Here is a 114,972-nt window from a genome sequence, read left to right as displayed (position 1 = left end):
CAATTATTCAAAGGCCGCGGCCCCAGCGATTCGCTGGGGCCGCGGCCTTTTTTGTGTTTTACGAACGTGAACAAGTCCGGCAGGACAGGACTTCCGCCCAGACGCGGAGGGTCCCGACATGTCGGACAATGGAGAAGGTGCGCGGGCCAGGAGGCCGGCGCCGAAACCGCGTGAGCGCAGCGGGAGTTGCACGCACGGCCCGCGCGGTGAAGCTGAAGCAGCAGAAGGAGTCACCACGATGTCGAACCAGCCCCAGGACCGTCCCGAGCGTCGATCGGACGATGGCCGAGGCTACGAGCCCCGGTCCCGTGGGGGCTGGTCGAACGACCGTGGCGGCTCCCGCCGCGATGACCGTGACGACCGTCCCCGTCGTGACGACCGCCCCTCCGGTGGCGGTTTCAACCGCGACCGTGACGACCGCGGTGGGGACCGTGGCGGTTTCCGTCGCGACGACCGTCCCTCCGGTGGTGGTTTCAACCGTGACCGTGGCGACCGCCCGTCCGGTGGTGGTTTCAACCGTGACCGTGGCGACCGCCCGTCCGGTGGTGGCTTCAACCGTGACCGTGGCGACCGTCCCTCCGGCGGTGGCTTCCGCCGCGATGACCGCCCGTCCGGTGGCGGTTTCCGTCGTGACGACCGGCCGAGCGGTTTCAACCGTGACCGTGACGACCGTCCGCGTCGTGACGACCGCCCGTCCGGTGGCGGCTTCAACCGTGACCGTGACGACCGCGGTGGCGACCGCGGTGGTTTCCGTCGTGACGACCGCCCGTCCGGTGGTGGCTTCAACCGTGACCGTGGCGACCGTCCCTCCGGTGGTGGCTTCAACCGTGACCGTGGCGACCGTCCCTCCGGCGGTGGCTTCCGCCGTGACGACCGCCCGTCCGGTGGCGGTTTCAACCGTGACCGTGACGACCGCGGTGGGGACCGTGGCGGTTTCCGTCGCGACGACCGTCCCTCCGGTGGCGGTTTCAACCGTGACCGTGGCGACCGTCCCTCCGGCGGTGGTTTCCGTCGTGACGACCGCCCGTCCGGCGGCGGTTTCAACCGTGACCGTGACGACCGTCCGCGTCGTGACGACCGCCCCTCCGGTGGCGGCTTCAACCGTGACCGCGATGACCGCGGTGGCGACCGTGGCGGTTTCCGTCGTGACGACCGGCCGAGCGGTTTCAACCGTGACCGTGACGACCGTCCGCGTCGTGACGACCGCCCCTCCGGTGGCGGCTTCAACCGTGACCGTGACGACCGCGGTGGCGACCGCGGTGGTTTCCGTCGCGACGACCGCTCGTCCGGCGGTGGCTTCAACCGCGACCGTGGCGACCGCCCGTCCGGCGGTGACCGTGGCGGTTTCCGCCGCGATGACCGCGGTGGGGACCGTGGCGGTTTCCGTCGCGACGACCGTCCCTCCGGCGGCTACCGCGGTGGCGACGACCGCCACGACGACCGGGGCCGTCGGGACTACGACGACCGCCGGGGCAACTTCGAGCCCGTCAGGCGCCTGCCGATCCCGGAGGACGTCACCGGGTTCGAGCTGGACGCGGACGTGCGTCAGGAGCTCAAGAGCCTGCCCAAGACCCTTGCGGACGACGTCGCCCGCAACCTGGTGATGGTGGCCCGTCTGCTCGACGGCGACGCGGAGGAGGCCTACCAGTACTCGCGCGTCGCGCTCCGTCTGGCGTCCCGTGTGCCCGCCGTCCGTGAGGCGGCCGGTTTCGCCTCGTACATGACGCAGCGCTACTCCGAGGCGCTGACCGAGTTCCGCGCCGCCCGCCGGATGACCGGCCGGGCGGACCTGTGGCCGGTGATGGCCGACTGCGAGCGCGGTCTGGGCCGTCCGGAGCGGGCGCTGGCGATGGCCGGTGAGCCCGAGGTGAAGCAGCTGGACAAGTCGGGCCAGGTCGAGATGCGCCTGGTGGCGGCCGGTGCCCGCAGCGACATGGAGCAGTTCGACGCCGCCGTGGTGACCCTGCAGAGCCCGGAGCTGGCGTCCAGCTCGGTGCAGCCGTGGACCGCTCGCCTGCGGTACGCCTACGCCGAGGCGCTGATCGCGGCCGGCCGTGGCGACGAGGCCCGTGACTGGTTCGCCAAGGCGGCGGAGGCCGACACCGACGGCACCACCAACGCTGCGGAGCGGCTCGCCGAGATCGACGGCGTGGAGTTCACCGACGCGCTCGACCCGGAGCTGGCCGAGGAGGAGACCGAGAAGGCCGAGGCCCCTGCGAAGAAGCGCGGCGGCGAGGTTGCCGACGACCGCGTGATCTTCGAGGACGAGGAGGACGTCGAGGAGTTCTACGACGAGGACGACCTCGAGATCGACGACGAGTTCGACGGCGTGGTGCCCGAGCGCGCCCGCGCCGCCGAGGCCGAGGCGGTCAAGGCCGAGGCGGTCAAGGACGAGGACACCGAGGTCGAGGACAAGGACGAGGCCAAGGGCTGAGCTGTCCCCCCGGCAACGCCGTGAGGCCCTGCCGTTCCCCGGGAGATCCGGGAACGGCAGGGCCTCACGGCGTCCGGGCCGCCGACGTGGCGTCGGCCCGGCGCGAGGTCAACCCAGCGCGAGGTTGCGCAGCACCAGTCCGGTGGCCGGCTTCGGCCCGAAGGAGGTGGACTTGCGCGGCATGGTGACGCCCTGTTCGGCCAGCCGTCGCACCACGCTCTCCCGGACGGGGTGCAGCAGGACGGCGGTGCCGCCGGTGCGGGCGGCCTCCTGCTCGGCGGCCAGGGCGGTGTGCAGGTAGCCGATGTCGTCCGGGCCGTCGGGGACGTGCCAGGTGCGGTCGAGCAGGGTGGCGTGCAGGACGGTGGCGTCCAGGTGGCGCCACTCCTCGGGCCGGTCGCGCGGCACGGTGGCGTCCAGCAGGGCCTCATCGGGCTCGCCGAGCAGCCAGTAGACGCCGTCGCCGCCGGTCAGCACGAAGCCGTTGCCGCCGTGCCGCTTCTGTTCGGCGAGCGCCTGGAGCGCCGCCGGCAGCGGGCCGGGCACCTCCTTGACCTGCCACTGGTCGCCGAGCTTCTCCAGCGCCTCGGCCACCGGCAGCCGGTAGAGCACGCGGTGGATGGCGCGGACCCGCAGCGGGTAGCGGGCGGTGTCCACCAGGAGCACCAGGCCGCGGTCCCAGGGGCTGCGCGGCAGGTGGCGGTGCTCGCGCTGGAGGCGCAGGTACATCTCCCAGCGGTGGTGGCCGTCGGCGATCAGCGCCCGGCAGGTGGCCAGGTCGCGGCTGATCTCGGCGATGTCGGCCGGGTCGGTGACGGCCCACAGGCGGTGGTGGGTGCCGTCGCTGGTGGCGGTGGAGAGCAGCGGCTCGCCCGCGACCGTCCGCTCGATCACGCCGGAGGCGCCGCCGTCACCCCGGTAGGTGAGCAGCAGCGGTTCGAGGTTGGCCCGGGTGGTGCGCATCAGGCCGACCCGGTCGGCGACCGGCCGGGGCATCACGTCCTCGTGGGGGAGGACGACGCCGGCCTCGCGGCCGCTCACCGCGAGGGCGCCGATCAGGCCGCGCTGGAGCAGTTCGGGGGAGTCGGCGGTGGCGGGCACCCGCTGCTCGTAGACGTAGATCGCGGGATCCGGGTCGGCGGCGAGGATCCCCTCGCGCTGCCAGGCGGCCAGCAGCCGCGCGGCGTGCCGGTACCGGGTGTCGCGGTCGGGCCGGTCGCCGGCGTCCTCGGGCTCGGGCCTGGGCAGGATCAGCCGGACCACGTTGTGCGGGTCGCCGGTCTCCAGGTCGAGCCGACGGCCCGGGTCGACGACGTCGTACGGCGGGGACATCACCGCGGCCAGGGCGCCGACCCGGTCGGGGACGTAGCGCAGGCCGCGGAAGGGGGACAGGGACAGGCCGGCGGTGGCGACGTGCCCGGGATCGCCGGGGCCGCCCTCGGGAGTCTCGACTCCGTCTTCTGCACTGGGTGTGCTCATTCTGGGCATCGTAACCGGGTACGCGTTGTTGAGAGATCGGAATGCCCGCGCCGAGCGGTGGGGCGGGTGTGCGACCGAGGGCGAGGTACGGCATGGACGACGGGCAGGAACGGGTGGACGGCAGCGGTCTTGCCGGGTCGGGCGGGCCGGTCGGTGCCACGGGCGGGGGCGCTCCGGCCGAGGGTGGCGGGCCGGTCGGCGGGGTGCCGTCGCAGAGCCGCTCCGGGGAGCCCACCGGGGACGTGTACGACTGGTTCCGCCGGGGCGCGCGGCTGCTGGCGCAGGGGCATCCGGCGGCCGCCGAGCAGCTGCTGGCCCGGGCGGTGGCGGCCGAGCCGCACTCGCGCAGCATCCGGGAGGCGCTGGCCCGCGCCCAGTTCGACGCGGGTTCGTACGCGGCGGCGCTGGAGAACTTCCGGGCCGTGGCGCTGGCCGACCCGGCGGACGACTACGCTCAGTTCGGGTGGGGGGTCGCGGCGGCCCGGCTGGGCGACTTCGAGACCTCCGCCGAGCACCTGGCGCTCGCCGTGGCGATGCGGCCGGAGACCGACCACTACCGGGCGGCCCTGCGGCAGACCCGGGCGACGCTGGCGGCCCGGACCGGCGCGTACGGCCCGCTGCTGCCGGGGGCACCCGGGTACCTGGCGCCCCCGCCCGGTGCCGCGGACCCGGTCGGGGGAGAGCCGGACGGCGGCGACGGCGACGCCTGACCGGCCCGCGCCCGACCGATGGGCGTCCGACCGGCTGGCGTCCGACCGAGGGGCGCAGTGCCGCACCGCGCGGTGCGGCGCCGAGGTGAACGACGTGACCGACGTGACCGACGACGCAGTGAATGAGGTAGCGCAGCCATGACCGAGACGGCCACCCCCGTGCGACGGACCGCCCCCGGCGGCAGCGAGCGGCCGCTGACCGAGGCCTACGACACGGCGCTGCTGGACCTGGACGGCGTGGTCTACGCGGGCGCGCACGCGATCGAGCACGCGGTGGCCGCGCTGGACGCCGCCCGGACGGCCGGGATGCGGCTCGCGTACGTGACCAACAACGCCTCCCGCCCGCCGCGCGTGGTGGCCGAGCACCTGACCGAGCTGGGCGTGCCGGCCGAGCCGGGGGACGTGATCAACTCGGCCCAGGCGGCCGCCCGGGTGGTCGCCGAGAAGGTCCCGGCCGGGGCGAAGGTGCTGGTCGTGGGCGGTCTCGGGCTGGACGAGGCGCTGGCCGAGCAGGGCCTGGTCGCGGTCCGCTCGCTGGCCGACCAGCCGCTCGCGGTGGTCCAGGGCTTCGACCCCTCGGTGGGGTGGACGGACCTGGCGGAGGCCGCGTACGCGGTGCAGAGCGGGCTGCCGTGGGTGGCGTCCAACCTGGACCTGACGGTGCCGCGGGCGCGCGGGATCGCGCCGGGCAACGGCACGCTGGTGGCGGCGGTGCGGGCGGCGACCGGGGTGGAGCCGGAGGTGGCGGGCAAGCCGCTGCCGCCCATGCACCGGGAGACCGTGCTGCGTACCGGCGCGAAGCGGCCGCTGGTGGTCGGGGACCGGCTGGACACCGACATCGAGGGCGCGTTCAACGGCGGGGTGGACAGTCTGCTGGTCTTCACCGGGGTGACCACCCCCGAGCTGCTGCTGGCGGCCCCGGTCGAGCACCGGCCGACCTACCTGGCGGCCGACCTGCGCGGACTGCTGGTCCCGCACGCGGCGGTGACGGCCCAGGCCGACGGCTTCGCGTGCGGAGGCTGGGTCGCCGGCGTCGAGGGCGGCGCGCTGCGGCTGACCGGCTCCGGGGACCGCTGGGACGGCCTGCGGGCGCTGTGCGCGGCGGCGTGGACGGCGCTGGACGCGGGCGGCGAGCCGGTGGACGGACGGAAGACGCTGGCCGAGCTGGGCTTCTGAGCCCCGAGGCTTTCGAGTCCCGGGGTCCCGGAGGGCTTTACGGCCCCGAGGGCTTTGCGTCCCCGAGCTTTCCGTTCCTGAGGTTTCGTGGCGGGGCAGGCCGGGTTCAGAGCAGGGTGCGCAGCCGCAGCAGGTCGCGGAAGCCCGCCTCCAGCCGGACCCGGCCACTCGCCCAGGCGGAGGCGAAGTTGAGCCGGCCGCCGACCAGCGCGACCAGGTCGTCGCTGCTCATGGTGAGCCGGATCTCGGCCTTCCCGGCGGGCGGGCCGGGCGTGGTGACCACGTCCTGGATCCGGCCCTCGCGCAGCCGCCCGGTGAAGGTCAGGTCGAGGTCGGTGATCCGGCAGCTGAGCGAGCGGTCGAGGGACGCGGCCTTGCGGACGTCACCGGTGGACTTCGCCATGTTCCGGCTGAGCTGCTCCAGCGCCTCCCGGCACTCCTCGGCGTTCGCCATGGGCGGCGGCTCCCTCCCGCGGTCGCTACGGTGCTGACTGCGGGCCACGGTACCTCAGCGGGGTTTTGGCGGTAGCGTCGTCAGTGGGGTGCCCGGAACGGCTCGGGTACCGAGGGCGACGGAGCGACGCGCGTAGGCGATTGGGAGGCACCCGGATGCTGCCGAGGACGGTTCGGGGAGTGGTGGAGACCGCTGCCGAGGTGGTCGAGGAGGTCGGCAAGCGGGTCGTCGTGACGGCGGCCTCGATCCTGGAGAAGGCGGGGGTCGACGTCGCGGAGGTCGAGCGTCGGCTGGGCGGGGAGTTCCCGCCGTCGGCGAAGACGCTGCAGACCTTGGCGGGGGAGGCGGTCACCGCCGGGCTGGCCGGGGTGGACCTGGCGGTCGGGGTGGCGCGCAACGAGGCGGAGAAGGTCTTCGAGAAGGTCGGTGACCAGGTCACCAAGGTCGGCGTGGTGCTGGCGTACCTGGAGAGCAAGCTGCGCGAGGTGGAGGAGGAGGTTCCGGCGGCGACGCCCGGCGAGGGTGCGTACGGTGCCGAGGAGCCGGTCCCTGCGCCGCGGGCGGACGACCTGTTCGGACGCGGCTGGGAATACGAGGACGAGCCGTCGGCGGGCCGGTCGGCGGGGCAGCCGATAGTCGCCGAGCGGGTGGAGGTGGACGAGCCGGTCGAGGTCGATCCGCCGGTTCCGCCGGTGGCGCTGCTCGCGCCGACTCCGCCGCAGGAGCAGGAGCAGGAGCAGGAGCAGGAGCGGAAGGCGGCGCCGCGGAAGGCCGCCGCGCGGAAGACGGCGGCGAAGAAGGCGGCTCCGGCCGAGAAGCCCGCCGCGAAGAAGGCCGCGGCCAAGGAGAGCGCGGCCGAGAAGTCCGCCGCCAAGCGGACCGCCGCCAGGAAGACGACGACCGTCAAGAAGACCACCACCGCCGAGCAGTCCGCCGCGCAGTCCAAGGCGCCCGCGAAGCGCACGGCGACCAGGAAGACCACCGTCCGCAAGGCCACCAGCGCGAAGAAGCCCGATGCCCGAGACGAGTGAACCGGCCGGAGCGGCCGAGGCGGGCGCGCAGGCCCAGCAGGTGGAGCCGCTCGGCGTCGACCTGCTGCCCACCGGCCATCCCGCGGTGGACGCCGGACTGGCCCGGCTGGAGGCCTTGGACGGGGTCCCCGCCGAGGCGCACGTCGCGGTGTACGAAGATGTTCACCAGCGGCTCGCCGACACGCTGGCCGCGCTCGACCAGGAATGACCCGTGGGATCCGTAGGAGCTGAACACCAGTGGCAGTGGCACGACGCCGACTCGACGCGGAGCTGGTCCGCCGCAAGCTGGCCCGGTCGCGTGAGCACGCGTCCGAGCTGATCGCGGCCGGGCGGGTGACCGTCGGCGGCACCACCGCGACCAAGCCGGCCACCCAGGTGGAGACCTCGGCGGCGGTCGTGGTGGCCAAGGACGAGAACGACCCCGACTACGTCTCGCGCGGTGGCCACAAGCTCGCCGGGGCGTTCGCCGCCTTTGTGCCGCAGGGTCTGGTGGTCGAGGGCCGCCGGGCGCTGGACGCGGGCGCCTCCACCGGCGGGTTCACCGACGTGCTGCTGCGCGCCGGGGCGGCCGGCGTGCTGGCGGTGGACGTCGGGTACGGGCAGCTCGCCTGGTCGCTGCAGAGCGACGAGAGGGTCACCGTGATGGACCGCACCAATGTGCGCGAGCTGACCACGGACCTCATCGGCGGCACCCCGGTGGACCTCGTGGTGGGCGACCTGTCGTTCATCTCGCTGGGCCTGGTGCTCCCCGCCCTCGCCTCCTGCGCGGCCGAGGACGCTGACTTGGTGCTGATGGTCAAGCCGCAGTTCGAGATCGGCAAGGAGCGACTGGGCAGCGGCGGGGTGGTGCGCAGCCCCGAGCTGCGCGCCGAGATGGTGCGCCAGGTGGCCGGGCAGGCGTGGGCGCTCGGGCTTGGCGTGCGCGCCGTCACCGCGAGCCCCCTGCCGGGACCGTCCGGCAACGTGGAGTACTTCCTTTGGCTGCGCCGGGACGCCCCGCAGCTGGACCCCGCGGACGCGGACCGGGCCGTGGCGGAGGGGCCCCGATAGGGTGCTCAGCGGACGTCCGGCCCGTCATGCTGTATGGGGGCCGCACCGGGCCGAGGGTGACCCGGCAGGCGTGAGGGAGAGGGCAGCGGCATGAGCGATGAAGAACGTACGGTCTTCCTGATCGCGCACACCGGCCGGGAGGCGGCGCTGCGCAGCGTCGAGAGCCTGGTGCACGGGCTGCTGAAGGCCGGGCTCCGGATCAGACTGCTGGAGGCCGAGGCGGTCGACCTGGACCTGCCCGACGGCGTCGAGAAGGTGGCCGAGGGCCCCGGGGCGGCGGACGGCTGCGAGCTGATCCTGGTGGCCGGCGGGGACGGGACGCTGCTGCGCGGGGCCGAGCTGGCGCGCTCGCACGGGCTGCCGATGCTCGGGATCAACCTGGGCCGGGTGGGCTTCCTCGCCGAGGCCGAGCGGGACGATCTGGCCGTGGTGGTCGAGCGGGTGGTCGACGCCGACTACGAGGTCGAGGAGCGGATGACGATCGACGTCATCGTCCGCACCAACGGCGACGTGCTGCACGAGGACTGGGCGTTGAACGAGGCCTCGATCGAGAAGGCGTCCCGGGAGCGGATGCTGGAGGTGGTGACCGAGGTGGACGGCCGCCCGGTCTCCAACTTCGGCTGCGACGGCGTGGTGTGCGCGACGCCGACCGGGTCCACCGCGTACGCGTTCTCCGGCGGCGGGCCGGTGGTGTGGCCGGAGGTCGAAGCGCTGCTGATGGTGCCGATCTCGGCGCACGCGCTGTTCGCCCGGCCGCTGGTGACCTCGCCCGAGTCGGTGCTGGCCGTCGAGGTGCAGCCGAAGACCCCGCACGGCGTGCTCTGGTGCGACGGGCGGCGTTCGGTCGAACTGCCCGCCGGGGCACGGGTGGAGGTCCGCCGGGGACGGACCCCGGTGCGGCTGGCCAGACTGCACCGGGCGCCGTTCACCGACCGGCTGGTGGCCAAGTTCGCGCTGCCCGTGACGGGTTGGCGCGGCCGGGCGGACCACCAGTAGGACGAGCCGCACCACAACGGACCGGCAGGCCCGGCCGTCGACGGTCCGTCAGACCGCCAGCGGCTGGGCCTCGTCGGCCGAGCCGAGCCGACCGCCGGCCGCCGCGCGGGCGGCCGTCGCGGCGAGGCGTTCGACGGCGGCCGGAACAGCCACGGCGGGCACGGTGAGCGGGATCCGGATGTGGTGCTCGAACGCGCCGTCCGAGCCGAAGCGGTTGCCCGAGGCGATCCGCACCCCGTCGCGTTCCCCGACCTGCGCCAGCGCCGCACCGGACAGGCCGCCGGTGGAGACCCAGAGCGCGAGCCCGCCGGTCGGCATCGGGAAGGTCCAGCCGGGCAGTCGCTCGGGCAGCGCGGCGGCGAAGGCGTGTGCGGCGGCCCGCAGCCGGTCCAGCTGGTGCGCCCGGACGGCGGCCAGGGGTTCGCCCAGCAGCTCGGCGGCGATCAGCTGGTCCAGCACCGGGGTGCCGACGTCGCTGTAGACCCGCTCGCCGGCCAGCCGGCGCACCAGCGCGGGCGCGGCCCGGACCCAGCCGATCCGCAGACCGCCCCAGAGGAGCTTGCCGGCCGAGCCGACGGTGACCACCTGGGCGGACCGGCCCAGCGCCGCCATCGGGCGCGGCAGCGGCTCGGACTCCGGTACGCCCCAGCCGAGTTCGGCGGTGGTCTCGTCCACCAGCACGATGCTCCCGGCGGCCCGGGCGGCGGCCAGCAACTCGCGGCGCTGCTCCTCGCCGATCAGCGCGCCGGTCGGGTTGTGGAAGTCCGGGATCACGTAGGCGAGCTTGGGGGCGGCGCCGCGCAGCACCCGCTGCCACTCCGGGAGGTCCCACCTCGTCGTGGGGTGGTAGGCGTACGGCACCGGGACCAGGCGGGCGCCGGACAGCCGCAGGGCCTGCAGGGTGTGCGCGTAGCTGGGGGCCTCGACGGCGACCCGGTCGCCGCGGCCGACCAGCGCCCGCTGGACCAGGTGCAGGCCGCCCATCGCGCCGGTGGTGATCAGGATCTGGTCGGGTGTGGTGGGCAGCCCGCGCTCGGTGTAGCGGCGGGCGACGGCCTCGCGCAGCACCGGGACGCCGGTGGGGTAGTGGCCGTGCCCGGAGGCGTAGTACGGCAGCTGTTCGACGGCCCGGGCGGCGGCGGCGCCGAGCCAGGGCTGCGGGGCGGGCGGTGCGGCGACGCCGAGGTCCAGGGTGCGGCCCTGCTCGTCCGGCGGGACGGGGTGCAGGGCGTCGCCGGGCGGCGGGGCGCCCTCGGGCAGGGCGGTCCAGCTGCCCGCGCCGCGCCGGCTGTGCAGGTAGCCGTCGCCGCGCAGCGTCTCGTACGCGGTGGCGACGGTGGTGCGGCTCAGTTCCAGGGCGGTGGCCAGCTCGCGTTCGGCGGGCAGGCGGGCGCCGACCGGCAGCCGGCCCTCGGTGACCAGCAGCCGGATCTGCCCGGCGAGGGTGCGGTAGGCGGGGCGGCGGGCGGCGGCCGGTTCGGGGAGCCGGGCGGTGGCGAGCAGCCGGGCCAGCGCGGGCGGGGTGACGGTGGTGTGCCAGTCGGCCATGGAGATCAGTCCACTTGCTCTGGATTGGCCCTGGAGGGCGTCGTTTTGGCCCGGTCATCATGGCAGAGTGGCCGTGTCGGCCGCCACCGCCGGGCCGCCCGGAGGTGCAGCACCACCGCAGGAGCACCCTTGGCCACCACGACCACCCCCGTACCGACCGCGCCCGTACCCGCCACCGGGAAGGCCTCCCTCGCGGTCCGCGTCCTCGGCGACACCCACGGCCTGGGCCGCCGGATCCCGCAGCTGTTCGCCGGCCTCGCCCTGTACGGCGTGAGCATGGCGCTGATGCTCCGCTCCGGCCTCGGACTCGACCCCTGGGACGTCCTGCACCAGGGTCTGCAGCGCAGCGTCGGCCTCTCGGTCGGTGCCTGGGTGACCATCTGCGGCGCCCTGGTGCTGCTGCTGTGGATACCGCTGCGCCAGCGTCCGGGGCTGGGCACCGTCGCCAACGTGCTGGTGATCGGCGCGGCGATGGACCTCACGCTGCGGATCGTCGACGACTTCGCGGCCCTGCCCGCCCGGATCGCCGTGACGGCCGCCGCGATCGTGCTCAACGGCCTGGCCAGCGGCCTCTACATCGGTGCCCGCCTCGGCCCCGGCCCGCGCGACGGTCTGATGACCGGCCTGCACCGGCGCACCGGCCGCTCGCTGCGGCTGATCCGCACCGGCATCGAACTGACCGTTCTGGCCGCCGGCCTGCTGCTCGGCGGCACCGCCGGGGTCGGCACCGTCGCATACGCGCTGGCCATCGGCCCGCTGGTGCAGATCTTCCTGCCCTGGTGCACCGCGCCGACGCCCGCGCGAAACTCCCGGAAGGGGTGAATTTCGGGGCACGGAGTTGCCGCCCGCCGTTGCCGCTCGTCGCGCGCCGGGGGCGGAACCTCGTAAGGTCGTCTCCGTGTTGGACGAGATGCGGATACGGGATCTAGGGGTCATCGACGACGCGGTGGTCGAACTCGCCCCCGGCTTCACCGCCGTGACCGGTGAGACCGGCGCCGGCAAGACCATGGTCGTCACCAGCCTCGGCCTGCTGCTCGGCGGGCGAGCCGACCCGGGCCTGGTGCGCAACGGCACCGGACGGGCCGTCGTCGAGGGCCGACTGGAACTGCCCGCCGACTCCCCGGTGGCGGCCCGCGCCGTCGAGGCCGGGGCCGAACTGGACGACGGAGCCCTGCTGATCAGCCGGACCGTCTCCGCCGAGGGCCGCTCCCGGGCGTACGTCGGCGGTCGGGCCGTCCCGGTCGGGCTGCTCGCCGAACTCGGCGAGGACCTGATCGCCGTGCACGGCCAGACCGACCAGCAGCGCCTGCTGCGCCCGGCCCGCCAGCGCGGCGCGCTGGACCGGTACGCGGGCGGGGCGGTGGCCGAGCCGCTGGCCCGCTACCGGGAGACCTACCGCGTCCTGCGCGAGGTCTCGGCGACCCTGGAGGAGCTGACCACCCGGGCCCGCGAGCGCGCCCAGGAGGCCGACCTGCTGCGCTTCGGGCTGGACGAGATCGCCGCCGCCGAGCCGGTGGCCGACGAGGACGTCGAGCTCGCGGCCGAGGCCGAGCGGCTCGGCCACGCCGACGCGCTGTCCTCCGCCGCGACCCTCGCGCACGCCGCGCTGGCCGGCGACCCGGCCGACCCGGAGGCCCTGGACGCCGGCACCCTGCTCGCGCAGTCCCGCCGCGCCCTGGACGCCGTGCGCCACCACGACGAGCGCCTGGCCGCCCTCGCCGACCGGCTCAACGAGGTCGGCTACCTGCTCGCCGACGTGGCCGGCGACCTGGCCGGCTACGCCGACGACCTGGACGCCGACCCGGTGCGCCTGGCCGCCGTCGAGGACCGCCGGGCCGTGCTGTCCCAACTGCTGCGCAAGTACGGCGGCGAGGACAACACCCTCGCCGAGGTGATCGCCTGGGCCGAGGCCGGCGCCCTCCGGCTCGCCGAACTCGACGGCGACGACGACCGGATCGACGACCTCGGCGCCCGGGAGACCGAGCTGCGGACCGAGCTGGCCGAACTCGCGGCCGAGGTGTCGGCCGCCCGGCAGGCCGCGGCCGGGCGCTTCGCCGAAGCCGTGTCCGCCGAACTCGCCGAACTGGCCATGCCGCACGCCCGGGTGACCTTCTCGCTCAGCCAGGTCGACGACCTGGGCGGGATCGAGGTCGGCGGCCGCACCGTCGCGTACGGCCCGCACGGCGTGGACGAGGTCGAGGTGCTGCTCGCCCCGCACCCGGGCGCCCAGCCCCGGCCGATCGCCAAGGGCGCCTCCGGCGGTGAGCTGTCCCGCGTGATGCTCGCCGTCGAGGTGGTCTTCGCGGGCGCCGACCCCGTCCCGACCTACCTGTTCGACGAGGTGGACGCGGGCGTCGGCGGCAAGGCCGCGGTCGAGATCGGCCGACGGCTGGCCAAACTGGCCGAGTCCGCCCAGGTCGTGGTCGTCACCCACCTCCCGCAGGTCGCCGCGTTCGCGGACCGGCACCTGGTGGTGGAGAAGACCAACGACGGCACCGTGACCCGCAGCGGTGTCAAGGTGCTGAACGACGAGGAGCGGGTGCGCGAACTCTCCCGGATGCTGGCCGGCCTGGAGGACTCGGAGCTGGGCCGCGCCCACGCCGAGGAGCTGCTGGCCGCCGCCCGGGCCCCGCGCCACCGGTAGCCGACGGCGGCGGCCCCGCGGATCGTCGGCGACGCGCCCCGGGTGGCGCCGACTGTCCAAGAGGGCCGCCGACCTGGCATGGTGGCCGCTGGACACTGGCTTCCCAGCCCCGAGCGCCGCCCGGCGGGCAACCCTCGCGAAGCGGCGCGCGAACCTGATCGAGTCGGATGCGAGACGACGTGGACCATTCCGCCGCCCGGGCCACCGCGGCCGCCCCGGAACCGGGGCAGCTGCACGTGGTACTCGTCCTGGCCGCCAGCACCGGCGGCATCGGTGCGCACGTGCGCTCCCTGGCCCAGGGCCTGGTCGCGCACGGAGTGATCGTCACGGTCTGCGCGCCGGCCGGCACGGACGCCCTGTTCGGCTTCTCCCGCACGGGCGCCAGGTTCCACACCGTCGACATCACCCCCACCGCGGGCGCCCGCAGCGACGCCACCGCGATCGGCGAGCTGCGCCGGGCCTTCACCGGCGCGGACGTGGTGCACGCCCACGGGCTGCGCGCCGGGCTGCTCTCCGACCTCGCGCTGCGCACCGCCGGCCGCTTCCCGGGCCTGCGCCCCGAGACCCCGCTGGTGGTCACCTCGCACCACGCGCTGCTGGCCACCGGCATGGAGCGCCGCCTGCAGCGGCTGATGGAACGCCGGGTCGCGCGCGCCGCCGACCTGGTCCTCGGCGCCTCCTCCGACCTGGTCGCCCGGGCCCGCGAACTGGGCGCCACCGACGCCCGGCTGGGTCCGGTGGCCGCCCCGCCGATGCCCGAGGGCCGGCTCGGCCGGGTCGAGGCGCGGGCCGCGCTGCTCGGTGCGGGCCCGGACCGCCCGCTGGTGCTGGCGGTGGGCCGGCTCGTCCCGCAGAAGGCTTTCGGGCTGCTGCTGGACGCCACCCGGGAGCTGTCCGCCCTGGACCCGGAGCCGCTGGTGCTGCTCGCTGGGGACGGCCCGGAGGCGGGCGCGCTGCGTGAGCGGGTGGCAGCCGAGAAGCTGCCGGTGCGGCTGCTCGGCTACCGCACCGACGTGCCCGACCTGCTGGCCGCCGCCGACGTGGTGGTCGTCCCCAGCCGCTGGGAGGCCCGCTCGCTGGTGGTGCAGGAGGCGATGCGGGCCGGCGTGCCGGTGGTCGCCACCGCCGTCGGCGGCATCCCCGAACTGGTCGGCGACGCCGCCGTGCTGGTGCCCTCCGGCGACCCGGCCGCGCTCGGCGGCGAGGTGCGCGGGCTGCTGTCCGACCCGGTCCGCCGCGAGCGGCTGGTGGCGGCCGGCCGGCAGCAGGCCGAGACCTGGCCGGACGAGGCGGCCACCGTCGCCCAGGTGCTCAGCACGTACGACGAGCTGGTCCAGCGCGGCTAGGGCGGCTGGGGCCTGTCCTCGGGAGGACAGGCCCCCACACCGTCAGACCGTCGCCTGCTCGACCCGGTCGGCGGCCAGGCCGTCCGGCTGGGCGGACAGGTAGGCGGCGCCGCAGGCGGTCAGCCGCAGGGCGGTGTCGATCAGCGGGACGTGGCTGAAGGCCTGCGGGAAGTTGCCGACCTGGCGCTTGAGCCGCGGGTCCCACTCCTCGGCGAGCAGGCCGATGTCGTTGCGCAGCGAGAGCAGCCGGTCGAACAGGTCGCGGGCCTCCTGCACCCGGCCGATCATGGCGAGGTCGTCGGCCAGCCAGAACGAGCAGGCCAGGAAGGCGCCCTCGTGGCCGGACAGGCCGTCCACGTTGTTGCCGCTCTCGTCGTGGGTGGGGTAGCGCAGCACGAAGCCGTCCTCGGTGGACAGTTCGCGTTGGATCGCCTCGATGGTGCCGATCACCCGCTTGTCGTCCGGCGGCAGGAAGCCGACCTGGGGGATGAGCAGCAGCGAGGCGTCCAGCTCCCTGCCGCCGTAGTACTGGGTGAAGGTGTTGCGCTCCGGGTCGTAGCCCTTGTCGCAGACGTCCCGGTGGATGGTGTCGCGCAGCTCGCGCCAGCGCTCCAGGTGGCCGTCGGCGGGGGCGTCCTCGGGGGTCTGCTCCAGCAGCTTGATGGTGCGGTCGACGGCGACCCAGGCCATCACCTTGGAGTGGACGAAGTGCCGGCGCGGGCCGCGGACCTCCCAGATGCCCTCGTCCGGCTCCTGCCAGTGCTCCTCCAGGTAGTCGATGAGGCGCAGCTGCAGGTGGTGGGCGTGGTCGTTGCGGACCAGGCCGGTCATGTGGGCCAGGTGCAGGGCCTCCACGACCTCGCCGTAGACGTCGAGCTGGAGCTGTCCGGCGGCGCCGTTGCCGACCCGGACGGGCTGCGAGCCCTCGTAGCCGGGCAGCCAGTCCAGCGAGGACTCGGTGAGCTCGCGCTCGCCCGCGATGCCGTACATGATCTGCAGGTTCTCCGGGTCGCCCGCGACGGCGCGCAGCAGCCACTCGCGCCAGGCCTTGGCCTCCTCGCGGTAGCCGGTGCGCAGCAGGGAGGAGAGCGTGATCGCGGCGTCGCGCAGCCAGGTGTAGCGGTAGTCCCAGTTGCGCTCGCCGCCGATGTCCTCGGGCAGCGAGGTGGTGGGGGCGGCGACGATGCCGCCGGTGGGGGCGTAGGTGAGGCCCTTGAGGGTGATCAGGGAGCGGATCACGGCCTCGCGGTAGGGGCCCTGGTAGGTGCACTGGTCGGCCCACTCGTGCCAGAAGTCGGCGGTGGCGTCGAGCATCTCCTCGGCGTCCGGGGCCGTGGGCGCCTCCAGGTGGGAGGCCTGCCAGGTGAGGGCGAAGGCGATCCGCTCACCGGCGGTGACGGTGAAGTCGGCGTAGGTGGTGAGGTTGCGGCCGTAGGTGTCGGCCGCGCCGTCCAGCCAGACCGAGTCGGGCCCGGCGACGGCGACGGTGCGGTGGTTGCCGTCGGCCTGCTCGACCCGGTGCACCCAGGGCACGATGCGGCCGTACGAGAAGCGCATCCGCACCGCCGAGCGCATCCGGACGGTGCCGACCACGCCCTCGACGATCCGGATCACCTGGGGGACGGCGTCGCGGCCGGCCAGCGGGCGCGGCGGCATGAAGTCGATCACCCGGACGGTGCCGCCCTGGGTGTCCCACTCCTGCTCGAGGATCAGCGAGTCGCCCCGGTAGCGGCGGCGGTCCGCGGGCACGGCGGGGGCGGAGGCGGTGGGCGGGGGCACGCGCAGGTCGGCGGTGTCGGCGACGCGGAGTCGGCCCGCGCCGGTGGGGGCCGCGCCGGTGGGGGCCGTGGCAGCGGGGGCGGGGACCTCGGTCAGGACGGCTTCGGCGGGCCCGATCCGCCAGAAGCCGTGTTCATCGGTGCCGAGCAGGCCGGCGAACACGGCCGGCGAGTCGAAGCGGGGCAGGCAGAGCCAGTCCACCGCCCCGTCCCTGCTGACCAGGGCAGCGGTCTGCATGTCCCCGATGAGTGCGTAGTCCTCGATACGGCCGGCCACGTGGATCTCCAGTTCGCAATGTGGTCAGGGCATCGGCGAGCGGAGAGAGCGAGCGGTCTGCGGGGCCGGGGGTCCACCCCGGGACGTCCGGCCTGCCGGGGGTGGTGGCAGGCCTTGCTGGAGTGTCCGCGCGGGGCTCTTCGAGCCCCTGGGTGGGTGGGGATGAGCTGAAATTACGGGGAGGTCCGGTCGCGCATCGGGGACCGGGAGTGTCCTGACGCTCCCACGCCCTCCGCGTGCTCGTGCTGTCGGCGATGCGTCCGAGCAGCTTACGACGGACGAAAGGGGCGAAGCACGCGGGCGCAGCCCGATGTGGCGCCGCAATTCGGCGGAAATGCCGTGCATCGCGGGGGCGTGGCGCAGGATGGTCCGGAAGGATCACCTCCGGGTGGCCTTTACGGAGGAGCCGCCATGACCCGGACGGAAGCCGCGGCCTGACCCGGTCCGGTAGGTTGTGCGACCGGTGTGACGCATGCGGCGGATGATGCGCCGGTGGTGCGCCCGGCGTGCGCCTCCGGAGTGGCGCGCGCGGGCCGGACGGCGTCCCGGTCGGGTCACTGTTACCCTGGTATCCCGTGGACCGGCGGGATCAAAACGCCCCGGACCAGCCGAACCGGCGACCCTTCGAGCGCGGTGCACCGCACCCGGCTCCGTCGCCCGGCGAACCCCGAGCCTCCCGCCCACGTCACCTTCGACACGCGACCCACGGGAGCCCCCTCTTGGCACAGCCCCATTCCGGCAAGGCAGCGAACGGCCGAGCCGTGACGACCAAGCACCTCTTCGTCACCGGGGGTGTCGCCTCTTCGCTCGGCAAGGGGCTCACCGCCTCCAGCCTCGGAGCGCTGCTCAAGGCCCGCGGCCTGCGCGTCACGATGCAGAAGCTCGACCCGTACCTGAACGTGGACCCGGGCACCATGAACCCGTTCCAGCACGGTGAGGTGTTCGTCACCGACGACGGCGCCGAGACCGACCTGGACATCGGCCACTACGAGCGGTTCCTGGACACCAACCTGCACGGCTCGGCGAACGTCACCACCGGCCAGGTGTACTCGACCGTCATCGCCAAGGAGCGCCGCGGCGAGTACCTGGGCGACACCGTCCAGGTCATCCCGCACATCACCAACGAGATCAAGTCCCGGATCCGCCGGATGGCGACCGAGGACGTCGACGTCGTGATCACCGAGGTCGGCGGCACCGTCGGCGACATCGAGTCGCTGCCGTTCCTGGAGGCCGTCCGCCAGGTCCGCCACGAGGTCGGCCGGGACAACGTGTTCTTCGTGCACGTCTCCCTGCTGCCGTACATCGGCCCCTCGGGCGAGCTGAAGACCAAGCCCACCCAGCACTCCGTCGCCGCGCTGCGCAACATCGGCATCCAGCCGGACGCCATCGTGCTGCGCGCCGACCGCGAGGTCCCGCAGGCCATCAAGCGCAAGATCTCGCTGATGTGCGACGTGGACGAGGAGGCCGTGGTCGCGGCCATCGACGCCAAGTCGATCTACGACATCCCCAAGGTGCTGCACGGCGAGGGCCTGGACGCCTATGTGGTGCGCCGCCTCGACCTGCCGTTCCGCGACGTGGACTGGACCACCTGGGACGACCTGCTGCGCCGCGTCCACGAGCCGCAGCACATCGTCAAGGTCGCCCTGGTCGGCAAGTACATCGACCTGCCCGACGCCTACCTGTCGGTGACCGAGGCGCTGCGCGCCGGCGGCTTCGCCAACAACGCCCGCGTCGAGATCAAGTGGGTCACCTCGGACGACTGCGAGACGCCCGAGGGCGCCCGCGAGCAGCTCGGCGACGTGGACGCGATCTGCATCCCCGGCGGCTTCGGCGACCGCGGTGTCAACGGCAAGGTCGGCGCCATCACCTTCGCCCGCGAGAACAAGGTCCCGCTGCTGGGCCTGTGCCTGGGCCTGCAGTGCGTGGTCATCGAGGCGGCCCGCAACCTGGCCGACCTGCCGGAGGCCAACTCCACCGAGTTCGACGCCGCCGCCAAGCACCCGGTCGTCTCCACCATGGCCGAGCAGCTGGCCATCGTCGACGGCAAGGGCGACCTGGGCGGCACCATGCGCCTGGGCCTGTACCCGGCCAAGCTCGCCGAGGGCTCGATCGTCCGTGAGGTCTACGGCGGCGAGCAGTACGTCGAGGAGCGCCACCGCCACCGCTACGAGGTCAACAACGCCTACCGCGCGGACCTGGAGAAGACCGGCCTGATGTTCTCCGGCCTCTCGCCCAAGGGCGACCTGGTCGAGTACGTCGAGTACCCGCGCGAGGTGCACCCCTACCTGGTGGCCACCCAGGCCCACCCGGAGCTGAAGTCCCGCCCGACCCGCCCGCACCCGCTGTTCGCGGGCCTGGTCAAGGCCGCCATCGAGATCAAGACCGCGGCCTCCGCGTAGTCTTCCCCTCCTCGGCCTCGGTCGTTCACCGGACGGCGGCCCCGCGATTCCCGCGGGGCCGCCGTTCGGCGTTAGATTGTGTCGTACTGACGAAAAGGGGAGAGTGATGGACGAGCAGAGCCACCTGGTGATCGCCGACGTGGCCGAGGAGTGGGAGGTCCGGGCGAGCGGGACGCCCTTCCAGGGCAAGGTCACCGGCGTGCGCAGCGAGGAGGTCCGGATGCCCGACGGCAGCTGGGCCCGCCGCGACTACCAGACCCACCCCGGCTCGGTCTCGGTGCTCGCGCTCGACGACGAGCAGCGGGTGCTGGTCCTGCGCCAGTACCGCCACCCCGTGCGCCAGCGCCTGTGGGAGCTGCCCGCCGGCCTCCTCGACGTCCCCGGCGAGAACCCGTGGCACGCCGCCCAGCGCGAGCTGTACGAGGAGGCGCACTGCAAGGCCGGCACCTGGCGGATCCTCGCCGACTACTACACCTCCCCGGGCGGCACCGACGAGGCCCTGCGGATGTTCCTGGCCACCGACCTGTCGGCGGCCGAGGGCGAGCGCTACGCGGCCGAGGGCGAGGAACAGGAGATCGAGGTCGCCTGGGTGCCGGTGCCGGAACTGATCGGACTGATCCAGGCCGGGCAGTTGCACAACCCGACCCTGGTCACCGGCACCCTCGCCGTGCACGCCGCGCTCACCGGCCCGGACGGGCTCAACGCGCTGCGCCCGGCGGACTCGCCTTGGCCGGCCCGGCCCTTCGAGGCGTGAACGAACCTCCCGGTTGATTCGCCCGGGTGATTTGCCGGTTCGTACGACCGGATGTCACCTCGGCTGAGCCGGACGGTCGAACTACGCTTCGCAGACAGGGCGCCCGTTCCGGGCCGCCTCCGCTGAGCACCGGGCGCCGCGTCCGGATGCCCAGCACCGGATGCCAGCGCCGGATGCCGAACTCCGGATGCCGGCGCCGGGTGCCGAGCGCGGAACGACATCGGGAGTGGCACGCGTGGCGAGGAAGACGGCGACGATGGACCCCGGCCCCGACGCGCCCGCCGGGGCCGCCCCGGGACTGGACCGGCTCCCGGCCGGGCCCGCGCTGTTCGTCGGGCGGCGCGCCGAACTCGCCGCGCTGCGGGCGGCCGCCGCCCGTCCGGCCAGCGGCCGTTGCCCGGTCCTGGTCCTGGCCGGGCGCCCGGGCTCCGGGCGGACCGCGCTGGCCGCGCGCTTCGCCCGTACCGTCGCGGCCGACTACCCGGACGGCGTGCTGTTCGCCCGGCTGTCCGCCCCGGACGGCGGGCGGGTGCCGCCCGCGCGGGCCGCCCGGCTGCTGCTGGAACAGCTCGACCCGGAGTCGGCCGTACCGCTGCCCGGGGCGGTCGAGGACGGGCGGGACGAGCCGGGCTGCGTCGCGCTGCGCGAGGCGCTGGCGGGGCTGCGGGTGCTGCTCGTCCTGGACGACGTGCGGGACGCCGGGCAGGTGTGGCCGCTGCTCGCCGACGAACCCGGCTGCCTGGTGCTCGCCACCACCGCCGGGCCGCTCACCGGCATCGAGGACATCGACCCGGTGATCCTCGGCGGACTGGACCGGACGGCCTCCGGTGAACTGCTCGCCGACCTGGTCGGCGGCACCCGGGTCTCCTGCGACCCGGTCGGCGCCGCCGACCTGGCCGAGGCCTGCGCCGCCCGGCCGGCCACACTGCGGCTGATGGCGGGGTGGCTGCGGGGGAGCGCGAAGACCGCGGTCACCGACGCGGCGCGTGAGCTCAACCGGGTGGTGGGGGAGGAGACGGCGCCGGGGTCCGAGGGCGGCGCGAACGGCGCCCCGAGGGCGGGGGCGGAGAAGGCGACGCCGTCGACGGGCGCGCCGAAGAACGTGTCGAAGAGCACGTCCAAGGACGCGTCCAAGAACACGCCGAGGAACGCGTCGAGGAACGCGTCCAAGAAGAAGGGGGAGGAGGACGGGGCCGCCCCCGGTGCGGAGTCGGCGGGCGATCCGGCGGCGTGGGTGAAGCCCGGCCCGGGGCCGGCCGAGCCGGTGCCCGTCCCCGACAACGACCCGCTGCTCGGCGCGTTCACCCTGCTGTACCGCGGGCTGCCGGCTGCCCAGGCACGGATGCTGCGCACCCTCACCCTGGCCCCGGCGCAGACCGCCGACCCGCGCACCGCCTCCGCCCTGGTCGGCTGTCCGGTGCCGGACGCGGCCACGACACTGGCCGCGCTGGCCGAGCGGGAACTGCTCGGCGAGGAGGCGCCGGCCGCCGACGGCACCCCGCGCTACCGGGTGCCCGGGCGGCTCTACCCCCGGCTGGTCCGGCTGCGCGAGCAGGAGGACCGGCCCGCCGAGACCGAACTCGCCCGGGCCCGGCTGCTGGAGCGGCTGGTCCGGCTCACCGAGTCGGCCCGCGCGCTGCTCGACCCGGCGGGCGCCCCCGCCCCCGAGCCGCTGCCGTCCGCGCTGCGGCTGCGCTCGGCCGAGCACGCGCGCGCGTGGCTGCTCGGCGAGCGGGAGCTGCTGCTCGGCGCGGTGGCCGACGCGATCGGCCAGGGCGACCTGGACGGCTCGGCCGGGCGGCTGGTCACCGCGCTGCTGCGGTCGCTGCCGCTGACCGGCGCCGCCGCCCCCGTGGACCTCTACCGGCTGCACGAGCTGGTGCTGACCGTCGCCGAGCGCAACGGCCGGCCCCGCCGGGCCGCGGCCGCGCTGCTCAACCTGGGAGACCTGCAGGTCTCGGCGGGCCGCTGGGAGCAGGCCGCCGCGCACTACCGGGCCGCCCTGGAGCACGCCCGGACGGCCGACGACGAACCGCTCTGCGCGCGTGCCCTGGAGGGCGCAGCCGGCTGCCACCGGGCGCTCGGCGACGCGGTGCGCGCCGCCGACTGGTACGGGCGGGCGCTCGGCCTGCGGCAGGCGCTCGGGGACCACGCGGCCGAGGCCCGGCTGCTGGCCCGGGTGGCCGAGGCACACACCGCCCAGCGCCGCTTCGACGAGGCGGACCGCGAGTACCGGGCTGCCCTCGCGGTGCTCCGCAGGATCGGCGACGACAGCGCCCGGGAAGCCGTCGGGGCGGCCCTCGCGGACCTGCGGGAACGCGTCGACGCCGGGTGGTGACGGGCGTTTCAGAGGTATTGTCGAAGATGCCCGGTTGCGACGTCTTTGGTAGGTAAGTCGCAGGGGAAGCCTACGAACCTGCCAATGTGTGCGGGAAATTTATTCACTTTGGAAGGCTGACACGCCGACTGGGCTTCATTACACTCGGACCTAGTCGCGCAGCGATCCCCGCCCCGGGCTGCCCGGAGGCTTCCCCCCGTGCGCGCAGCCCACCGGACTTCTCCGGTCGGGACCCCCATGGCAAGAGGACGTGTTTAGCCGTGAAGGTCGGCATCCCCCGCGAGGTCAAGAACCACGAGTACCGCGTGGCCATCACGCCCGCCGGCGTGCATGAGCTGGTCCGCAACGGACACGAGGTCTACATCGAGGACAACGCCGGTCTCGGCTCCTCGATCCCCAACGAGGAGTACGTGGCCGCCGGCGCCACCATCCTCCCCACCGCCGACGAGGTGTGGGCCACCGCCGACCTGCTGCTGAAGGTCAAGGAGCCCATCGCCTCCGAGTACCACCGGCTGCGCAAGGGCCAGACCGTCTTCACGTACCTGCACCTGGCGGCCGACCGGGCCGGCACCGACGCGCTGATCGCCTCGGGCACCACCGCCATCGCGTACGAGACCGTGCAGCTGGGCAACGGCGCGCTGCCGCTGCTCGCCCCGATGTCCGAGGTCGCGGGCCGCCTGGCCCCGCAGGTCGGCTCGTACCACCTGATGCGTCCGGCCGGCGGCCGCGGCGTGCTCCCCGGCGGCGTGCCCGGCACCCACCCGGCGAAGGCCGTCGTCGTCGGCGGTGGCGTCTCCGGCTGGCACGCGGCCACCATCGCCATCGGCATGGGTTACGACGTGACCCTGCTGGACCGCGACATCAACAAGCTGCGCGAGGCCGACCGCATCTTCGGCACGAAGATCAAGGCCATCATGTCCAACTCGTTCGAGCTGGAGAAGGCCGTCCTCGAGGCCGACCTGGTCATCGGCGCCGTGCTGATCCCCGGCGCCAAGGCCCCCAAGCTCGTCACCAACGAGCTGGTCTCCCGCATGAAGCCGGGCTCCGTGCTCGTCGACATCGCCATCGACCAGGGCGGCTGCTTCGAGGACTCGCACGCGACCACGCACGACGACCCGACCTTCCAGGTCCACAACTCGGTCTTCTACTGCGTGGCCAACATGCCGGGCGCCGTCCCGAACACCTCCACCTACGCGCTGACCAACGCCACGCTGCCGTACGTCATCGAGCTGGCGAACCGCGGTTGGAAGGAGGCGCTGCGCCGCGACCCGGCGCTCGCCAAGGGCCTGAACGTGCACGAGGGCCAGATCACCTTCCCGGCCGTGGCCGAGGCCTTCGGCCTGGAGTCGGTCACCCTGGAGAGCGTGCTCGCCTGAACCGCCTGACCGCACGGCGGTCGTTCGCCCCCGACCCGATCACTTCGGGTCGGGGGCTTCGCCGTGCCCGTGAACGGTGGGTGGAGCAGGTAGGTCGCTCTGTCGTCAATTTCCGTCGGTCATGTCACCCGCCCGCAGAAACGTCGGGGTCATTGACCCACTCATCCCTTGACAGCAGCCCGCCTGATAGTCGACACATCCTGCCCACTACCGTGGATTGTGTTGCTGCGAACGCCTTGAACGGCCTAGAGTCGCAAACCGTCGGCATGCTGCCACGCTGACGAATCGACATAGAGTCCGGGATGCCCAAGGAGGTAAGACGACTTGTGAATGAGTCGACAATTGCTCCCGGGGGTGGTCAGCCAGGACTGGCGGAGCACACCGCCGGCCAGCCGAGTGTGGAGCCCGGGGCCCGGCAGCCCTCCGTGGGTTCGGCCGAGGTCGGCTCGGTCGCACTCCGCACCTTCGAAGCACGCCAGAACACAGCGCAGGTGACCACGGTGACCGATCACGACGCCGACTTGGCGGCCTACGGCCTGGCCTACGGCGAGTTCGCCTACGGCGCCTACGACGATCCGGACGCCGAATACGAGCCAGACCCGGAGTACGCCGCCACGCTGGCCCCCGACGCCGCGCGCCAGCGCCGCGAGCGGGTCGGCCCCACCGGCCGGCCGCTGCCGTACTTCCCGATCCCCGCGCCGGTCGCCGAGCACGGCCCCGCCCAGATCATCGCCATGTGCAACCAGAAGGGCGGCGTCGGCAAGACCACGTCGACCATCAACCTGGGCGCGGCGCTGGCCGAATACGGCCGCCGGGTGCTGCTCGTCGACTTCGACCCGCAGGGCGCGCTCTCGGTCGGCCTCGGCGTCAACCCGATGGAACTGGACGTCACCGTCTACAACCTGCTCATGGAGCGGGGCCTGACGGCCGATGAGGTGCTGCTGAAGACCGCGGTCCCGGGCATGGACCTGCTGCCGTCCAACATCGACCTCTCCGCCGCCGAGGTGCAGCTGGTCAGCGAGGTGGCCCGGGAGTCCGCGCTGGCCCGCGCCCTGAAGCCGCTGCTGCCCGACTACGACTACGTCATCATCGACTGCCAGCCCTCGCTGGGCCTGCTGACGGTCAATGCGCTGACGGCCGCTCACAGCGTGATCGTCCCGCTGGAGTGCGAGTTCTTCGCGCTGCGCGGTGTCGCGCTGCTGACCGAGACCATCGAGAAGGTGTGCGAGCGGCTCAACCCCGAGCTGCGCCTCGACGGCATCCTCGCGACCATGTACGACTCGCGCACCGTGCACAGCCGTGAGGTGCTGGCGCGGGTCGTCGAGGCGTTCGGCGAGCACGTCTTCCACACCGTCATCGGGCGGACCGTGCGCTTCCCGGAGACCACCGTCGCCGGCGAGCCCATCACCACGTACGCCACCAACTCGGTCGGGGCCGCCGCCTACCGCCAGCTCGCCAGGGAGGTGCTCGACCGGTGCCGCCCCGCCGAGTGAGTCTCCCGGGTGCCGACGAGCTGTTCCGGACCACGGGAGGGATGGCGCTGTCGCCGTCCCTCGCGTCGCGTTCGGCCGCCGAGGCATCCAGACCGGAGACCGCGCGGACCGTCAACGGCCCGGACGGCGCCGAGGGCGCCGAGTCCGCCCAGAACGCCCAAGGCTCCCCGGGGGCGCAGGGCCCCCAGGGGTCTCAGGGCTCCCAGGGTGACCGGCGGCTGACGCCGGAGCAGCAGTCGTCCGCCGCCGTGCCGGCGCCCGCGCAGCCGCCCGTCCAGCGGCCGGGCGGGTCCCAGGCCGTGTCGGGTGCCCCGGCGGCCGGGAAGACCGTGCCCGGCGGCCGAGGCGCCGCCGCCCCGGCGGCCTGGACGCACGCGGGTGCCGCCGAGGAGCAGGCCGGCGCCGCCGGGCGCGCCCGGCCGCGCGGCCGCGCGCCGCGTCGGCCCAGCGGGCGTGAACGGCACGACGAGAAGATCACCGTGTACGTGTCCGCCGAGGAGCTCATGGACCTGGAGCACGCCCGGCTGGTGCTGCGCGGCGAGCATGGCCTGGCCGTGGACCGTGGACGGATCGTCCGGGAGGCCATCGCGGTCGTCCTGGCGGACCTGGAGCAGCGCGGCGAGGCCTCCATCCTGGTCCGGCGCCTGCGCGGACGGTAGGGCGCGGCAGGGCGGGCCCGCAGGCCCGGGGCAGGCCCGGCAGGGCGGCATGGTGGGTCCGGAGGGCGGCACGGTGGGTCCGGCAGGGCCGCCGCAGGGCGTCGAGGGGCCATCGGCCCGGCGCGGCGCCGGAGGCCCGTCGGTGGGCGGTTGGGCGCCAAGGGCTGTGAAGCGGGCTCATGGGGCTGCTGCCTCGAGCGTGGCCGTTCTTGGTCCGGCGCTGAGGGTCATGAGTCGGGCTCATGGGTCGTTGCCCGGGGTCGCGGGCCGTGGTCCGGCGCCGAGGGGCATGAGTCGCGCTCATGAGGTCGCTTGTCTCGGACTGAGAGCCATGAGTCGAGCTCATGGGGTTGTTGCCTCGGGCGTGGGGTTCCTGGTCGGGCATTCATGGGTCATGAGCCGGGCTCGTGGGGTGCGGCCCTGGTTCGGCGCCGAGGGTCATGAGTCGGGCTCATGAGGCCGCTTGCCTCGGGGGCGATGTCCGCCGGTATGGGGCCAATGGTTGGTCTCGGCGGCCGACGGGGTCTGGGACGGGCGCTGGAGGGCCTTTTCCGGGGGCGCGGGCCCCCTGCGGGTCCGGTGGGCTGCGAGGGCCTGTGTGCGGGGCTGAGAGTCGCGGGCGGGGCCGTCGGGCGGCGTGTCGGGGGGCCCGGGGCGGGACGGGGGCCGAGGACGGGTGAAGATGGACCGTCATGCCGAGCACCGCCGAACCAGCTGAAACCGCCGTGAGCGCGACCGAGGACGGGTCGCGGGGCGGGTTCCGGGTGCGACTGGACAACTTCGAGGGCCCCTTCGACCTGCTGCTCAGCCTGATCGCCAAGCACAAGATGGACGTCACCGAGGTGGCGCTGGCCACCGTCACGGACGAGTTCATGGCGCACATCCGGGCGATGGGGCCGGACTGGGACCTGGACGCGGCGACCGAGTTCCTGGTGGTGGCCGCCACGCTTCTCGACCTCAAGGCCGCCCGGCTGCTGCCCGCGGCGGAGGTCGAGAACGAGGAGGACCTGGCTCTGCTGGAGGCCCGTGACCTGCTGTTCGCACGGCTGCTGCAGTACCGGGCGTACAAGCGGGCGGCGGCGCTGTTCGGCGAGCGTTGGGCCGCCGAGCTGCGGCGGCGCCCGCGGGCCGTCGGGCTGGAGCCCCGGCACGCGGAGCTGCTGCCGGAGGTGGTGATCACCATCGGTCCGCAGCGGCTCGCCGAGCTGGCGGCCAAGGCGATGGAGCCCAGGCCGAAGCCGGTCGTGTACGTGGACCACATCCACACCCCGCCGGTCAGCGTGCGGGAGCAGGCCGGGCTGGTGGTCGGGCTGCTCACAGCGCTGGGCGAGGCGTCGTTCCAGCGGCTGGTGGAGGACGCGCCGGACACCCTGGTCGTGGTCGCCCGCTTCCTGGCGTTGCTGGAGCTGTACCGGGAGCGGGTGCTCGCCTTCGAGCAGCCGGATGCGCTCGGCGAACTGCGGGTGCGCTGGGTGGCCGAGGAGGGCCGGGGCGTGGTCGAGGTGACGGACGAGTTCGACCGGCCGGCGGGCGAGGCTGCGGGCGAGGCCGGAGGAGAGGCCTCGGGCGAGGCGGAGGAGGACGAGCGGCGATGAGCGGCGGGAACGAGGGCGGGCGGCCGGTGCGGCGCCCGCTGGGGCTGCGGGGGCAGCCGCGGGTCGAGGAGTGGCTGGAGCCGGCCTTCGCGCTGCTGCCGGACCCCGTGGAGCCGGTGGGCCCCGTGGATCCGGTGGATCCGGACGCCCGGGTGGTACACCAGAAGTCGGCTCCGTCGACTTCCGGTGTCGAGGAGCCGGTCGGCCCCGGGCTGTCGGCCGACCCGGGGGAGCCCGCCGGCCCCGGGCTGCGGGCCGAGCTGGAGGCGGTCCTGATGGTCGTCGACGAGCCGGTGGCGGAGGAGCGGCTGGCCGGGGTGCTGGAGCGGCCCCGGGCCGAGGTGGCGGCGGCGCTGCGCGAGCTGTCCGCCTCCTACACCGCCCAGGGCCGCGGTTTCGACCTGCGGCTGGTGGCCGGTGGCTGGCGGTTCTACACGCGGGAGACCTGCTCCGCGGCCGTCGATCGCTTCCTCCTGGACGGCCAGCAGGCCCGGCTCACCCAGGCGGCGCTGGAGACTCTGGCGGTGGTCGCCTACCGGCAGCCGGTGTCCAGATCGCGGGTTTCCGCCGTCCGCGGTGTGAACTGTGACGGCGTGATGCGTACCCTGGTACAGCGAGGACTGGTGGAAGAGGCCGGATCCGAGCCCGAAACAGGTGCGATCCTGTATCGGACGACGAACTACTTCCTGGAACGGATGGGGCTCCGCGGCGTGGATGAGCTGCCGGAGCTTGCTCCCTTCCTGCCCGAGGTCGACGACGTGGAAGCGGAGTCCCTGGAGGGCACGATGATCGCGGAGGCGGTCGCCGCCGCGCAGTCCGCGGACGGCAGTGGCGAGGCCGGTCGGGCCGGGCCCGATCGGTAGGGGGCGGTGAGGTCGGCCGAAACGACCGCACATCCCAGACGGAACGACGTACGGACACTTTGATGCGTAGCAGTGGCAACGGCAGGAACAGCAGCGGCGGCGGGAGCGGTCGCGGCGGACAGGGCGGGGGCCGGGGCGGGGGCTCCTCCTCCTACGGCGGCGGCAGCGGTGGTGGCCGCGGCGGCTCGGGCGGCGCGCGCGGGGGTTCGTACGGCGGTGGCTCCTACGGGGGCGGCGGCGGCCGTGGCGGCTCGGGTTCGGGTTCGGCTTCGGGCTCGCGCGGCGGCTCCGGCTCGTACGGACGGGACGGCCGTCGGGACGACCGACGCGACGACCGGCGTGACGACCGCCGCTTCCCGGACCGTCCGCTGCGGCCCGAGGAGCGCAAGTACGACCGCCCCGAGTTCGGCGGCGGCCCCAATGCCACCCCCGCCCGCGGCGGCTTCGCCGGCCGGCGCCCCGGCCCGGCCCCGCGTCCGCGCCGTGAGGGCCAGGGCGCCCCGGGTGACCCGCGCCGTCAGCCGCAGCGCTCGCGCGAGCTGCAGGCCAAGATCGAGGACGCCGTCCTCGCCCGGCACGACAAGCCGGCCGTCAAGCTGCCCAAGACCTTCGGCGAGCCCGAGGGCGAGCGCCTGCAGAAGGTGCTGGCCCGGGCCGGCATCGGCAGCCGGCGCGCCTGCGAGGAGCTGATCGAGCAGGGCCGGGTCGAGGTCAACGGCAAGCGCGTCACCGAGCAGGGCAAGCGGGTCGACCCGCAGAACGACGAGATCAAGGTGGACGGCCTGACCGTCGCCACCCAGTCCTACCTGTTCTTCGCGCTGAACAAGCCGGCCGGCGTGGTCTCCACCATGGAGGACCCGGACGGGCGCCAGTGCCTGGGCGACTACGTGACCAACCGGGAGACCCGGCTGTTCCACGTCGGCCGCCTGGACACCGAGACCGAGGGCATCATCCTGCTCACCAACCACGGCGAGCTGGCCCACCGTCTCACCCACCCGCGGTACGGCGTGACCAAGACCTACCTGGCCGCCATCCAGGGCCCGATCCCGCGCGACCTGGGCAAGCAGCTGGCCAAGGGCGTGGAGCTGGAGGACGGCTACGCGCGCGCCGACAGCTTCAAGGTGATCTCCAACGTCGGCAAGAACTACCTGGTCGAGGTGACCCTGCACGAGGGTCGCAAGCACATCGTCCGCCGGATGCTGGCCGAGGCCGGCTTCCCGGTCGAGAAGCTGGTGCGCACGCACTTCGGCCCGATCGCCCTGGGCGACCAGAAGTCGGGCTGGCTGCGCCGCCTGACCAACCCGGAGGTCGGCCAGCTGATGCGCGAGGTCGGCCTGTAGGCCGTCGCGTTCGCCCGCCCCTGAGGGCCCCCGGTCGCCGTGCTGCGGCCGGGGGCCCTTTGCCGTGCGGGCGGTGCGGGCCGCCAAGGCTGGGTGGGGCGGGCTGTACGGGGGTGGCGGGCGGTGCGGCGTGTGCGGGCCCTGTGGGGTGTGGGGCGTGTGCGGGTCGTGTGAGCCGGGACGCAACCGCTGGTCACGGCCTTGTCAGCGTCATGATCCGTAGCCGAGGATGGCCGCCGGGCCACCACCGCGTCGCGTGGCAGATTTGCGCCGGCACGGGCACCGGTGGGGCGGATCAGGGCGAACAGGGGGAGACGGCGTCGTGTCCGATGCACCACTGGGGCGGGTCAGCGGACGGGCCCTCGGCACACTGGGACTGCCCGAGCCGGACGGGCAGGTGTACGCGGCGCTGGTGGCCAATCCGCAGTCCACCGCGGAGGAACTGGCGCAGGGCTGCGGCCTGACGCTCCAGCAGGGCGTGCGCGCCCTGGACCGGCTGGCGCAGCAGGGCATGGCCACCCGGGCGCCGGTGGACCGGCAGCGCTACCTGGCGGTCGCGCCGGACGTCGCGATCGGCACCCTGATCGGCCACCGCGAATCCGAACTGCGGCAGGCCAGGGCCGAGATGCACCGGCTGATGGACGCCTTCCGGGAGGCTTCGCGCTACACCGACCCGGCGCACTCGGTGGAGGTGCTGACCGGCGGCGAGGCGATCGCCCAGCGGCTGGAGCACATCACCGACACCAGCCAGTACCAGGTGCGCGGCTTCGACCGCCCGCCGTACATCCAGGACCCGGTGGCGCCGATGCCGCTGCAGCGGCGACGGCTGCGCGAGGGCGTGAAGTTCCGGACGATCTACGACCGGGAGGCGGTGGCCTGGCCCGGTCGGCTGGAGAAGAACATCCTGATCGGGGTCGCGGACGGCGAGGAGGCTCGGGTCCGGCCGACGCTGCCGATGAAGATGATCATCTCGGACGACCGGATGGCGATCATCCCGATCAGCGTCGGCGACAGCGTGCTGGACGCCGCGTACGTGATCCACCCCTCGGCGCTGCTCCAGGCCCTGGACACGTTGTTCGAGGCGGAGTGGGAGCGGGCCGTCCGACTACAGGCCGCGATCGGCACCACGGACGCGTCGCTGGAGCCGGAGGCCGACCACCGCAAACTGCTGGGCCTGCTGGCCGCCGGACTCACCGACGAGTCGATCGCCCGCTCGCTCGGCTGGAGCGCCCGGACCACCCAGCGCCGGCTGCAGAGCCTGATGCGCTCGCTGGGCGCCACCACCCGCTTCCAGGCCGGCATGGCGGCCCGGGAGCGGGGGTGGCTGTGAGCTCGGCTCCGGGGTTCGGCTTCGGGTTCAGCCCGGGGTTCAGCTCGAGGTTCAGCTCCAGGGGGTGAGGGAGGCCCAGCGGCCGTCCGGGCCCCGTTCGATCTTCTCCAGACCGACCACGGCGGTGCGGTTCAGCCGCCCGTAGATGTGCGGGAAGAGCACGTCGGGGGTGGCCCCGGGAGGTGGGGCGCCGTGCGGGGCCTCCCACTTGACCATCGGTTCCACCAGCGATTCGTCGATCAGCAGCACCATCAGCGGGTCGGGGGTGTCGGCGAAGAAGGCGTTGGCCACCGCGAGCGCCGTCTGCTCGTCCGCCGAGCAGTGGATGAACCCGTCGGTGAGCAGCGAAGCGGTGGCGTACGGGCGGCCGGGGTCGGCCAGCCAGTCGTCCAGGGGTGCGAGGTGGAGGATCATGTTTCCTTTTCTACCCGTTGTCTCCGGGTTTGTTCCTGAGCGGCCGTCACCCGCCGGACGGTGGTCGGAGTACCCGCCGGGCGGCGGTCAGAGTCCGGCCACCTTGGCGGAGGCGGTGATCTCGTACACCAGGGTGAGGGTGCGGCGGGCGCCCGGGCCGAGTGGGACGTCCCAGCGGACGATGCCCTCGGCGTCGAACGCGTCCGGAGCCGGAGCGCACTCCTCCTTGCGCAGCCGGACCTCGACCGCCGACACCTCGGAGACCGGCACCCGCTCGCGCACCGTGACGATCCGCTCGTCGCGCTCCTCCGGGCCGGAGAAGCGGGACAGGCGCAGCCGCACCGTGCGGGTGGTGGTCTGGCGGCCGGTGAGGCCCGCGGTGGCCTGGCGCTCCTCGGTCTCGCGGACCACCCGGTAGCCGTCCGAACTGCCGAAGGAGAGCTCGGCGTCGGCGCCGGTGGCGGTGAAGCGCAACTCGCCCCGGCCGGTGAAGCCGCTGCCGCGGACCAGCTCGACCGGGCCGGCCAGCAGCGGATGCCCGGCCGCGTTGCGGAACCGGACCACCTGGGTGACCAGCGGGGACAGCTCCGGGGCGCAGGCGTACTCGCTGCTCGCCGGGCCGGTGAAGGCGCCGAGCGGCACCCGGTGCGCCCGGCCGTCGGAGGGCACGGTCGCGGGGGCCGGCGCCGGCAGCACCCGGACCTCGCCGCCGTCGTCCACACCCGGGACCTCGGAGGTCGGCCCGAGCTCGCTGATCGCCTCCTCGCGAAGCTCGACCTCGACCGTGCGGCGCTCCTCGTCGGTTCGCTCGCGCAGCATCAGGACGTCCTCGGCGACGGCCGGCGGGTCGGTGGCGAGGGCGGATCGGGCGGTGGAGAAGGTGAGCCGGGCGTTCGTCCAGTCCTCGCCGGTGCGCTGCCAGACCACCGCCTCCGACTCCAGGCGCAGCCCGCCCCCGTCCAGGGTCGCGCGGTACGACGGGCGCCAGAGCGCGCAGGGCACCAGGTGGGAGACGGTCAGCCCGGCCGGGCCTGGCTGCGCCGCCTCGACCGTCAGGTCCAGGTGGGCGACCAGCTCGGCCGGGTCCTCCTCGGCCTCGTCCAGGGCGGTCAGGGCCTGCGAACGCTCCTGCTCCAGGCGGCGCAGCCGGGAGTGGACGGCGCGCAGCTCCTCGCCGTAGCGCTCGCGCTCGGCGTCCACCCGGTCCAGCTCGCGGGACCAGCGGGTGCGTTCGAGCTCGCCGACACCGGCGCCCTCGCCGATCTCGCGCAGCAGGTCGGCGGAGAGCTGGGCGAGCAGGGCCAGCCGGGCCTCCAGCCGGGCCCGGGTCTGGTCGGCCAGGCGGCTCTCGGTGTCCAGCCGGTGCAGCCGGTGGCGCAGGTCGGAGTCGTCCGGGCCGGGCGGCAGCGGGGCGCGCGGGGACCAGGTGCGGACCAGCCGGGCGTCCAGCACGCGGACGCCGGGCGTGGTGGACTCGGCGCGCAGGGTGCGGTCGACGGCGAGGGCGGTGAGCGGGCCGAGACGCAGCCGCTGGACGCCCGCGGCGAGGGCGACCGTCGTCGACCGCTCGACCTGGCTGCGGTCCTCCAGGCAGGTGACGGCCGTGACGGGGAGGGGCTTCGTCGCTCCGGGCGTGGCTCCGGTCGCTTGTCCGGTCGCTTGCCCGGTTGCTTCTCCGGTCGTGTGTCCGGGCAGGGCTCCGGTCGTTTCCCCGGTCGTTTCTCCGGTCATGATCAGTTCCTCCGGTTTCCGCCGACGATGGCCTTTCCGGCCGGGATCTTGATCAGGTAGCCGCCGTCCAGCTCGGTGCTGCCACCCGGCGGCAGATCGACCCGCCAGAGCCTGGTGCTGGGCGGGCACTCCGGCGTGGAGACGGTCGGAGCCTGCCAGTCGGCCCGCTCCTCGATCCGGATCTCGGCATCGGAGGTGACCGGCACGCGCTCACGGACCTCCACCGTGACGGCGCGGCCGAGCCGGTTCGCCAGCCGGATGTGCACCCGGTGGTCGAGGACCGTGCTGTTGCCCTTCAGCATGCCCGTGGTGGACTCGCGCAGCTCGGTGCGGCGCGCCACCTCGATGCTCTCGCTGACACCGATGCCCAGGCGACGCATGCCGCCGGGCGCCAGGGTAGGCAGGGCGGCCGTGAGCAGGTACTCGTCGTCCACGGTGACCTCGACCGGGCCGGCCAGGACGGCGCGGTCGGTGCGGTTGGCGAGTACCAGGGTCGCGTACACCTTCTCCTCGACGGCGGGGACGGTGACGTACTCGGGGCGGACGGTGAGCGGGATCTCGTCCACGGTGACGGTGTGCCAGGTGCCGTCGGACGGGATGTCGGCCGGGGCGGCGGCGTCGAAGCGGTGATCGAAGGAGCCGGCCGACTTGCGGGGCGGGACGGCGTGGCGGGGGAGGGCGAGGCGGCGGATCTGCTCGCCCGGGTTGCCGCCGGGCAGCGTCCGGTCCAGTTCCTCGCGCTCGACCCGCTCGGGGCGGGGGTGCAGGGCGCCGCGCCGGGCGGTGGCCTCGTCGGGGCCGGCCAGGACGAGGTCCGGATAGTCGAGCAGGGTGGTGTCCGGGGCGAAGCCGGTGGCCGGGGGCGGGACGGCGAGGCGGCTCCGGCGGGAGCGGCGGGCCGCCTCCGGCGCGCGCCCGCCCGGGGCCTGCGGGAGCGGGGCGGCGGCGGGGACCGAGGCGGCGGGAGCGAAGGCGGCGGGGACGGGCGGCGGCGGGCCGCCGTAGCCGGCGAAGCCGCCCGGGGCGGGCGGGAGCGCGGGCGTCGGCTCGTCGGCGCTCAGGGTGCCGCCGCCGCTGCCGCTGCCGCCGCCGTACGGGCCGGAGGGCCCGGGTGGGGCGCCCTCCGCCCCGGCGAGGGCCTCCGGACGGGGGCCGGACGGGCGGGCCCCGCCCAGCCGGGGGGCGAACGACCCGGGGCCGGCGAGACGGGCGGCCCCGGGCGGGACCGGAGGCGGCACCGCGGCCTTGCGGCGGTCCTCGCGGCGGGCCTGTCCGCGCGGGGCCTGGGCGTCGGCCGCGTCGTAGCCGGTGAACAGGTCGGACAGGCCGGCCGGGGGCTCGCGCCAGCCGGAGGGCGGCGGGGCGGGTTGGCTGCGGCCGATCCGCAGTGAGGCGAGCCGGGGCAGGTCGGTGCGGCGGTCGAGGTCGGCGGTGGAGAGGGCGAGGCGCACGCCCGTCCAGTCCTCGCCGGTGCGCTGGGCGACGCCGGCGCGCAGGACGAGGCGGCCGGCGTCGGAGCCGCTCCGGTGGGACAGGCGGTAGGTGGGCACCCAGCGGGCGGCGGGGACGCCGTACTCCAGCTCGAGGTCGAGGGTCGCGGTGGTGCTGTCCGTGGCGTCCTCGGTGGTGGTGCTGCCGGTGTTGCCCTCGGCGGTGGTGCTGTCCGTGGTGCTGCTCGTGGTGCTGCTCGTGGTCAGGGTGAGCAGGACGGTGGCGGCGGTCGCGACCGGCTCGGCCCGGTCGGCGGTGGACGCCCGCTCCAGCCGGTCGGCTGCCAAGTCGAGCTTGTGGTCGGCGAGTTCGATCTCCCGGTTGAGCTCCTCGGCGCGCTCCTGGAGGGCGGCCAGCCGCTCGTCGACGAAGTCGGCGAGCTCCAGCCAGGCGTCGGCGGGCGTCCGGCGCAGCGGCTCCTCGGGCCGGTGCTGCGGCGGTACGGCGCGCAGGGCGGCGGTGTCGGCGATGGTGGCGAGGACCAGCCGGCGGCGCTCGGTGAGCACGCTGCGGTGCTCGGTGGCCTCGTCCAACTCCCGTTGCAGTTCGGAGAGTTCGCCCGGCCTGCGGAGTTCGGCCTGCCGCTCCAGCCGGGCCTCGGTGACCGCCGTGCCGGCCGGTCCGGCGAGCACCCGGGCACGCAGCGAACGGCCGTCCAGGGACGTCGGCAGGCCGGTCAGGCGCAGCCGCCCGCCGCGCGGAACCGGGACGGTCGCCCGGCGGCGGCACACCGCGCCCTCCGCGTACACCACCACGGAGTCCAGGACCGACGGATGGGCCGGTACGGCCGGCGGTTTGGTCTGCCCGGTCCGACTGCTGTGTTGATCGTCCATGCGCAACCCCTTCGTTCGCGTGTTGCCTGCCGCGTGCCGCTCGTCGTGTCACGCGGGTTCCGCGCTTGCCCGCTTGCCCGTACGTGCGCTCGCTCGTTCATCCGCCCGGCTGCTCGTCCGGGCCTTCCCCGGGCGGCCAGTCTGCCCGGCTTCGGTACGGGCGTCGCCGGATTTCCGGGCGCGGCGCGTGCACTGGATGGGACGGGGGCGGGATCGTCGCGGTTGCCGGTGCCGGGAGCTGCCGGGAACTGCCCGCGTGGTTGCCGGGTGGCAGGTGAGGACTTCGGCGCGGCCGATGAGGGAGGATGGGGCGCGGGTGCTCCCGGACGGTCCCGGCACCTGTCGAGAATCGTGATGAGGAGAGCGACCCGCCATGCGCACTGCCGTCGTCGTCGGCACCGGACTGATCGGCACCTCCGCCGCGCTCGCCCTGACCGCTCGAGGCCTGACCGTCCATCTGGAGGACGCCGACCCGGACGCCGCCCGCACCGCCGAGTCGCTCGGCGCGGGCACCACCGAACCGGTCGACGGCCCGGTGGACCTGGCGATCATCGCAGTCCCGCCCGCACTGGTCGGCAAGGTCCTCGCCGACTGCCAGCGCCGCAACCTGGCGCACTGGTACACCGACGTCGCCAGCGTGAAGGCCGGCCCCGGCAGCGAGGTCGCCGCGCTCGGGTGCGACACCGTCCACTACATCGGCAGCCACCCGATGGCCGGCCGCGAACGCTCCGGCCCGCTGGCCGCCCGTGCCGACATCTTCGAGGGCCGCCCCTGGGTGCTCACCCCGACCGCCGACACCGACACCGAGACGCTCAACGCCGCGCTGGAGCTGGTCGCGCTCTGCGGTGCGATGCCCATCGTGATGGACGCCGCCGAGCACGACCGCGCCGTCGCCCTGGTCTCCCACGCCCCGCAGCTGGTGTCCTCGCTGGTCGCGGCCCAGCTGGAGAACGCCGACGAGACCGCCATAAGGCTCTCCGGCCAGGGCGTGCGCGACGTCACCAGGATCGCCGCCTCCAACCCCGGCATGTGGGTCGACATCCTCTCCGCCAACGCGGGCGCGGTCGCCGACATCCTGGACGCGGTCGCCCTCGACCTCGGCGAGACCGTCACCGCGCTGCGCGCCATGGAAGCCGCCGAGGAGGGCGAGCGGCGGGCGGGCGCGGCCGGGATCCAGGCGGTCATGCGCCGCGGCAACACCGGCCAGGCCCGGATCCCCGGTAAGCACGGCGCGCCGCCCACCCGGTACGAGACCGTCGCGGTCGTCCTCGGCGACCAGCCGGGCGAGCTGGGCCGACTGTTCGGGGAGGTCGGCGACGCCGGGGTCAACATCGAGGACGTCGACATCGAGCACTCGACCGGGCAGCAGGTCGGCTTCGTCCAGCTGTCGGTGGCGCCGACGGCGGTCAAGCGGCTGGTGAAGGCCCTGCGGGCGAGCGGGTGGAGCGTGCGGGACTGAGGTTCCGGGGGCCCCGGGGGCTCCGGGGTGTTCCCGGGCTCGGAGGCTCGGGGGATTTCCGGGGCTCGGGGGCTCGGGGCTTCGGGGGTTTTCCGGGGCTCTGAGGGGCTCTGCCGGCAGGGGTGGGGCGGGCGGCGGAGTTCGTCACGGCGGCGGTCCATTAACCTTGAGGGAGACAATCCCCGGCCGTCCGCCTGTGCAGGCTTCGGCGCCCATGCTCAGAGAGAGGTTCGCCCCCGTGGACACTGCCGACCGAGCGCACGCCCCGGTCGTCGTCGCCATCGACGGACCCTCCGGCTCCGGCAAGTCGACCGTCTCGCGGGCGGTCGCCGCCCGGCTGGGCCTGAGCTTCCTGGACACCGGCGCCATGTACCGGGCGATGACCTGGTGGATGCTGGCCAACGAGGTCGACGTCAACGACCCGGAGACGGTTGCCGTCGCGTGCGGCAAGCCGGTGATCGTGTCGGGCACGGACGCCGACGGCCCCACCATCACGGTGGACGGCCAGGACGTCTCCGGCCCGATCCGCGGCCCCGAGGTAACGGCGCAGGTCAGCGCCGTGGCTGCGGTGCCGGCGGTGCGGGCCCGGCTGGTGGAGCTGCAGCGCGGCTGCGCCGAGGTCGCCGAGCGGGGCATCGTCGCCGAGGGCCGGGACATGGGGACCGTGGTCTTCCCGGACGCCACCGTCAAGGTCTTCCTGACCGCGTCCGAGGGGGCCCGGGCCGCGCGTCGTGCGGCCGAGCTGCGCGCCAAGGGCGTGGACGAGGCGACCATCACCGCGATGGCCGCCGATCTCGCCCGCCGGGACGCCGCCGACTCCTCCCGGGAGACGGCCCCGCTGGCCCAGGCCACGGACGCGGTCCTGGTGGACACCAGCGACCTCACCCTGGAGCAGGTGATCGACCGGATCGCCGCGCTGGTGGAGGAGCGGGCCGGGCTGTCCTCGGTCTGACCCTTGCCGGTCCGACCGCTGTCGGCTTGAACCGCTGTCGGCGGGAAGCACTGTCGGTGTGAAGTACTGCCGGTCCGACTGCCGTCGGTCCGGCCACTGAGTGAACCGCGGGCCGCCAAGGCGCCGCGGAGACAACCATCGCGCTGCCCCGAACGGGGCAGGTACGCACGGCACGCCCCTGGGAAGGGCCGGGCCGGGAAACGGAACAGACGAACATGACCGCAGAGCACTCCGCCGCCGATCACGGTGGGCTGGACGCCGCCGACTACGCCGAGTTCATGGCCCTTGCCGCCGAAGAGGGCTTCGACATGGACGCCGTCGACGGTTTCGACGGCGCCGAGTACGCCCCACTGCCGGTGCTGGCGGTGGTCGGCCGCCCGAACGTCGGCAAGTCGACCCTGGTGAACCGCATCATCGGCCGCCGCGAGGCCGTCGTCGAGGACAAGCCGGGCGTCACCCGTGACCGGGTGACCTACGAGGCCACCTGGAACGGCCGCCGCTTCAAGGTGGTCGACACCGGCGGCTGGGAGATCGACGTCCTCGGCATCGATGCCATGGTGGCCGCCCAGGCCGAGCTGGGCATCGAGCAGGCCGACGCGGTGCTGTTCGTCGTGGACGCCAAGGTCGGCGCCACCGACACCGACGAGGCCCTGATCAAGATCATCCGCCGGGCGGGCAAGCCGACCGTCCTGTGCGCCAACAAGGTCGACGGCCCGTCCACCGAGGCCGAAGCCGCCTACCTGTGGTCGCTCGGCCTGGGCGAGCCGTACCCGGTCTCCGCCCTGCACGGCCGCGGCTCCGGCGACCTGCTCGACGCCGTCATGGCCGCGCTGCCCGAGGCCCCGCCGCAGACCTTCGGCGACGGCGCCCCCGGCGGCCCCCGCCGCATCGCGCTGATCGGCCGACCGAACGTCGGCAAGTCCAGCCTGCTGAACAAGGTCGCCGGCGAGGAGCGCGTCGTCGTCAACGAGGTGGCCGGCACCACCCGCGACCCGGTCGACGAGATGATCGAACTCGGCGGCAAGACCTGGAAGTTCGTGGACACCGCCGGTATCCGCCGCCGGGTCCACCTGACCGCCGGCGCCGACTTCTACGCCTCGCTGCGCACCTCCTCCGCGCTGGAGAAGGCCGAGGTCGCGGTCGTCCTGATCGACGCCAGCGAGACCCTCGCCGAGCAGGACACCCGGATCATCTCGATGGCCGTCGAGGCCGGGCGTGCCGTCGTCGTCGCCTACAACAAGTGGGACCAGATGGACGAGGAGCGCCGCTTCTACCTGGAGCGCGAGATCGAGCGCGACCTCGTCCAGGTGCAGTGGGCCCCGCGGGTCAACGTCTCGGCCAAGACCGGCCGGCACATGGAGAAGCTCGTCCCGGCGATCGAGACCGCGCTGGAGGGCTGGGAGACCCGCATCCCGACCGCGCGCCTGAACGCCTTCCTCGGCGAGCTGGTGGCCGCCCACCCGCACCCGATCCGGGGCGGCAAGCAGCCGCGCATCCTGTTCGGCACCCAGGCGGGCATCCGTCCGCCGCGCTTCGTGCTCTTCGCCTCGGGCTTCCTGGAGGCCGGCTACCGGCGCTTCATCGAGCGCCGGCTGCGTGAGGAGTTCGGCTTCGTCGGGACGCCGATCTCGATCTCGGTGCGGGTCCGGGAGAAGCGCAAGAGGAAGTAGTAGCAGCAGTAAGTACGTCCGGTAGTACGTCGTCGTAGTCGGGCGACGGACCTACGGCTGGAGGGCCTCGTCACGGTGGTGGCGGGGCCTTTCGGCGTTTCTGTGCGCCGGTGGGGCGGTGTGTCAGTGGTGATCGCCGTTGCGGCCCGGGGGGAGGGAGAGCATCTGGCGGTGGCGGCCGCCGGTGGACGGGGTGGTGGCGAGCCCGGTGACGGTACCCATCACCGGGGATGGTGCGGGTGGCGCGGGCGGTGCGGGCGCGGGTACGGACACCGGGTGCGGGAGCGGGCCGAGGTAGCCGGCCGCGATCCAGCCTTGGCCGTTGGTGAACTGGGGTGGTGTGCCGGCGAGTTGGACCGAGTTTGGGGCGGGGTTGGGGTTGGAGGTGGGGGCGGGAGTGGGGGGTGGGGCGGTGTGGCCGAGGCCGTTGCTGGTGGCGGCGGGGTTGGGGTGGGTCGCGTGGGCTGCATGGGCTCCGGGGTGGTGCCCGGTGTGGGTTCCGGTGTGGTGCCCGGCGTGGTGGTGGCTGCCGGTGTGGCTGTGGTGGCTGTGCTGGTGGCTGCCCGTGTGCCCGCTGTGGTGGCCGCCGTTGTGGCCGGAGGCAAAGCCCGTGCCGTGCGGTTGGGACGACAGGAACTGCGGGAGGCCCGGCATCTGGCCTGCGAGGGTGTGGAAGGCCTGGTGCTGGGGCGGGTGCGGACGCTGCTCACCGAGCAGGGGGTAGCCGTCGCGGACCGCGAAGCCGGTGAACGCCAGGTCCTCCTCGCCCGAGCGGTCGCCGGGCAGCGCACGGAAGAGGCGCCGGTACTCGGAGTACAGCTCGTCGTAGATCGGCGTGATGGAGTGCGGGTGCTCGGCGTCGTACGACGGGCGCATGCCCGGGATCGAGCGGGGGGCGCTGGCGGAGCGGCCGGGAGACGCGGAGACGTCGTAGCTGTACACGTAGGGGCCAACGAGCGAGAGGGGCGGGGGATGCGGGGCGCTCATGCGGGGGGCGCCATGCGTGCTGCTCAGGTGCGGGGCCCATGAGCAACGCTCATGCGAGGGGCGCCCATGCATGTTGCTCATGTGCGGCGCCCATGCGTCATGCTCATATGCCGATGCCCATGAGTGATGCTCATGTGCGGTGCGGAGCTCCTCATGAGTGGCGCTCATGTGTTGCGTTCCATGCGAGCGGCTCATGCGGGGGAAGCGCGCGGTGTGGGGCGACGCGGATGCGCACGGTGCGCCGGGCTACGGGGCGCGAGCCCGCGCCGGAGGCGGCCCGAGGTGGAGGCGGCCGCCGTCCGGCGCGTAGAGAGGGGAGGAGGCGGATCAGGTGCCGGCGAGCGGGAGGGAGGCGGCGACCACCTGGCCCAGCGCCACCGCCCGCTCCAGCGCCTGGCGCAGCAGGTCCTCGCGGGGCTGGCGGCCGACCATGCCGGCCGGGACGGCGTACATGGTCACCTCGGAGAGCTGGCTCGCGGCCATCCGCCAGGCGTCGGTGACCTGGAGCGGCTGGTGCGCCTGCCACCAGCCGGTGCTGCCACCGGCGGCAGCGGGCTGCAGGATCGCGTGCAGCTTGCCCATCGCGACCAGGACCGACCAGCCGGCCAGTTGCTCCGGGGTCTCGTCCAGGTTGGTGACGGGCTGGAAGCCGGCGTCCTGGAGGAGGTCGAGGAACTCGTCCTCGCCCGAGGTGCTGCCGGGGCGGCCCACCGGGCCGGTGGGCTCGACCACCAGCGAGGCGTGCCCGACCTTGCCGTGCAGGACGAGCCCGCAGGTGATGCCGAGGATGGCGGCCTGGCCGGGGGCGGGCGACTGGGCCGCGGACTCGGCGGGGGTGGCCGGGCCCGGTGCCGGGGCGGTGGGGAGGGCGAGGTCCGGGGCGCCGGTCTGGGCCTGGCTGATGCTGCGGACGGCGCCGACCAGCTGCGCCTCGGAGACCGGAACCACCTGGGAGGGGATGCAGCGGGCGTGCGCGAACGCGAGCACGGCGGTCTCGTCGCCGACGAACAGCACGGTGCTGGTGGGCTCCACATGGGTGTCACCGGGGGTCCGGCAGGAGGTGCACTCGTAGCTGTCGGGGGCGCGGTCGCCGCCCAGTAGGCGGTCGGCTTCGTCGTCGCCGATCTCGGACCGGACCTCGTCGCTGACGTCGAGCATGCGCGGCACAGGGTCTCCTCGGATGGATGCGGATGGGGCTTCGGGGGCGGACAGGGGGAGGTCGACATGACCAACGGGCCCTTGTGTCAGGCGTCACGGGTGCCCGTCGAGGCTGACGGGAATTGCCCCCTATCCGACCGCGATGCGTGTTCTCGTGGTCGCAATCTGTCGATGTCGGTGACGGGACTGCCGGAATGAAGCGGTGAGGTGAGTCACGCGGCGGGGGTGTTTGATCTAGGAATCAATGGCCAAATCCGACATTTCAGACATGATTGTGTTGGTCTTACCGCCGGTAACCCTTGGCTGAGCTGGGCAGACCGTTCGAGTTTTGGAATCCCCGGCGACCGGCTCGTAGCTTCTTGGTCGGCGCAACGAGCGCCACCCGGGTTCACCCCCGACGCACAGCCCCCCGGTCCGCCGGGTGCGGCCGGTGCCCGCCGACGCGATCGCTCGAACAGGTCGTCGGCGAGTGGCTGGGTGGCCGGGGCGGCAGCGGCACGTCCGACACGTGCACGGCCGCCCGACGGACGCGGCAAGCGAACGCGGCCCCTCACGGGGTCTGGTTCCGCATGTCCGCCCGGGGCTGTCGAGAGGAACCTCATGACTTTCCGTAACGAGAACGCCGCTGCCACCACCTCCACCGCCACCAAGCGCAACCGCGTTCGGATGGCTGTCGTGGCGGGCGCCGCTGTCGCGGCCCTGCCGGTGGCCGGCCTCGTCACGGCCACCTCGGCCTCCGCCGCCTCGGTCTCCACCTGGGACGCTGTCGCCCAGTGCGAGAGCGGTGGCAACTGGGCCATCAACACCGGCAACGGTTTCTACGGCGGTCTGCAGTTCACCTCCAGCACCTGGGCCGCCTTCGGTGGCACCGCCTACGCCTCGCAGGCCAACCTGGCCACCAAGGCGCAGCAGATCGCCATCGGCGAGAAGGTCCTCGCCTCGCAGGGCCCGGGCGCCTGGCCCGTCTGCTCCGTCAAGGCCGGTCTGACCAAGGGCGGCGCCCCGGCCGCCGTCGACACCTCGGCGGGCGCCACCTCCGGCTCGACCGCCGCCAAGCCGGCCGCTCCGGCCGCCCCGGCTGCCAAGCCCGCCGCCCCGGCCGCCAAGCCGGCGCAGGCCCCGAAGGCCGCTGCCGCGCCCAAGGCTGACGTCGCGCCGAAGGCTGCTGCCCCGAAGGCTGCTGCCCCGAAGGCTGCTGCCCCGAAGGCCGACAAGGGCGCCGACGCATGGACCGGCTCGAACGACGCCAAGCCGGCCAAGGGCAACTACACCGTCAAGTCCGGTGACACCCTGAGCTCCATCGCCGCCGCGCAGGGCCTGGACTGGCACGACCTGTACAAGAACAACGCCAAGGTCGTCGGTGGCAACCCGGACCTGATCTTCCCCGGTCAGACCCTCAGCATCTGAGCATCTGAGCTGCGTATCCGAGCTGTGTAACCGGGCTGCTGTGTATCCGAGCTGCTGAGGCTCGGAGGTCCTGAGACTCCACGGTCCTGAGACTCAAAAGTCCTGAGGCCTCGTGAGCGGCTGACACCGGCTGCTCGGATGTGCCAGCGGCTCCGGCTCCCACGGCCGCTTCTCCCTCGCGCGGGTACTCCGCCGAGTGGGGGAGCGGCCGTCGGCGTTTCGTGGCGGGTGGCGCCTGGCGTGCCTAGGCTCGGCTGCCATGCCGCATTCGCGTGATGAAGCGATAGGTCGCCGTCGGGCTGTGGTCCGGGGTGGTGCCGCCGTGATGCTGGTGCTGGCGGTTGCCATGGGTGCCGTGCGGGCCGACGCTGCCGTCCGAGTTGCGGACCTGGTGTGGGACGAGCTCGCCGACTGCGAGAGCGGCGGCGACTGGCGGGCGGACACCGGCAACGGCTACTACGGCGGGCTGCAGATCCGGCCCTCCACCTGGGAGGAGTCCGACGGCCTGCGCTTCGCCGACCGACCGGACCACGCGAGTCGGCGGGAGCAGACGACCGTGGGCGAGGAGATCGTACGGCGGCAGGGGTGGGAGGCCTGGCCTTCCTGTGCGCGGGAACTGGGGATGCTCGGGGGCGGGGCAGCCCGGGGCGGCGGTGCCGGGCCCGGGGGTGGGCCCGGGGGTGGGCCCGGGGTTGGGGCCGGGACTGGGCCCGGGTAGGGGAGGTGCGGGAGGATGGTGGGGTGATCCAGGGCGAGCTGTTCGGTGACCTGCCCGGGGCAGCCGGGGCCCCAGGAACCTCGAGCGCTTCGGGGAATTCCGGGGGTTCGGGGGACCCGGCGGATGCGGGGACTTCCGGGACCGGCGCGCGTGCGCGCCTCGAGCCCGCTCCCGGCGCCGTCCTGCTCCCCGGCTGGCTGGACCTCGACGCGCAGCTGCGCCTGATCGCCGCCTGCCGGGAGTGGGCCCGCCCGCCGGCCGGTCTGCACACGGTGCGGATGCCCACCGGCGGGATGATGTCCGTACGGATGGTGAGCCTCGGGTGGCACTGGTACCCCTACGGGTACCGGCGGGTCGCCGAGGACGGCGTGCCCGTCAAGCCGTTCCCGCCCGAGCTGGGCAGCCTCGCCCGCCGGGCCGTCGCCCGGGCGTACGGAGAGGTGCTGCCGGAGATCGCGGGCGCCGCGTCGTACGAGCCGGACGTCGCGATCGTCAACCACTACCCGCACGGCGCCAAGATGGGCCTCCACCAGGACCGCGACGAGCGGAAGGACGCGCCCGTGGTCTCGCTCTCGCTCGGCGACCGCTGCGTCTTCCGGCTCGGGAACACCGAGACCAGGACCCGGCCGTGGACCGACCTGGAGCTGCGCAGCGGGGACCTGCTGGTGTTCGGCGGCCCGGCCCGGTTCGCGTACCACGGAGTGGTGCGCACGCTGCCGGGGACGGCGGAGCCGGAGCTGGGGTTGGTGGGGCGGCTCAACATCACGGTGCGGGAGTCGGGGCTGGGGGCGTAGGGGCGCGGCGGGGCTGGGGCGTAGGGACGCGTGCCCGGGAGGGATCGGGCGGTTTCCGTCAGCTGTTCGTCGACTCGTTTACTCGTTCGAGTGAAATGGCGACTTGGACACGGTGAGCGGGAATGACCCGGGTCGCCGGAGAATTCGAGTGAGCTGGAGAATTCGATCGGAGTCCGCATCCGGAAGGATCGGAGTCCGGAGAGGAAGCGTGCTCATGGGTACCCCCGTCGACGACCTTGTCGATCTGCTCGACCTCGAGCAGATCGAACTGAACATCTTCCGCGGGCGCAGCCCCGAGGAGGCACTGCAGCGTACGTTCGGCGGCCAGGTCGCCGGGCAGGCGCTGGTGGCGGCGGGCCGCACGGTGGAGGACGAACGCCCCGTCCACTCACTGCACGCCTACTTCCTGCGCCCCGGGGTGCCCGGTGTGCCGATCGTCTACCAGGTCGACCGGATCCGGGACGGCCGCTCCTTCACCACCCGCCGGGTGCTCGCCATCCAGGGCGGCCGGTCGATCTTCGCGCTCACCGCCGACTTCCACAGACCCGAGGAGGGCGGCATCGAGCACCAGTACCCGATGCCGGAGGTCGCCGCCCCCGAGGACCTGCCCAGCGCCCTGCAGGAGGTCGGTTCCCGGCTCGGCGAACTGCCCCCGTTCATCAGCCGCCGCCAACCCTTCGACGTCCGCTACGTCGACCGGCTGCGCTGGACCAAGGAGGAACTGGTCGGCGTCGAGGCACGCAGCGGCGTCTGGCTGCGCACCAACGGCCCGCTGCCGGACGACCCGCTGATCCACGTCTGCGCCCTCACCTACGCCAGCGACATGACGCTGCTGGACGCCGTCCGCGCCCCCGTCGAGCCGCTGTGGGGCGAGCGGCACTTCGACATGGCCTCGCTGGACCACGCGATGTGGTTCCACCAGCCGTTCCGGGCGGACGACTGGCTGCTGTACCAGCAGGAATCCCCGATCGCACACGGCGCGCGCGGCCTGGCGCGCGGGCAGATCTTCGACCGGAACGGGCAGCTGGTGGTGTCCGTGATGCAGGAGGGGCTGTTCCGGCCGCTGCAGCGCCGGGACGGGTAGGCGTCGTGTGATCCGTGATCCGTGATCCGTGCTTCGCGACCCGTGATCCGTCATCGTGATCCGTGGTGTGTGTTCCGAGTTGTGCGGTGTGTCGGTGCGTCGCCGCCGTGTTGCGTTTCGGCGGCTTCGGACCGGTGGGAATGATCCGTCCGAGCGGGCGGTGTTGTGGATGAGGAGACGGGCGGCCCGAACGGCGGGCCGTCCGCGGACCGACCGGGAGGGTGGACCGATGACGGCGACGGCCGCGGAGGACTGGAAGCACTGGAGCGACGGGCGGGCGGCGTCCGTGAGCTCGCCGCACGGCCAGCTCGCACTCACCGGCACGCACTGGCTGGAGCCCGAGCCCGCCGAGATCCCCGGCCTGCCCGGGCACTGGTGGGCCGACACCGAAGGCGTCCGGGGCCGGGCGAAGGCGGGCGACGGCATCACCGTCACGGGCACGGACGGGCCGGTGGACGGCGAGCTGCTGCTGCGCCCGGACAGCGACCCGGCTGCCGACACCGCGACCCTGGGCGACCTGCTGCTCGTCCCGATCGAGCGTGAAGGCGAACTGGCCCTGCGGGTCTTCGACCCGGCGGCGCCGCGCCGGGCCGCCTTCGCCGGCATCTCCGCCTACGCGTACGCACCCGAGTGGGCCGTGCCCGCGATCTTCACCCCGTTCGACGACGAGGCCCGGTCGGTCGTGGTCCCGAACGCGGACGGCAAGGAGCGTCCACTGGCCGTCACCGGGCAGATCGCCTTCACCGTGGCCGGCGAGCACCGCACGCTGACCGTCAGCCGGTCGGGCAACCGCCTCAGCGGTGTGATCGCGGACGCGGGCAGCGGCATCGACAGCTACCGCTTCCGCTTCATCACGCTGCCGGCGCCGGACGCCGACGGCCGTACGGTCCTCGACCTCAACCGGGCCTACCTGCCGCCATGCGCCTTCTCGGACCACTTCATCTGCCCGTTCCCGCCGCCGGGCAACCGGCTGGACTTCGCGGTGGAGGCGGGGGAGAAGCAGGTGCTGAGCCGGTAGACCGGCGGGTGCGACCGTGGGCTCGTGGCGACGGGTGCGCGGCAACGGGGGCCGGTCGGCTCAGCGGTGTCGAGGGCGGGCCCCGGTGCGGGGGCAGCCGGGGGCGGGGCGGAGCATGGAGGACTATGTCGAACGATCAACATTCCATCTCCGCCGCGTCGGCGGACGCTCCGCCCGCCGCCGAGCCCGCGCCTGACCCGGCGGGCGGCGCATCGGCACCCGTCGCTGCGGCCGCCGGCGCCGCAGCCGCAGGTGCCGCGATGTCCGACGCCGTGGCCGCCGGCGACCTGCCGGCGGACCCGGTGGCCACCGCCGCGCCGTGGTACCGGCGGGCGTTCGCCGACCTCAGCCCGCTGCGCGACCACGTCGACTACCGCCGGGTCTGGCTCGGCCAGGCCGTCTCCTCCATAGGCCAGCAGATGGCGGCCGTCGCCGTCTCCGTCCAGGTCTACGAGCTGACCGGCTCCGCCTTCGCGACCGGCCTGGTCGGCATCTTCTCCCTCGTCCCGCTGGTCGCCTTCGGCCTCTACGGCGGCGCCATCGCCGACACCGTCGACCGGCGCAGGCTGGGTCTGATCGGCTCGGGCGGCCTGGCGGTCGTCTCCGCGATCCTCGCCGCGCAGGCCCTGGCCGGCCTCGGCCTGGTCGCCGTCCTCTACGCGGCCGTCGCCGTCCAGGCCGGGTTCTTCGCCCTCAGCTCACCCGCCCGCTCCGCGATGATCCCCCGGCTGGTGCCCACCCACCAGCTCCCGGCCGCGAACGCCCTGAACACCGTCAGCATGAACCTCGGCCTCACCATCGGCCCGATGCTCGGTGGCGTCCTCATCGGCGCGTACGGGGCCCAGGCCGCCTACCTGCTCGACACCGTCGCCTTCACCGGCACCCTCTACGCGATGTGGCGCCTACCCGCCATGCGCCCGCTCGGCGACCGCAAGGGCCGCGCCTCCGTCCTCGACGGCCTCCGCTTCCTGCGCGAGCAACCCAACCTGCGCACCAGCTTCCTCGCCGACCTGGCCGCCATGGTCTTCGGCATGCCGCGCGCCCTCTTCCCCGCCATCGCGGTCACCTTCTACGGCGGCGACGCCGGCACCGTCGGCCTGCTGGTCTCCGCCCCGGCCGTCGGCGCCCTGATCGGCGCGCTCTTCTCCGGCTGGGTCAGCCGCGTAAACCGCCAAGGCGTCGCCGTCCTCGCCGCCGTCGTCGCGTGGGGCCTCGCCATCGCCGCCTTCGGCGTCCTCCACAACCTCTGGCTCGGCCTCCTGCTGCTCGCCGTCGCGGGCTGCGCCGACACCATCAGCATGATCTTCCGCAACACGATGATGCAGGTCGCCGCCCCGGACGAGATGCGCGGCCGCCTCCAAGGGATCTTCATCGTCGTCGTGGCCGGCGGCCCCCGCCTCGGTGACTTCGAATCCGGCACCGTCGCCGCCCTCACCAACCCCGCCACCTCCGTGATCAGCGGCGGCCTCGCCTGTGTCGCCGCCGTGCTCCTCCTCGCCGCCCGCCGCCCCGCCTTCCTCGCCTACGACGCCCGCCACCCGACCCCCTGACCCACCCCACCCCTCAAACCTGGCAGCGAGCACCCCCCGACGTGCTGTATTGTTTTCCACGTCGCCGGGACAGCCGGAGACAAGGTCGAGAAGCCCACAGCAGAGCCCCCCAGGCCCCGCTGCAGGCACCGAGACCACGGGACGTGGCGCAGCTTGGTAGCGCACTTGACTGGGGGTCAAGGGGTCGCAGGTTCAAATCCTGTCGTCCCGACAAGGGTTCATCCCATTGTCGCAGGTCAGAGGCCGTTTTCTCGTTCACGAGGAAGCGGCCTTCGGCGTGCCCTGGGGCCTGCCTCTCACATTCGTCTCACGGTTTTCACGGTTCAAGGGCGAGGCTGGCCCCTGCTCGACGCCGTTAGCGGTGACCATCTGCGCTCTTTCTCCTCTATGTCGGATTTTTCGATCACTGCAATGGGCTAGATGGTCGCTCGCCGTGATCGGCGATTCTGCCCGTAGGGTTCGCACTTGACGCATCTGCGATCGATCAAGTGCGCGCCAGCAGGTCCGGCAGCTGTCCAAGCGACTGGCGAGCTGGGCGGCGATGAGGCAGCCGCAGCTGCCTTCGTTGAAGGGGTGGCGCGATGGGGGCAGCGCTCCTGGTGCGGCGTCAGACCCGCACCTCGAGCCGGGTGTGACAGGCCCGCCCCGGGGATGGTGGAGGGTGTCGCGCGGTTGGCTTCACCACGTGCGGTGGGTGAGGGTGAGCAGTCGGTCGAGTTCGTGACGCAGGAGTGCGTCGCGGAGCTGGTCCCGAAGTGGTGCACAGGAGTTGAGCAGGTGTCTGACGCGGTGTGAGTCGACCGGTCCGGCCCCCGGGCAGTGCGTCGAGGCAGGCGCGGACCACCTCGTCGGCGTTGGGCAGGAGGTCGGCCAGCTGGTCCGGGCCGAGGTGCCAGCGCAGGTTGGCGGAGAGGGCGGCCATGCGCTCGGCGCGTTGGGCGTGGTCGAAGACTTCCAGTTCGTTGCTCTGCTGGATCATCCAGAGCAGCAGACGGGCCCAGGGGAACTGCTTGTCCGGAGTGGCGGAGACCATCCCGCCGATCACTGCGAGCTTTCCCGTCCACCAGGCCGGTCGTGCGGCGCCGTGGGGTTGGTCGCGCCTGATCCAGCGCAGCCGGTCCTCGTCGGAGGCGTCGAGAAGATGGCGGATCTGGTCGCGCTCGGCCCGACTCGAGCGGAGCCCTCGGCGGAGGTCCGCGTAGTCGGGGGCAACCGGGCCGGTGATCTGGTGCAGGGTGCCGTCCCGGGTGTCGACGAGGATGGCCACTCGGCTCTCGGGTTGCCAGTACTCGTCGAGGTCACTGCTGAGGGGTGTGATCTCTTCGACTTCACAATCCAGCTCCGCCAGGGCTGTTCGGAGGTCAGCGAAGGTAGGCACGGGCGTGGGTCCCTGGTCGAGGCGGTGGCACTGCACGGTGAACCGGCAGCCCTGCCACGGCTCGTTCCTGGAGGGCCGCTCCCACGTGAACTCGACCAGACCGTAGTCGCGCCACATCAGGTTGTGCCGAAGGTTCTCCCCGAATTCGCCGAGCCGGGCGGTGACCTCGTCGGGCGTGGAGCTGCAGTCCAGGCTGTGGACTGTGCCTCGGGCCACCACCTGGGCGAAGAAGGCGAGTTCACTCATCCGAGCCTCCCAGTTGGTGGCTGTGACGAGCTCCACAGCTGCAGGCCGGCGATCCGGTCCTCGACGGTACCGGGCCAGTGCGGGTTGGGCAGGCCGTCGTGGGTCATGTGCTCCCTGCGCCACAGGCGCGGCCACAGGTCCCGTTCGAGAGGGTGGAGGTGGTGAGGCTGGTCGCAGGCACACGAGCGCTGTACCGCTCCGCAGTCGCGGCACAGGTCGATGAACCCGTGGCCGGTCGAACGAGAGATGGCGGGGCGGCGGCTGCCGCATCCGCGCAGCCGGGCAGTGTTTCGCCGTTCGCCAGGCTGATTTGGCGGCGGACGAACTCGGGCAGGGCCATGGCTGGATGGCAGAGCGGATCGAGCTGGTAGCAGCTCTGCCGCCCGTGGCGGTGCCACCAGGTGCCCGGGCGTCGGGGGACCCGCTGACCGGCATGCTTCTCGCGTCGCCGCCGCTCGGCGTACCGGGCGTCCTCGGCCAGCCGGAGCAGGCGGGCCTCGTGGAGCTCGTTCACCGCGCGTTCCAGCGAGTCGGGATCGGCGTCGAGGTCGCGTGGTATCGCGGCGCTGACCGTCAGGTGGTGGTAGGTGGAGCGGAAGCCGTACGGGGCGTACAGAGTGAGGCAGGTACGCAGTGACGCGTGGCGTCGCCGTACCGGAAGCGTGCGGTTAAGCACGAGTCGGCGGTGCGTCAGGAAGCTCGCCATCAGCTCAGCTTTCGCAGTGGTGCGGTGATGTCGAGTGACCGGTCGAACGCGCTGCCCAGTGCCTGCGCCGACTGGGGTGCGTTCTGTTCGGCCCATGCGGCGACCAGGAGGAGGAAGTTGGCGAGGTCGTGCTGGACTCCGGCGAGCAGCCGGGGGAGCTCGGTCCGGGCGATGTCGATCACCGGGCCCGGGTGCTCGCCGTCCGGGTGGAGCCGGACGGTGTCGCCGAGTTGCTCGGCCCATGGTGTCGGGTCGTGGCCGAGCCACAGCTCGCCTCCGTCGGCGATCTCCAGCCATCCGTGCCAGTCCTCCAGTCCGCAGCAGCAACCGGGCGTCAGCGTCGCGCCGGTGCCCGCGTCCTGGACGCGGAGCCCGCCAGGGGCGACGAACCCCTCCTCGTGCAGCAGTGAGCTCAGGAAGGCGTCGGCCGGGTCGGTCAGGTGGTCGTCGACCCGGCTGGAGTTGTAGCCGGCCATGGTGGCTATCGCCGTGCCGACCTGCTCATCGCTCAGCGTGCCGTTCAGCGGGGTGAGGTGGTAGGGCGGTTGCTCGGCGACCGGCCAGAACTCGAAGTCGGGGAGCGAGCCAGTCTCCAGCACGGGGTGTATGACGATCACCGGGCCCAGTGTCGCGGACACCTGCCCTGTGCGCCGCCGAATATCAGCGCCACCGGTGGCGGGCAGCTGCGAACCTACGGGGCGCTCCGGGCCCCGTGCCGAGTGCTGGCAGCCGCGATTGGGATGTAACGCCGGGCGCCGGACACGACATGGCCGGTGACGAACACAGCAGACCGTGCATGCGATCGGCTACCGAGGCAGGCGCTTGCGCCAATCCAGCGGGTCCAACCTCAGCAGTCCCGGGTGAGGTTCAGTCGGGGACAGGCCTTGAGCGTGTAGCGCGTCGGCGACTTTGGCGGTGATCGCTGTGCGGTTCGAGGCGGGGGTGAAGACGCCGGTGGTCAGCCACAGGCCGCACCCATCGGCTTCTCCCGGGCCGTTGGGGCGGCTGAGCCCGGACGCCGGCAGCTACCTGTCACTGGCGCCTGGGACGATCACGCCATGGGAAACCTCTACGACTACTACGCGGCCACCGACGACGCACAGGCCCTGGGCGTCTTCGAGGACGGCCGCATGGACGACCCGTTCGGCACGGTCGGTCTCAAGGGCGCCGATCCCTACCTGCTCCTCGGAGCCGTCGAGGCGTACCTGACGGGAGTCCCCGAGGATCAGGTGGAAGCCGACCCACGCTTCTGCGGACTGCTGAGCGATCCTCAGCACGAGGGCCACTGGCTGGTCTCGCTCACGGACAGGCTTCGCGACGCGCTCGCCATCGCCACGAGCGGGCGCCTGCAGGAGGCCGCCTCCGCGTGGACTCGCACCGATGACGGCGCGGGACAGGACGAGGAGCTGATGGCCGACTTCCTGCGGCGGCTGGCCGATCTCGCCTGCGACGCCGGGCAGCGCGGCCTGTACTGCGGCATGTCCCTGTAGGCGGGCCGCCATCGAACAGCCTGCTGCAGCCCCAACTGCCGACAACGGAGCGATCGAACTTCATCCACGGAGGACGACCGCCTGTCAGTCCCGCCCGCAACACTGCTGCCCATGAACACTCCTGGCGAGCCACCCGCCGGCATCGAATCGGTCCCGCACCCCAAGACCGTCCTGATCGACACACCATGGGCGGAGCTGAGCCACGCATACGGGTCGGCCGAGGACACACCCACCCTGCTGGTCGGCCTGCTGGACGACGACCCGGAGGTCCAGGCCCATGCCCTGGGCCAGCTGCAGATGTCCGTCCTCCACCAGGGCTCGCTCTACAGCAGTATCGCGCCGGTCGCGCTGTTCGTCGCCGGCATTCTCGACCATCCGCGCACCTTGGCCGCGCACGAGAGCGAGTACCCGTGGGACGACCGGGTCCGCCCCCTGCGCGCCGCGTTGCTGGAGTGGTTGGGCGCGATCGCCGAGTCGGTCGGCTACTACGACGACCGCGAGCAGGATCCCGAGTACGACGAACCAGCCGACATCGCGGCCTGCCGCGCCGCCCGCCCCGCGATCCACCAGGCGGTGGCTCCCTACCTGGCCGATTCCGCCCCCGTCGTTCGGGAGGCTGCCGTCGGCGCCGCCGGCCACCTTCTCAAGGCTCCCGAGCTCCGCGACCGGATACCCGACGCCGCCGAGCGGCTTCGCGCCACCCTGACCACAAGCGGGGACCGGCGCGAGCGCGCTGTGGCCGTTCTGACCCTCGTCGCCTGGGCGAAGGACACCAGCGACCTGCTCACCGACCCGGATCCGGCGATCCGCGCCTGCGCGGCCCTTGCCCCGCTCCCCGCCGACGACCCGCGTCCCATCGCCGTCCTTCTGGAGGCACTGTCGGACCCGCATGCCGCGGACCACTGGTTCGATGCCGAACCGCTGCCCCAACTCGACGGCTGGTTCCGCTTCACCCTCCTCCACGCCCTGCTCGCCCGCACTACCACCCTGGAGGAAATCCTCGACGCCGCCTTGGCTCTGATGCCCATGGCCAACGACTTCACCGTCGAACGCGACTGGGGACCGCTCCTGCTGCGCGCCTTTCCGGACGGCAACGCCAGCGAGGCGGCCCTCACCGACGCTCAGCGCCAACTCCTCAGCGCCATTGCGGCCAAGGACGACTGTTGGGGCAACATCGGCAACAAGATCACATGGCTGCGCAGAGCTGGCCTACCGACCGACCGCGTCTCTTTCGGGGTCCTCCTGGCAAACCCCGGCCAGGCCGCCGACGTCTGACGAAGCGTGAAGAGCTCAGACGTAACGGCCCTGCTGGTAGTCGGAGGCGGGGGCTGAGTTCTGGTACCCCCACAACCCGGGCAGGCGGCGGCGCCCATGTCATCTGCGGATCGGATCAGCGTGATCGCCACGGTCTTCACCTGCCATCCTCCGCTGCTGGCATCGATCCCGACCAGGCTGGCGGAGAGGTTACAGGTGTGCGGCATGCGGCAGTGCCTCGGGCGCTCATCCGATGCCCGGAGCGACTGGGTGCTCGGCTTGGAACGCCAGCCTGCGTTCGGCATCCTGCGCGATTTGGTCGAGAACATCATCGAGTGCCACGAACGCCTCCCACGGTCGCTGGTGGCTGGCTTCGGAGAGGCGCTCGATCAGTAGTTGTTCGAGGTCGGTGACGCGCTTGCCCTTCCAGGCCTTGTCAGCCAGGCTCACCAGCAGGTCGTCGGTGCTGACGCCGGGGGCGTTCCACGATGCGTGGTTGCGGGCGAAGCGGGCGAGTTCCTCGGTGACTCCCTTGGCGATCAGCAGGTCGTGGCCGGCCTCCTCGTGTGCGGAGCCGGGTTGGGAGAGCTCCTCGGGGTGCAGGATCTTCCCGATGTCGTGGGTGGCGGCGCCGAAGAGGACGGCGTGCCGGTCGAAGTCCAGCTGGGGGTAGTGCTGTTCGGCCCAGTCAGCCAGTCGGTGGGCGACGTCGTGGACGGCCCGGAGATGGGCCGCGAGCCTGGGTGGGGCCCTGCAACTCTTCGAGGAGGACCGCGACCTGGCGCGGGAGGGGTCGCAGTACGGGGTCGCCGGGCAGGGTGAGGGCTCGCTGCAGTGCATTGGGGGTCATTCGGGACACGGTAGGCCTCAAATGTCGGAACCTGCTGCAAGGGTGGATGGTTATGGACATCGACGGGTTCTGGAATGTGGTTGGGGCAGCGCGGGCCGAAAGCAGCGGTCCGCATGGTAAGGCGTTCGCCGAGGCGTTGGTCGACCAGCTGGCGGGGCTCTCGCAGGAGGAGATCCTCGCCTACCAGGAGCGATTCGACGAGGTGCACGGCGCCGTGTACCGCTGGGACGTGTGGGCCGCCGCCTATCTCATCGGGGGAGGCTGCTCGGATGACAGCTTCATGGACTTCCGGGCCGGCCTGATTGCTCTCGGGCGGGACTGGTACGAGCTGGCAGCCGCTCGCCCGGACGATCTGGCGGACCACCCCGCAGTGATCGAGGCCGCGGCCCGGGGTGACGACTACGTGATCTTCGACGAGGACGTGAACTACGCGGCCAGCTATACGTTCAAGCGCCTGACGGGTGACGCCGATGCCTTCCACGAGGCGTGGAAGCGCCATCGGGCCGGGCAGGATCTGGATGCGGAGCTGGAGTCCGACATGGGCGAGGACTTCGACTTCGACGACGCTGACGAGATGCACCGTCGCCTTCCCCGCCTGGCTGCCCTCTACCTCGGCGCAGCCGCCAGCTGAGACGTGTCAGTACCTCGAATGGTGTCGCTACCCGGGATAGGGCTGCTGTCATGGTGGTTTTGCCGACGTCCCTTGTGTGGCGGCTTGGTGGCGACCGTGCGGGTTGTCACTGGTGTCCGCTTGGATGGTCGGCATGACCGTCAACGATGTCGCCCGTTTCCTGCCCGATCCCGACGTCCTGCGGGACCACTGCCGGGCTTTGGCGATGCTGGATGCGATCCTCGGTCCCGATTGGTCCTCGCGCTACTACTCCTTCGACGCGAAGTGGTCGCCGACGGAGGAGTTGGCGTCGATGCGCAACGGTTCGGGGGACGAGTACTCGATCGTCTTCGCTCCGGCCGGTGGGTACATCCGGGGCTTTGACCACGAGTCGCCGATGAGCCCCTATGCCGAGGACGGAGTGTGGCAGGGCGTGGTGGACTCTGTTCCCGAAGAGTTCCGGTCGTCCGTCGAGGAACCCGCGTTCAACGACGACGGCATACCGACGGTGACGGCCTGCCTGTGGCGTAGGACGACTGACAAGAGTTGGCAGACGGGGGAGATCGACTTCCCGGAGGGCCATGTCGACCCCGACGGGGCCGACTGGCTGTTCCGGCTCCTCGCCGACCGATCTCCGGAGGCGTACGCCAGCTTCGCCGCCGACTACTACGAGGTCCCGGTCGACCTGGATACCGTCCGGCATATCTGTGCTCTGAGGCCGCTCACCGATGACGTGGTCCGTGCCCTCAACGCCGAGCTGACCCTCGCGGACCTTGCCGAGGAGATCGCCGAGATCGGCTACCCCACGACGTAGGAACCGGGGACGGAAAAGTGAGTACCGCGACTTGGGCCTGACCGGACTCGGTGGTCGGCCGTGGCCGCAGCTCGACTGAGCGCATCCACCTGTGCTTCCTCCGGGGCGCGACTACGATCGTGTGGGATACCGAGACGGCCTGGGTCTGGGCGGGGCCCGCCACGTTGCGGCAGCGAGTGGCCCCGTCGACTGGAGGGGGCGACTGTGCGCGAGCGGGAAGTGAGAGTCGGTGGTCACCGGATCGCCGTCGCCTCGGCCAGCAAGTGGATCGGCGCCTATTTCGATGAGAAGGCAAACGCAGCGGCCGCCGCGGTGAAAGGCGGGAAGCCGTATGCCTACCCTGTGTACGACCGCATGGATACGGGAAGCGGCCCGAACCAACTCAATGATGGGGATCTGCTGGCCCCGCTGCCGCTGAACGTGGGCCCGACGATCAAGGCGATGTTCAGTCTGCAGGCGGTGCGTCCTGAGCTCGAAGTGGGCCTCGCCTGTATCCCCGAGGGTCTCACCCTCCAGGCGGCCGTTGCTGATGGGAGCCACCGCCAGTTGTTCGAGACGTTGACTGGGGTCCTCGATCGGGCTGGTGGTGTGCCAGGAGTCGGCGGAACCATCCTCATGAAGATCCTGCACCGAAAGCGGCCGCTGTTCATTCCGCTGTACGACACCCAGGTCTATGCCTGCTACTGCGGTGCCACGGGCGACCATCCCATCCAGCCTGATCCCAAGCGAACCTGGGCAGAGTTCTTCACACTCCTGGCCGAATCCATGGCCGAAGACCTCGAATCGCAGCCGGAACAATGGAGGACCCTCGCCTCAGCGGCCCCGGAAGACGTCACACTGCTGCGTATCCTCGATGTCGTGGCGTGGAATCTCGGCAAGCACGAATAGGCGCTCTCGGGTAGCTGTGGGGAGGCGTAATCGGAGAGACCACAGAGGTCCGTCGGCATCTCTCGCGCTCACAGCTGAGCCGCAGTGAGGAAACTCGCTGCGGCTCATGTCCCTCTCACGCACCTCTCACGGACTGGGTGTCATGAGGCGGTATCAGGCGTCATGGAGGGGGGACGAGATAGGCCCTGACCTGCACGATTCGGACTGGTGAACATCAGTCAGACTCCCGTTCGACCGCTGGGGGTCAAGGGGTCGCAGGTTCAAATCCTGTCGTCCCGACCAGCGTTTTCGCAGGTCGTAGGCCGTTCTTATCGAAATGATAGGAACGGCCTTTTCCTTTGGTGGTCGCAAGGTGGTCGTGAACGCTCGTTCACACGACCTTTGCTGGGCGCGTTTCCACAGGCCTGGCCCCTGCGACCCGGCCGTAGCGGGGCGTTTGTTCACCCATCCGGGAATCCGCGTGTGGCCGATCGCGGACCGGTCGCCTCGTCGGCGCAGAAATGGGCCCGGATACGCGGGAAACGGGCATGCCGGTGGAACCTGCGGCGTCGTCTGTCGCGACGGGCCGCACGTTTATCGGGTGTCAGTTATGAGCCGGGAATCCCGGGCATTTGTCGGCCCTGGAAGCCGGGGCGGCTCGGAACGCTGAGCCGACCTCAGGGGTGCGTTGGTCAGGCCGCGTGGCTGAACCGCGGGTTCGGCGAGCCGACGTCGAGGTCGGTGATGTCCCGGCCGCACTGGGTGCGGGCCTCGACGAGGTGGAGCCTTGCTTCGATGGTGTTCACGGCGGCTCTGGCGACGTCCCAGGTCAGGTGGCTGTAGATATTCGCGGTGGTCGACAGGGTGGAGTGCCGCAGGGTCTTGGAGATGACGGCCATGGAGACGTTGCCTCCAGGGCGAGGGTGGCGGCGAGGTGGCGCAGGTCGTGGATGGTGACGTGGGGCAGTGCGGCCTGTTCGCGCAGTTCGTGGAAGCGCCGGCGGACGGCGGCCGGGTGGAGGGGCTTGCCGTCGGGGCCCTGGAAGACGTGGCCGTTGATGGTGGCCGTGCTGCGGGTCATGGCGCGCTGGAGGGCGGCGGCGACACGGTCGGACAGGGGGACCCAGTTGCGGCTCTTCTTGGTCTTCGGCGCGGTCAGGACGAGTTCGTGGTTGTCGACGGCGGACAGGGTGTGGCGGATGTACATGACGCGGTCGTCGAGCCGCACGCACAGGCGCTGGAGACCGAGTGCCTCGCCCTTGCGCAGGCCGGTGCCGATGATGACCTCGAAGAGGTCGGCGAAGGCGGGGTCGACGTTGCGGCAATGGGAGAGGAACGCGACGGCCTGTTCCGCGGTCCAGGGGACGCGTTCGTCGGGGCGGGGCCTGCGCATGGGCAGGGGCTGGGCGGCGTTGAAGGGCAGGCGGTGGGCGCGCACGGCCGTGCCCAGGGCGCTGGAGAGCGTGGCGAGGCAGTGGTAGACGGCCTGGCGTCCGCGGCCGGCTTCGAGCTGCTCGTGGGCATAGGCGGCGATGTGGTCGTGGGCGAGCTCCTCCAGGCGCAGCTTGCCGAACACGGGTATCAACTCGCAGAGCACGTAGGTGCGGTAGCGGGCGTAGGTGGTGGGCTTGAGCAGGAACTCCATGCCCTTGAGCCACTTGGTGAGGTAGGCGGCCACCGTCTCGTGCGGGTCGGCGTCGAAGCCCAGTTGGCGCCCTTCGAGGAAGCGCCGAAGCGCCGTCTCGGCGGCGAAGGCATCCTCGAAGCCGCCACGGCGCACGGTGCGCCTGTGGCCGGTGAGTGAAGGGATGTCCACGGCGAACGTCCACGTGCCCCTCCTCGGCCAGGTGCGGACACGACGCTCCGAGTTGCCGTCGGTCGGCGTCGCGGCATCCGCACCGACGGTAGACCCGGCCCGGCCGTCCTGACTTGCGCACTTCCCCAGCCTCCTGCGGCAGTTGGTCCCTTGGTCGACCCGCGGAGGCTACCGGGGCACTGCCCCGACGCTCGCCTGCGACCACCATGCGATCACCAACGCCGAATTGGGGCCCTGACCTGCGGCTCGCGGTGAGGGCCCGCAGGTGGCTGGCAGGTCCCGGGTGCGGTGACGAGGGCATCGGGGTCTGTCTGAGGTGGCTGCGCACCGGGCACTGGCGCTCCGGGCTGGGGACACCACGTCACCAGCCACTCGATCCGGAGTATCGCGTCCAGTGCCGAGGACCCCGGTCGTGCGCGGGTGGTGGGAGCGTGCGGCCCGTGTTGAGGAACACAGCGGACTTGTTGCCGAAGTGCCCGCTGAGTCGGAGCTTATGAGTGCCGCGAAGGCCTTGCCGGCGTCCGTCCGCTCCAGTTCCAGGACGGCGCGGGACGAGGCATGGTTGAGCGCCTGTTCTCCGGGCTCGACCCGCTGCGCGTAGCCGCGACCAAGCCAGCGGTACTCGGCGACGACATCGTGCGGGTCGTGCCCGACCTCCGGCAGGTCGCCCTCAGGAGCCTGCAGGAGGGCGTGGGCCTTCCCCGCGAGACTCCCAGGATGCGCGTCCGCAGCCTGTCGAGCCGTAGCACCAGAGCCAGCCCGGCGGCAGTGCCGCCATCCATCCTGGGTCGGGCATCAACCGCTGGCGCACCCGACTCGGCTGGCCAACTCGAGCGCGCACTCGACCTACCGCTGAGGAGGACGGCTTGCCGGGCGGGGCCGGTGACCTCGCCGAGTTCGACGCTCTCGTCGGCGCCCTGTTCGGTGGCGGTCTTGGCGAGGACGGTCCGGGTTGGTTCCGGGTCGTCGGGTTCGAGGAGTGCGGCATCGAGGATCACGCGTGCCCGGGGTGCCGGCCACCATCATTGGTCGGTACCCCGGGCCTTGTTGCGTCAGGTCGGGATCAGGGCAGGTGCCAGATCTGGTTGGCGGCGGCGGAGCAGTCCCAGAGGATCAGCTGGGTGCCGGCGGGACCGGCGCCCGAGTCGTCCAGGCACTTGTTGCTCTGCGGGTTCTTGAGGGTGCCGTCGGCCTGGGGCTGCCAGACCTGGTTGCCGGCCCCGTTCACGCAGCCGTACAGCTGGATGGGGGTGTTGTTGCCGGGGTTGGTGCCGGGGGCGGTCATGCATTTGCCGAGGGTGCGCAGGGTGCCGTCGGTGCCGACGGTCCACTGCTGGTTGGCGGCGGTGCCGCTGCAGGCCCAGACGACGATGGGGTTGCCGTCGGTGGTGCCGGCTCCGGAGTCGTCGACGCACAGGCCGTTGATGCCGGTGATGTGGCCGGTGCCGGTGGTCTTGTCCAGGCCGATCTGGACGGTGCCCAGGTGGCTGGCGGCTGTGGCCGGTGTGCCGGAGAGCCGGCTGAACGTCATGCCGGAGACCGGGGCCGACACCTGCTGGACCAGGTAGGACTTGCCGGCCGTGGTCGGGATGGTGAACTGTCCGGCACTGGTGGGGCGGACGATGACGGTCTTCTGGTCGGTGCCGTCGACGACCGAGACGCTCTGGCCGGGCCAGGGATTGCGGATCTTGATCGTGCCGGTGGAGCCGGCGTGGATGCCGACGGTGCCGATGACGCCGCCGTGGACCTGGACGGAGACGGTGCTCCCGCCGTGGATGTACTGGGTGCCGTCGGCGTCCCAGCCCTGTGGCAGGGCCGGAGCGATTCGCAGCAGGCCGTCGTAGTCCTGGACCAGGGCCTCGTTGATCGCCAGTGCGACGTTGGCGGCCTGCTCGATGTACGGCTCGCTGCCGCCGGACTGGCCCCACAGGTTGGCCAGGCCGGTGGGGTAGGTCTGGTACTTCTGGGTGAGCGCGGTCAGGTCGGCGGCGACCCGGTCGGGCAGGCCGAGGCGGGCGGCGTGGACGGCGTCGAAGCTCCAGTCGTTCTGCTGGACGTTGACCCGGCTGTTGTAGGTGCGCTGCGCCAGGGAGAGCAACGGCGAGTTGTCGCCGATCAGGTTGTAGGGCCAGACGGCTTCGAGGTCGTCGTTCTCGGTGTTGTAGACGGGCGCGGTGGGCTGGGAGGACTGGCCGAGGACGTCGGTGCCGGAGGCGTCGGCGGCGGCGGTGAGGTTCTGCCGGTGGGTCGCGGCGTCGGTGCGCGGGTAGTCGGGGATCTGCGGGATCGCGGCCTGCAGCTGGGATACCAGCGTGGCGTCGGTGCTCAGCGCCTGGGCGGCGGAGATCGTGGCGGGGAAGAGGGCCTTCATCGCGTCGACCATGTTGACCGGGTCCTGCACGTTCCACTGGTTCTCGTGGACGTTGGCCACCGCGTGCCGCTTGCCGTCCGCTCCGACGGTCGTGTACGCCAGCAGGAACTGGGCGGGCTGTTGCATGAGCGGGTAGTTGGTGGTGAGGAAGTTCCGGTCGCCGGTGGTCAGGTACTGCTGCCAGACCCACAGGCCGATCTCCGCGCCGGAGGAGACGGTCCGGCCGTTCCAGGTGGACAGGGCGTCGTCGCAGGAGGCGGCGCCGAACGGGTCGCTGTCGCTCTGGAAGCCGTTGCCGTTGAAGCGCATGGTCTCCGGCACGCAGATGCCGGGCCGGTTGCCCGTGTAGGTCCTGGTCCAGGCCTGGATGTTGGCCAGGTTGGAGGTGTAGAGGTTGAACACGCCGGAGTTGAGCGCGGAGGCGCCGGCGCCGATGTTCGCGGCCACCTGGCCGCGCAGGTTCCAGAACCAGTAGCCGGCCGGGTACCAGTTCTGGGTGTCCTGGGAGAAGTTGAAGAGGTCGGCGACGCCGGCCTGGGAGCCGGGCAGCGGCCCGCGGGACTCCTCGGCGGTGTAGAAGTAGTACAGGGTGCGAAGCTTCTCCAGGTAGTTGGCGGTGCCGTCGGCCGAGGAGAGCTTCACCAGGCCGAGCTTGGCCCAGTAGTCGTGCCACCAGCTCAGGTGCGGGGCCTGGAGGGTGCCGGTGCTCGCGGCCGCGTCCGTGCCCAGCAGCGCGGCGGCGGTGGTGGCGGCGTTGCCGCCGGTCCAGCTCGGGCTGCCGACCAGGATGCGGAAGCTGCCGTCGGTGTTGGGGGTGAAGTTCACCTTCACGGTCTGCGAGTCGGTGACCGTGGCAGTGACGTTGCGTCCGCCGGCGGTGAGCGCGGCCAGCGAGCCGAAGGTCCGGCCGGAGCCGGTGGTGGCGTTGTCGTCGACCCAGGTCTCGGCGAGGGTCGCGATGCCGCCCGAGACCGCGGCGGTCGGCGTGCGGCCGGACCACAGGTTGACCGTGGCGGACTGGGCGGTGTTCGGGTCGGCGCCGGTCACGTCCACGACCAACTCGTCCTTGTCGGCGCGGACGTAGATCGTCGCGCTCATCCCGCCGCCGGACTCGCGCAGCACGCCGTCGTACGGGTCGACGGTGGCGGTGAAGTCGGCGGCGTTCGTGATCCGCGACAGGCCGGGGATCTGCAGCCAGCCGGGGGACTTGCGGCCGGGCAGGGTGTCGGCGCGGTTGAGTTGGGCTGTGAAGCCGTTGGCGGCCCAGACCGCGGCGCCGAGAGTGCCGTTGCCCAGCGGCATCGACTGGGTCGCCGCGGTGTTCGGGCTGCCCAGGGCGATGTTCGCCTCGCGGACGAGGCTAGCGGCATCGACGGAGAATGCGCCGCCGGACCAGGCGGTGGTCGTGGTGGCGGCGGTCGCCGTGGCGGGGGACCAGGCGGCGGCGGTGGTACCAAGGGCCAGGGCGACTATCGCCCTGACCACCGGTGCACTTCGCATGGTGCGGCCTTTCAGTGGGGGTGGGTGGGGAGCAATCACTGGTGGTGCGCAGACCGCAGTCCCGTCGTCCCGTTGTCGTGGTGGCTGCTGGTCTGGTTCTGGGGCCCGCCTCGGTCAGCCCGTGGCACGGTTGGCCCGGAGTGACGGGTCGTCAACGTTCTCCTTGGTGACCAGCGGGGCGGGGAGCTGGTGGCCGGCGGGCTTGAGCAGGCCCTTCTGCTGGAGCAGTGCGAGGGTCGGCTGCAGGAACACACCGCCGGCCTGCATGTGGACGCCGCCGGGGTCCGGGTTGGCGGCCAGGGTGGACCGGATGGTTCGGCTCTTCATGTGTCAGACCGTCCTGGGCAGTAGGGGTCGTGCGCACTGGCGGGAGAACGGATGCGCGGGACTCGGCACGTCGCCGTCAGGCGTTGGTGCCGAGGTCCAGCGAGCCGGTGCCCGCGGCCAGCCAGTCTTCGACGGCGGCGACGTGCACGGTGCTGGCACTGGCGGCCAGGACGGCATCGCGGTTGACCAGCGCCTGCCAGATGGCCTCGTGCTCACGGTGGGCCTGCTCGCGGGCGGTGGTGTGCGTACCGCGCACGATGCGTAGCCGCTGCGTGTGGGTGGAGAGGATGCCGAGCAGGGTGGACAGCACGGGGTTGCCGACGGCGTCGGCGATGGTGCGGTGGAACTCGATGTCCAGCTCGATGAACTCCTCGATGCCGACGGCCGCGGCGCTCCGGTCGAGGACGGCCCGCAGCATTCGCAAGTGTTCGTCGGTGAGCAGGCCTGCGGCGAGGGCGGTGGCCTGTGGCTCCAGCAGGCGCCGTACCTGGAGGAGTTGGCGGGCCGTGTGCCCGTGGGAGACGTCGGCGGCGAAGGTCATGGCTTCCAGCAGGAGGTGGGGTTCCAGGCCGGAGACGTATGTGCCGTCGCCCTGCCTGGGGTCGAGGATCCGCATCGCGGTGAGCGCCCGGACGGCCTCGCGCAGCGAGTTGCGCGACAGCCCGAGCTGGTCGGCGAGATCCCCCTCGTTGGGGAGCCTCGCGCCGGGCGGCAGGACGCCGGAGACGATCATCTCCTTGATCTTCTCGATGGCCCGGTCGGTCACCGCCATGGTCTTTCGCCTCCTGCGTGCGGGCATGGGAGTGATGGTCGGTCGAGGGGCGGGGAAGGGGAGGCCGAAGCGGCGCGACCGGTTCCGCCGGGCTGGTCGCGCCGCTTGGGCGGCTCTCAGGCTGTGGGGCCCGTCACTCCTGCTTCTCGCCCGAGGCGAAGCGGGAGATGATCAGCGCGACGATGATGATCGCGCCGTTGAGGAACTGGTTCCACAGTGGCGGCACGCCCGCGAGGGTCATGACGTTGACCACGAGCTGGAGGGTCAGCACCCCGGTCAGGGCGCCGAAGAGGGTGCCGCGGCCGCCGTTGAGGCTGACGCCGCCGATGACGGTGGCGGCGAAGACCTGGAAGATCCACCCGTTGCCCTGGTCGGCGGAGATGGAGCCGTAGTGGCCGGTGTAGAGGACGCCGGCGAACGCAGCCAGCAGGCCACCGAGGATCAGCACGGTCCAGGTGATCCGGTCGACCCGGATGCCGGCGGCGCGGGCGGCCTCGGAGTTGCCGCCGATCGCGTACAGGGCGCGGCCGTGGCGCAGCCAGGCGAGGGCGCAGCCGCCGGCCAGGAAGAGCAGGGCGCAGATCCAGATCGCCGCCGGCACGCCGAGCCAGCTGGTGCTGCCGAGGTAGGTGAAGGAGCCGGGCAGGTTGACGATCGACTGGCCCTGGGAGATGGCGACCTGGAGGCCGCGGAGCAGGGTGAGCGCGCCGAGGGTGACGATGAAGCCGTTGAGGCGCAGCTTGAGGATCAGGAAGCCGTTGATCGCCCCGATGACCGCACCGACGGTCAGGCACAGCGGGATGGCCGCCCAGGAGGGGAAGAGGCCGAGGCCGTTGAAGCGTGCGCCGTGGTCGGGCAGGACCAGCCAGACGGCGATGACGGGGGCCACGCCGATCGTGGATTCCAGGGACAGGTCCATCCGGCCGACGATCAGGATCAGCGCCTCGGCCAGGACCAGCAGGCTCAGTTCGGTGGCCTGCTGGCCGACGCCGAGCAGGTTGTCGGAGGTGAGGAAGGCGGGCGAGACCGCGAATCCGATGATGCCGAGCACCAGGAGTACCGGGACGAGGGAGAGGTCACGGTAGCGGGCGAGCTGGAAGCGGCGCTCGGCGGGCCGGGTGACGGCGGGCGCCGCGTGGGCGCGGACCTCAGTGGTGGGAGACATGGCTTTCCTTCGTGTCGGTCGGGCCGGCCATGCCCTCCATGGCTGAGACCAGTTGTTCGTCGCTCCAGCCGTGCTCGAACTCGGCGACGACGCGGCCGTGGAACATGGCCACCACCCGGTCGCAGACCCGCAGGTCGTCGAGTTCGTCGGACACGATCAGGGCGGTCTTCCCAGCGTCGGCGACCGTGCGGACGGTGCCGAGCAGGGACTCCTTGGACTTGACGTCGACGCCGTTGGTGGGCCGGATGGCGACCAGGACGTCCGGTTCGGTGGCCAGGGCGCGGGCGATGACGACCTTCTGCTGGTTGCCGCCCGAGAGGGCGGACACCGGGGCCGAGGGGCCGGGCGTCTTGATGTCGAGGTCGCCGATCATCCGCTCGGCGAAGGCCCGGGTGCGCGAGGGCAGTACCGTGCCGAACGGCCCGAGCTGGTCGGTGACGGTCAGGGTGGCGTTCTCGGCGACGCTGCGCTGCGGGATGAGGCCCTGGATGTGCCGGTCCTCGGGCACGAAGCCGATGCCGGCCGCGAGAGCGGCGGGAACGCGTCCGGTGCGCACCGGACGGCCGGCGACGGCTATCGTGCCGGCCTGCGGGCGGTGCAGCCCGGCGAGGGTCTCGCCGAGCCGGACGTTGCCGCTGGCGGCCGCTCCGGCCAGGCCCACGACCTCACCGGCCCGCGCGGTCAGGGAGAAGTCCTGGTAGGCGCCGGCCAGGCTCAGGCCGGAGACTTCCAGCAGTGGGGCGCCATCGGGGATCGTGCGGCCCGTCACCGACCAGGCGGGCTCGCTGTCCCGGGAGCTCTCACCGGTCATCGCCTCCACCAGGGCCTGCTGGTCCAGGTCGGCGACCGGTGCGGTGATGATGTGCCGGGCGTCGCGGTAGACCGTGACCGTGGTGCAGAGGTCGTAGACCTCCTGCAGGTGGTGGGAGATGAACAGGAACGCGACGCCCTGCTCCTGCAGTGAGCGCAGCTTGTCGAAGAGCCGCTCGATGCCGCGCGCGTCGAGTTTGGCGGTGGGCTCGTCCAGGATGATGAAGCGGGCCCCGAAGGACAGCGCCCGGGCGATCTCGACGAACTGGCGCTGTTCGACGCTCAGGTCCTCGGCGCGTGCGGTCGGGTCGACGTCCACGCCGTACTCGGCGAGCAGCTCGCCGGCTCGGTGGCGCAGCTGCTTCCAGCTGATCGGGCGCAGCGCACCGGTGCTCTGCCGGTCCAGGAAGAGATTCTCCGCGACGGTCAGCGCCGGGATGATGGTGGAGCGCTGGTAGACGCAGGCGACCCGGGAGCGCCAGGCGTCGGTGTCGCCGGAGGCTGGGGCCGGCTCGCCGTTGAAGCGCAGGGTGCCGGTGTCGGGGTGCTGCAGCCCGGTGAGGATCGAGACGAGGGTGGACTTGCCGGCGCCGTTGCGGCCGACCAGCGCGTGCGACTCGCCGGGCGCGACCGAGATGCGGGCGTCGCTGAGCGCGACGGTGGCGCCGAAGCGCTTGCTGATCCCGTCGGCCTCGACGACTGGGCCCCGGACGGGGCTGGGGTCCGCCATGGCGGGTCCTTTCAAGGTCGTACCCGTGGGCGGCGGTCCGCTGGGGGTGCCGGTGAGCCGCTCACGGGAGTCGGATGGGTCACTTGCCGACGTTGTTGCCCCACAGGGCCTTGTCGTCGACGTTGTCCTTGGTGACCAGCGGAGCGGGCAGCTGGTCCTCCAGGCCGTTCGGCAGCTGGATGATGGTGGACTCGTGGTCGGTCGCACCGGGCTGGAAGGTCTTGCCCTCGGTGGCGGCCTTGGCGTAGTACAGGGCGTACTTGGCGTAGAGGTCGGCGGGCTGGGAGACGGTGGCGTCGATGTCGCCCTTGCGGATCGCGTCGAACTCCTGCGGGATGCCGTCGTTGGAGATGATCGCGATGTGGCCGCTCTGGCCGGCGGGCTTGAGCAGGCCCTTCTGCTGGAGCAGGGCGAGGGTGGGCTGCAGGAAGACGCCGCCGGCCTGCATGTAGATGCCGCCGAGGTCGGGGTTGGCGGCGAGGGTGGACTGGAGCTTGGCGGAGGCGACGTCGCCCTTCCAGTCGGTGGCCAGCTCGATGACCTGGATGCCGGGGAACTTCTCCTTCATGCAGGCGGCGAAGGCCTCGGAGCGGTCGCGTCCGTTGATGGAGCTCAGTGCGCCCTGGAGCTCGGCGACCTTGCCCTTGCCGTCGAGCTGCTTGCCGAGGAACTCGCAGGCCTTGGTGCCGTACGCCTTGTTGTCGGCGCGCACCACCATGTAGACGTTGCCCTTGTCTGGGCGGGTGTCGACGCTGACCACCGGGATCTTCTTGGCCGACAGCGTCTCGAGGGTGGAGGCGATCGCGCCGGTGTCCTGAGGGGCCATCACCACGGCCTTGGCACCGGTGTTCTGGAACACCTGGACGTTGGCGACCAGCTTGGTCACGTCGTTCTGCGAGTTGCTCACCGGCAGGGTGTTCAGGCTCTGGGCGGTGGTGTCCTGCTTGACGTACTGCGCGTAGGAGTTCCAGAAGTCGGAGTCCGCCCGGGGCAGGTCGATGCCGATCGCCGGCTTGCCGGACGCGGACCCGCCGGAGTCGCTGCTGCGGTTGCAGGCCGTGGCGAACCCCGCCAGGACGATCACGGCGGCGGCCGTGGCCGCGATTCTGGAGGAGCGAGGCTTCATGGTGCTGATCTCCTTTGGCTGGGACGTCCGGTCCCCCGTGGACGGGGATCCGGCGTGGCGGGAGGCCGAGAGGCCGTCCCGGTGGGGCGAAGCGGGCAGGGGAGCAGGCCTCCCTTCCAGCCCTCACCAGGAGGGATGCCGGTTCCTGGTTGCGGCGGTCCGTGGCAGACGGAGCCGGATCGCGCTTCCCGCAGTCATCGGATGGCTTGCAGGCCAGGAGGACCATACGAGCCTGACATCTGACTGACAAGAGGAAACCTGGGATGATTCTCAACCGTGACGTCCAGGTTTCCGCCCCGTGTCATGAGTGAAGCGGCACTTCCGCCCTGAGCTGCCAATTTGATGGTTCTTTTGAGGGCGCACGAGTCGAAGGGCGCAGCAAACATCGGAGGACTTCTTGCGGTGGCGTGACGAGGCTCGTATGGTCGGGGCGTCACAGATTCATCCGATGTGTCGGCCGGTGAAGAGTCCCGGCTCGCAGACTTATGACGGGAGCAGGGCATGAAGCTGCTGCGGATCGGACCGGCGGGCGAAGAGGTTCCGGCGGCACTCGGCGACGACGGGCGGGTCTTCGCACTCACGGGCGTGACCACCGACATCGACGGGGCGTTCCTCGCGTCGGGCGGGATCGATCGCGTCCGCGACGCTCTTGCCGCCGACACACTTCCCGAGCTCGACCCCTCCGGCCTGCGGGTCGGAGCGCCGGTTGCCCGGCCGGGCAAGGTCGTGTGTATCGGCCTCAACTACCGTGACCACGCCGAGGAGACCGGAGCGGCTGTCCCCGTCCGGCCGGTGGTGTTCATGAAGGACCCGTCCACGGTGGTCGGTCCCTGTGACGGGGTGCTGATCCCGCGTGGTTCGACGAAGACCGACTGGGAGGTGGAGCTGGCGGTCGTGATCGGCCGTGAGGCCCGCTACCTGGACTCGCCGGACCAGGCCCTGGCCCATGTCGCGGGCTTCGCGATCAGCAACGACGTGTCCGAGCGCGAGTTCCAGCTGGAGTATTCCGGGCAGTGGGACCTCGGCAAGTCCTGCGAGACCTTCAACCCGCTCGGTCCGTGGCTGGTCACCCCGGACGAGGCCGACGACCCGCAGGCCCTGGGCCTGCGTCTGGCCGTCAACGGCGAGACGCGACAGGACGGCAACACCAAGAACATGATCTTCGATGTCGCCCACATCGTCTGGTACCTCAGCCAGTACATGGTGCTCAACCCCGGCGACGTCATCAACACCGGCACCCCGGCCGGCGTGGCCCTGGGCCTGCCCGGCAACCCTTACCTGCGCGCGGGCGACACCGTCGAGCTGGCCATCGACGGCCTCGGCACCCAGCGCCAGACCTTCTCCAACGCGTGAAAGGCACCACCTTGTTCGCAACTACGGCGCGGATCACCGCCGTCGACACCTACGACATCCGCTTCCCCACCTCGCGGGAGCTGGACGGGTCCGACGCGATGAATCCCGACCCCGACTACTCCGCCGCCTACGTCGTCCTGCGCGCCTCCGCGGGCGGCCACGAGGGCCACGGGTTCACCTTCACCATCGGCCGTGGCAACGACGTCCAGGTCGCCGCCATCGACGCGCTGAGCGAGCACATCGTCGGACGTCCCGTCGTCGAGCTGTGCGCCGACCCCGGCTCCCTGTATCGCGACCTGATCGGCGACAGCCAGCTGCGCTGGCTGGGGCCCGAGAAGGGCGTGATGCACATGGCCATCGGAGCCGTGGTCAACGCCGTCTGGGACCTCGCCGCCAAGCGCGAGGGCAAGCCGCTGTGGCAGCTGCTCGCTGACGCCGACCCCGAGTGGCTGGTCTCCCAGATCGACTTCCGGTACATCGCGGACGCGCTCACCCCCGAGGAGGCGCTGGAGCTGCTGACCAAGGGCCGGCATGGCGCGGCCGACCGGACCGCCTTGTTGCTGCGGCGCGGCTACCCCGCCTACACCACCTCGCCCGGCTGGCTCGGGTACTCGGACGAGAAGCTCACCCGCCTCGCCAAGCAGGCGGTGGCCGACGGCTTCAGCCAGATCAAGCTGAAGGTCGGCGCCGACCTTCAAGACGACATCCGCCGCTGCCGCACCGCCCGCCAGGCCGTCGGCCCGGACATTCGCATGGCGATCGACGCCAACCAGCGCTGGAACGTCGCCGAGGCGATCGAGTGGACGAACGCCCTCGCCGAGTTCGACCCGTACTGGATCGAGGAACCGACCAGCCCGGACGACGTCCTCGGCCACGCCGCCATCCGCAAGGGTGTCCGCCCGATCAAGGTCGCCACCGGCGAGCACGTCCAGAACCGCATCGTCTTCAAGCAGCTGCTCCAGGCCGGCGCGATCGACGTCCTCCAGCTGGACTCGGCCCGGGTGGCCGGTGTCAACGAGAACCTCGCCATCCTGCTGCTCGCCGCCAAGTTCGGCGTCCCGGTCTGCCCGCACGCCGGTGGCGTGGGCCTGTGCGAACTGGTCCAGCACCTGTCGATGTTCGACTACGTCGCGCTCTCCGGGACCACTCAGGACCGGGTGATCGAGTACGTCGACCACCTCCACCAGCACTTCCTCGACCCCGTCGTCATCGACGCTGGCCACTACCGGGCGCCCACCGTACCCGGCTTCTCCGCCACCATGCACCAGGCCACCATCGACACCTACACCTACCCCGACGGCGCGTTCTGGGCCGCCGACCGGGCCGCCGCCGAGCAGCAGGAGCGCTCATGACCACCCGCGACCTCGACGGCCTGACCGCCCTGGTCACCGGCGGCGCCTCCGGCATCGGACTGGCCACCGCCCGACTCCTCGCCGACCGCGGTGCGGACGTCGCCGTCCTGGACCTCGACCCGAGCGGTGTCCACACCCCGCTGCGCGGCTTCACCGCCGACGTCTCCGACGATCAGTCCGTGCGCGCCGCCGTCGAGGCGGCGGCCGAAGCGCTCGCCGGGATCGACATCCTGGTCAACAACGCCGGTATCGGCGCCGCCGGAACCGTGGAGGACAACCCGGACGAGCAGTGGCACCGTGTCCTGGACGTCAACGTGCTCGGCATCGTCCGCACCACCCGCGCCGCGCTGCCCCACCTGCGTCGCTCGGCGGCGGCCTCAGTGGTGAACACCTGCTCCATCGCCGCGACCGCCGGACTGCCTCAGCGCGCGCTGTACTCGGCGAGCAAGGGCGCCGTCCTCTCGCTCACCCTGGCCATGGCGGCCGACCACGTCCGCGAGGGCATCCGGGTCAACTGCGTCAACCCGGGCACCGTCGACACCCCGTGGGTCGCACGACTGCTGGACGCGGTCGACGACCCGGCCGCCGAACGCGCTGCCCTGAACGCCCGCCAGCCCACCGGCCGACTGGTCAGCGCCGAGGAGGTCGCCGCAGCCATCGCCTACCTCGCCTCCCCGGCCGCCGCCAGCGTCACCGGCACCGCGCTCGCCGTCGACGGCGGCATGGCCGGCCTGCGCCTGCGACAGGAGCCACGCCCGTGAACCTGCGCCACCGCCCGCTCGGCGGCAGCAGGGTCCAGGTCACCGAACTCGCCTTCGGCGCAGCCGGCATCGGCAACCTGTTCACCCCGGTCACCGACGAACAGGCCGAACAAGCTGTCACCGCCGCCTGGGAAGCGGGCGTACGGTACTTCGACACCGCCCCGCACTACGGCCTGGGCTTGTCCGAGCGCCGCCTCGGTGATGCGCTGCGCGACCTGCCCCGGGACGACTTCACCCTGTCCACGAAGGTCGGCCGGCTGCTGGAGCCGACCCCCTCCGTCGACGGCGACGACCTGGCCAACGGCTTCGCCGTGCCCGCCACCCACCAGCGGGTCTGGGACTTCAGCGCCCGGGGCGTGCGCCACTCCGTCGAGGACAGCCTGAACCGGCTCGGCCTCGACCGAATCGACATCGCCTACCTGCACGACCCCGACGGCCACGCTGAACAGGCACTCGACGAGGCCTACCCCGAACTCGAACGCCTGCGCGCGGAGGGAGTCATCGGAGCGATCGGCCTCGGCATGAACCAGGCCGAGCTGCCCGCCCGCTTCATCCGCGAGACCGACATCGACGCCGTCCTGCTGGCCGGCCGCTACACCCTGCTCGACCAGCGAGGACTGGCCGAACTGCTGCCCTTGGCGCAGCAGCGGGGCGTCGGCGTGGTCATCGGAGGGGTTTTCAACTCCGGCCTGCTCGCCGACCCCCGCCCGGGTGCCACCTTCGACTACACCGCGGCCCCCGTCCACCTGCTCGACCGGGCCCTGGAGTTCAAGGCGGTATGTGAGAGGTACGGCGTACCGCTGCGCGCCGCCGCCCTGCGCTTCCCGTTCGGGCACCCGGCGGTGGCGAGCGTCCTGGTCGGCACCCGCAGCGCCGCCGAGGCCCGGGACGCCTCCGCCATGCTCGATCACCCCGTCCCGGCGGCGCTCTGGGCAGAACTCAGGGACCACGGACTGCTGCGGGAGGGCGTTCCCACCCCCGAGGAGGCGAGCTGATGCGCATCGCCCTGTTCATCACCTGTTTCAACGACACGATGTTCCCCGAGACCGGCCGTGCGGTGGTGACCGTACTGGAGCGGCTGGGCCACACCGTCTACTTCCCGCAGGAACAGACCTGCTGCGGGCAGATGCACTTCAACACCGGCTACCGCCCCGACGCCGTCCCACTGGTGGCCCGCTTCGCCCGGACCTTCGCCGACTACGACGCCGTCATCACGCCGTCCGCCTCCTGCGCCGGCATGGTCAAGGAGAACCACCCGTTGCTGGCCCGGGAGTACGGGCCCGCCGGCCTCCAACAGCAGGTCGCCGAACTGGTCCCCCGGGTGCACGAGTTCACCGAGTTCCTGACCGACGTCCTCGGCGTCACCGACGTCGGCGCCCGCTTCCCGCACCGCGTCGCCTACCACCCCACCTGCCACTCGCTGCGCGGCCTCCGTCTCGGCGACCGCCCCGACCGCCTGCTGCGCGCCGTCGAGGACCTGGACCTGGTCGACCTGCCCGCGGCCGACTCCTGCTGCGGCTTCGGCGGCACCTTCGCCGTCAAGAACGCCGACACCTCCGCCGCGATGCTCGCCGACAAGAACACTGCCGTCCTGGACAGCGGCGCCGACGTCCTGTGCGCCGCCGACAACTCCTGCCTGATGCACATCGGCGGCGGACTGTCCCGCCAGGGCTCGACCGTGCGCACCATGCACATCGCCGAGATCCTCGCCGCCTCCGAAGGAACCGCACGATGAGCAACCCCGGCAGCCGTGGCGTCGTCTGGCTCGGCGCCCCGTCCTTCCCCGACGCCGCCCGCGAGGCGCTCGGCAACACCCAGCTGCGTGCCAACCTGAAACGGGCCACCACGACCATTCGCGACAAGCGGCTCGTGGTTGCCTCCGAACTGGACGACTGGGAGCAGCTGCGCGACGCCGCCGCCGCGATCAAGAAGCGGACCTCACGCCACCTCGACCGTTACCTCGTCCAGTTGGAAGCCGCCGTCACCGCCGCGGGCGGCTCCGTGCACTGGGCCTCGGACGCCGTCGAGGCCAACCACATCGTGACCGAACTCGTGCAGGCCACCGGCGAACGCGAAGTCGTGAAGATCAAGTCCATGGCCACGCAGGAAATCGGCCTCAACGAGGCCCTGGCCGAAGCCGGCATCACCGCGTACGAGACCGACTTGGCCGAGCTCATCGTCCAGCTCGGTGACGACCGGCCCTCCCACATCCTCGTCCCCGCGATCCACAGGAACCGCACCGAGGTCCGGGACCTGTTCGTTGCCGAGATGGGCCACTGGGGCCGGCCCGCACCGGACGGGATCACCGACTCACCCGCCGAGCTGGCCGACGCGGCCCGGCTGCACCTGCGGCGGAAGTTCCTCTCCGCCAAGGTGGCCGTCTCCGGTGCCAACTTCGCCGTCGCCGACACCGGCACGGTCGTGGTTGTAGAGTCCGAGGGCAACGGCCGGATGTGCCTCACCCTGCCCGAGACCCTCATCACCGTGATGGGCATCGAGAAGGTCGTCCCCACCTGGACCGACCTGGAGGTCTTCCTCCAGCTCCTGCCCCGCTCGTCCACCGGCGAGCGGATGAACCCCTACACCTCCACCTGGACCGGGGTGACGCAGGGCGACGGCCCGCAGGACTTCCACCTGGTCCTCCTCGACAACGGCCGCACCGACACCCTCGCCGACACCGTCGGCCGCCAGGCCCTCGCCTGCATCCGCTGCTCCGCCTGCCTCAACGTCTGCCCCGTCTACGAGCGCACCGGCGGCCACGCCTACGGCTCCGTCTACCCCGGACCGATCGGCGCCGTCCTCACCCCCCAGCTCGTCGGCGTGGCGAACGCCGCTTCGCTGCCGTTCGCCTCCACCCTGTGCGGAGCCTGCTACGACGCCTGCCCGGTGAAGATCAACATCCCCGAGGTGCTGGCCCACCTGCGGGCCAAGGCCGTCGAGAGCAAGCCGAAGCGGGCGGAGGCGCTGGCCATGAAGGCCGCCGCCACCGTCCTCGACTCCCCGCGGCTGCTCTCCGCCGCCCAGAAGGCGGCCGCCCTCGGCGGCCGGGCCCTGGCCCGGGACGGAAGGATCGGCCGACTGCCGGGCCCGCTGCACGGCTGGTCCGACACCCGCGACACCCCCGCACCCCCCGCCGAGTCCTTCCGCACCTGGTGGCGAAAGAACAGGGACCAAGAAGCATGAACAGCCGCCAGGCCATCCTCGGCCGTATCCGCGCCGCGCTCATCGACGTCCCCGCCGGCGAACTGCCCAGCGACGTCCCCGTACCCCGAACCTACCGCCGTAGGCACACAGAGCCGGGCGAGGACACCGTCGCCCTGTTCGCCGAGCGGGTCGCCGACTACCGCGCCACCGTCACCCGCACCGACGAGGCGGGCCTGCCGACCGCCATCGCCGCCGCGCTCACCGCCCGCGGGGCGAGAAGCCTGGCGCTGCCTGGCGGCTTCCCCGCCGAGCTGCTGCCTCCCGGCGAATGGGAGTGGCACGCAGAACCGCTGGACATGGCGGTGCTCGACAGCTTGGACGGCGCGATCACCCTGGCCGCCGCCGGCATTGCCGTCACCGGGACCATCGTCCTCGACGCCGGCCCCGGCCAGGGCCGCCGCGCCCTCACCCTCGTCCCCGACTTGCACCTGTGCATCGTCCGCACCGCACAGATCGTCGCCGACGTCCCCGACGCCCTCGCCCGCCTCGACCCGCGGAACCCGCTCACCTTCATCTCGGGGCCGTCCGCCACCAGCGACATCGAACTCGAACGCGTGGAAGGCGTGCACGGCCCGCGCTCCCTGCAGGTCATCATCGTCGACCACCCCACCCACCCGGAGCAGCCATGAGTGTCGCCCTGCACACCCGCGTCCGCGCCGACCGGATCGCCGAGTACGAGGCCGCCCACCGGGACGTGCCCGCCGACCTCGTCGCAGCCATCCGGGCCGCCGGCGTCACCTCGTGGAGGATCTGGCGCAGCGGTTGCGACCTGTTCCACCTGCTGGAGTGCGAGAGCTACCCCCGGCTCCTCGCCGAACTGGAGCACCTCCCGGTCAACGTCGCCTGGCAGGAGAAGATGGGCGAACTGCTCGACGTCAACCACGACTACTCCGACACCGGTGCCGGGGCCGGCCTCCCGGTGGTGTGGGAGCTGTGACCGGACCTCAGATCATCGACGCGCACCACCACGTCTGGGACCTCGCGGTGCGGCCGCAGCCCTGGATCAGCGGTGAGGCCCTCGCTCCACTGGCCCGCTCCTTCACCGCCGCCGACCTCGCCCCCGAAGCCGCGGAGGCCGCAGTGGCCGCCACGGTCGTCGTGCAGACCGTCTGCGTCCCCGAGGAGACCCCCGAACTGCTGGCGCTGGCCGACGGCAGCGACCTGGTCGCCGGCGTCGTCGGCTGGACCGACCTCACCGCCGCCGACGTCGTCGACGCGATCGCCGCCCTCCGTGAACTCCCCGGCGGGGATCGGCTGGTGGGCATCAGACATCAGGTCCAGGAGGAGCCCGATCCCGAGTGGCTGCTGCGCCCCGACGTACAGCGCGGCCTGCTCGCCGTGGCCGAGGCCGGCCTCGTCTACGACCTCGTCGTCAGGCCGCACCAGTTGCGCACCGCCGCCCTCGCGGCCGCCCGACTTCCCGGCCTGACGTTCGTCCTCGACCACCTCGGCAAGCCCCCGATCGCCGACGGCACGCTCTACCCCTGGGCAGCGGACCTGCGCCGCCTGGCCGCGCTGCCCAATACGGTGGGCAAACTCTCAGGCCTGGTGACGGAAGCCGCCCCTGGCCGGTGGCGTCCTGCGGACCTCGCGCCGTACACCGACACCGCCCTGGAGGCCTTCGGCCCGCAACGGCTCCTCTTCGGCTCCGACTGGCCGGTCTGCACCCTGGAGGCCGGCTACACCGAGGTCACCCGGATCACCAGGCACCTCGTGGACGGGCTCAGCGCGAGGGAGAGGGACGCGGTGTTCCGGCACAACGCGATCCGCGTGTACGGGCTCGGCGGCCAGCGCAGGCCTGCCGAGGGACGTCCAGGCCCGACGGGTCCGTAGCCGACCCGGACGAAGGACGGCCCGCCCGGGGCAGCTGCCGCACGGACGGGCACCGGTGGATAGCGCCGGACCGCTTTGACCTGTCACGGTCAAGGTGATCTGGGCGGCCGCCGTGGAAGCTATGCTGCAACGATCAGGACCAGGGAGGCAACGGCGTGCCAGTCACCGACTCGGCGATCGAGAAGATCAAAGCCATGATCGTCAGTGGAGAGCTGCGCCCCGGTTCGCGACTCCCCAAGGAGGCAGACCTGGCCGAGCGGCTCGGCCTGTCGCGCAACTCCCTGCGTGAGGCGGTGAAGGCCCTCTCGCTCATCCGGGTGCTCGACGTACGCCAGGGAGACGGCACGTACGTGACGAGCCTGGAGCCCAACCTGCTGCTGGATGCGCTGGGCTTCGTCGTCGACTTCCACCAGGACAACTCGGTGCTGGAGTTCCTGGAAGTCCGCCGCGTCCTGGAACCCGCCGCTGCGGCCATGGCTGCCCGAGTGATGCCGGACGAGGAAATCTCCGCGCTCGGGGAGCTCCTGGAGGGCCTGAGCGACGATGCCTCCCTGCAAGAACTGATCGACAACGACCTCGAGTTCCACCGCAGGATCGCAGCCGGTTCCGGCAACACCGTCCTGTGCTCGCTCGTCGACGGCCTGTCCGGCCCGACCGCCCGGGCGCGGATCTGGCGAGGGCTGACCGAGGAAGGTGCGGTCGACCGGACCCGCCAGCAGCACCACGCCATCCTCGATGCGATCGCCCACCGCCGCCCCGACCTCGCGCACGCCTGGGCGACGGTGCACGTGGCAGGCGTCGAGCAGTGGCTGCGGGACACCCTCGGCGCAGCCGGATCCTCGCTCGGCTGACCCAGGCCGAGCGCTTCAAGAGAGATCGTCGGTGACGACGGTGTGCGCAGCAGTATGCGGGTGATCCCTGGCGGTGAGAAGTACCGCCCGTCCCCGGGGGCCGCGGCGACGCACACGAAACCGAGCGCGCTGGTCACGTCGTCGCAGCAGCAGCACACCCCTGATTCGAAGCCGGCCTTCCGGCAGGCGGCTGCCGCACGTGCCGCCAGCCCCGGCATGGACAGGGGCTCGGGCGGCACGGAGGACTCGTTCCCCACGCTGCGGCCAAAACCACGGCTTCTCCTAACTCCGTATGACGATCAGGCTGGGTGGTCGGCCGCTGGTCAGTGCCGACGAGGTCCCGGTCGTGCCGCGCCTCGCCCTGGTACGGACTGACACGTCCGGGCGGTGTCTAGCGAGCTGTTCGGCCGAGCATTCGGCGAACGGTGCGCCGCGGCTGACGTTGCCGCGATGGAGCACGCGTTCAGTCGGCGACTATGTGGCCTGAAGCTCTCCTGCGACCTCTCCGACCTCGCCCCGCCGGGCGGGCCGCCCAGGAGGAAGCGGTATGTCGGCCTCCCCGACGCGATCGAGGCAACTGAGCCCCTGTCGTCCGACCCCAGCCGAACCGGCTCCATGCCATAGAGCCCCTATACATCCGACCTTTTAGTATCCTGAGGTGCAGTCATTGCTGGCGTCTCTGCTTGGCGCCGCCGTAGCTACAGCTCGACTGTTCAAGCAATTGCGAGTCAAAGTTGTTGACTTGTGCGTGAATGCGTTCCATATTGAGCAACATTGAACCTCGCACACCCTTCCGGCGCCAGACGGGCCGCCGGGTCCTCCAGTCGCGCCCTTGGAGCGTTACGTGCGCAGACATCCTATCAATTTCCGAAACATGCTCACCATGCTCGCAACCTCTGCGGTCGCTCTCGCCGCCACCTTCACCGCGATCCCGAGTTCGCCCGCAGTCGCTGCTCCAGCGCAACGGATCGCCATCGACGGAGCGTCAAGCGGCCGTGCCTTCGACGGAATTGGCGCGATCAGTGGCGGCGGGGCCACCTCCCGGCTCCTGGTCGACTACCCCGAGCCGCAGCGCACTCAGGTGCTGGACTACCTGTTCAAGCCCGGCTACGGCGCTTCACTGCAGATGCTGAAGGTTGAGATCGGCGGTGACGCGAACTCCTCCGACGGACCCGAGCCGAGCCACATGCGCACCCCGACCGAGGTCGACTGCAACCGCGGCTACGAGTGGTGGCTGATGGAGCAGGCCAAGGCACGCAACCCCGACATCACGTTCTACGGCCTGGAGTGGGCGGCACCGGGCTGGTTGAACGGCGGCATCTGGTCCCAGGACAACATCACCTATCTCAAGTCCTGGCTGGGCTGCGCCCAGAGCCACGGACTGAAGGTCGGCTACCTGGGCGGCTGGAACGAGAACGGCTACGACAAGGCCTGGTTCGAGAACCTGCGCACCGCCCTGGACGGCAGCGGCCACGCCGACACCCTGTTGGTGGCCTCCGACAGCAATGACGCGACCTGGACGGTCGCCTCGGACCTGGCCACGGACAGCGCCTTCAACCGGGCGGTCGCGGTCGTGGGCCTGCACGGCGTGTGTTGGAACTCGACCCCGGTGTACACCGCCTGCCCGGGCAGCAGCACCGCGACCGGGCTGGGCAAGCCGCTGTGGGTGGCCGAGGACGACAACGACAGCGACGGCGCCAATCCGCCGGCGCTGGCCCGCAACCTCAACCGCCAGTACATCGACGCCAGAATCACGTCGGACATCAAGTGGGCGCTGGTCGGGTCCTGGCCCTCGAACCTTCCGTTCGCCGGGGCCGGCCTGATGGCCGCCGACCAGCCCTGGTCGGGCAACTACACTGTGGGCCGCGACATCTGGGTGACGGCACACACCACGCAGTTCGCCAAGCCGGGCTGGCGCTACCTGGACACGGCCAGCGGCTATCTGTCCGGTACCGGGATCAACGGCGACCGGCACAGCGGGAGTTACGTCACCCTGAGGTCCGGCCAGGACTACAGCACGGTCATCGAGACCACCGACGCCTCGGCCGCGAAGACGATCGCGCTCAGCGTCGCCGGCGGGCTGTCCACCGGGCCGGTGCACGTGTGGGACACCGACATGAACGCCACCGACCCCGCCCGGTGGTTCGTCCACACCCAGGACATCGTGCCGCGAAACGGCGGCTACTCGCTGACCGTGCAGCCCGGCCACCTCTACACCGTCACCACCACCACCGGCCAGGGCAAGGGCACTGCTGTCGCGCCGCCCGCGAAGAGCGTCCCGCTGCCGTACCAGGCCGACCTGAGCGGATACCCGGCCCGGGCCACCGCCCGGTACTTCCACGACTGGGCCGGGGCCTTCGAGACCGCGCCCTGCCCGGCGGGCACCGACACCCCGATGTGCCTGCGCCAGGTGATCACCGCACCCGCCCACCCCTGGCACACCGACATGAACTACACCCCCGCCACCCTGCTGGGCGACCCGTCCTGGAGCAACTACCAGGTCTCCACTGACGTGCTGTTGGAGGAGACGGGCAGCTCCGCCGAGCTGCTGGGCCGGATCGACCACGTCGACCACGACCGCTCCGCCTACCACCTGAGGATCGACGACGGCGGTTCCTGGCGACTGTCCAGCGAGGACCGCTCGGGGACCGACACCGTCCTGGCCGCCGGCAGCTACCCCGGCGCGGGCGCCGGGACCTGGCACAACGTCTCGCTGGCGATGCAGGGCCAGTCGATCACCGCCTTCGTCGACCACGTCCAGGTCGCCTCGCTCACCCACGCAGGCCACGCGATCGGCCAGAGCGGACTGGCCGTCGGCGGCTTCCAGCACGCCGACTTCACCCACTTCGGCGTGACCCCGCTCGCCGGACCCGCCACCACGCCCGTCACCAACACCAACAGCGGCAAGTGCCTCGACGTCAGCGGCAGTTCGACCGCTGACGGCGCGCAGGTCCTGCAGTGGACCTGCGGCAGCGGCAAGGCCAACCAGCTGTGGACCCCCGTTCCGGTGGCCGGTGGCACGACGGTGCAGCTGGTGTCGGCCAACAGCGGCAAGTGCCTTGACGTCAGTGGCAGTTCGACCGCTGACGGCGCGCAGGTCCTGCAGTGGACCTGCGACAGCGGCAAGGCCAACCAGGAGTGGACGCTCGTCCCGCTGGCCGGCGGCGCAACGGTGCAGCTGGTGTCGGCCAACAGCGGCAAGTGCCTCGACATCAGCGGCAGTTCGACCGCAGACGGGGCCCTCGCCGTCCAGTGGACCTGCACCACAGGCCGGACCAGCCAGCAGTGGACCACGACCCAGTAGTACGGCACCCGCCGTCCTGATGCCGGCCGGTCTCCTGGAGCCCTGAAGCCGCGAGACCGGCCGCACCAACCCCAATCCCACCCATTCCCACTCCCTGCTGATCGGCCTGCTCAACGGCGCGATCATCGTCTACGGCCGGGTCAACCCCACCATCGCCACCCTGGCCGGGCTCGCCGCGTACAAGGGGCTCGCCCAGCTCATCTCTGACGGCCGCGCCCAGGGCTACGTCCTCAACAACGACGTGTTCGTCTTCCTCGGCCGTGGCAAGATCGCCGGACTGCCGGTCATGGTCTGGATCGTCATCGCCGTCGCGGTCGCCGTGCACGTGCTGCTCACCCGGACCGACATCGGCCGCAACGTCTACGTGATCGGCGGCAACGACACCGCCGCCCGCCTCGCCGGCGGCAACATCAACAAGTACCTGGTCGCCGTCTACGGCCTGATCGGCATCGTCGCCGCCGTCGCCGGCATCCTGCTCACCGCCCGCACCGGCTCCGGCCAGCCCACCTCCGGCAGCGAAGGCCTCGAACTCAAGGCCATCACCGCCGCCGCCCTCGGCGGCTGCGCCCTCAAGGGCGGCAAGGGCACCATCGGCGGCACCCTCCTCGCCATCGCCCTGCTCGGGTGCCTGGAGAACGGACTGACCGTCGAAGGCATCAACTCCTTCTGGCAGAACGTCGCCCAGGGCACCCTGCTGGTCGTCGCGGTCGTCGTCCAGCAGCGCCGCAGCGCCGCAGCGGCGAACGCGCCGCCGGCTTCCCCGCCTGACCCGCCGTCCTCGGGCCCCGAGCCGCGTCGCCCCGATGGCACGCACCGCGCCGTACGGAAGCGCGCCGGCTGCGACCGCACGCACCCACGACCCTCGGACGGTCCGTCCGAGCCGCACGGATCCCCCACCACCCCACGAGGAGCTGGAATGACCTGGCGATCACGCCCACGCACCACCCTGCTAGCCGCCCTCACACTGATGGTCGCCACGCTCACCGGCGCGGCGGCGACCACCCCCGCGCAGGCCGCCGCCGCGCCGACGATCACCATCGACGGCACCAAGCCGGGGCGGGTCTTCGACGGCGTCGGAGCGATCTCCGGCGGCGGCGGTAACTCCCGACTGCTTGCGGACTATCCCGAACCGCAGCGCAGCCAGGTGCTGGACTACCTGTTCAAGCCCGGCTACGGCGCGTCGCTCCAGATCCTCAAGGTGGAGATCGGCGGAGACACCAACTCCACCGACGGCGCCGAGGCCAGCCACATGCACACCGCCGACACCGTGGACTGCAACCAGGGCTACGAGTGGACCATGATGGAGCAGGCCAAGGCCCGCAACCCCGACATCAAGCTGGCCGCGCTGTCCTGGGGCGCACCCGGCTGGGTCAACGACAACAGCACCACCAGCAACACCGTCTACACCCCGAAGATGCACGACTACCTGCTCTCGTGGCTCGGCTGCGCCCGGCAGCACAACCTGACCATCGACTACCTCGGTGGCTGGAACGAGCACGACGCCGACCCCCAGTGGTACGTGGGCCTGAAGAACAAGCTCGTCGCCGGCGGCTACGGCTCGGTGAAGGTCGTCGCCCCCGACCAGTTCGGCTACCAGGTCGTCGACCAGATGACCAACGACGCCGCCTTCCGCAACGCCGTCGACATCGTCGGGGTGCACTACCCCTGCGGCTACAACAGCGACTTCAGCAACTGCAAGCCCGCCGCCGACTCCGCCTCGATCGACAAGGCCCAGACCCTCGGCAAGCCCATCTGGGCGAGCGAGAACGGCTCCGAGGACTACCAGAACGGAGCGAGCTCGGTGGCCCGCGGCATCAACCGCGGATATATCGACTCCCGGTTCACCGCCTTCGTCAACTGGCCGGTCGTCGCCGCGCTCTACGGCAACCTCGAGTTCTCCACCGACGGCATGGCGCTCGCCAACCAGCCGTGGTCCGGCAACTACACCATCGGCAAGACCGCCTGGGTAACCGCACAGACCACCCAGTTCACCAAGCCCGGCTGGCACTACATCGACACCGCCAGCAACTACCTCGGCAACAAGCGCACCAACGGCAGCTACGCGACCCTGAAGTCGGCCGACAACAAGGCGTACTCCACCGTCATCGAGACCATGGACGCCACCGCGGCGCAGACCGTGAACTTCAGCGTCACCGGCGGCCTGCCCACCGGCCGGGTCCACGTGTGGGCGACCAACGTGCGCTCCAACACCAGCAGCGACTGGTTCGTCCAGCAGGCGGACCCGGCCGTGACTGGCGGCGGCCGCTACTCCCTGACGCTGCAGCCCGGTTACGTCTACACCGTGACCACCACCACCGGTCAGGGCAAGGGCACCGCGGTCTCCCCGCCGGCAGCCTCGCTGTCGCTCCCGTACGCGGACACCTTCGAGACGCCAGCGGCGACCACCTCGCCGAAGTACTTCGCCGACATGAACGGCGCTTTCAAGACGGTGGCCTGTGGCGGCGGTCGGACCGGGACCTGCCTGCGGCAGATGGCCCCCACCGTGCCGATGCGCTGGACCGACGAGCCGTTCAACTCCCCGTACACGATCATGGGTGAGCGCGGCTGGCAGAACTACACCGTCGCCTCGGATGTCATGTTCGAGCAGCCCGGGACGGTCGAACTGCTCGGCCGGATCGGCCAGCAGGGCCATAACAACAACGGCCTCAACGCCTACCACCTGCGGCTCTCCGACACCGGCACGTGGTCCATCCTCAAGAGCGACACCAGCTGGAACTTCACCACCCTCGCCACCGGGGCCACCACGGCACCCGGCCTGAACAACTGGACCGGCCTCTCCTTCACCCTGCAGGGCTCGACCCTGATCGCGAGCATCGGCGGCCAGGAGGTCGGCCGGGCCACCGACACCTCGTTCTCCACCGGCCTGGCGGGCCTCGGCCTGGGCACCGGAGGCTATCGGACCCAGCAGTTCGACAACTTCGCCCTCACCCCGGGCGCCGCCACCCCGATGCCCACCGGCCCCATCACTTCGGGGGCTGCCGCCGGCAAGTGCGTGGACGTCGACCGGGACTCCAGCCTGAACGGCGCCCGGGTCCAGCTGTGGGACTGCACCGGCGGCTCCTCCCAGGTCTGGACCCTCGACGGCGGGAACCTCACGCACCACGGCAAGTGCCTGGACGTCACCGGCCAGGCCACGGCCAATGGCTCACCCGTCGAGCTCTGGGACTGCAACGGCGGCGCCAACCAGCAGTGGTCGCCCCAGCCGGACGGCACCCTGAAGGGCCTCCAGTCCGGACGCTGCCTGGACGACCCGGCCCTCAACACCGCCAACGGCACCCAGCTCGACATCTGGGACTGCGACGGCGGCTCCAACCAGAAGTGGAACCTGCCCGCCTGACGCACCCCTCCGCCGGCCCCGGCCGACCGCACCTCCCCGCGGTCGACCGGGGCCGGTCCTGCTCCTCACCACCACCGAGCAAGAGAAAGCGAGAACCTGCGGTGACGACGGGACGAACCGTCCCGGCCCGCCGCCGACGGCCCCTGACACGCGCGCTGGCGGCCCTTCCCCTGCTGCTCGCCGCGGTCACCGCGGCGCCGCCGGCCGTGGCCGCGACCCCGGCCGCGACCGCGGCGGCGGTTCCGGTCACTCCGGTGCTGACCCCGCCGATGGGCTGGAACAGCTGGAACAAGTTCGGCTGCAACATCAACGAGGCCCTCATCCGGGAGACCGCCGACGCATTGGTCGCCAGCGGGCTGGACCGGGCCGGCTACCAGTACGTCAACGACTGCTGGCCCGCCACCACCCGGGACGCCAACGGCGACCTCCAGGACGACCCGGCGCGCTTCCCGTCCGGCATCAAGGCACTCGCCGACTACGTCCACGCCAAGGGCCTGAAGATCGGCATCTACGAGTCGGCCGGCACCGCCACCTGCATGGGCGCCTACCCGGGCAGCCTCGACCACGAGCAGGCCGACGCACGGCAGTTCGCCGGCTGGGGCATCGACTTGCTGAAGTACGACAACTGCAACAGCGGCAACCGGCCCTACCTGGACCGCTTCAAGGCGATGGGCGACGCGCTGAAGGCGACCGGCCGACCGATCGTCTACATACTGTGTAGCTGGGGCAAGGACGCCCCGTGGTCGACGTACGGCCCGGCCTCCGGCGGGACGTCCTGGCGCACCACCGAGGACATCGGCAACTTCTGGTCCAACGGCTCACAGTCCACGCCGATGGGCGTCGTCGACATCCTGGACGCCCAGGCAGGGCTGGAGCCGTACTCCGGGCCGAACGCCTGGAACGACATGGACATGCGCGACGCTGGATGGGTTTCTCTTCGGGGCGAACGTGCAGGGGTACCACGGACGCGCTCCCGCTGTGGTGCAGTTCGCCAAGAACAGGCGCTGTCCGGGCCGCTGTCCGAACCACCGGATAGGCTCACCAGTTGAGAATGATAGGGGAGTTGAGTGCGCGACTCTGTGCTGACTGCTGACGTTCCGCTCGGCCCGTTCGACGGCCATCTCGTGCCTGCCTTCGCGGCGAAGGGCAAAGCCTCCAAGCTCCACGCACATCTGCGATGCCCCCGGCTTCGCGCGGACGGGGCGGTGGCCTCCGAGGCACCGCTGAACGCTTCGACGGTCGCCCGGATGTGCTCCGTCTGCGCACACCAAGGGGAATGGGACCGTCCGGACAGCGGTGTCGGCCTCTTCCTGCGCGCGCTCGGCGGCTACCGCGGACTGCTCTCCCGGCTGCAGGAGTACACGGAGGCGGATCCGGACGACGAGGTGACCCAGGAGGAAGCCGAAGGCGCCGCGAAGGTTCTGCGCGCCGAGCCGGTTCCCGAGGAAGACGAGACCTACGGCGAGGAGCGGGACGCCCGCGACGAAGCGGAACACCTGTGGGGCCAGGTGCTGTCCAGGTGGCGTGACGCCGCGGACAGCCTCCACCTCGCCGAAAGCGTCGCCGCGAAGTTCCCCTGGCTCACCGACTGGGCGCGGCCGAAGGTGGCACTGAAGGAGGAACATCTCCAGACGCTGCGCGAACGAGCGGGACTGTTCGTCGATGCGGCCGCACTGCTGGAAGCAGCGGCGGCCACGAGCCTGGAAATGCCCGAACTCCCCACGGACGAGGAAGCGTTCAGCGCCATCGGCGACCGCAGGTCGGTAGCCGGCCGGCTGCGGTCGATGTGGTCCCGCTGGCAGGGGGCAGCAGCGGACGCATGGGGACTGCCGGGCGACCACCTGGTCACGTATCAGGCCGTCGGGGGAATCAATTCACGGCGCAAGGGGTACGACGAAGCTTGCCGTGCGGCAGACCGGCTGCTGGCTTCCTGGGAGGAGGAGGCACGCCGGGTGGCCGGCGCGGCGGACCCGGACGTGACGGTGACGCTGACCGCACACCTGCAGGAACCCCCGGAGGAGGACCCCTACTCGCAGCAGCGTGAGCTGGGGCTGCTGGGCGGCCTCGACAACTGGACGATCGGCGTCCTGCTCACCTACCTGACCAGCGCCGACTGGGGCCGGCGCAGGCTCACTTTTCGCGCACCCCAGCTGATTGTCGACCAACTCCTTACCCGCGCCGCGCTCGTACGGTGCGAGCCCGAGCCTCCCGGCGCCCCGACGGCTGCCGGCGAAGCGAGTCCCCTGGGGCCGGGAGTCTTCGACGACGCCCCTGTGCACCAGCGCCGCCCCCTCACCGCGGAGCACCTGCGGTTGCTCAGCACCGCGCCCGGCGCCGAGGACCAGCTGTACACCGTGTTCTCCACCGACGCCGGGACGGAGGTCCTGCCCTTCAAGGAGTTGGAGCGGCGTGCGGCCCGTGGCTGGCGAGGTGTCCTGCTCGCCAGCTCCGTCGACCTGCCTGCGGCACTCATCGACCCCTGGTCCGAGGCGATCGGCCAGCGCCCCGAGGAGCCCTCCGCCATGTGGCGGGAGCGGATGCGCGAAGCCGACGACCCGCTGTTCGGCGAGCGGCTGGGCCTGGCAGCCGGCGCCGAGCGCGCCGCCTGGCTGGTCTTCAGCGACAGGCCCTGGGCGCGGGAGTTCAACCTGCGGCTGCTCGCGGTGGCCCGCGGTGTGCCCGATCTGCGCAGTTTGGACTCCGGGTACGACCGGGCCGGGCGTTCGCGCAGCCTTCCCAGCGCGGTCTGGCACGGGCTCCTCGCCCACGGCCAGGACTTGGACCTCGAGCCGTTCGAAGCACCCGACGCCAGCACCTGGAAGCGCAGCGGGAGCGGCATCCCTCTGGGGGTCCTCGCGCAGGTCCAGGTCTACGCAGTCAACGCCGACCCCCGCTACCAGGGCAAGGGGCACTCGCCGTTCTGCTCCCATGTCCGCGAACGCGGTGTCGTCGCAGACGACGACCTGCTCACCATCGCGGACCTGCTCGGTGACACGAAGTTCGACTGGTGCAGCAAATGCGGGGGCTACGCGATCCGCCGCCTGACGGACACCCAGCTCGCCCACTACCGCGCGGCCCACCGGCTCCACGACATCGCGCAGCAGTTGGACCCCGGCCGGGGCGGGTACGATCCCGCCCGCCTCGGACAGCTGGTGGAGCAGCTCCTGGAGCTCGAGAAGTGGAAACCCGACGCTGACGACTGCTCCTACAGCGAGGACTCCCGCCAGTGGCATCAGATCGTCCGCAAGCTGCTGTTCCGGGCCCGATCCGCCCAAGCCGGCCAGCCCTGAACCATCCCTCGACCGACTGCCTGACGAGGTCTCCCATGGACAGCACGCCGAACAGCCTCCTGTCACCGCACGCCCTCGGGCCGCAGCTGCTCGAGCGGCTCATCGCCCCCCTGCGGCAGGCCGGTTGGACCCAGGCAGATCAGTGGTACGAGGACGAAGAGGACGAGGACAATTCTGGTGCCGACGCGGCGGCAACGGTCGAGCTGAGCCGCTCCAACTTCCACATCTTCATCAGCTGGTCTCCGGCCACCGGCCGCCTCGTCATCGACGACCCCACCGACGGCTGGGACTGGGACGGGTACCTTCCTCCGCTGTAAGGGGGCAGCTCAGGCCGCGCGCCGCCCCCGCAACCCTCCCGGACTGGGCAGCTCACGACCTCCTCGACATGCTCCGCCCGGACTCCGACGAGGACGAGGCCCCTGCGGCCGACGCCACACTCGGGCGTCCCTGACGGGAGGCACGGCCAGAGACGTCCACCCCGTCCAAGCCGCGGTACCGGAGCCGTTCGACGCGTGGCTACGCCACCCGCCGGAGGACCTCGCCGGGCCCGGGGACCGGATTCCGCCCGGCGGCGGCCCGGTCGAGGGCCTGGGCCAGGGCGAGCACGGCTTGGTCGGCGGAGTCCTTGAGGAGGTGACCGTAGAGGTTGATCGTGGTGGCGATGGTGGAGTGCCGCAAGGTCTTGGAGATGACAGCGACGGGGATGTCCTCCGCGATCATGATGCTGGCCGCGGTGTGGCGAAGGTCGTGCAGGCCGATGCGGGGCAGGTCGAGCTCGGCGGTGCGTTTGCGGAGCTGATCGAGGACCCACTGGGGCCGCAACGGCGTCCCGCCAGGGCGGCCGAAGACCAGGCCCTCGAGACGGCCGTCCGGGTGGGCGGCCATCTGGATCGCGGCCTGGCGGTGGAGGGCGGTCATGACCCTGGGGGAGAGGCTGATCCAGGCGCGGCTGGCCTCGGTCACCTCACCGCGGCGCATGCCGGTGCCGAGCATGACCTCGAACAGATCGGTCAGCTGGTCCGCGTACTGCTCCGCACCGTGCTGCAGGAAGGTCGCGGCCTGCTCGGGGGTCCAGCAGGTTCGCTCGGCTGCGCGGGGCTTGGGCGGCACCGAGTGCTTGGCCGGGTTGTAGCGCAGGCGCCAGGAGCGAACCGCGGCGTTCAGCGCGTTGCGCAGGGTGGACACGGCCCGGTAGACGGTGACGCGCCCGCGCTGGGCCTCCAGCTGTGCGGTGACCCAGGCGTCGATGTGTTCCGGGCACAGGTCGAGGAGCCGGAGGTGGCCGAAGGCGGGGGCGAGGTCGCGCTCGACGCACGCGGCGTAGCCGGCGTACGTGTTCGGCGCGAGGTGCGGCATTCTCGTTATCAGCCACTCGCGCAGGTAGCTCGCGACCGTGGTGCGACGGTTCTCGTAGACCCCGCGCAGCTCACCGTCCAGCACCGCGGCCATCTCGCGGGCCGCCTCGGCCCGGCTGGTGAACCCGCCCCGTCGACGGGTCCTTCGCTTCCCGTCTCCCGGGGCGAGGTCGACGCAGTACGTCCACGACCCGTGACCCGCCTCCTTCAGCAGCCGCACGCACCACGGACCCAGCTGCTTGCCGTGCCCGTCCGTACACCCGCACCGCCGGTAGACCCGTCCCCGCCGCGCACGCTGTCCCATGAGCTTCCCCTTCTCCCGATCCGGTGATCTGGGACCAAGAGTCGCTGCCCGGTCGGGCGTGGCGGCAGAGCGTGAGAGGCGGTGCGCGAAGTAGTCACAACCACACGGCGACGACACGCTCAAGACGACACACCGCCCGGAAGATCACTATGCGCAACCGATGGGTAAGCGACCATGATCCGCCCGCAGGACCGGGCCCCGCGGGCCGGCTGACGGCATCGACGCAGGAGCAGTCGGGCAGGTGCGACGCCGCTTGCTGAAGGGTCGACAGGTTCCGATCACGGGCCGTAGCTGTGGTGGGGCGGTCGGCCTGGGGACCACTTTGGGACCACACCTGATGAGCGCCTATGGGCGCCGGTGGTCCGAAACGGACACTTCTGCACGAAGTAAGCACTGAGCAACTGTCAGCTCTCTGTGCCATCGCTTCCGTCAAGAAGAGCCAACTCACGTGTTTCCCGGGGTAGTTGAGCAAGAAAAGAGCCGAGGCCTTGAGGCCTCGGATGCCGACAATAGTTGAACCCCTTGACTGGGGGTCAAGGGGTCGCAGGTTCAAATCCTGTCGTCCCGACCGGCGTTTACGCAGGTCGTAGGCCGTTTTCACCGTGAGGTGGGAGCGGCCTTGACGTGTTTTCCGGGTCTTGTGAGTGCATTGTGAGGGCGGGATTTCGCCCGAGCTGACCACGTCAGGGGCGCGGTGTGTCTCAACTTGCTTTCCGTAGCGGGGTTCTGGTGACGACCCCTTGATTGCGGACTCTGATGGTGTGATCCCCGGGTGTGCGCGGGCCTGGGAGCTCGATGGGGCCGGCTGAGGTGAGCGCACGGTCGACGGCGTCGCGGGCGGCTTGGGTGGTGAGGTGGCCGTAGATGTTCGCGGTGGTGGACAGGGTGGCGTGCCGCAGGGTCTTGGAGACGACGGTGAGCGGGACGCCGGCGGTGATGGAGATGGTGGCGGCGAGGTGGCGCAGGTCGTGGATGGCGGTGCGGGGGACGTCGAATTGCCGGCAGAGGTCGTGGAAGTGGTTGAGGACGTAGGCGGGGTGGAGGGGGTGTCCGTCGGGGTGGTGGAACACGAAGCCGCCGTGGTCCGCGTGGGAGAGCGACGGGTCCTTGTCCTCGGCGCGGTGACGCAGCGCGATGGCGACGCGCGGCGAGATGGCGACCCAGTCCTTGCTGGAGCGGATCTTCGGTGAGGTGAGGATCAGGCGGTTGTTGTCGATGGCGGAGAGCGTGTAGCGAATGTAGAGGACGCGCTCGGGCAGGTGGACGTCGTTCCAGTGCAGGGCGAGGGCTTCGCCTTTGCGGATGCCGGTGCCGATGAGGACCTCGATGAGGTCGGCGAGGGCCGGGTCGGCGGCGCGGCAGGAGTCCAGGAACCGGATGGCGTCCTGGACAGTCCAGATCTGCCGTTCGGCCGCCGCGGGCCTCGGGATCACGGTGGGGCGGGCCGGGTTGTAGGGGAGCCGGCGGTGGCGGACGGCGTCGCCGAGAGCGCTGGAGAGCGTGGCCAGGCAGCGGTGGACGGTGACCTTGCCGCGTCCGGCGGTGAGTTGCGTTTGGGTGAAGGCGGCGATGTGGGAGTGGCCGAGGTCGTCGAGCCTGATCGTGCCGAGGGCGGGGACGAGGTCGCTGGTGACGTAGTCGCGGTAGCGGATGTAGGTGGTGGGCTTGAGGGTGAGTTGCTTGTCCTTGAGCCAGGTCGTGAGGTAGTCGGCGAGGGTCTGGTTGGGGTCGGCGTTGAAGCCGGCGGCCTGGCCCTCGACCATCCGGCGCAGTCCTGCGCGGGCGGCTTCGGCGGTGGGGTAGCCGCAGCGGCGGATGTTGTTGCGCCGGTGGTCGGGGGAGGGGAGGGTCGAGGGAGAAGGTCCAGGTGCCGTGATCGGGGTCGGTGGCGAGCTTGGGGCAGTGGGCTCCGAGCTGCTTGCCACCCTGGTCGCGGCAGCCGCACCGACGGTAGACGTGCCCGGCGTGGGCTGCGGAGCGCATGGTGATCACTTCCAGCGGGTCGTGTGAACAGCCATGCTCATGGTCTCCTGGCGGGCGTCAGCAGGCGGTGAACCCCTGCGCTCACTCCGTACCCACAAGCGGGCGGAATGGTGCCCTGACCTGCGGCAATCCCTTGTCGTGGCGACAAGGGGTCGTGGACTCGCTGGCGCTGCTCGGTGTCGCAGGACGTAGCGTCCCGATATGACCGCTGACCACGGGCTCGAGAGCAGCCGGATCATCGCGCCCTGCGGAGCCGGCTTCGCCCAGATTGCTCACCTGTCGTGGGCGAGGCCGACCAATCCGGGCGATGCCAGCCTGCGCATACCGATACGTGGGCTTGACCTGCGGCGACGACTCTCCGAGCCCCGCAGGTGGCCGGTTGCGAGAGCGAGGAGGTCGCCCGGCGCTTCATCCCGGGCACCGTCGCCAAACAGGGCTTCGATGAAGGCGAGTTGACGATCCACTCCGAGCGGGTCGGCGCAACCTGTGGCTGAGGACCCTGGACCGGCTCGGCCTCGGCTTCGACTCCTGGCAGTTCGGCTGCTATCCCGGCTGGAGCCGGGGCGGCAGCCGGCAAACGGGAATTTCGGGGTCACGCCGTCCGGCAGCCTATTATCGCTTCTTGGGCCTGCGGACCTGATCCCCGGCTCACCAGGTACGGAGAGGCGTCACCCGGCCTGCTGCCGATGCGTACCCGAGGAAACCCGTGAGCACCGAACAGTCCGTCCCCGTCCCGCAGGTCCTTCATGAGGCCGGCCGCCGACGGACCTTCGCCGTGATCAGCCATCCGGACGCGGGCAAGTCCACGCTCACCGAGGCGCTGGCGCTGCACGCGCGGGCGATCACTTCTGCCGGTGCGGTGCACGCCAAGGGTGACCGACGCGGCGTGACCAGCGACTGGATGGAGTTGGAACGCGAGCGCGGTATCTCGGTGACCTCGGCCGCATTGCAGTTCGGCTATCGCGACCACGTGATGAACCTGGTCGACACCCCCGGCCACGCCGACTTCTCCGAGGATACCTACCGGGTGCTGGCCGCCGTCGACTGCGCGATCATGCTGGTCGACGCGGCCAAGGGCCTGGAGGAGCAGACCCGCAAGCTTTTCGCGGTCTGCCGCCATCGCGGCGTCCCCGTGATCACCTTCATCAACAAGTGGGACCGGCGCGGCCGGGATGCACTCACCCTGCTCGAGGACATCGAGACGCACCTCGGGATCACCCCCGTCCCGGTCGTCTGGCCGGTGGGCAACGCCGGCAACCTGCGCGGCCTGGTCGAAGCGGGGAACACCGAGCAGATGCTGCGCTACACCAAGGTGCCGGCCGGCACGCACGCCGCCCTCGAGGAGCAGCTCACCTCCGAGGAGGCTGCCGAGCAGGAGGGCGAAGCCTGGACGACCGCGCTGGAGGAACTGGAGCTGGTGCTCTCCTCCGGCCCCGGTTACGACCAGGAGGCCTTCGAGGCCGGCAAGATCAGCCCGGTCTTCTTCGGCGCCGCGCTGACCAACATCGGTGTGAAGCCCCTGCTGGACGCCGTGGTCGACCTCGCGCCGGCTCCCGGGCCCCGCCCGCTGGCCAAGGGCGGCAGCCGCGAGGTCGGCGAGGAGTTCTCCGGTCTGGTGTTCAAGATCCAGGCGAACATGGACCCGGCCCATCGCGACCGGATCGCCTTCGTCCGAGTCTGCTCCGGTGTCTTCGAGCGCGGCATGCACGTCACCCGCGCGGCCAGCGGCCGCTCCTTCGCAACCAAGTACGCACACACCGTCTTCGGGGCCGAGCGCACCGTGGTCGACACCGCGTACCCCGGCGATGTGGTCGGCCTGATCAACGCGAGCGCGCTGCGGGTCGGCGACACCCTCTTCACCGGCAAGAAGACCGAGTTTCCCCCGCTGCCCGCCTTCGCCCCCGAGTACTTCGCGGTGGCACGGCCCAAGGACATCAGCCGTTCCAAGCAGTTCCGCAAGGGGGTCGCCCAACTCGATGAGGAAGGCGTGATCCAGGTGCTGGTCTCCGACCGGCGTGGCGACCAGGCGCCGGTCATGGCTGCGGTCGGCCCGATGCAGTTCGACGTGATCCTGCACCGGATGGAGCACGAGTTCTCTTCCCCGATCGCCCTCGACCAGCTCTCCTACCGCTTGGCCCGGATCACCGACGCCGACGGCGCCGCAGCCCTGGCCAAAGCCCGTCTGACCAACGGCGAGGTGCTCACCCGCCGCTCGGATGACGTGCTGCTGGCCTTGTTCGCCGACAAGTGGCACCTGAACGCCTTCCAGCGCGCCCAACCCGACATCCTGCTCCAGCCGCTGATCGCCACGGCGGACTGATCGCCGACCTCTCGGTACGGCGGCGCCGCTTGGCACGGCGGACGGCGTGGTACGGCCCCTGCCGGGGGTCTTCCGGCGCGCGCCGCCCCTGTGGGTGCCGACCAGTCTGTCCGTGCAGGTCATGCGGCATGTCGGTACTCGTGGAGGGTGCCGCCGAGACGGTCGCGTCCGCGGACGTCCAGCCGGGCGATCCGCCCGGTATCGGCGATCGGGACGGGCCGTGGTGTCAGCGGCGTGTCCTGGCGGAGTGCGTGATGTGGGCGGTGGGTGTTGTAGTGGTCCTCGAACTCCCGCAGTACGTGCAGGAGATGGCGCTGGTTCTAGATCCAACGCCGTGTAGATAGCGCCTCGGCGGCTTCGTCAAGTGGGCTGAAATGGGACGGAGCTCCCTGCTAGAACCGTGTCGACCAAGATCACTGTTCGGCTAGGAGCTCCGTGGGTGCTCAGTCTGTCATCTCTCGCGAGGTTGTGGTTGCCGCAGGGGCGTTCGCGCCGGGCCATCTCGGCGAGTTGACCCGGATCGTGCCGTTCGAGATGGTCGACGAGGCGTTGACACAGACCGGCAGGACGCAGGCCCGGATCCGGGATCTGCCGTCGCGGGTGGTGGTGTATCTGCTGCTGGCCGGGTGCCTGTTCCCCGGGCTCGGCTGGCGGCAGGTGTGGCAACGGCTGACGGCCGGCCTGGACGGTCTGCCGGTCGCCGACCCGACCGGCGGCGCTCTGGCACAGGCCCGCAAACGGGTGGGCGCCGAGCCGCTGCACTGGCTGTTCGACCTGCTGAGCGGCCCGGCCGCCGGAATCCGCACCACAGGAGCGTGGTGGCGGGGGCTGCTGGTCTGCGCGATCGACGGCACGACGATCGCGGTGCCCGACAGCCCGGCGAACCTGACCGAGTACACCAAACACCGCTGCAACAACGGCGGTTCGGGATATCCCGCACTGAGACTACTGGTCCTGGTGTCCTGCGGCACCCGCACCGTCCTGGACGCGGTGTTCGGACCGACCGCAGACGGGGAAACCACCTACGCGCCCCGCCTGCTCCGCAGCCTGCGCGAGGGCATGATCGTGCTGCTGGACCGCAACTTCGCCGCCCAGAGCCTGGTGAGCACCATCGCCACCACCGGCGCCCACGTCCTGGTCCGGGTGAAGAACGGCCGCCACCTGCCCGTCCTTCACCGCAACCGCGACGGCTCCTACCTGTCCAGACTCGGCACCGTCGCGGTTCGCGTCATCGACTGCGAGATCACCATCGCCACGGCCACCGGCCGCCACACCGGCCTCTACCGGATCCTGACCACCCTGACCGACCACCGGACCCATCCCGCCGCGGAACTGATCACGCTGTACCACCAGCGGTGGGAGATCGAGACCACCTACCTGGAGATCAAGTCCACCATCCTGGGCGGCCGCGTCCTGCGTGCCCGCACCCCCGCCGGGATCGCCCAGGAGGTCTACGCGCTGCTGGTCACCTACCAGGTCCTGCGCCTGGCCATGGCCGACTCCACCGGCACCCGTCCCGGCGTCGACCCCGACCGGGCCAGCTTCACCATCGCCCTGAACACCGCCCGCGACCTGGTCATCCAGGCCGCGGGCGTCATCGCGGACACCGTCATCGACCTCGTCGGCACCATCGGCCGACGAGTCCTGGCCGACCTCATGCCCGACCGGCGCATCCGCACCCGACCCCGCGTCGTCAAACGCGCGATCTCCAAGTACAACGCCAAAGGCACCGTCGACCGGACCAGCTACAAGGCCACCATCAGCATCGACATCCTGACCACACCAGACCCGTAACGGACGCTCGCAGCCGCTATCTACACGGCGTTGGTTCTAGATCAGCGTCCGGTCGAGGGGTTCGCGTCGGCAGGTGAGTGCCCGGCGTTCCATTAACGGGGCCATTACGGGCAAAACGCCAGGATGATCACGACCCGCTCACCGCTGACGAATCGAGGTCGACACCGCCATCGACTGCTGACCAAACCAACACGAAGGCCGGGCCCGACGCACACAGTGCGACGGGCCCGGCCTTGTTGCATAGTAGCGGGGACAGGATTTGAACCTGCGACCTCTGGGTTATGAGCCCAGCGAGCTACCGAGCTGCTCCACCCCGCGTCGGTGACACCGACTTTACGGCACAGCCCACACAGAACGAAATCTCATTTCCGCGGCCGTCGAGAAAATGCCTGCGGCAGGTGGCTGCGGCGGCCCAGGAATCCATCATGAGCATCACCTGCCGGATGGCTGGTCACCAGCGGACAGCCCGTACGCAATCGCCGCCTCGGAGACGAATTGGCTCCGGGCGACCGTCGCCCTGACCGTCCACCGCATGCACGGCGACGACACTCAGGTCGGGCGGTTCAGCTCCCGACAGGGGCTGCATGCTGCCAGCGCACCCCACTCCCGTGCACCCGGATTCTCTCCAGGCCTAGCCTGTGCTGTCGGGGCGGCCCGATACGTTTCACCCCATGACGCTGCTGCCCGCCTCGCTGGCGCGGGCGTCCTGGCGGCCCGCGCTGCCGGCACCGGCGTCCTGCGGCCGACCGTGCGGGTCGTTCTCGGCGGAGGGGTGGCCATGGCCATTACCGCCGCGGTCGGGCAGATCGCCAACGTCTCCGGCGTCTGACCGGAGCAGCGGAGGCCCACGCAGCTGCACACTGGTCGGCGCGGACGGCGTCGCACGTCAGCTACTGACCTTGGCGCTTCAAGGTGATGGCGGTGGGAGGTCGAGGGAGAGTCCGGTTCCGGTGAGGAAGCCGTCGAGGATGTCGGAGCGGTACTGCAGTCGCTTGAGACGGTTGTGGACGAGGGCTTCGAGTCGGTCGAGTGCGACGTTGGCGAGGTTCGCGAGGCTGCGTTTGACGTGGGCCCACAGGTACTCGACCGCGTTCAGCTCGGGCGCGTAGGCGGGCAGGATGAACACCGTCAGCCATTCCCGCGCGTCGATCAGGTCGCGCATGGCATGGGAGACGTGGGTGTTGAGCCGGTCCCAGACCAGCACGATCGGCGCTTTTACCAGTTGGTGGATTCCGTCTATCAGGCCGATGTAGTCGCGCTCGGACAGGCTGCGGCGCTCGCCCTTGCGGCCGGTATGGCGTCGCAGCCGGTGGCACAGTCGGGTCCGCGAGCCCGGTCGCATCGCGATCAGCCCGGCCGCCGAGACTCTCCCCGAGCCCCGGCCGCAGACCTTCACGACCGGGGTGATGCCGCGCCGTCCCCACGTGCGTCCCTTGGGCGGTCTGCGGGTGAACCCGGCTTCGTCCTCGAAGCAGAGCCATCCGTCGCAGGCCGCCCGGGCGCTTTTACCTCCGCCCAGGTCACCTCCTTCCACGCGGACACCGCCTGCTCGTCGCGTTCGGCGGCTCGCCGCGCGGGGACCTGCGGGGTGAAGCCGAGACGGTGCATCAGGCGGGTGGCCCCCGAGACGCTGTAGGACACGTGGAACTTCCGGCCGATCAGGGTCGCCACTCGCGCACCGGTCCACGCCTGGTTCTCATCCCAGCCGTGCACGGCCGGCCCTTGCTCGAGGTACTCGGCCAGTTTCTCCTGACATCGCGCCGAGAGCTTGCATCGCTGCCCGCCCGGTCCCCGTGAGGCCAGCGCGCCGGCCCCGTCCTCCCGCCAGGCCTGGTGCCACTGGTAGGCCGATTTCGCGGTCACCCGCAACCTGCGGGCAACCACCTTCGGCGGGACGCCTTCGTCGAACAACGCAGCGGCCTCCAGCCGCACCGTCTCACGGCGCTGACGTGCCTTCGCCGTCAGCCCGCCCCCATCCGCATAGCGCATACCAATGGCATAGCGCGCAAATGACTGCCAGTCAGCTACACAAACAGGCCAATCACCTTGAAGCGCCAAGGTCAGTAAATGTGCCCGGTCCTGCGGGCACCAGCCCCGGCCCGACTGCCACCGGTCGACCACCACGACCGCGCAACCGCTCACGCCCTGGGCCGCTCACCCCGGGCCGGCGCCGGACGAATGGCCGTGGCCGTCCTGCCAGGCGACCGCCCGCATCATCTGTTCCTCGTCGAGGCCGGTCATCACGACCACACGGTCGTACATCTCTTTCTCGTCCAGCGGGCCGAGCAGACGCACCGCCCGGGTGATCTGCCCTGCTCACAGCTCCTCGACCACGAACGGACGGCGCCGGTAGCCGGCGGTGAGCCGCACCAGGTGCGGCTCACCGCACGCGCGCAGCAGCCGCTCGCCGTCGAAGCGCGGATCGGTGTCCACCGCGGAGGAGTCCGGCACCCGCAGCACCACCAGTTCCCGCGCGGGGGCCAGCAGCCCGCACTCGTCGCACAGCTCCGGCGCGTCGTCACCGGAATCGATTCTCGCGGTGCCGTCGGCGCGGGCCATGTCTCCGGTGTACGCCCCCCGCCGCGACCCGCGCGAGCCGAAGCCGTCGAGAGGCAGTGCGACCACCCCGGTCCACCCGGCGGGCAGTGCCGGGCAGGCCCGGTTCCGCGGCGGTCACAGTGAAGCCCAGCCACCCGGGGGGAGGGCAGTTGGGCTGGGACCGGGACCGGATCAGCGTGGACACCGGTCTGCGACCTCGACCGTACGACAGGCCCACTCGACTGGACCGCAGGCACACGCCATCGGCGCGCCGGGGCCGCCGGCGTCAGCAGCAGGGCCTGGCGCGGTCGCAGGTTACGCATCGAACGACGGGAGCAGCGCTGTGTAGCGCTCGCCCGCCGCCTTGACGACAGTGTCGACGTCATCCGGGTGGCCCGGAAAGCCGCCGATCCGGGCGGTTGGTGGCCCAGCCTTCGAGCCGGGCCCGGTCGGCTCCGGGCCGGGACTCCCGGGCCGGAGATCCGAGCGGGTACCCGAGAAACGCCTCCCTGCTGCGGCCGGAGTACCGTGGGTGGGGTCGGGGCGGTCGCACCGCGCGCGCTGCTCGCAGGCATTCCGCCGAAGGACTCGACCGGGGGCCCGGTGCCTCCAGGAGGGGTGCCGCCCGTGGCCGTTCGTGTTCCGGCCGCCCACTGCGCCGTCGTGTCTCACGGCACGAGGTGTCATGTACGTGGCCGATGACTCCCAGCAAAGCCCGGTCGGAGCCGTCGGGAGGGTTACGGTGCCGATCCCGACGGACGGGCCGGGCGAGGTGCTGGTCGGCTTGCGCGGCGGGTCGGAGGTGTTCGCGGCTTGGTCCGCCGGGCCGGTCGCGGTGAACACCCGGGTGGTCGTGACCGACACGATCTCCGCCCGGTCGGTGCTCGTCGAGCCGTTGCCGCCCTGAGTCCGGCGGCCCCGCGGCCCTCGTCGAGCTGTTGCAGGTCAGGTGGTTCGTCATGTTGTTCTGGCACGTGCCCGCGCCCAACGAGGCCATGCTCATCTCCGGTTCCAAGCGGCAGTCGCAGGACACCCAGTTCCGGATCGTCACGGGCCACGGGAGCTTCGTCGTTCCCGTCAAGCAGAAGGCCCGCATGCTGTCCCTGGCCCTGCAGGAGGCGGAGATCGCCGAGGACTGCGTCACCCAGCAGGGCATCCGGCTCACCGTCCGCGCGGTCTGTGTCTTCAAGGTCGGCGACGACGCCGTGTCGATCGCCAACGCGGCCCGGCGCTTCCTGTCCGAGCAGAACCAGATGCAGGAACTGGTCGGACGGATATTCGCGGGCCACCTGCGCTCCATCATCGGTGGGCTGACCGTGGAGCAGATCATCAGGGAACGCAGCCGGGTCGCCCAGGAAGTCATGGCGGGCAGTCACGGCGAGATGGAGAAGCTCGGCATCGTGGTGGACGCCCTGCAGATCCAGGAGATCGAGGACGCCACCGGCTACATCAACAACCTCGCCGCGCCGCACGCGGCGGCGGTGGCCAGTCAGGCCCGGATCGCCCAGGCCAAGGCCGACCAGGAGGCGAGCGAACGGGAGCAGCAGGCCGCCGCGCTCAAGGCCGAGTACGAGCGGGACACCGCGATCAAGCGGGCCGGCTTCCTCGCGGAGACCGAGCAGTCCAGGGCGCGCGCCGCCCAGGCCGGGCCGCTTGCCGAGGCACGGGCCACCCAGGAGGTCACCGAGGAACAGACCGCCCTCGCGCAGCGCAATGCGGCGCTCACGGCGCAGCGGCTGGAGGCGGAGGTGCGGCGCCCCGCCGACGCCGAGGCCTACCGGAAGCGGACGCTGGCCGAGGCGGACCGCGACCGGGTGAAGTTCGAGGCCGACGCCGGCGCCTACACCGAACGGACCCTGGCCCAGGCCCAGGCGGACGCCAACGCCGCCCGCGCGGCGTCACTGCGGGACGGCAACCAGGAGCTGATCGCGGCCAACCGGATCGTGGAGGCCCTCCCCGCACTCGCCGACGCGGCGGCCCGGGGCATGGCGGGCGCCGATCTGACCGTCCTGAACGGCACCGACGGGGTGAACCAGATCGCGGCCGGCATCGCCAGCCAGGGGCTGGCCATCCTACGGTCCCTCCAGCACTCCGCGGCGCCCATGGCGACTTCGACGGCTTCGACGACCGGCGCACCGGTCGCAGACCCGAACGTCAACGGCGGCCCCACGCCCCGCCTCCCCGACCGGAGCTGACCCGGACACTCCGCCGAGAGAGTCGTCGAGGACAGCTCGCAGTGAGCCGGCCAGGCTGGGCACGGTCAGCGCGGCCGCCCCGATGCCCGCCCCGATGACGGTCTGTTCGTCGACGCGGTGAGGAGGTCCACGATGAGGCGCCCGAGTATGCGTGTGGATATAGGCCGGGCGACGCCGGGCGTCCGGCTTCGCGCGGCGGGCAGAACGGGGGCGCCACCGAGCGGAAGCCGGCTGCGTCGTCCATGACGATGCCGGCCTGGTGGACCTGCGGGACGATCACCCCGGCCTGCGCGGGGGCGGACAAGAGGAGCGCGGCGCCGAGCTGCTGCTGCGCTCGGCCGCTCTGGCGTACTACGCCCACGACCTTGACCGGATAAGGCAGTTGGCCGAAGCGGCACTGCGGCAGGGCTTCGACCCGCGGGCCGCACTGCTGCTCGGCACCGCCCTGGGCGAGCTCGGCCGCGCCGACGAGGCGGTGGCCGTACTGGCCCCGGGCCACGCGCGGAGTTTATCGCCCTGCCCACCCCGCAGTCGGCCATCGGTGACGAGGTGTCACGTACTGTTCAAGTTTGTCGCCGGTGCGGCCCGGGACGGGATCGGGGGTGCCTGTTCGACCTGGTTGGGTGCGCGCTCCTGGACGGCGGACCGGCGCGATGATCCAGGGGCGCGCGGCGGTGTCTCCGCGCCATGCGCGGTGCGGCGCGCTCGGCCGAGAACGTGTGAGTCCTGGGTCAGAGTTTGAACATGGCGGCGTAGGGCTGGGTGATGCGTTCCCGCCGCGATCCGAAGTCGACGAGTACCGCGATGTCGCTGTCGCCTTCCACGCCGATGGCCCGGCCGAGGCCGTACTGGTCGTGAGTGACGCGGTCGCCGACGGCGAAGTGCTTGCGCGGTGCTTCGATCCGGGCCTTGAAGGGGCTGGTGGGCAGGACGCGGCGGACTGCTGCAGATTTCGTCATTCCCTGCAGTATGCGCCGGAATTGCGGGAGCGGGTCCTTCCGGCGCATTCCATTTCGGGGTTCGACAGGAATGCCGCGTGCGCTGTCCAGCGGGCCCCCGGATGGCGCAGGCGGGCGTGGCGCCTCAGGGCAGGCGCTCCGCGCGCCCGCGTCGGCCGCCCTCCCCTCCATGGCGTCGGCGGCGCCGGCAGGGCGGGAGGCATGCTCAACGAGGCTGCTCTCCATGTGTGTTGATGGTCCCGGTGCCTCGCGGCCCGTCCTGGACGCCCTCCGCGACGACCTCGACGGATTCCTGGAGCGCACCCCGCCCCCTGGTCTGAGGCGATCATCGACGCTGGCGCCGACGGCCCGCCAGAGCTCGCCGAGCGGGTGGTCGGGGTAGCCGATGGGGCACAGGCCGGAGTGGATGGGTCGGTCGGCCCAGGGTGCCGCAGCGGCTGAACGCGGCGGTCCTCACCCCGCCGGTGACCTGGCTCATGCAGGTGCCGCGGCTGGTGCAGTAGGCCTTCAGGCCCCGGCCGGGCGGCGCCGTCCTGGCTCACCGGGCTGCCGTCGAACCCCAGTGCCTGGCAGGCCGCGGCGGCCTCGGGGGCGAAGTACACGGCGGCCGCGATCGGCTCGACGGCGTTGCGCAGCTGGCGGGCCCGCTTCTGGAAGTCGTTGGCCGTTCGCCTGTCGGTACGGCCGGGCCTTGTGATCGTCGGCGCAGGTTATGCGCCGACCGCGCCGGGTGGTTGGTGACCGGTGACCGGCGCGGTCGATGGTGACGTGGCAGGGCGCCTACGCGATGCCCCGGGCTTCCTCTTCGGCCACGGCGATGGCGATGCCGAGAGCCGCGACGATGTTGCCGGCAGCGGACATCACGCGGGCGGTGCTCACGATGGGAGCGATCGCGACCAGGACGTCCTGCAGCTGACTTGCGGTGAGGTTGGCTCTGAGGGCGGGGTCGATGTGGGCGAGGTAGGACACCCGCGGTGCGTGCATGGCGGCGAGCGCGGCGATGCGCGTGAGGATGAGCATGTTCGGAGGCAGGTCGCATCGCTCGAGCGAGTCGACCGTCATGGCGGCCAGGGTGTCGAGCACGGGGGTTTCGGATCTCCCTCTCGGCGACCACCTCGCGCCCCCGACCACGCCAGGCGTCGTGAAGACCGAACAGACAGCGACAGACGCCATGCGCGACCAGGGCCCCACCCGCGCCGTGGCGAGGGCGAGCGGCGACATCGATCTCGCCGCCGCCTCACCGCGCCGAGCCCTGGCCGACGCGCGGCACTCGCACCGCGAGGTCGTGCTCGACCTGTCGGAGGTGACGTTCATGGACTGCGCGGGCCTGGGCGTCCTCGTCGGGGCCCGCAACCAGGCCGACCGCAGCGGCGGGTGCCTGGTCCTTCGCGGGGCCGGTCGGTCCGTGGCCAGGCTGCTGAAACTCACCGGCCTCGACCGGCGCCTGACCGTCGAGCCCTGACCGGGCCACCGACGGCGTTCGCGCCCACCCACGGGACGGAGGGAGACACACGGTGACTCTTCGATGGGAGGCGTTCCCGGACCAGGTCCAGGAACGCGGCGAATACGACACACCCCAGGAGGCCGAGCGGGCGGCCCGCGTCGTCCTGGCCCTGCTCGGCGCCCACCTGGTCGGCGACGTACGCGCCGAACTGGCCGCGCGCCCGCCCGAGACCCTCGCTCTGATCTTGCTCAACCCCCTGCAGGCCGCCGAATCGCTCAGCCCCGAACGGTTCGTGCGCGCCACCGCGGCCTGGATAGAAGGCGCCACCGAGGTCACCGCCCTGTGGGACATCGGAGCCGTCCTCAGTACCGCAGCCGATGCCGCCGGCGACGACCTCATGAATCAGGTACTGCTCCAACTGCCGCCCGGCTGCGACCTCCTGTTCGGCCGCCCCGCCCCCGGCCAACGCCCCTGACCCGACCGCTTCGCGCCGCCGCGCTGCCCGCGGCGGCCCGCCCGGAAGGCCATCGCCATGACCCGGCACCGCCGCCTGATCCAGCAAGTCCGCACCCTCGGCCGCTACCCCAGCGACGAAGAAGCCGAACGCGTCCTGGACGCGGTCCTCGCCGTGCTCGGCTCCCAGCTCACCGGCGACGAACGCTGCGACCTCGCCGCAGCACTGCCAGGCCAGGCCCGCGCCACCTTCGCCTTCCAGATCCCGCTGCCCGAACCCGTCGCAGTTCCCTTCGTCGAAGCCGTCGCCCGCACCCTGAACACCAGCCTCACCGCAGCCCGGTGGGACGCCTCCTCCGTCCTGGCAGCCCTGGCGGACCTCGCAGGCGAACGGCTCACCGACCGCCTCCTCGCCCACCTGCCCCGCGGCTACGCGCTCCTGTTCGGCCGCGCCGACCTCACCACCGCCGCGTAGCGGCAGCGCAATGTCAGCTCGCCCAGGGGGCGACGCCGCCACACGCCGACGGCGGGGTTGTCCCGTCCGCTGCCGGCCTCCGCCTTCCCGCTACGCGGCACTGAGCGGCCTCGAACGGAAGGGGTGCTTTCGTTGGCCTCGGCGCTCAGACCGAGGCACGCTGAAACTTGCAAGGCCACACGACACGGGCCAGGTGAGCCTGCCGGTCCGGGTAGGCCCGCGCCCGGGGACCGGGCCGCGCGAAGGGAGCCATGATGATCCAGATAGGGGACATCCGCGAGTGGCGTACCCATGACGTCGTCGATGCCGACGGGAGCAAGATCGGGACGCTGGAGGCGATCTACGTGGACACCAGCACGGATGAGCCGGCCATGGCGACCGTCCAGATCGGCATGCCCACCCGGCACCGGCTGGTCTTCGTCCCCTTGAACGACGCGAGCGTCGGACCGGGCTATCTCAAGGTTGCCTACGACAAGGCGCTCGTGAGGGACTGCCCTGCCATCGGCATGGATGACATCCTGCCTGCCGAGGACGAGGACGCCGTCTTCCAGCACTACGGCCTGGCCTACCAGAAGGGTGCCGGCGGCGAGCGGCAGCTCGCCCGCCGCTGAGCGCCCATATGCGGCCGAGGAGGCTCGTCATGGTCCTGATCCTGGCTCTGGTTGTCGTCGCGATCGTGCTGGGCATCATCGGCGCCGTCGCCCACGGATGGGTTTTCCTCCTCGTCATCGCGATCATTCTCTTCGTCGCCGACATGGCCTACGCCGGCATCCGCTGGTCCCGGCGCTCAGGCCGACACCCGACGCGCTGAACCACCACCTGCCCGGCCGCGGTGCGGCGGAAGACCGCAACTTCTGTCACCCACATGTGCGGGCATGCCGCGTGGATGCAGCCCGGCTGCCGCCGCCCCCGCGTCCCGGCCTTCCTCCGTCTCGTTGGACGAGAATGCGGATGCCGCAGTTGCCCGTCGCGCCTCGGACGCCATCACCCGACCTCCTTCACCACCCCGATCGTGGCGGCCTCGGACCCGATCCAGCCCTTCCTCGCTCTCCTGCCCCGGCCCGCTCTCCCATCCTCTTCCGGCGGCGAGGAGAAGCGGGAGTCAGCGACTGGGTCTGTCGTGATCTTGTGGGGTGTCAGGCGGTGGTTTGCGGGTGTCGCGGGGTTCGGGGTGGGGCTCTTCCTCGGGTGGGTGGCCGGCTGCGATGGCTCGTCCGCGTTCCAGCTCGAAGTTGAACTCGAGGCCCAGCAGGATCGCGAGGTTGGAGAACCAGAGCCAGAGGAGGAAGAGGATCACGGCTCCGATGCTGCCGTAGGTGCTGTTGAGGCTGCCGAAGTTGGCGACGTAGAGGGCGAACGCGCCGGATGCGATGATCCAGAGGGCTACGGCGACCAGGCTCCCGGGGAGGATCCAGCGCAGCTTGGGTCGTTTGGCGTTGGGGGCGGCCCAGTAGAGCAGGGTGACCATCGCGATGACGATGATGACGAGGACGGGCCATTTGGCGATGCCCCAGACCTGTACGGCGTTTTCGCTGATTCCGAGGATCTTCCCTGTCTTGGTGGCCAGTGTGCCGGTGAAGACGACACCGGTAGCGGTGAGGGCGAGGAGTACGACGAGGACGATGGTCAGGACGAGTCGTGTGGGCAGGGTCTTCCAGAGTGGGCGGCCTTCGTCTATGCCGTAGACGTGGTTGGCGGCGCGCATGAAGGCCGCGATGTAGCCGGAGGCGGACCACAGGGCGAGTGCGATCCCGATGGCCAGTGCGATGCCTGCCTTGCCCTGGGCGTTCTGGAGTTGCTGCACGACGGTGGTGAGGATCTGGCGGGCGGATCCGGGGCCGAGGTTGCGAATGTGGTCGAGCAGCGGCTTGGTGGCGGAGCTGCCGACCAGCCCCAGGATCGACACCAGGGCGAGCAGAGCGGGGAAGATCGCCAGCAGGCCGTAGTAGGTGAGCGCGGCTGCCGCGTCGCTGAGGCTGTCGGCCTTGAACTGCTTGGTGGTGCGTTTCAGGACGCCCCACCATGACCTCTTGGGCAGGTCGGTCGGACTCTCAGTCGGACCGGCGCCACCGGTGGCGGGCCTGCTCTCGTCAGCTGTCCGGTGTTCGTTCTCGTGTCGTGACATGGGTGCCAACCCGGCGTGTCGAGTGCCTGTGCTGGGGGACGGGGCCTCAGTCCTTGACCACCTGGTAGATCCCGTAGATCACTCCGGGCACGTGGCCGCACAACTGAAGGAGGAAGGCCCAGAGCACCTTGATACTCGGCCCGTCCTTGATCAGCACTGCCAGGAACGGCAGGACCAGGCACAACAGCACCAAAAGGACCTTGACCATGATCATTCCTCGTTCCGAGGCGCGATGGTCGGCGGCATGTTAGCCGCTTTTTCATGGTCTCACCGTCGGCCGCCCGGCGGGGAGGCGCCGAGCCGGAACGGCGGGTACGTGTGGGTGGACAACCCAGGGTGTCCGCGCGCATGGGCTACCCCGGTCGATCCTGCCGTCCCTGTTCGCGCTGGTATCCCGGGCGGCGCGGTTCAACTGTGGGTCTGCAGCAAAAATTTCCGGAGCGCGCCATGATCATCATCATCGGGCTCATCATCCTGGTCGCCGCGGTAGTCGTCGGCGTGGCGGGCATTCTCACCAACACTGGCAGCGGACACGCGCTCACAGGCGGGTACGAGGTATTCGGCTACCACGTCACCGGCTCCACCGGCACGCTGTTCCTGTAGGGCATCATCGTCGGGGCCCTGGCCATGTTCGGACTGAGTCTGCTCCTGGCCGGTGCGCGCCGCACCTCTCGCCGGGGCCGCGCCGCACGCCACGGGCTCAAGGAGTCCCGCCGTGAGACCGCCGCCGGCAGGGAGCGCGACGACCTGATCGGCCAACGCGACACACCGCCCGCGCGGAGACCGCCGCCGGCAAGGAACGCGACGACCTGATCGGCCAACGCGACACCGCCCGCGCGGAGACCGCCGCACAACGGAACGACTCACCTCCAGACGACCCGCATCCCAGCCCCGGCGACGGTCATCGGAGCTGGACGCACCCGTTCGGGCACCGAGCCGCCCACCGGTAGATCGCCGCCACCACATGCGCAGACCACTGACGGGCCACCGCCCCGAAGCGCCCGCCACCCTCGAAGGGCAGCCCCGATGAGTATCGCCAAGAAGATCGCGCACCAGGCCGAAGCGGTCAAAGGCGGCGCCAAGAAGACCGTCGGCCGCGTCACCGGGAACCGGCGCCTGCAGGCCGAAGGCCGCGGTGACCAGGTCAAGGGCAACACCAAGCAGGCCGGAGCGAAGATCAAGGACGCCTTCAAGCACTGATCACCGCGCCCCGCAGGCCCGCCGTGGCGCGCGGGGCACGTCGCTGCCCCGACTCCACTCTGGCCGCGCCATTTGCTCGGCGACGGCATCGACCGTGGTAGTCAGCATCCATGCCGATGCAGTCTCCCGATGCCGAAGGCCGTCCGTCCCTGTTCGGGCGACTGCGCCGGATAGTCCGCCGTTCGCCGGCCGGACGCGGATGGAGGCAGGGCAGCACTCTCGAACTGTGGCAGCGGTCGCTCGGCTTCGCGGCGCTCGGGTTCCTTACGCTCGTGCCGCTGCTGATCGTCATTTCAGCGGCCGATCCGGCGCACGGACAGGGCTTCGCACAATGGCTGGGCGAAGGACTCGGCGTGTCGGCGCCCTCCAGGAAGAAGGTCGAGCAGCTGATCGCCCTGCCCGGCCAGACACTGCGGACCACGACGGCGTTCAGCCTCGCCGCCCTCGCCGTCTTCGGCCTCTCTTTCGGGGCGGCGGTGCAGACCACCTACGAGAAGGTCTGGGGCCTACCACCGGCCCGCTGGTGGGCCAGGTGGCGGCACCTCGTGTGGCTCGCCGCCCTCATCGGGCTCCTCCTCCTGTCCGCCACCACAACCCTGTGGCGGCAGACCCCGGCCGGCGGCCTCGCCGCAGTGCTGAGCGCCACCCTGTTCCTCTGGTGGTCACAGCGGTTGCTGCTCGGCGGACGGGTCCGATGGAGCGCCCTGCTGCCCGGCGCCGTGGCCACGACCGTCGGGCTGCTCGGCCTGAGACTCTTCTCCCGGCTCGTCTTCTCGCCGCTGATCGCCACCAACACCCTCGCCTACGGACCGATCGGCACCGTCCTGGTCATCCAGTCCTGGCTCGTCGGCGTCGGCGCCGTCGTGTACGGCGGCGCACTGACCGGCCGGCTGCTCCACGAAGAACTCCCGCGCGTGGCACGTGCGCTGAAACGGCGAAGGTGAGATCCGAAAATCCCACCTCGAACTTCACCTCGGTGAGGTAGGGCTTCTGCTGTTGCTACCTGAAACCATGTCACGGGTTGTCACACGCCCAGCCTCACTTGCTCGCGCGGCAAGGATCCCGCCGGCCACGGCTGGGTTCCAGGAACAGACATGCCGGCAGCTGTTCGGTTCACAAGATCAACCAGAGGCCTTCCCGCGAGGAAGTCCATCAGCAGGTGTGTCGAGACGACCTGAGCAGGCTCGTTCACCACCTGCTGGCACTCCGGGGGGTGGACATCAGGAGCGACGAAAGCATGCCGTTGAGGTTTGTCAGCAGCCCGCTACGAGGCTAGGCCTCAACCACGGAGTCGTCGTACTGGGCGGCGTCGAAGCGGAGGTCGGGCAGTTCATGCAGGGGTGGTTCGGACTTCGGGGCCGGTGGTCGGCGCCAGTCGTGCCAGAGCACGGTGTCGCCGTCCCGGATGATGGTGACGTGCAGCGCGCCGCAGCAGCCCTCGGTGCACCAGGCTTCGGCGAGTTGTACTTCCCTCGGCTCCTCGGCTCCTCGGCTCCTCGGTCGCCTGGAGCTGGCCTGTGCCGAGCAACTGTTCCGGGCTGTGTGCCACGCCGCGGTCGAAGGCTTCGGCGATCACCGGCATGCCGTCCACGAGGACGCAGGTCTCCACGCCGCCGCGGCTTACGGGATCCAGGACGCATACGTGCCGCGAGCCGGCCGTTCTCGCCGGAGGGCTGGCTTCCGCCGGTCAGTACCTCTGGAGGGCCGTCGCATAGGCGTTGGTGTCACGGTCGCCCAGGGCGTCCGCGAGGGCGAGCACGGCCTGGCCGGGCGTCGCGTGGGCGCGCAGGTCCCTGCACGAGCAGCGAGATCGCGATCGGCGGCATCAGCCTCCCGGCGGTGCTCCAGCTCGGGCTCCGGGTGCGCGGTAGCGCTCCGTGGAGATGGCATGTACGCTGCGTGTCGCTGGTTGGACAGTATGAGGGCCCGGTTGCTGCTCCGTGGGGGGAGTCGCGTCCAGGCCCGGCCGCCGGCCAGGGGTCCGGTTGTGCTCGTGGGGGAGTCTCAGCCGGACCCGCCAGCGGCGGTATCGACGGTATGCCCGGACGGACAGGGCTCCAGTGGTGACAACTGTCCAACAGGGCAGCGGTTCCAGTCGCGTTCGTCCATTGGCCGCCCCGTGCGGCAGGCTGCCGCTGCGGCCCGGCTTCTCGAGCGGCACCGCACACTCATGTCGATGGGGCGGCGCACCGATCGTGGGCGTGCGCATCGCCGGGGGTTGGCCTACTTCGTCCGGGGTGGGAGGCGGAGGGTGAAGCGGGCGCCGCCGCGCGGGTTGGTGCCGACGTCGAGGGTGCCGCTGTGGGCGTGGGCGACCCAGGAGGCGATGGACAGCCCGAGGCCGGTGGAGCCGGAGCCGCTGTGGAAGCGCTGGAAGAGGGAGTCGGCGAGAGCCGGGGGGATGCCGGGGCCGGCGTCGTCGATGGTCACCGTTCCGTCGGCGGCCACGGTGACGTCGACTTCTGCGGGCAGGCCCGGGGCATGGCCGTGGAGGAGCGCGTTGCCGAGCAGGTTGGCCACCGCCCGCCGGAGCAGGTCGGGATCGGCGACCACGACGACCGGTTCGGTGTGGACGCTCACGTGGTGCTCGCCGGTTTCGATGTCGTCGACGACCACCTCGACGAGCTGGTCCAGGCGTAGCGGCTGGCTGGCCAGGGTGCCGACACCGGCCATCAGCCGGGCCCGGGTGAGCAGGCCGTCGATCAGGTCGCCCATCCGGGACGCCAGGCGCACGGTCCGTTCGAGCGCGGCGGTGCGGTGCTCGTCGTCGCGCAGCGCGGTCTCCGCGAGGCCGCGTAGCGATGCGGTGGGTGTGCGCAGGTCGTGGGCGGCGTCGGCGAGGAACTCCTCCTGTTGTTGCAGCGCTGTCAGCGCCGGCCGGATCGCCCGCCCGGAGAGCAGGTGCCCGGCCACGGCGGACAGGGCGACCAGGACCGCACAGCCGGCCACCAGGAGCAGAGCCAGTTTGCGGTGCGCGGCCCGGTCGCCGGTGGTGTCGTCGGCTGCGACCACCGCGCCGGCCGTCGACTGGCCGTTGGCTCCCGCGTAGGGCTCGGCGAGTAGCCGGATCCGGTGGCCGTTGTCGCTGCGTGCGTCGACCACGACGGCCGATCCCTCTCGCACTGCTTCCGCGGCCACCGCTTCCAGGTCCTCGGTGTGGGCTCGGACGCAGGGCTTGCGCGGGGTGTAGGCAACGGTGGGCTGGTCGGCCGTACCGGTCACCACGGTCACCGGCGGGCAGTCGGTCTCCATCCCGTCCTGCAGGGACTGCGCTTCGAGCCGGCCGTCGTCGTCGAAGCTCAGGAGCAGGATCGCCTGGCGGGTCTGCAGGGTGAGCGCGTCGTCGAGCCGGTCGCTCCAGGAGTTGTCGTCGGTGTGGATGGCGAACGCCGCCAGGCCGATCAGTCCGATCGCGCTGGTGAGAGAGAACAGTGCGGTGAGTCGCCGGCGCAGCCGCCGGATCCGGGCCGCTGCCGTCATCCTCGGCCGCCGTCGCCGCTGCCGGGCGGCGCCAGTCGGTAGCCCACCCCGCGGACCGTGTGGATCAGCGGCGGGTCGCCGAGCTTGCGGCGCAGCTGGGAGACCAGCACCTCGACGACGTTGGAGTTCGGCTCGGTCATCTCGTCCCAGCATTTCTCGATCAGGTCGGCGCGGGGTACGGCCTGGTCCGCCCGGGCCGCGAGCAACTCCAGTACGGCGAACTCCTTGCGGGTCAGCATCAACAGCACGCCGTCCCGGTGCACCTGGCGGCGGGCGGTGTCGATCTCCAGGTCGGCGATGTGCTGCACCGGGGGCCGGACGGTGGCCGCCCGTCGGCACAGGCTGTGCACCCGGGCCGCCAGCTCGGGCACCGCGAACGGTTTGACCAGGTAGTCGTCGCCGCCGACGGCGAACCCCTCGACCCGGTCGGCGACCGTGTCCCGGGCGGTGAGGAACAGCACCGGGACGGTCCGCCCGGCTCGGCGCAGCTCGCGCACGTACTCGACGGCGTCCCCGGAGGGCAGCATCCGGTCGAACACCGCGCAGTCGTATTCGGTGACGAACAACGCCTCGTCGGCGGCCGGCAGATCGGCCACCTCGTCGACGGCCAGCCCCTCGCTGCGCAGTGCTGCGGACACGGCAAACCGCAGGTCATCGTCGTCTTCGGCCACCAGTACTCGCACGGCGGTCAGGATAGCCCGATGTGCGGCCCGGGCCGCCCTCATCAAATCCTCAGCTTCGCCCGGCAATCATCTGTGAGGTCACAGCGGAGCGAACCGGCAGGAGCCGAGCAGCGCGGCCGTTCGCCCGGGAGATACGTGGGCGGACCGGCACGCGGCGCCGTGAGACACCCCCGGGCGCGATCCCCCACGCGCCCGGGGACCGCCAGCGGCCCGGCGGATGGAGCCCTCGGCCCAGCCGCCCCGGGCCGCCGAGGTGGTGCCGGTGCCGCTGACCACTGCGGGCGCCGTGCGCAACAACCCTGCCAAGTCCCTCTGGAGTACCCCCATGAAGCACCCGACGAGCAAGCGTGCCGGCCTGATCCTGGCCTTGGCCGCACTCGGCGTCACGGCACTTGCCGGATGCATCCCGGCGTCCGGGGACACGGCTGCGGAGGGCGCCGACACGGCGCCGACCGATTCCGCGCAGCAGAGCGCTTTGCAGACCTTCTACCGGCAGAAGCCGACCTGGACCACGTGCGGCGAGCTGCAGTGCGCCACGTTCACCGTCCCGGTGGACTACGCGCACCCGGAGACCGGCCAGACCTTCACCCTACCGCTGGCCAGGTCCGCCACGGCGGATCCCGCCCAGCGCATGGGCTCCCTGGTCTTCAACCCCGGCGGACCGGGCGAATCCGGGGTCGAGCAACTGAAGTCCGGCGGCCTCTCCTCCTTCAGCGAACGGGCGCGCGCCCGCTTCGACATCGTCAGCTTCGACCCGCGGGGCGTGGCCGGCAGCAAGCCGGCCATCGACTGCGGCTCCTCCGACTCCGCCGACCAGGACCAGCCCGAATCCGACTCCGCCTCGACGAGTGCGTATCCGAAGACCGCCGCCGAACGCAGCGCCGCGCTCGCGGACGCCGAGAAGCAGGTTGCCTCCTGCAAGGCCCGCAGCGGAGCCATCCTGCCGCACGTCGGGACGCTGGACGCGGCCCGCGACATGGACGTGCTGCGCGCGGCTCTCGGCGACGAGAAGCTCAGCTACCTCGGCTGGTCCTACGGCACCTACCTCGGCACCGTCTACGGCGAACTGTTCCCGCACCGGGTCCGCGCGCTCGTCCTCGACGGCGCCGTCGACCCCTCGCTCGACTGGTCCGAGGTCGCCCTCCAGCAGGGCAAAGCCTTCCGGAAGTCGGTGGACGACTACGCTCGGCAGTGCGCCACCGTGGTCCACGACGCCTGCCCCGCCACCACCCCGGACGGAATCCACAAGGTGATCACCGACCTGCACCGGCGGACGGCCAAGCACCCGCTGCGTATCAAGGGCACCACCGAGCGGCTCGACCAGAACATGCTGCTCGCCGCCCTCACCAAGTCGATGTACTCACCCGAGTCCCAGTGGCAGGACCTGTCCGAGGCGCTGCGCGCCGCGCGGGGCGGCGACGGGACGAAACTCGCCGAGATCGCCAGCCCCGGTATATCCGGCAAATCCGCCACGCACGTCCGGTCCGCCCAGGGTGACAGCTCCGACACCGGATCCGACCCGAACACCGCCCCGGAGCAGGCCCCCGACAACTCCTCCGTCGCCATCACCGCTGTCAACTGCCTCGACCAGCCACACCCGAGGGACCCGCAGTCCTACTGGGACCTGCTGGAGCGCGCCAACCAGGAGGCTGGAGTCTTCGGCACCTCCGCCGTGCTCGCCGAACTCACCTGCAAGGACTGGCCCGCCGGACACCAGCAGCCGCACCGCGTGAACGCCAAGGGCCTGCCCCCGGCCCTGGTCGTCGGCACCACCGGCGACCCGGCCACGCCCTACCAGTGGTCGCAGGGCCTCGCCGCCCAACTGCCCGGCGGTATGCTGCTCACCTTCAAGGGGACCGGCCACACCGCCTACGGCCGCAGCAACGCCTGCGTCAACGACGCCGTGGACGCCTACCTCATCGACCTCAAGCCGGTCCCGAGCGGCACGGCCTGCTGAACGGCCGGCACTCCCGTCGCGCCACCCTCGCCCCCGCTCACGGCTCGCACCACTGGAGACCTTCCACATGCCCATCGACATGTCCCTGGACTCCTTGCCCGCGTCAACGCTTTACCAGCCCCTGCAGCCCGACGATCCGGCCGAAGTAGGCGGCTACCGGTTGCACGCCCGGCTCGGGGCAGGCGGCATGGGGCGGGTCTACCTGTCCTACACCCCCGGTGGCCGGCCCGTGGCCCTCAAGACGGTCCGGCCGGAGTTCGCGCAGGACACGGAGTTCCGGGGGCGCTTCGCACAGGAGGTCACCAACGCCCGGCGGATCCATGGGCTGTACACCGCCCAGGTGATCGACTCCGGCGCGGACGACGACGTGCCGTGGCTGGCCACCGCGTACGTTCCGGGCCCGTCGCTGCAACAGGTGGTCCGGGAACACGGCGCGCTACCGGTGCGCACGGTCCTGCTGCTGATGGGCGGGATCGCGGAGGCGCTGCAGGCGATCCACGGCGCCGGAGTCGTGCACCGGGATCTCAAGCCCGCCAACGTGCTGCTCGCGGCCGACGGTCCGCGCGTGATCGACTTCGGCATCGCCCGCGCGGCCGACGCCGTCGCGCTGACCGGCACCGGTTTCCGGATCGGTTCGCCCGCCTTCATGGCGCCCGAGCAGGCCCTGGGCAGGCCGGTCACGCCCGCGACGGACGTCTTCGCGCTGGGTTCTCTGGCGGCGTACACCGCCGGCGGCACCCAGCCGTTCGGCGAGGGACCGGAGACCACGGTGCTGTACCGGGTGGTGAACGAGCAGCCGGATCTCGGCCGTGTCCCGGGCGACCTGCACGCGCTGCTGCTGCGCTGCCTGGCCAAGCAGCCCGAGGACCGGCCGACCCCCGCAGAGATCATCGAGGCCGCCCGCAACCACCCCGCTGCGGGCGGCGGGCTGCGCTTCGCTGACGACTGGCTGCCCACTCAGGTCAGCACCGACATCACCCGCCGCTCCGACCTGCCGCAGGACTTGGCCGCCGCGTTCTCCCCCGACGTCGTCGCCGCCCAGGCCCCGCCCGGCTCCTACGGCGCTGCGCAGCCCCTGCCCGAGGTGCCGACCGCTCTGCTTCCGCCCCCACTGCCGACCGTCGCCGCTCCCGCGATACCCGCGGTGGGCAAGCCCTGCCGCAAGGGCGCGACCTGGAAGACGGTACTGCTGCTGTCGGCGTTGGTGGTGGCTCTCGGTGGCACGGTCGGCGGCGTGCTCCTGTCCCACAAGCTCGACCGGATCCTCGCAGCCACGGGATTGGCCGGCGACAGCCCGACGGCCGGTGACATCGGCCCGGACACGCCGGCACCGGCGGCCGACGGCCCGAGGCCGACCGACCCGGCGAGCCCGGCCACGTACACCGCGGCGTACACCGATGCAATCCTGACCGCACCCGACGACTCCTACGACTTCGACATCGAGACCGGCAAGTTGATCCCCGCGCAGTCCACCGAGTGGTCCGTAGGGCACAACGCCAACGAGTTCCTGATCCCGACGGGAAGCGACGCCGCCATCACCCCCAGCGGGCGGCCAACCCCGGCCGATTGCTCGACGGCCATCGACCGGCAGCCGGCGACGGCCCTCGACTTCAGTGACCTGCCGGCCGGCCGAGCCTTCTGCGTGCGATCGAGAAGCACTCACGCCATCGCGATCGTGCGGGTCATCTCCGTGACCGGCAACGGCCCGGTGAAGGTCTCGATGGACCACTACCGCAGCGACAGCTGACCTCCGCTCCCATCCGGCGGCCGTCGCTGGAGCATGAGCGCCGCGAACGCGGCGGGCGTGTGCGGTGAGGAGGCTCCCGTCCTGAGACGGCTCCGGTCATCGGTTGCTCGGCGCCGAGGAGCCGGGCTTCATCCGGGCACGCGGCGGCGTATTCCGGGGTGATGTCCGCGCACCTATCCGCCGGATCAGGGGTGCCGCCGGGTGCGGGAGCCGACGGCGGGAAGTCAGGGTCGGGGCCGGCGGTGAACCACTTGGTGTCGTCCGCTGCCGGCCGTTGTCATCCGCCTGCCCGCGGGTCTGCGGTCGGCGCGCCCGCGGCTGTCAGGAGGTCGGTGCCGGTACGTGTGTTGGCCGGGTCGGACGCCGCTGTCATCAGCCACTCGGCGGCGGAGGCCTCGGCCTCCGGGGGAATCACCAGGAGCTCCAGGCGTAGAGGGGTGAAGGAGCACACGATCACCTCGTCCGCGTCCTGCTCCTGTTCGAACCACCCGACGTGGATGACATGGCCTGCGACCGGGACGCGCCGGGGGATGGCCGGCCAGTGCATCGGATTCACGGTGACACGGGTGACCTTCCCCCACGTGGGGTCCAGTGCCGTCGCCAGCGGGGGCAGTTCGCGCAGGAGGTCGTGCGAGCGCGGCCACCAGGCCCCGTCCAGCCGGCCGCGCGTGGCGCCCTCGGGTGTCAGTGAGAGGCGGACCGCCGGCTCCGGCCCCGGTGGCTGGGCGGCGGCGGGATCGGAGGTCGCGGTCATGTCGAAACACCTGCCCTGGGCTCGTTCGAGGACGGCCTCGTGCTGCCGCCGGGGCACCGCAGTAGCCCGCAGGCCGTGGACGGTGCGCTCTTCCACCGTACTCCGGCCACAGCCCCGGCATCCGGGGTGAGCAGGGGCGGTCGGTGGGTTGCCGTTGGTCGACCTGCGTCTTCGTGAAGGCCGGCTCGGAGGCCGGGGGAAGTCGCCGGAAACGTCCGAACAACGCATGTACGCATGGGCGCAGAGTGTGCGCACTGTGTTGCCGGGTAGGGCTGCGGCCGGTCACTGCCGAGGGGGCGCCCGCCGTTCTGGCGTGGCGAGGAGGCCGGCGTCGGCCCATCGCAGGTGTAGTCCAGGGTGTCACCGGCGACGTTGTAGGCGGGGTCCAGGATTCCGGCGGCTGCGACCTGCGGGGTGTTCATCGCCGGCGGGGCGTCAGCATGACTTGGCCGTAGTCCTGGAGGAGGATCGAGACGTCCCGGCCACCGATCGCGTGCACTTCTTCGGCCACCGTCGGAGCGATGAGCTGGGACGGCATCTCGTGAGCCCGGTCCAGCAGATTCCCCAGGAGCCGCTCACCGAACCCGTTTCGACCCAGGGAGCCGCCGATTAATTACTTGGCGTCGCCGACGGCGGCCGCAGCCCACCGACACCCAGCCGGCATCGGCGGCAAGGTCGTAGATCCCGTACGGGACCGCCTTCTGGGCGTCCTTCTCGGGAAAGTCGTGGGCA

95 protein-coding genes, 3 tRNA genes, 1 rRNA gene and 3 pseudogenes (1 of these 102 only partly in view) are annotated in these 114,972 nt (G+C 71.7%); 67 read left to right on the top strand and 35 right to left on the bottom strand.

Annotated features, from left to right (window positions below; genetic code table 11):
• The 3 genes and pseudogenes from rrf to ACZ52J_RS32505 form a co-directional block, all read left to right on the top strand.
• A 5S ribosomal RNA gene (gene rrf, locus ACZ52J_RS32515) occupies position 1 on the top strand; it begins 116 nt to the left of the window's first position.
• Positions 2 to 475: 474 nt separating this feature from the next.
• Positions 476 to 1,063, top strand: a pseudogene (locus ACZ52J_RS32510) (DEAD/DEAH box helicase); the annotation flags it as partial.
• Positions 1,064 to 1,495: 432 nt separating this feature from the next.
• Entirely contained in the window at positions 1,496 to 2,434 is a 939-nt protein-coding gene (locus ACZ52J_RS32505; RefSeq protein ID WP_465623840.1) for a tetratricopeptide repeat protein, read from the top strand.
• A 108-nt stretch (positions 2,435 to 2,542) separates the two neighbouring features.
• Here the strand turns inward: ACZ52J_RS32505 and ACZ52J_RS32500 are convergent, their stop codons facing one another.
• Positions 2,543 to 3,913 (bottom strand): DUF1015 domain-containing protein, encoded by a 1,371-nt coding sequence (locus ACZ52J_RS32500; RefSeq protein ID WP_360500450.1) that lies wholly within the window; start codon positions 3,911 to 3,913, stop codon positions 2,543 to 2,545.
• A 92-nt stretch (positions 3,914 to 4,005) separates the two neighbouring features.
• On the opposite strand from ACZ52J_RS32500, the gene ACZ52J_RS32495 reads away from it, so the two are divergent.
• Positions 4,006 to 4,623 carry a tetratricopeptide repeat protein gene (locus tag ACZ52J_RS32495; RefSeq protein WP_465623824.1) on the top strand — a complete coding sequence of 206 codons (618 nt, stop codon included), beginning with the start codon at positions 4,006 to 4,008 and terminating at the stop codon, positions 4,621 to 4,623.
• Positions 4,624 to 4,761: 138 nt separating this feature from the next.
• Complete coding sequence (locus tag ACZ52J_RS32490; protein ID WP_465623823.1) at positions 4,762 to 5,799, top strand: HAD-IIA family hydrolase; 1,038 nt, start codon at positions 4,762 to 4,764, stop codon at positions 5,797 to 5,799.
• Positions 5,800 to 5,905: 106 nt separating this feature from the next.
• Here the strand turns inward: ACZ52J_RS32490 and ACZ52J_RS32485 are convergent, their stop codons facing one another.
• Entirely contained in the window at positions 5,906 to 6,253 is a 348-nt protein-coding gene (locus ACZ52J_RS32485) for an SCP2 sterol-binding domain-containing protein (RefSeq protein ID WP_360500458.1), read from the bottom strand.
• Between the two features lie 179 nt (positions 6,254 to 6,432).
• Between ACZ52J_RS32485 and ACZ52J_RS32480 the strand changes: the two genes are divergently transcribed.
• The 4 genes from ACZ52J_RS32480 to ACZ52J_RS32465 all read left to right on the top strand — a co-directional run bounded on the left by ACZ52J_RS32480 (position 6,433) and on the right by ACZ52J_RS32465 (position 9,330).
• Entirely contained in the window at positions 6,433 to 7,284 is an 852-nt protein-coding gene (locus ACZ52J_RS32480) for a hypothetical protein (RefSeq protein WP_465623822.1), read from the top strand.
• Positions 7,268 to 7,492: a hypothetical protein gene (locus tag ACZ52J_RS32475; protein WP_360500463.1), complete on the top strand. Its 225-nt coding sequence runs from the start codon at positions 7,268 to 7,270 to the stop codon at positions 7,490 to 7,492. The genes ACZ52J_RS32480 and ACZ52J_RS32475 overlap by 17 nt, the downstream gene beginning before the upstream one ends.
• 35 nt (positions 7,493 to 7,527) lie before the next feature.
• Entirely contained in the window at positions 7,528 to 8,334 is an 807-nt protein-coding gene (locus ACZ52J_RS32470) for a TlyA family RNA methyltransferase (RefSeq protein WP_465623838.1), read from the top strand.
• Positions 8,335 to 8,424: 90 nt separating this feature from the next.
• A complete protein-coding gene (locus tag ACZ52J_RS32465; RefSeq protein WP_360500466.1) occupies positions 8,425 to 9,330 on the top strand; it encodes an NAD kinase in 906 nt (301 codons plus the stop codon).
• A gap of 48 nt (positions 9,331 to 9,378) precedes the next feature.
• Here the strand turns inward: ACZ52J_RS32465 and yczR are convergent, their stop codons facing one another.
• Entirely contained in the window at positions 9,379 to 10,878 is a 1,500-nt protein-coding gene (gene yczR, locus ACZ52J_RS32460; protein ID WP_465623820.1) for a MocR-like transcription factor YczR, read from the bottom strand.
• A gap of 129 nt (positions 10,879 to 11,007) precedes the next feature.
• Here yczR and yczE point away from each other — a divergent pair, with 129 nt between their 5' ends.
• From yczE to ACZ52J_RS32445, 3 genes are all read left to right on the top strand, one after another.
• Entirely contained in the window at positions 11,008 to 11,700 is a 693-nt protein-coding gene (gene yczE, locus ACZ52J_RS32455; protein ID WP_465623819.1) for a membrane protein YczE, read from the top strand.
• Positions 11,701 to 11,788: 88 nt separating this feature from the next.
• Positions 11,789 to 13,522 (top strand): DNA repair protein RecN, encoded by a 1,734-nt coding sequence (gene recN / locus ACZ52J_RS32450; protein ID WP_465623836.1) that lies wholly within the window; start codon positions 11,789 to 11,791, stop codon positions 13,520 to 13,522.
• A 167-nt stretch (positions 13,523 to 13,689) separates the two neighbouring features.
• Positions 13,690 to 14,868: a glycosyltransferase family 4 protein gene (locus ACZ52J_RS32445; RefSeq protein WP_465623818.1), complete on the top strand. Its 1,179-nt coding sequence runs from the start codon at positions 13,690 to 13,692 to the stop codon at positions 14,866 to 14,868.
• Between the two features lie 42 nt (positions 14,869 to 14,910).
• Here ACZ52J_RS32445 and ACZ52J_RS32440 read toward each other — a convergent pair whose 3' ends face one another.
• Positions 14,911 to 16,923, bottom strand: a complete 2,013-nt coding sequence (locus ACZ52J_RS32440; RefSeq protein WP_465623816.1) for a glycoside hydrolase family 15 protein — start codon at positions 16,921 to 16,923, stop codon at positions 14,911 to 14,913.
• A gap of 719 nt (positions 16,924 to 17,642) precedes the next feature.
• On the opposite strand from ACZ52J_RS32440, the gene ACZ52J_RS32435 reads away from it, so the two are divergent.
• From ACZ52J_RS32435 to ACZ52J_RS32390, 10 genes are all read left to right on the top strand, one after another.
• The gene (locus ACZ52J_RS32435) at positions 17,643 to 19,322 is read left to right on the top strand and encodes a CTP synthase (protein ID WP_465623815.1); all 1,680 of its coding nucleotides are present in this window, start codon (positions 17,643 to 17,645) and stop codon (positions 19,320 to 19,322) included.
• Between the two features lie 106 nt (positions 19,323 to 19,428).
• The gene (locus ACZ52J_RS32430) at positions 19,429 to 20,076 is read left to right on the top strand and encodes an NUDIX domain-containing protein (RefSeq protein WP_465623814.1); all 648 of its coding nucleotides are present in this window, start codon (positions 19,429 to 19,431) and stop codon (positions 20,074 to 20,076) included.
• A 235-nt stretch (positions 20,077 to 20,311) separates the two neighbouring features.
• On the top strand, positions 20,312 to 22,414 hold the full coding sequence (locus ACZ52J_RS32425; RefSeq protein WP_465623812.1) for an AAA family ATPase: 2,103 nt from the start codon (positions 20,312 to 20,314) through the stop codon (positions 22,412 to 22,414).
• Between the two features lie 260 nt (positions 22,415 to 22,674).
• Positions 22,675 to 23,790, top strand: a complete 1,116-nt coding sequence (ald, locus tag ACZ52J_RS32420) for an alanine dehydrogenase (protein ID WP_360500484.1) — start codon at positions 22,675 to 22,677, stop codon at positions 23,788 to 23,790.
• Between the two features lie 425 nt (positions 23,791 to 24,215).
• Positions 24,216 to 25,283, top strand: coding sequence for a ParA family protein (locus ACZ52J_RS32415; protein ID WP_030245868.1), 1,068 nt, complete (start codon positions 24,216 to 24,218; stop codon positions 25,281 to 25,283).
• Positions 25,284 to 25,324: 41 nt separating this feature from the next.
• Positions 25,325 to 25,942 carry a hypothetical protein gene (locus ACZ52J_RS32410; RefSeq protein WP_465623811.1) on the top strand — a complete coding sequence of 206 codons (618 nt, stop codon included), beginning with the start codon at positions 25,325 to 25,327 and terminating at the stop codon, positions 25,940 to 25,942.
• Positions 25,943 to 26,634: 692 nt separating this feature from the next.
• Entirely contained in the window at positions 26,635 to 27,537 is a 903-nt protein-coding gene (locus ACZ52J_RS32405) for a segregation and condensation protein A (protein ID WP_465623809.1), read from the top strand.
• 275 nt (positions 27,538 to 27,812) lie between these two features.
• Entirely contained in the window at positions 27,813 to 28,400 is a 588-nt protein-coding gene (gene scpB, locus ACZ52J_RS32400) for an SMC-Scp complex subunit ScpB (protein WP_396289408.1), read from the top strand.
• A 62-nt stretch (positions 28,401 to 28,462) separates the two neighbouring features.
• The gene (locus ACZ52J_RS32395; protein ID WP_465623808.1) at positions 28,463 to 29,740 is read left to right on the top strand and encodes a pseudouridine synthase; all 1,278 of its coding nucleotides are present in this window, start codon (positions 28,463 to 28,465) and stop codon (positions 29,738 to 29,740) included.
• A gap of 322 nt (positions 29,741 to 30,062) precedes the next feature.
• Entirely contained in the window at positions 30,063 to 31,070 is a 1,008-nt protein-coding gene (locus tag ACZ52J_RS32390) for a helix-turn-helix domain-containing protein (protein ID WP_465623806.1), read from the top strand.
• Between the two features lie 51 nt (positions 31,071 to 31,121).
• On the opposite strand, the gene ACZ52J_RS32385 is transcribed toward ACZ52J_RS32390, so the two are convergent.
• From ACZ52J_RS32385 to ACZ52J_RS32375, 3 genes are all read right to left on the bottom strand, one after another.
• Complete coding sequence (locus ACZ52J_RS32385; protein ID WP_360500499.1) at positions 31,122 to 31,484, bottom strand: DUF952 domain-containing protein; 363 nt, start codon at positions 31,482 to 31,484, stop codon at positions 31,122 to 31,124.
• 87 nt (positions 31,485 to 31,571) lie between these two features.
• Positions 31,572 to 33,215, bottom strand: a complete 1,644-nt coding sequence (locus ACZ52J_RS32380; protein ID WP_465623805.1) for a mucoidy inhibitor MuiA family protein — start codon at positions 33,213 to 33,215, stop codon at positions 31,572 to 31,574.
• Between the two features lie 2 nt (positions 33,216 to 33,217).
• Positions 33,218 to 35,539, bottom strand: coding sequence for a DUF4139 domain-containing protein (locus tag ACZ52J_RS32375; protein ID WP_465623804.1), 2,322 nt, complete (start codon positions 35,537 to 35,539; stop codon positions 33,218 to 33,220).
• A 373-nt stretch (positions 35,540 to 35,912) separates the two neighbouring features.
• Here ACZ52J_RS32375 and ACZ52J_RS32370 point away from each other — a divergent pair, with 373 nt between their 5' ends.
• The 3 genes from ACZ52J_RS32370 to der all read left to right on the top strand — a co-directional run bounded on the left by ACZ52J_RS32370 (position 35,913) and on the right by der (position 39,620).
• Positions 35,913 to 36,998 (top strand): prephenate dehydrogenase, encoded by a 1,086-nt coding sequence (locus tag ACZ52J_RS32370; protein WP_360500506.1) that lies wholly within the window; start codon positions 35,913 to 35,915, stop codon positions 36,996 to 36,998.
• A gap of 238 nt (positions 36,999 to 37,236) precedes the next feature.
• Positions 37,237 to 37,950 (top strand): (d)CMP kinase, encoded by a 714-nt coding sequence (gene cmk, locus ACZ52J_RS32365; protein WP_360500509.1) that lies wholly within the window; start codon positions 37,237 to 37,239, stop codon positions 37,948 to 37,950.
• 215 nt (positions 37,951 to 38,165) lie between these two features.
• Positions 38,166 to 39,620 carry a ribosome biogenesis GTPase Der gene (der, locus tag ACZ52J_RS32360; RefSeq protein ID WP_465623801.1) on the top strand — a complete coding sequence of 485 codons (1,455 nt, stop codon included), beginning with the start codon at positions 38,166 to 38,168 and terminating at the stop codon, positions 39,618 to 39,620.
• Positions 39,621 to 39,743: 123 nt separating this feature from the next.
• Here der and ACZ52J_RS32355 read toward each other — a convergent pair whose 3' ends face one another.
• Positions 39,744 to 40,607 carry a hypothetical protein gene (locus ACZ52J_RS32355; RefSeq protein ID WP_465623800.1) on the bottom strand — a complete coding sequence of 288 codons (864 nt, stop codon included), beginning with the start codon at positions 40,605 to 40,607 and terminating at the stop codon, positions 39,744 to 39,746.
• A gap of 327 nt (positions 40,608 to 40,934) precedes the next feature.
• A complete protein-coding gene (locus ACZ52J_RS32350; protein ID WP_465623799.1) occupies positions 40,935 to 41,774 on the bottom strand; it encodes a hypothetical protein in 840 nt (279 codons plus the stop codon).
• Between the two features lie 591 nt (positions 41,775 to 42,365).
• Here ACZ52J_RS32350 and ACZ52J_RS32345 point away from each other — a divergent pair.
• The 7 genes from ACZ52J_RS32345 to ACZ52J_RS32315 all read left to right on the top strand — a co-directional run bounded on the left by ACZ52J_RS32345 (position 42,366) and on the right by ACZ52J_RS32315 (position 48,547).
• Entirely contained in the window at positions 42,366 to 43,172 is an 807-nt protein-coding gene (locus ACZ52J_RS32345; RefSeq protein ID WP_465623797.1) for a transglycosylase family protein, read from the top strand.
• Positions 43,173 to 43,497: 325 nt separating this feature from the next.
• Positions 43,498 to 43,890 (top strand): transglycosylase family protein, encoded by a 393-nt coding sequence (locus ACZ52J_RS32340; protein ID WP_465623834.1) that lies wholly within the window; start codon positions 43,498 to 43,500, stop codon positions 43,888 to 43,890.
• A gap of 182 nt (positions 43,891 to 44,072) precedes the next feature.
• Positions 44,073 to 44,684: an alpha-ketoglutarate-dependent dioxygenase AlkB gene (locus ACZ52J_RS32335; protein WP_465623833.1), complete on the top strand. Its 612-nt coding sequence runs from the start codon at positions 44,073 to 44,075 to the stop codon at positions 44,682 to 44,684.
• 214 nt (positions 44,685 to 44,898) lie between these two features.
• Entirely contained in the window at positions 44,899 to 45,768 is an 870-nt protein-coding gene (gene tesB, locus ACZ52J_RS32330) for an acyl-CoA thioesterase II (RefSeq protein ID WP_465623796.1), read from the top strand.
• A gap of 229 nt (positions 45,769 to 45,997) precedes the next feature.
• The gene (locus tag ACZ52J_RS32325) at positions 45,998 to 46,786 is read left to right on the top strand and encodes a DUF1684 domain-containing protein (protein WP_465623794.1); all 789 of its coding nucleotides are present in this window, start codon (positions 45,998 to 46,000) and stop codon (positions 46,784 to 46,786) included.
• 260 nt (positions 46,787 to 47,046) lie between these two features.
• Positions 47,047 to 48,336, top strand: a complete 1,290-nt coding sequence (locus ACZ52J_RS32320; protein WP_465623793.1) for an MFS transporter — start codon at positions 47,047 to 47,049, stop codon at positions 48,334 to 48,336.
• 137 nt (positions 48,337 to 48,473) lie between these two features.
• A tRNA-Pro gene (locus tag ACZ52J_RS32315) sits at positions 48,474 to 48,547 on the top strand.
• Between the two features lie 396 nt (positions 48,548 to 48,943).
• Here ACZ52J_RS32315 and ACZ52J_RS32310 read toward each other — a convergent pair.
• The 3 genes from ACZ52J_RS32310 to ACZ52J_RS32300 form a co-directional block, all read right to left on the bottom strand.
• Positions 48,944 to 49,960 (bottom strand): hypothetical protein, encoded by a 1,017-nt coding sequence (locus ACZ52J_RS32310; RefSeq protein ID WP_465623791.1) that lies wholly within the window; start codon positions 49,958 to 49,960, stop codon positions 48,944 to 48,946.
• Positions 49,961 to 50,063: 103 nt separating this feature from the next.
• On the bottom strand, positions 50,064 to 50,666 hold the full coding sequence (locus tag ACZ52J_RS32305; RefSeq protein WP_465623790.1) for a hypothetical protein: 603 nt from the start codon (positions 50,664 to 50,666) through the stop codon (positions 50,064 to 50,066).
• Positions 50,666 to 51,283, bottom strand: coding sequence for a hypothetical protein (locus tag ACZ52J_RS32300; RefSeq protein ID WP_465623788.1), 618 nt, complete (start codon positions 51,281 to 51,283; stop codon positions 50,666 to 50,668). The genes ACZ52J_RS32305 and ACZ52J_RS32300 overlap by 1 nt, the downstream gene beginning before the upstream one ends.
• 441 nt (positions 51,284 to 51,724) lie before the next feature.
• Here ACZ52J_RS32300 and ACZ52J_RS32295 point away from each other — a divergent pair, with 441 nt between their 5' ends.
• Entirely contained in the window at positions 51,725 to 52,156 is a 432-nt protein-coding gene (locus ACZ52J_RS32295; protein ID WP_465623786.1) for a hypothetical protein, read from the top strand.
• A 111-nt stretch (positions 52,157 to 52,267) separates the two neighbouring features.
• Positions 52,268 to 53,431 carry a HEAT repeat domain-containing protein gene (locus ACZ52J_RS32290; protein WP_465623785.1) on the top strand — a complete coding sequence of 388 codons (1,164 nt, stop codon included), beginning with the start codon at positions 52,268 to 52,270 and terminating at the stop codon, positions 53,429 to 53,431.
• A gap of 225 nt (positions 53,432 to 53,656) precedes the next feature.
• On the opposite strand, the gene ACZ52J_RS32285 is transcribed toward ACZ52J_RS32290, so the two are convergent.
• The gene (locus ACZ52J_RS32285) at positions 53,657 to 54,250 is read right to left on the bottom strand and encodes an HD domain-containing protein (protein ID WP_465623783.1); all 594 of its coding nucleotides are present in this window, start codon (positions 54,248 to 54,250) and stop codon (positions 53,657 to 53,659) included.
• A 62-nt stretch (positions 54,251 to 54,312) separates the two neighbouring features.
• Here ACZ52J_RS32285 and ACZ52J_RS32280 point away from each other — a divergent pair, with 62 nt between their 5' ends.
• The 3 genes from ACZ52J_RS32280 (at position 54,313) to ACZ52J_RS32270 (ending at position 56,572) form a co-directional block, all read left to right on the top strand.
• Entirely contained in the window at positions 54,313 to 54,891 is a 579-nt protein-coding gene (locus tag ACZ52J_RS32280; RefSeq protein WP_465623782.1) for a DUF4240 domain-containing protein, read from the top strand.
• 133 nt (positions 54,892 to 55,024) lie between these two features.
• Positions 55,025 to 55,684, top strand: a complete 660-nt coding sequence (locus ACZ52J_RS32275) for a hypothetical protein (protein ID WP_465623780.1) — start codon at positions 55,025 to 55,027, stop codon at positions 55,682 to 55,684.
• Positions 55,685 to 55,888: 204 nt separating this feature from the next.
• A complete protein-coding gene (locus ACZ52J_RS32270) occupies positions 55,889 to 56,572 on the top strand; it encodes a DUF6308 family protein (RefSeq protein ID WP_465623778.1) in 684 nt (227 codons plus the stop codon).
• A gap of 808 nt (positions 56,573 to 57,380) precedes the next feature.
• On the opposite strand, the gene ACZ52J_RS32265 is transcribed toward ACZ52J_RS32270, so the two are convergent.
• From ACZ52J_RS32265 to ACZ52J_RS32235, 7 genes are all read right to left on the bottom strand, one after another.
• On the bottom strand, positions 57,381 to 58,367 hold the full coding sequence (locus ACZ52J_RS32265; protein ID WP_465623776.1) for a tyrosine-type recombinase/integrase: 987 nt from the start codon (positions 58,365 to 58,367) through the stop codon (positions 57,381 to 57,383).
• Between the two features lie 1,063 nt (positions 58,368 to 59,430).
• Positions 59,431 to 62,238, bottom strand: coding sequence for a ricin-type beta-trefoil lectin domain protein (locus tag ACZ52J_RS32260; protein WP_465623775.1), 2,808 nt, complete (start codon positions 62,236 to 62,238; stop codon positions 59,431 to 59,433).
• A 114-nt stretch (positions 62,239 to 62,352) separates the two neighbouring features.
• Positions 62,353 to 62,565 carry a hypothetical protein gene (locus tag ACZ52J_RS32255; protein WP_465623773.1) on the bottom strand — a complete coding sequence of 71 codons (213 nt, stop codon included), beginning with the start codon at positions 62,563 to 62,565 and terminating at the stop codon, positions 62,353 to 62,355.
• A gap of 76 nt (positions 62,566 to 62,641) precedes the next feature.
• Positions 62,642 to 63,337 (bottom strand): FadR/GntR family transcriptional regulator, encoded by a 696-nt coding sequence (locus ACZ52J_RS32250; RefSeq protein WP_465623771.1) that lies wholly within the window; start codon positions 63,335 to 63,337, stop codon positions 62,642 to 62,644.
• Between the two features lie 133 nt (positions 63,338 to 63,470).
• The gene (locus ACZ52J_RS32245) at positions 63,471 to 64,502 is read right to left on the bottom strand and encodes an ABC transporter permease (protein ID WP_465623769.1); all 1,032 of its coding nucleotides are present in this window, start codon (positions 64,500 to 64,502) and stop codon (positions 63,471 to 63,473) included.
• The gene (locus ACZ52J_RS32240) at positions 64,486 to 66,042 is read right to left on the bottom strand and encodes a sugar ABC transporter ATP-binding protein (protein ID WP_465623767.1); all 1,557 of its coding nucleotides are present in this window, start codon (positions 66,040 to 66,042) and stop codon (positions 64,486 to 64,488) included. The genes ACZ52J_RS32245 and ACZ52J_RS32240 overlap by 17 nt, the downstream gene beginning before the upstream one ends.
• 79 nt (positions 66,043 to 66,121) lie before the next feature.
• The gene (locus ACZ52J_RS32235; protein WP_465623765.1) at positions 66,122 to 67,168 is read right to left on the bottom strand and encodes a sugar ABC transporter substrate-binding protein; all 1,047 of its coding nucleotides are present in this window, start codon (positions 67,166 to 67,168) and stop codon (positions 66,122 to 66,124) included.
• A gap of 501 nt (positions 67,169 to 67,669) precedes the next feature.
• Between ACZ52J_RS32235 and ACZ52J_RS32230 the strand changes: the two genes are divergently transcribed.
• The 15 genes from ACZ52J_RS32230 to ACZ52J_RS32160 all read left to right on the top strand — a co-directional run bounded on the left by ACZ52J_RS32230 (position 67,670) and on the right by ACZ52J_RS32160 (position 86,791).
• The gene (locus ACZ52J_RS32230) at positions 67,670 to 68,521 is read left to right on the top strand and encodes a fumarylacetoacetate hydrolase family protein (RefSeq protein WP_465623764.1); all 852 of its coding nucleotides are present in this window, start codon (positions 67,670 to 67,672) and stop codon (positions 68,519 to 68,521) included.
• 11 nt (positions 68,522 to 68,532) lie between these two features.
• Positions 68,533 to 69,873 carry an L-fuconate dehydratase gene (locus ACZ52J_RS32225; protein ID WP_465623762.1) on the top strand — a complete coding sequence of 447 codons (1,341 nt, stop codon included), beginning with the start codon at positions 68,533 to 68,535 and terminating at the stop codon, positions 69,871 to 69,873.
• Positions 69,870 to 70,634, top strand: coding sequence for an SDR family NAD(P)-dependent oxidoreductase (locus ACZ52J_RS32220; RefSeq protein ID WP_465623760.1), 765 nt, complete (start codon positions 69,870 to 69,872; stop codon positions 70,632 to 70,634). The genes ACZ52J_RS32225 and ACZ52J_RS32220 overlap by 4 nt, the downstream gene beginning before the upstream one ends.
• 2 nt (positions 70,635 to 70,636) lie before the next feature.
• Entirely contained in the window at positions 70,637 to 71,629 is a 993-nt protein-coding gene (locus ACZ52J_RS32215; protein WP_465623831.1) for an aldo/keto reductase, read from the top strand.
• Positions 71,629 to 72,369, top strand: coding sequence for a (Fe-S)-binding protein (locus tag ACZ52J_RS32210; RefSeq protein WP_465623759.1), 741 nt, complete (start codon positions 71,629 to 71,631; stop codon positions 72,367 to 72,369). The genes ACZ52J_RS32215 and ACZ52J_RS32210 overlap by 1 nt, the downstream gene beginning before the upstream one ends.
• The gene (locus ACZ52J_RS32205) at positions 72,366 to 73,817 is read left to right on the top strand and encodes a LutB/LldF family L-lactate oxidation iron-sulfur protein (protein WP_465623757.1); all 1,452 of its coding nucleotides are present in this window, start codon (positions 72,366 to 72,368) and stop codon (positions 73,815 to 73,817) included. Before ACZ52J_RS32210 ends, ACZ52J_RS32205 begins: the two co-directional genes overlap by 4 nt.
• Positions 73,814 to 74,467: a LutC/YkgG family protein gene (locus ACZ52J_RS32200; protein ID WP_465623755.1), complete on the top strand. Its 654-nt coding sequence runs from the start codon at positions 73,814 to 73,816 to the stop codon at positions 74,465 to 74,467. The genes ACZ52J_RS32205 and ACZ52J_RS32200 overlap by 4 nt, the downstream gene beginning before the upstream one ends.
• Positions 74,464 to 74,775, top strand: coding sequence for an L-rhamnose mutarotase (locus ACZ52J_RS32195; RefSeq protein WP_392940886.1), 312 nt, complete (start codon positions 74,464 to 74,466; stop codon positions 74,773 to 74,775). Before ACZ52J_RS32200 ends, ACZ52J_RS32195 begins: the two co-directional genes overlap by 4 nt.
• Positions 74,772 to 75,671, top strand: coding sequence for an amidohydrolase family protein (locus ACZ52J_RS32190; RefSeq protein ID WP_465623754.1), 900 nt, complete (start codon positions 74,772 to 74,774; stop codon positions 75,669 to 75,671). Before ACZ52J_RS32195 ends, ACZ52J_RS32190 begins: the two co-directional genes overlap by 4 nt.
• A 155-nt stretch (positions 75,672 to 75,826) precedes the next feature.
• On the top strand, positions 75,827 to 76,522 hold the full coding sequence (locus tag ACZ52J_RS32185; protein ID WP_465623752.1) for a FadR/GntR family transcriptional regulator: 696 nt from the start codon (positions 75,827 to 75,829) through the stop codon (positions 76,520 to 76,522).
• 883 nt (positions 76,523 to 77,405) lie between these two features.
• On the top strand, positions 77,406 to 79,826 hold the full coding sequence (locus tag ACZ52J_RS32180) for an RICIN domain-containing protein (protein WP_465623751.1): 2,421 nt from the start codon (positions 77,406 to 77,408) through the stop codon (positions 79,824 to 79,826).
• Between the two features lie 94 nt (positions 79,827 to 79,920).
• Positions 79,921 to 83,184, top strand: coding sequence for a ricin-type beta-trefoil lectin domain protein (locus ACZ52J_RS32175; RefSeq protein WP_465623830.1), 3,264 nt, complete (start codon positions 79,921 to 79,923; stop codon positions 83,182 to 83,184).
• 101 nt (positions 83,185 to 83,285) lie between these two features.
• Positions 83,286 to 84,233, top strand: coding sequence for a glycoside hydrolase family 27 protein (locus tag ACZ52J_RS32170; RefSeq protein ID WP_465623750.1), 948 nt, complete (start codon positions 83,286 to 83,288; stop codon positions 84,231 to 84,233).
• 156 nt (positions 84,234 to 84,389) lie between these two features.
• Entirely contained in the window at positions 84,390 to 86,474 is a 2,085-nt protein-coding gene (locus ACZ52J_RS32165; protein ID WP_465623749.1) for a hypothetical protein, read from the top strand.
• A gap of 35 nt (positions 86,475 to 86,509) precedes the next feature.
• Positions 86,510 to 86,791 (top strand): hypothetical protein, encoded by a 282-nt coding sequence (locus ACZ52J_RS32160; protein WP_465623747.1) that lies wholly within the window; start codon positions 86,510 to 86,512, stop codon positions 86,789 to 86,791.
• Between the two features lie 199 nt (positions 86,792 to 86,990).
• On the opposite strand, the gene ACZ52J_RS32155 is transcribed toward ACZ52J_RS32160, so the two are convergent.
• Entirely contained in the window at positions 86,991 to 88,133 is a 1,143-nt protein-coding gene (locus tag ACZ52J_RS32155; protein ID WP_465623746.1) for a tyrosine-type recombinase/integrase, read from the bottom strand.
• Positions 88,134 to 88,589: 456 nt separating this feature from the next.
• Here ACZ52J_RS32155 and ACZ52J_RS32150 point away from each other — a divergent pair.
• Positions 88,590 to 88,701: transfer RNA gene (locus ACZ52J_RS32150), tRNA-Pro, on the top strand.
• Positions 88,702 to 88,834: 133 nt separating this feature from the next.
• On the opposite strand, the gene ACZ52J_RS32145 is transcribed toward ACZ52J_RS32150, so the two are convergent.
• Positions 88,835 to 89,896, bottom strand: coding sequence for a tyrosine-type recombinase/integrase (locus ACZ52J_RS32145; protein ID WP_465623745.1), 1,062 nt, complete (start codon positions 89,894 to 89,896; stop codon positions 88,835 to 88,837).
• Between the two features lie 926 nt (positions 89,897 to 90,822).
• Here ACZ52J_RS32145 and ACZ52J_RS32140 point away from each other — a divergent pair.
• On the top strand, positions 90,823 to 92,436 hold the full coding sequence (locus tag ACZ52J_RS32140) for a peptide chain release factor 3 (protein ID WP_465623743.1): 1,614 nt from the start codon (positions 90,823 to 90,825) through the stop codon (positions 92,434 to 92,436).
• Positions 92,437 to 92,871: 435 nt separating this feature from the next.
• Positions 92,872 to 94,230, top strand: coding sequence for an IS4 family transposase (locus tag ACZ52J_RS32135; protein WP_465623742.1), 1,359 nt, complete (start codon positions 92,872 to 92,874; stop codon positions 94,228 to 94,230).
• Between the two features lie 244 nt (positions 94,231 to 94,474).
• Here the strand turns inward: ACZ52J_RS32135 and ACZ52J_RS32130 are convergent.
• The 4 genes from ACZ52J_RS32130 to ACZ52J_RS32115 all read right to left on the bottom strand — a co-directional run bounded on the left by ACZ52J_RS32130 (position 94,475) and on the right by ACZ52J_RS32115 (position 96,789).
• A tRNA-Met gene (locus ACZ52J_RS32130) sits at positions 94,475 to 94,548 on the bottom strand.
• A gap of 589 nt (positions 94,549 to 95,137) precedes the next feature.
• Positions 95,138 to 96,219 (bottom strand): IS630 family transposase gene (locus ACZ52J_RS32125; protein ID WP_465623829.1). Its coding sequence is split into 2 segments (ribosomal slippage): positions 95,138 to 95,731 and positions 95,734 to 96,219, totalling 1,080 coding nucleotides; the frame shifts between segments, so codons are not numbered across the junction.
• A 165-nt stretch (positions 96,220 to 96,384) separates the two neighbouring features.
• On the bottom strand, positions 96,385 to 96,525 hold the full coding sequence (locus ACZ52J_RS32120; protein ID WP_354642928.1) for a hypothetical protein: 141 nt from the start codon (positions 96,523 to 96,525) through the stop codon (positions 96,385 to 96,387).
• Positions 96,526 to 96,546: 21 nt separating this feature from the next.
• Entirely contained in the window at positions 96,547 to 96,789 is a 243-nt protein-coding gene (locus ACZ52J_RS32115; protein ID WP_465623741.1) for a hypothetical protein, read from the bottom strand.
• Positions 96,790 to 97,510: 721 nt separating this feature from the next.
• On the opposite strand from ACZ52J_RS32115, the gene ACZ52J_RS32110 reads away from it, so the two are divergent.
• Both ACZ52J_RS32110 and ACZ52J_RS32105 read left to right on the top strand, forming a co-directional pair.
• On the top strand, positions 97,511 to 97,675 hold the full coding sequence (locus tag ACZ52J_RS32110; protein WP_465623739.1) for a hypothetical protein: 165 nt from the start codon (positions 97,511 to 97,513) through the stop codon (positions 97,673 to 97,675).
• A 52-nt stretch (positions 97,676 to 97,727) separates the two neighbouring features.
• On the top strand, positions 97,728 to 98,963 hold the full coding sequence (locus ACZ52J_RS32105) for an SPFH domain-containing protein (protein WP_465623738.1): 1,236 nt from the start codon (positions 97,728 to 97,730) through the stop codon (positions 98,961 to 98,963).
• A gap of 731 nt (positions 98,964 to 99,694) precedes the next feature.
• On the opposite strand, the gene ACZ52J_RS32100 is transcribed toward ACZ52J_RS32105, so the two are convergent.
• A complete protein-coding gene (locus tag ACZ52J_RS32100) occupies positions 99,695 to 99,922 on the bottom strand; it encodes a hypothetical protein (RefSeq protein WP_209415310.1) in 228 nt (75 codons plus the stop codon).
• Between the two features lie 780 nt (positions 99,923 to 100,702).
• Positions 100,703 to 100,984, bottom strand: a complete 282-nt coding sequence (locus tag ACZ52J_RS32095; RefSeq protein WP_465623827.1) for a carboxymuconolactone decarboxylase — start codon at positions 100,982 to 100,984, stop codon at positions 100,703 to 100,705.
• Positions 100,985 to 101,063: 79 nt separating this feature from the next.
• Between ACZ52J_RS32095 and ACZ52J_RS32090 the strand changes: the two genes are divergently transcribed.
• The 5 genes from ACZ52J_RS32090 to ACZ52J_RS32070 all read left to right on the top strand — a co-directional run bounded on the left by ACZ52J_RS32090 (position 101,064) and on the right by ACZ52J_RS32070 (position 103,105).
• Positions 101,064 to 101,384: an STAS domain-containing protein gene (locus ACZ52J_RS32090; protein WP_465623736.1), complete on the top strand. Its 321-nt coding sequence runs from the start codon at positions 101,064 to 101,066 to the stop codon at positions 101,382 to 101,384.
• A gap of 52 nt (positions 101,385 to 101,436) precedes the next feature.
• On the top strand, positions 101,437 to 101,841 hold the full coding sequence (locus ACZ52J_RS32085) for a DUF2267 domain-containing protein (RefSeq protein WP_465623735.1): 405 nt from the start codon (positions 101,437 to 101,439) through the stop codon (positions 101,839 to 101,841).
• Between the two features lie 57 nt (positions 101,842 to 101,898).
• Positions 101,899 to 102,294: a DUF2267 domain-containing protein gene (locus tag ACZ52J_RS32080; protein WP_465623733.1), complete on the top strand. Its 396-nt coding sequence runs from the start codon at positions 101,899 to 101,901 to the stop codon at positions 102,292 to 102,294.
• A gap of 254 nt (positions 102,295 to 102,548) precedes the next feature.
• Positions 102,549 to 102,905, top strand: a complete 357-nt coding sequence (locus tag ACZ52J_RS32075) for a PRC-barrel domain-containing protein (protein ID WP_465623826.1) — start codon at positions 102,549 to 102,551, stop codon at positions 102,903 to 102,905.
• A gap of 29 nt (positions 102,906 to 102,934) precedes the next feature.
• A complete protein-coding gene (locus ACZ52J_RS32070; protein ID WP_465623731.1) occupies positions 102,935 to 103,105 on the top strand; it encodes a hypothetical protein in 171 nt (56 codons plus the stop codon).
• Positions 103,106 to 103,396: 291 nt separating this feature from the next.
• Here ACZ52J_RS32070 and ACZ52J_RS32065 read toward each other — a convergent pair whose 3' ends face one another.
• Both ACZ52J_RS32065 and ACZ52J_RS32060 read right to left on the bottom strand, forming a co-directional pair.
• Complete coding sequence (locus ACZ52J_RS32065; RefSeq protein ID WP_465623730.1) at positions 103,397 to 104,419, bottom strand: YihY/virulence factor BrkB family protein; 1,023 nt, start codon at positions 104,417 to 104,419, stop codon at positions 103,397 to 103,399.
• Between the two features lie 46 nt (positions 104,420 to 104,465).
• Positions 104,466 to 104,627, bottom strand: a complete 162-nt coding sequence (locus ACZ52J_RS32060; RefSeq protein ID WP_179852711.1) for a YqaE/Pmp3 family membrane protein — start codon at positions 104,625 to 104,627, stop codon at positions 104,466 to 104,468.
• 239 nt (positions 104,628 to 104,866) lie between these two features.
• Between ACZ52J_RS32060 and ACZ52J_RS32055 the strand changes: the two genes are divergently transcribed.
• From ACZ52J_RS32055 to ACZ52J_RS32045, 3 genes are all read left to right on the top strand, one after another.
• Positions 104,867 to 105,022 carry a hypothetical protein gene (locus ACZ52J_RS32055; RefSeq protein WP_465623728.1) on the top strand — a complete coding sequence of 52 codons (156 nt, stop codon included), beginning with the start codon at positions 104,867 to 104,869 and terminating at the stop codon, positions 105,020 to 105,022.
• A 423-nt stretch (positions 105,023 to 105,445) separates the two neighbouring features.
• A complete protein-coding gene (locus ACZ52J_RS32050; RefSeq protein WP_097235668.1) occupies positions 105,446 to 105,619 on the top strand; it encodes a CsbD family protein in 174 nt (57 codons plus the stop codon).
• A gap of 110 nt (positions 105,620 to 105,729) precedes the next feature.
• On the top strand, positions 105,730 to 106,563 hold the full coding sequence (locus tag ACZ52J_RS32045) for a YhjD/YihY/BrkB family envelope integrity protein (protein WP_097235667.1): 834 nt from the start codon (positions 105,730 to 105,732) through the stop codon (positions 106,561 to 106,563).
• A 1,279-nt stretch (positions 106,564 to 107,842) separates the two neighbouring features.
• Here ACZ52J_RS32045 and ACZ52J_RS32040 read toward each other — a convergent pair.
• Both ACZ52J_RS32040 and ACZ52J_RS32035 read right to left on the bottom strand, forming a co-directional pair.
• Positions 107,843 to 109,099, bottom strand: a complete 1,257-nt coding sequence (locus ACZ52J_RS32040) for a sensor histidine kinase (protein WP_465623726.1) — start codon at positions 109,097 to 109,099, stop codon at positions 107,843 to 107,845.
• Positions 109,096 to 109,782: a response regulator transcription factor gene (locus ACZ52J_RS32035; RefSeq protein ID WP_396254328.1), complete on the bottom strand. Its 687-nt coding sequence runs from the start codon at positions 109,780 to 109,782 to the stop codon at positions 109,096 to 109,098. The genes ACZ52J_RS32040 and ACZ52J_RS32035 overlap by 4 nt, the downstream gene beginning before the upstream one ends.
• 325 nt (positions 109,783 to 110,107) lie before the next feature.
• Here ACZ52J_RS32035 and ACZ52J_RS32030 point away from each other — a divergent pair, with 325 nt between their 5' ends.
• Together ACZ52J_RS32030 and ACZ52J_RS32025 are read left to right on the top strand one after the other, a co-directional pair.
• A complete protein-coding gene (locus tag ACZ52J_RS32030; protein ID WP_465623725.1) occupies positions 110,108 to 111,739 on the top strand; it encodes an alpha/beta hydrolase in 1,632 nt (543 codons plus the stop codon).
• Positions 111,740 to 111,806: 67 nt separating this feature from the next.
• A complete protein-coding gene (locus ACZ52J_RS32025) occupies positions 111,807 to 113,486 on the top strand; it encodes a serine/threonine-protein kinase (RefSeq protein WP_465623723.1) in 1,680 nt (559 codons plus the stop codon).
• A gap of 277 nt (positions 113,487 to 113,763) precedes the next feature.
• Here the strand turns inward: ACZ52J_RS32025 and ACZ52J_RS32020 are convergent, their stop codons facing one another.
• The 3 genes and pseudogenes from ACZ52J_RS32020 to ACZ52J_RS32010 form a co-directional block, all read right to left on the bottom strand.
• Positions 113,764 to 114,240 (bottom strand): DUF5994 family protein, encoded by a 477-nt coding sequence (locus ACZ52J_RS32020; RefSeq protein WP_465623722.1) that lies wholly within the window; start codon positions 114,238 to 114,240, stop codon positions 113,764 to 113,766.
• Positions 114,241 to 114,670: 430 nt separating this feature from the next.
• Positions 114,671 to 114,850: pseudogene (locus ACZ52J_RS32015) on the bottom strand (serine/threonine-protein phosphatase); the annotation flags it as partial.
• A gap of 28 nt (positions 114,851 to 114,878) precedes the next feature.
• A pseudogene (locus tag ACZ52J_RS32010) lies at positions 114,879 to 114,972 on the bottom strand (ISAzo13-like element transposase-related protein); the annotation flags it as partial.

It is taken from the genome of Kitasatospora sp. NPDC034035, from assembly GCF_055575755.1.
Note: the sequence above shows the minus strand (reverse complement) of the source record. Positions and strands in the feature narration are given on the sequence as shown.

Coding starts and splice junctions, on each gene's coding strand:
- ACZ52J_RS32500 (WP_360500450.1), bottom strand. CDS start 3,913: ATGAGCACACCCAGTGCAGAAGACGGAGTCGAGACTCCCGAGGGCGGC.
- ACZ52J_RS32495 (WP_465623824.1), top strand. CDS start 4,006: ATGGACGACGGGCAGGAACGGGTGGACGGCAGCGGTCTTGCCGGGTCG.
- ACZ52J_RS32490 (WP_465623823.1), top strand. CDS start 4,762: ATGACCGAGACGGCCACCCCCGTGCGACGGACCGCCCCCGGCGGCAGC.
- ACZ52J_RS32485 (WP_360500458.1), bottom strand. CDS start 6,253: ATGGCGAACGCCGAGGAGTGCCGGGAGGCGCTGGAGCAGCTCAGCCGG.
- ACZ52J_RS32475 (WP_360500463.1), top strand. CDS start 7,268: ATGCCCGAGACGAGTGAACCGGCCGGAGCGGCCGAGGCGGGCGCGCAG.
- ACZ52J_RS32465 (WP_360500466.1), top strand. CDS start 8,425: ATGAGCGATGAAGAACGTACGGTCTTCCTGATCGCGCACACCGGCCGG.
- yczR (WP_465623820.1), bottom strand. CDS start 10,878: ATGGCCGACTGGCACACCACCGTCACCCCGCCCGCGCTGGCCCGGCTG.
- recN (WP_465623836.1), top strand. CDS start 11,789: ATGCGGATACGGGATCTAGGGGTCATCGACGACGCGGTGGTCGAACTC.
- ACZ52J_RS32445 (WP_465623818.1), top strand. CDS start 13,690: ATGCGAGACGACGTGGACCATTCCGCCGCCCGGGCCACCGCGGCCGCC.
- ACZ52J_RS32430 (WP_465623814.1), top strand. CDS start 19,429: ATGGACGAGCAGAGCCACCTGGTGATCGCCGACGTGGCCGAGGAGTGG.
- ACZ52J_RS32410 (WP_465623811.1), top strand. CDS start 25,325: ATGGCGCTGTCGCCGTCCCTCGCGTCGCGTTCGGCCGCCGAGGCATCC.
- ACZ52J_RS32405 (WP_465623809.1), top strand. CDS start 26,635: ATGCCGAGCACCGCCGAACCAGCTGAAACCGCCGTGAGCGCGACCGAG.
- scpB (WP_396289408.1), top strand. CDS start 27,813: ATGGTCGTCGACGAGCCGGTGGCGGAGGAGCGGCTGGCCGGGGTGCTG.
- ACZ52J_RS32395 (WP_465623808.1), top strand. CDS start 28,463: ATGCGTAGCAGTGGCAACGGCAGGAACAGCAGCGGCGGCGGGAGCGGT.
- ACZ52J_RS32385 (WP_360500499.1), bottom strand. CDS start 31,484: ATGATCCTCCACCTCGCACCCCTGGACGACTGGCTGGCCGACCCCGGC.
- ACZ52J_RS32380 (WP_465623805.1), bottom strand. CDS start 33,215: ATGACCGGAGAAACGACCGGGGAAACGACCGGAGCCCTGCCCGGACAC.
- ACZ52J_RS32375 (WP_465623804.1), bottom strand. CDS start 35,539: ATGGACGATCAACACAGCAGTCGGACCGGGCAGACCAAACCGCCGGCC.
- ACZ52J_RS32370 (WP_360500506.1), top strand. CDS start 35,913: ATGCGCACTGCCGTCGTCGTCGGCACCGGACTGATCGGCACCTCCGCC.
- der (WP_465623801.1), top strand. CDS start 38,166: ATGACCGCAGAGCACTCCGCCGCCGATCACGGTGGGCTGGACGCCGCC.
- ACZ52J_RS32355 (WP_465623800.1), bottom strand. CDS start 40,607: ATGAGCGCCCCGCATCCCCCGCCCCTCTCGCTCGTTGGCCCCTACGTG.
- ACZ52J_RS32345 (WP_465623797.1), top strand. CDS start 42,366: ATGACTTTCCGTAACGAGAACGCCGCTGCCACCACCTCCACCGCCACC.
- ACZ52J_RS32340 (WP_465623834.1), top strand. CDS start 43,498: ATGCTGGTGCTGGCGGTTGCCATGGGTGCCGTGCGGGCCGACGCTGCC.
- tesB (WP_465623796.1), top strand. CDS start 44,899: ATGGGTACCCCCGTCGACGACCTTGTCGATCTGCTCGACCTCGAGCAG.
- ACZ52J_RS32325 (WP_465623794.1), top strand. CDS start 45,998: ATGACGGCGACGGCCGCGGAGGACTGGAAGCACTGGAGCGACGGGCGG.
- ACZ52J_RS32320 (WP_465623793.1), top strand. CDS start 47,047: ATGTCCGACGCCGTGGCCGCCGGCGACCTGCCGGCGGACCCGGTGGCC.
- ACZ52J_RS32310 (WP_465623791.1), bottom strand. CDS start 49,960: ATGAGTGAACTCGCCTTCTTCGCCCAGGTGGTGGCCCGAGGCACAGTC.
- ACZ52J_RS32305 (WP_465623790.1), bottom strand. CDS start 50,666: ATGGCGAGCTTCCTGACGCACCGCCGACTCGTGCTTAACCGCACGCTT.
- ACZ52J_RS32295 (WP_465623786.1), top strand. CDS start 51,725: ATGGGAAACCTCTACGACTACTACGCGGCCACCGACGACGCACAGGCC.
- ACZ52J_RS32290 (WP_465623785.1), top strand. CDS start 52,268: ATGAACACTCCTGGCGAGCCACCCGCCGGCATCGAATCGGTCCCGCAC.
- ACZ52J_RS32285 (WP_465623783.1), bottom strand. CDS start 54,250: ATGCACTGCAGCGAGCCCTCACCCTGCCCGGCGACCCCGTACTGCGAC.
- ACZ52J_RS32280 (WP_465623782.1), top strand. CDS start 54,313: ATGGACATCGACGGGTTCTGGAATGTGGTTGGGGCAGCGCGGGCCGAA.
- ACZ52J_RS32275 (WP_465623780.1), top strand. CDS start 55,025: ATGACCGTCAACGATGTCGCCCGTTTCCTGCCCGATCCCGACGTCCTG.
- ACZ52J_RS32260 (WP_465623775.1), bottom strand. CDS start 62,238: ATGCGAAGTGCACCGGTGGTCAGGGCGATAGTCGCCCTGGCCCTTGGT.
- ACZ52J_RS32255 (WP_465623773.1), bottom strand. CDS start 62,565: ATGAAGAGCCGAACCATCCGGTCCACCCTGGCCGCCAACCCGGACCCC.
- ACZ52J_RS32250 (WP_465623771.1), bottom strand. CDS start 63,337: ATGGCGGTGACCGACCGGGCCATCGAGAAGATCAAGGAGATGATCGTC.
- ACZ52J_RS32245 (WP_465623769.1), bottom strand. CDS start 64,502: ATGTCTCCCACCACTGAGGTCCGCGCCCACGCGGCGCCCGCCGTCACC.
- ACZ52J_RS32240 (WP_465623767.1), bottom strand. CDS start 66,042: ATGGCGGACCCCAGCCCCGTCCGGGGCCCAGTCGTCGAGGCCGACGGG.
- ACZ52J_RS32235 (WP_465623765.1), bottom strand. CDS start 67,168: ATGAAGCCTCGCTCCTCCAGAATCGCGGCCACGGCCGCCGCCGTGATC.
- ACZ52J_RS32230 (WP_465623764.1), top strand. CDS start 67,670: ATGAAGCTGCTGCGGATCGGACCGGCGGGCGAAGAGGTTCCGGCGGCA.
- ACZ52J_RS32220 (WP_465623760.1), top strand. CDS start 69,870: ATGACCACCCGCGACCTCGACGGCCTGACCGCCCTGGTCACCGGCGGC.
- ACZ52J_RS32210 (WP_465623759.1), top strand. CDS start 71,629: ATGCGCATCGCCCTGTTCATCACCTGTTTCAACGACACGATGTTCCCC.
- ACZ52J_RS32205 (WP_465623757.1), top strand. CDS start 72,366: ATGAGCAACCCCGGCAGCCGTGGCGTCGTCTGGCTCGGCGCCCCGTCC.
- ACZ52J_RS32200 (WP_465623755.1), top strand. CDS start 73,814: ATGAACAGCCGCCAGGCCATCCTCGGCCGTATCCGCGCCGCGCTCATC.
- ACZ52J_RS32195 (WP_392940886.1), top strand. CDS start 74,464: ATGAGTGTCGCCCTGCACACCCGCGTCCGCGCCGACCGGATCGCCGAG.
- ACZ52J_RS32180 (WP_465623751.1), top strand. CDS start 77,406: ATGCTCGCAACCTCTGCGGTCGCTCTCGCCGCCACCTTCACCGCGATC.
- ACZ52J_RS32160 (WP_465623747.1), top strand. CDS start 86,510: ATGGACAGCACGCCGAACAGCCTCCTGTCACCGCACGCCCTCGGGCCG.
- ACZ52J_RS32155 (WP_465623746.1), bottom strand. CDS start 88,133: ATGGGACAGCGTGCGCGGCGGGGACGGGTCTACCGGCGGTGCGGGTGT.
- ACZ52J_RS32145 (WP_465623745.1), bottom strand. CDS start 89,896: ATGGTCGAGGGCCAGGCCGCCGGCTTCAACGCCGACCCCAACCAGACC.
- ACZ52J_RS32115 (WP_465623741.1), bottom strand. CDS start 96,789: ATGGCCCGCGCCGACGGCACCGCGAGAATCGATTCCGGTGACGACGCG.
- ACZ52J_RS32105 (WP_465623738.1), top strand. CDS start 97,728: ATGTTGTTCTGGCACGTGCCCGCGCCCAACGAGGCCATGCTCATCTCC.
- ACZ52J_RS32100 (WP_209415310.1), bottom strand. CDS start 99,922: ATGACGAAATCTGCAGCAGTCCGCCGCGTCCTGCCCACCAGCCCCTTC.
- ACZ52J_RS32095 (WP_465623827.1), bottom strand. CDS start 100,984: ATGACGGTCGACTCGCTCGAGCGATGCGACCTGCCTCCGAACATGCTC.
- ACZ52J_RS32080 (WP_465623733.1), top strand. CDS start 101,899: ATGACCCGGCACCGCCGCCTGATCCAGCAAGTCCGCACCCTCGGCCGC.
- ACZ52J_RS32075 (WP_465623826.1), top strand. CDS start 102,549: ATGATCCAGATAGGGGACATCCGCGAGTGGCGTACCCATGACGTCGTC.
- ACZ52J_RS32070 (WP_465623731.1), top strand. CDS start 102,935: ATGGTCCTGATCCTGGCTCTGGTTGTCGTCGCGATCGTGCTGGGCATC.
- ACZ52J_RS32065 (WP_465623730.1), bottom strand. CDS start 104,419: ATGTCACGACACGAGAACGAACACCGGACAGCTGACGAGAGCAGGCCC.
- ACZ52J_RS32060 (WP_179852711.1), bottom strand. CDS start 104,627: ATGGTCAAGGTCCTTTTGGTGCTGTTGTGCCTGGTCCTGCCGTTCCTG.
- ACZ52J_RS32055 (WP_465623728.1), top strand. CDS start 104,867: ATGATCATCATCATCGGGCTCATCATCCTGGTCGCCGCGGTAGTCGTC.
- ACZ52J_RS32050 (WP_097235668.1), top strand. CDS start 105,446: ATGAGTATCGCCAAGAAGATCGCGCACCAGGCCGAAGCGGTCAAAGGC.
- ACZ52J_RS32045 (WP_097235667.1), top strand. CDS start 105,730: ATGCCGATGCAGTCTCCCGATGCCGAAGGCCGTCCGTCCCTGTTCGGG.
- ACZ52J_RS32040 (WP_465623726.1), bottom strand. CDS start 109,099: ATGACGGCAGCGGCCCGGATCCGGCGGCTGCGCCGGCGACTCACCGCA.
- ACZ52J_RS32030 (WP_465623725.1), top strand. CDS start 110,108: ATGAAGCACCCGACGAGCAAGCGTGCCGGCCTGATCCTGGCCTTGGCC.
- ACZ52J_RS32025 (WP_465623723.1), top strand. CDS start 111,807: ATGCCCATCGACATGTCCCTGGACTCCTTGCCCGCGTCAACGCTTTAC.
- ACZ52J_RS32020 (WP_465623722.1), bottom strand. CDS start 114,240: ATGACCGCGACCTCCGATCCCGCCGCCGCCCAGCCACCGGGGCCGGAG.